This is a genomic window from Vibrio sp. 11986-1-5 (genome assembly GCF_963878025.1).
Classification (GTDB): Bacteria; Pseudomonadota; Gammaproteobacteria; order Enterobacterales; family Vibrionaceae; genus Vibrio; species Vibrio injensis.
On sequence record NZ_CAWNVW010000050.1, the window covers coordinates 57,672 to 173,014 of the forward strand.

Here is a 115,343-nt window from a genome sequence, read left to right on the forward strand (position 1 = left end):
TGAGGAAATTCCATTCATGCTCAGGAAAAACCCGCTCTACTCGCTTCACATTGTCTGGATTACTCACCAACCCCGGTTCAATACTTTCGACTAAACTATTGGGTGCTGTTCGTAAAGCTTGTGACCAAATCGCATACATAGGGTCAGCCGTTTTTTGCTGCTCAATGGCTTGTAGCTCAGCACGAGATACCACGTACCCAGAGCTATCGAGAGGATCGACTTGAATCGTCATTGCATAACTTGGCAGTGCACAAATAAGGCTCACCCAACAGGCCGTTTTATTGAGTATGAACATGAAAAAATCCCTCTTATTGATAAACACCACTTTAGGATAGAGGCTATTCATCTGCTTTTAAGCAAAAACCAATGATGATAAGACGGTTTTGCGAGGCACTAGCGATCATCCTGCGTCCATACTGTATCGTGACATTTTTCTTGGAAGCACCACGACAAATGTGACCCAATAAAAAAACCTCAGGCAGAACCTGAGGTTTGATAAACAATAAATTCAAAAGCTAAAGCTTGAAAATTATTCCCACTCAATAGTCGCGGGTGGCTTACCGGAGATGTCATACACCACGCGAGAAATACCACTCACTTCATTGATAATGCGGTTGGAAACCTTACCCAAAAATTCATAAGGTAAGTGAGCCCAATGGGCAGTCATGAAATCGATCGTTTCTACTGCGCGTAGTGATACAACCCAGTCGTATTTACGGCCATCACCCATGACACCAACAGAGCGCACGGGTAAGAAAACGGTAAACGCTTGCGACACTTTATTGTACAAATCGGCATTGTGCAGCTCTTCAATAAAGATAGCGTCAGCACGACGTAGCAAATCGCAATACTCTTTCTTCACTTCACCGAGAACACGCACGCCAAGACCTGGTCCTGGGAATGGGTGGCGGTATAGCATGTCATAAGGTAGACCTAACTCAAGACCGATTTTACGTACTTCGTCTTTAAACAATTCACGTAATGGTTCCACTAAGCCCATTTCCATATCATCTGGTAAACCACCGACGTTATGGTGTGATTTTATCACATGCGCCTTACCGGTCTTAGAGGCCGCTGACTCAATCACATCTGGATAAATCGTGCCTTGTGCTAACCATTTAGCGTTTTTCAGTTTCTTGGCTTGCTCATCAAAAACATCAACAAACACATGACCGATGGTTTTACGTTTGTCTTCTGGATCTGCTTTGCCTTCTAAGGCTGATAGGAAGCGCTCTTCAGCATCAACTTTAATGATGTTTAGGCCAAATTTATTGCCAAACATATCCATCACTTGCTGACCTTCGTTCAAACGTAGCAAACCGTTATCGACGAATACACAAGTCAATTTATCGCCAATCGCACGGTGTACCAACATCGCAACAACCGATGAATCCACCCCACCAGATAGACCAAGGATCACTTCATCGTCACCAACTTGCTCTTTAATTCGCGCTACAGCATCTTCAATGATCGATTCAGAAGTCCATAGTCGCTCACAGCCACAAATATCGAGTACAAAGTTCTCGAGCATTTTCAGGCCATTTTTAGTGTGGGTGACTTCTGGGTGGAACTGCACTCCGTAGTATTTCTTCTCTTCATTGGCCATGGCTGCGTATGGGCAAGTCTCGGTTTCACCAATTTTTACGAAGTCTGCTGGGATCTCAACGACCTTATCACCGTGGCTCATCCACACATCTTGAGTGGCTTCAAGCTCTTTAAATAAGGCTGACTGGCCTGAAACATTAACTTGTGCGTAGCCAAATTCACGCTCAGTGGAAGTTGCCACGCGGCCACCCAACTGCTCGGCCATGGTTTGCATGCCATAGCACACACCAAATACCGGCACGCCTGAATCAAATACATATTGAGGTGCGCGAGGTGAGTTAAGCTCAGTTACGCTTTCAGGGCCACCAGACAGAATAATGCCGTCTGGGTTAAATTCGCGAATGTCCGCTTCTTCGACATCCCAGCTCCATAACTCACAGTAAACACCAATTTCACGTACACGACGGGCAACTAATTGAGTGTATTGTGAGCCAAAGTCTAAAATAAGGATTCGTTGATCATGAATATTCTTGGTCATAGTTAAGCAGTCTTATCAGCTAAATTAACAAACGGAGGCGAGTCTACTCGCCTCTCTGAGTGGCATCAAGGAAAAAAGCAAACGTTTACGTTTAGCTCATCCGATAGTTAGGCGCTTCTTTAGAAATTTGCACATCATGTACGTGCGACTCTTTCATACCCGCTCCAGAGATACGTACAAACTGTGCTTTGGTGCGCAACGTTTCAATATCTTGTGAGCCAGTCAAGCCCATGCACGAACGTAAACCGCCCATCTGCTGATGAACAATCTCTTTTAATAGGCCTTTGTAAGCGATACGGCCTTCGATGCCTTCTGGAACCAATTTGTCTGCTGCATTATCGGTTTGGAAGTAACGATCAGAAGAGCCTTTTGACATCGCACCTAGCGATCCCATACCACGATAAGCTTTGTAAGAACGGCCTTGATAGAGAATAACTTCACCCGGCGCTTCTTCGGTGCCAGCAAACATGGAGCCAACCATAACGCAAGATGCGCCTGCAGCAATGGCTTTAGAAATATCGCCCGAGAAACGAATACCACCATCAGCGATCACTGGAATACCGTATTGATTAGCGACTTCTGCAGCATCAGCAATGGCGGTGACCTGTGGCACACCAACACCAGTGACGATACGAGTAGTACAAATAGAACCAGGGCCAATGCCCACTTTAACCGCGCTAACGCCGGCTTCAATCAATGCTCGCGCACCTTCGGCGGTCGCCACGTTGCCACCAATAATATCTAGATCAGGGTAAGCGGCGCGCGTTTCACGAATTCGTTGTAGTACGCCTTCTGAGTGACCATGAGACGAGTCAATCAACAAGACATCAACCCCGGCTTCAACTAGGGCTTTAACGCGTTCTTCATTACCTGGCGCAGCACCTACGGCAGCGCCTACACGTAGACGACCTTGAGCATCTTTACAAGCGTTTGGCTTGCTTTCCGCTTTGTGGAAGTCTTTGGCGGTGATCATGCCTTTTAATTGAAACTCATCATTAACCACCAAAATTTTCTCAACGCGCGCTTTATGCATCCGCTCTTGAACTTCTTGGCCTGAAGCGCCCTCTTTTACCGTCGCGAGACGATCTTTCGGAGTCATCACATCAGAAACTAACTTAGTTAAATCGGTTACAAAGCGCACGTCGCGCCCAGTTATGATTCCAACCAGTTCATTATTTTCAGACACCACAGGGAAGCCAGCAAAACCGTGTTTCTCGGTTAATGCACGCACATCGGCAATCGTTGCCTGAGGGCGAACGGTAACCGGATGAGTCACCACGCCCGCTTCAAAGATTTTTACTTGATGAACTTGTTCCGCTTGCTGTTCTATCGACATATTTTTGTGGATAAAACCAAGACCACCCTCTTGGGCAAGTGCGATTGCTAGGCGAGCTTCTGTTACTGTATCCATAGACGCAGAAATCATAGGGATATTGAGCGTAATGTTTTTGGTAAGTCGAGTGCGAAGATCGGCTGTATTGGGGAGAACAGTAGAGTGTGCAGGGACGAGGAGAACATCGTCGAAGGTCAGAGCTTCTTTAGCAATTCTTAGCATTTGCAATATCTCACAACGTGAAGGTTAAGAGTAGTAAATCGCTTTATCGTTTCGCGTAATAAAGAGATTTAGATTTGATATTGCGGTCGGATTATACGCCCAGAGCAATCGCTTGACCACTCATTTTTTAATTTTTTATTTGCAATTACCCCCTTGATATGTATTATATTGCCGCTAATTTCCATACTTATGTCTGGCCAAATTAGCGGTGCCCTCCTTTGACTAATCCAAATATCTACACAGTTTCACGTCTTAATGCTGAAGTAAGATTATTACTTGAAAATGAAATGGGCATCGTCTGGTTAATCGGTGAAATTTCTAACTTCTCTGCCCCTGTATCCGGTCATTGGTATTTGACCCTCAAAGACAGCCGCGCTCAAGTCAAATGCGCGATGTTCAAAGGCAATAATCGCTCAGTTTCTTTTAAGCCGCAAAATGGTCAACAAGTGCTAGTCAAGGCTAGACTTTCCTTGTATGAGCCGCGTGGTGATTATCAAATTATCATTGAAAGCATGCAGCCTGAAGGCGATGGACGACTACAACAAGAGTTTGAACAACTGAAAATGCAACTGGCCGCAGAAGGGTTATTTGCGCAATCACTCAAAAAGCCCCTGCCAGAACACCCGCGCTGTGTGGGCGTGATTACCTCAAAAACCGGAGCGGCCTTACACGATATTTTGCAGGTGTTGAAACGCCGCGATCCGAGCTTACCCGTTATTATTTATCCGACCCTAGTGCAAGGTAGTGAAGCAGCAATCAGTATTGCTCAAGCCATTGGCTGTGCGAATTCGCGCGCCGAATGTGATGTGTTGATCGTCGGCCGCGGCGGCGGCTCACTGGAAGATCTGTGGTGCTTTAACCATGAAATTGTCGCCAGAACGATAGCAGCAAGTCAAATCCCGATCATTAGCGCTGTCGGCCATGAAATCGATGTGACTATTGCTGACTTTGTCGCCGATATGCGCGCACCGACACCTTCTGCAGCGGCTGAAATGGTCAGTCGAGATAATAGCCATAAAAAGGTCGCCTTTAGCAACCAGCAACAGCAGTTAACCAATAGTATCCGCTATTATTTTTCTCGCCAGAAAAGTCATTTGCAGCAGTTACAGCATCGACTGGATAAGCAGCACCCAGCTCATCGCCTACAGCGACAACGCCAACAAATTGATGACCTTAGCATGCAATTAACACAAGCGATGCAGCGACGTTTAACTTCGCAAACTAAAGCGCTCAATCAACAACAACATCGTTTGCAGCTACACTCACCAGAAAAACTGCTTAACACACAAAAGCATCAATTAATGCTGAGTCAGCACCAATTGCGTAAAGCAATGGAGCGCCAGTTACTCGAGGCCGAGCATCGTTATGCGCGCTTAGTGGATAAACTCAATACCGTCAGTCCACTCGCTACCCTTTCTCGCGGTTACTCGATTACTCAAAATGAACGCGGTGAAGTGATCCACAGCCAAGATCAAGTGCAAACTGGCGAAATCATTGTCACCCGCTTAGCACAGGGTGAAATTAGCGCTACAGTCAATTAATCATCATCAGCAAACATTGAGCTGGTTACTGCGCTTTGACAAATTCAATTCGAATACGTGATTTAGACTTAAGTTCGTTACACGAATGACAAAAATAATTCGCTGCTCCGCAAGCCTGAAGTTTTTCCAAGACAGCGGCACAATCTGGGCAATAAGCCATTTTTGTATAATTCACATCACACTGTGCACAGTAATAACGACCACTCCAAAGCAATTCATGTGAACATTGCGGACAACGTGTTTCCATCGCTGTTTTCCTTATTGATTATGATTACTCGGCGACAACTCTACCTAGCCGCTGAAAAAATCGTGGGTAACTCTAATTAGTCAGCAAGTGAACGAAGGTAGCAAGCACCACAGCAGCTTCAAGTAAAAAAGGGATTACCTAGAAAAGTAGGCGGCTAAAAGACATCGAGCGCTTTTTTCTTCAAATCACAACGCACCAGCGATCATACCGTCAAGTTCTCGATAGAACAAATCAGTCATTACCAATGTCAGCCCATCCATCTATTTACATAAAATCACGTGAATAGCCCCACTTGCTGCGCTTTGGGATCTATCATGGATCTTTTGCTTTATCTACCTTGATCAGCGATCTACCATAAAAAGAACATTTATATCACCACACACCGAAAGCATAAGTTACATATTCTGCATTTGGATTTTAAACAGATTAAAAATCTAAACATGTTAATTAAAAAACGAAATAATGAAATTTAATAAAAAGATCATTATCACTTATTATCGCTCATAGGATCCTATTTTGAGCATAACATAGCGCAATACTCAGAATTAAACGTTAGTTAGTCGGGCAATAAACAACCAGTAAAATACTGTAATGAAAAAGAATAAAAAAGCCCAAGCTATGGGCTTGGGCTTTTATAAAATATCAGTATCAGTCTATTTTCGACGATCTTTTACCATAGTCATTAAACGCTTACGTTTACGTTCCTGAGACAACGTCATCTTATTGATTTTGTTCTCAAACGGGTTTTCGCTGCTTTGGAACTGAATCCGGATTGGTGTCCCCATGATTTCTAATGATTTCCGGTAATAATTCATTAGGTAACGCTTATAAGAATGAGGTAACTCATTCACTTGGTTACCATGAATAACGATGATTGGTGGATTGTAGCCACCCGCGTGAGCGTATTTCAATTTAACGCGTCGACCACGAATCAATGGTGGCTGGTGATCATCAGTCGCCATTTTCATGATACGAGTTAATACTGAAGTTCCCACTCGTGTCGTTGCAGAACGATAAGCTTCTTGCACCGACTCAAAAAGATGTCCGACACCAGTACCATGTAGGGCTGAGATAAAATGGATACGAGCAAAATCAACAAACCCTAAGCGGCGATCTAACTCTTTTTTAACGCGCTCTTTGGTATCATTGCTTAAGCCATCCCATTTGTTGATCGCTATGACCACAGAACGCCCAGCATTTAAGGTAAAACCGAGTAAACTTAAATCTTGGTCGGAGATATTTTCGCGAGCATCGATCACTAACAACACAACGTTAGCATCTTCTATCGCTTTTAGCGTTTTGACGACAGAAAATTTTTCTACCGTTTCATTGATACTTTTGCGACGGCGAACACCCGCGGTATCAATCAAAACATACTCACGATCATCACGCTGCATTGGAATATAAATCGAGTCGCGTGTAGTGCCGGGCATATCATAAACCACAACCCGTTCCTCGCCTAAAATACGGTTTGTCAGTGTTGATTTACCAACATTAGGCCGACCAATAATAGCCAGTTTAATCGGTTGATCTTGTAACCGTTTAAATTCTGCTTCCGCTTCTTCTTCGGTATATTCCAACTGCTCGGGTTCATCAGTATCCACAAACTCTGTCAGATCTTCTAGACTCTGTAGTTCTTCGTTCATCTGCTCAGCAAGTGGATTCAACGCACGATCGATCAGAACAGCAACGCCTCGGCCATGAGCTGCGGCAATTTGGTACATCTGCGATCCCATCCCGAGCTGCCAAAATTCAGCACAGGCCGCATCAGCATCAATACCGTCGACTTTATTCACAACCAAAATTGCGTTTTTCTCAATACGGCGTAAATGCTGAGCAATAGCTTCATCGGCGGAAGTTAACCCAGCACGACCATCAACCATAAATAACACGACGTCCGCTTCATCGATCGCCGCCAATGATTGTTGAGCCATTTTGGTTTCAACGCCTTCTTCTGTACCATCAATACCACCGGTATCAATCACGATGAATTCGTTTTCACCTAATTTTGCTTGGCCATATTTTCTGTCGCGGGTTAAACCGGGGAAGTCCGCTACCAGTGCATCTCGTGTACGGGTGAGCCGGTTAAATAGCGTCGATTTACCTACATTGGGACGCCCAACAAGAGCAACAACAGGTATCATAACAACCTCAATAATAATTCTTTCTTATGTAATTATACTCAAATGATTTTGCTACTCGGTACTAAAGTTTAGTATGACAAACACATTTGGGTATACAAACTCAAGGTTTATTGCAGCAAAACGGCCCCTAGCTGTATACAGCCAGGAGCCGAATGTGAATTATATCACGATTTATTGAGTGATAGTCAGTTTCTTTATTTTACCATCTCGCGAGATAATCAAGTAACCATCGTCAAGCGCAAGAGGACCGACAGCAAAACCGCTTTTGCTGACGAATTGTTGAGCAACAAATTCACCACTATTGCGATCCAACCAGTGAAGATACCCTTCACTATCACCAACGACCAAATAGCCATCAATCAATTTCGGTGCTGTTAATAAACGATGCTCTAGCTGACTATTCTGCCATAGCTCCGTACCACTGCGAGCATCAACGGCAACAACATGATCTTTATCCGTGACTAAAAACAGACGGCGACCATCACTAGCCATATCAGTCGTTGATGAATAATTGCGTTTCCATACCGCACTACCGGAACGCAAATCAATCGAAATCAACTGCCCGTTAAAACCGATGGCATAGAGATTAGCTCCGATGATCAACGGAGCGGCATCGACATCCACCAAGCGATCAATTTCAGTGGCACCTTGCGGCTGTCCTATCGGTTGTTGCCAAATTAATTGGCCACGCTCAATAATCGCCGCAGCGAGACGGCCGTTAGACGTCCCCCAAAAAACACCACCAGAAGCAGTCACTGGCCGACTATCGCCACGTAAGGTTAAACTTGGCACCTCAGTACTGATAGTCCATTTTTGAGCACCATTAGTACTGTCTAACGCAAGCAATATGCCTCGGCTGGTATTGACAATCACTAGGTTACTGTCTGTCGCAACCGAAGCCAGTACTTCACCGGCTACGTCAGCTCGCCAATTCAGCTCGCCCGTTTCCGCATCTAAAGCTAATACTTGACCGTTTTCACTGCCAATAAACAGCTGATTGTAAGCCGCAACAATGCCTCCAGATAAACGAGCTGGCATATCTTGTCTTACATTAACACGCCATAATGTTTTCCCATCATTGGGATCAAGTGCTTTTACTTCACCGTCACGACTGGCGACAAATACTTTGCCATAAGCGTATTCAGGAGTCAGATTAGAGAAAAAATGACCGACTCCCCGACCAACCGAATTACTCCAAATGGGTTGAGGCGTAAATTCACTACTCACACTGGGTAGTGGAGCCATAATGATATTTTCTTCTTCCCCAGCACATCCGCCTAACAAACCGATTACGGCCGCAGACAAAAGCACTTTGTTGAATATTTTTTTCATCAACAGATGCCCTTATCTGGCTAGATCATCAAGTTTCAGTTGCAATGTCTGGCTAGCATTACTCGATTGTTGAGCTTGTGAATAGGCTGCATAAGCCGCGTCTTTATCTCCTTTACGTAATGCTATATCACCACGTAATTCAGCGACACGCGCAGCCCAACTGGCCTCAGTAATCGTTGTTAGTTCAGCTAGAGCGGCATCAAATTGTTGCTGTTCGGCCTGTAAACGTGCAATGCGAAATGCGATCACAGGTGTTAATGCCGCGTCTTTCGTGGACTTCTTAGCCCATTCAAGTTGTGCTAACGCCTCATCAAACTGTCCAGCATCAGCTTGTGCTTTAGCAAGCTGCATCGCCGCTAAAACGGCATACTCCGATTTCTGATGATTATCGATAAAATGCTGTAAATCAGACTCAGCTTGCGCCCCTTTAGCTGAAAAGTTAGCGATTGCTTTGCTATACGTTTCAGACGTTGTTTCTTGACCTGTCGTGGTTGAATGTTGGTAATAACGCCATCCAAACAAACCGCCAAGACCAAGCACAGCACCAAGGAGAACGGCCTTACCATTCTCTTTCCACCAATCTTTGATCGCTTCAACTTGTTGTTCTTCGGTATCGTAGAGTTCCACTTCCTGTCCTCTTAAATAAGAAATCTCAAAAACGTGCGTTTAAACGAGATGAGCCAATTGGCTAGCAATGTCAGTTTGAGATAACGTGGTTTGTTGACCACCAAGTAAATCTTTTAGTACTACGGTTTTTTCAGCGATCTCGTCTTCACCAAGTACCAGAGCCACCGCAGCACCGACTTTATCTGCGCGTTTAAATTGTTTTTTGAAGTTACCACCGCCACAGTGGTTCATCACGCGTAAACCTGGAACTTGCTCACGCAACTGTTCCGCAAGCTTCATACCTGCCATGGTGGTACCTTCACCAGCGGTGACAATATAAACGTCTACGCTACGCCGCACGTCTGTATTACCTAGGGTTTCCATCATCAATACCAGACGCTCAAGCCCCATAGCAAAACCAACAGCCGGAGTCGCTTTCCCTCCAAGCTGTTCAACCAAGCCGTCATAACGTCCACCGCCACACACGGTGCCTTGTGAGCCTAAGCTTTCTGTTATCCATTCAAAAACCGTTCGATTGTAATAATCTAATCCACGCACTAAACGTTGATTAACGGTGTATTCGATACCTGCCGCGTCAAGAAGTTCACACAAACCGCTAAAATGTTGTTTCGACTCGGCATCTAAGTAGTCGGCCAATTCGGGCGCATCACCAAGTATCGCTTGAACGTCTGGATTTTTACTATCCAGAACACGCAATGGATTGGTATACATGCGACGTTTGCAATCTTCATCTAATACATCTTGATGTCGCTCTAAATACTCAATCAATGCACTGCGATAATCAGCGCGAGCCGCCAATGAACCAATCGAATTAAGCTCTAGTCGCACATGCTCAGCAATGCCAAGTTCACGCCATAGCCGTGCTGTCATCATGATCAGCTCTGCATCAACATCTGGCCCATCGATACCAAATACTTCAACGCCACATTGATGGAACTGACGATAACGACCTTTCTGAGGACGCTCATGACGGAACATTGGTCCGATATACCATAAACGCTGCTCTTGATTGTACAGCAACCCATGTTCAATTCCGGCACGAACGCAACCGGCTGTTCCTTCAGGACGAAGGCTTAAGCTATCGCCATTACGATCCGCAAACGTATACATCTCTTTTTCGACCACATCGGTCACTTCACCAATAGCACGGCTAAAAAGTGGCGTCATTTCAACGATAGGCATACGCACTTCGCTATAGCCATAGGCACTAACGACATTTTTAACTGCGTTCTCCACTTTTTGCCAAAGTGGAGATTGAGTAGGGAGGCAGTCGTTCATGCCTCGAATTGCTTGAATAGTCTTTGCCAAAATATTTACCGTAATATCGTGAGGTTAATCTTGCTCGATTTGCTGAATAGCAATACGATTTTTCGTGTCTAATTGAGCCGCTTTTGAGCGGATTCTAGCTTCGAGCTGAGCAACGAGATCATCGTTATCAAAGCGCTCTTTCTGACGAACACCATCTTCGTAGAAAGCACTTTTTTTATTACTGCCAGCCAATCCTAAGTGAGAGACTTCCGCTTCACCAGGGCCATTGACAACACAACCAATGATCGAGACATCCATTGGAGTTAACACATCTTCTAAACGCTGCTCAAGTGCGTTGACCGTACTTATCACATCAAATTCCTGACGAGAACAACTTGGACAAGCGATAAAATTGATCCCACGAGAGCGAATACGCAGTGATTTCAGAATATCAAAACCGACTTTAATCTCTTCAACAGGATCGGCTGCTAAAGAAATCCGTAACGTGTCACCAATACCTTCTGCTAATAGCATTCCTAAGCCAACAGCCGATTTAACAGCCCCCGCTCGGGCACCACCCGCTTCGGTGATCCCTAAATGAAGAGGTTGATCAATTTGTTTGGCCAGTAAGCGATAAGAATCCACTGCTAGAAACACATCCGAAGCTTTGACACTGACTTTGAATTGATCAAAGTTTAGTCTGTCGAGAATATCGACATGGCGCATCGCAGATTCAACCAAAGCTTCGGGTGTTGGTTCGCCATATTTAAGCTGCAGATCTTTTTCTAATGAACCACCATTAACACCAATTCGAATCGGAATGCCTTTATCACGAGCACAGTCAACGACCGAGCGAATCCGAGCTTCATTACCGATATTGCCAGGGTTAATCCGTAAACAATCAACACCATACTCGGCCACTTTTAAAGCGATTCGATAGTCAAAATGAATATCTGCCACTAAAGGAATCGAGACCTGTTGCTTAATTAACTTGAATGCTTCAGCAGCATCCATAGTAGGAACCGAGACACGGACAATATCTGCGCCCACTTTCTCCAACGCTTTTATTTGAGCGACGGTAGCAGCCACATCTGTGGTTCTGGTGTTGGTCATGGATTGTACGGCGATAGGCGCGCCATCGCCAATAGGTACGTTACCCACATAAATACGTGTAGAGGGGCGACGCTTAATAGGAGACTTGTGTTGCATAATTTCGTCTAAGGTAAGGTGAATCTAGCTACTCTGCCTGAAGTATACCCAGAAAGGTCGACAGGTTCACTCGCAAATGTGACAGAAACACCTTCTGGTGCTCCAAGAATGACACTAATTGGGGTTTCACCACGCACATTGACCGATTGACCGGCTTTTTTAACGCCAGTAGACAATGTTTTGCCTGTGGCATCTTTAACTTGAATCCAACAGTCGGCGCTAAAAGTCATGCTCAGTAAATTACTCTCGTCAGCGTTGACAGGAGTATTTTCTGTCACTGCGGATGTGATGGATGGCTCAACCTCTAAAACAGGCTCAACAGCACTGTCGTTAACGGATTCGCTTTCTGATTGCTCGGCAACTGAGGCATCGTTATCAGCAGTAAGCTCACTGACCGTCGGCAACTGATCTAAAACTGGATCGACCGTTGCTGAAGGACGCTGGCTATTTTGCTCAGTAATCAGTGAGCTGCGCTCACTCGACGACGTGAGATTATTGTGTTGGTTATTCTGCCACCACCAGAGTGATGACATACCAATAATCACCAATACAATAACCCAAGTGATCAACATGATACGGCTATCGTGCTGATCACGCTTGGTTTTTTTAGAAAAACTTTGCATCTTCTGCTCTTGAGGCTCAATCACATAGTGCACCTCATAAGCTTCGACGACTTCAGCAGCCGAAAGTCCGACGGCTTTAGCATAAGAACGCAGATAGCCACGAGTAAAGGTGGCCACTAAATCAGAGTCGAATTGGTTATCTTCAATATTGCGAATAATCGCTACCCGCAACCGTAAGCGATCAGCCACTTGCTTTTGACTCAGCCCTAAAGCTTCTCGTTTGAGCTTAAGCAGTGTGCCGGGTTGTTGAACGTTCGGCGTTTCTTCAACGATGGTCTCTTGTTGTGTATTCATCCGCGCTATCAATCTCTTTTATTCGTGTTCGAGCCGAAGCCTACGCTGTTATTTTTGTCTCTATTCGTTAGTCGCGTTTAGGTTCTCAGGGCTCCAACAGGGAAAATGGTTTCATCCAATTCACTTAAGTTTCAATAACGCCGACTTCCGTACTGATTTTGCTTATACAGCGAGGAAATTGCATTATTACTCATCAACTAATTTGGATATCACGTTTGTTTGATTCGACCGCTACATCGAATGGGCTATCATTAATTCATTCTAATGGATCTTAGGCGGTAAACAACATTGATTTGAAAAAGAAATTACAGCTAGGTCAAGATTTTTCGTTAAATTGACATAAAAAAGCCATAATTTGCCACTGTGAACTAAGAATCCAACTATGCATCAAAACACCTTACGCAGCCTGTTTCAGTTAATAGCATGATTCTATCAAGGTGCTCTATGACCGATAAAAACTGAACATCCCTTGGCTTATAAACTCAAAATCTAACTCGACTTGTTTAGCGGTTTTCTCTTAACAACAACGCCAGCGAAAAGGCTGGCGTTGTTAAAAAGGTTTATAAGGTTTTTACGGGAATAATCTGCTCCGGCTGCTGCTTTAATTTCGTCCGTTTGGTTCTGTCTATTACATCACCAACCAACTGGCCGCAAGCAGCGTCAATATCATCACCACGCGTTTTACGTATTGTCACCGTATGCTCATATTGCATTAAGGTTTTTTGAAAACGATCAATGCGTGAGTTACTGGGTTTTTTATACGGTGAGCCTGGATAAGGATTAAACGGAATCAAGTTAATTTTACAAGGTGTTCCTTTCATCAACTGAGCCAACTCATGCGCATGTTCCGTGCCATCATTGACATGATCCAACAAAACATATTCAACAGTCACTTTACCGCGATTAGCGTTAGAAGAGGCAATATAACGGCGCACTGAAGCAAGGAAATCTTGAATATCCCAACGATCATTAATAGGCATAATTTCGCTGCGTAATTTATCGTTAGGTGCATGAAGTGAAATCGCTAATGCCACGTCAATTTGCCCGGTCATTTGATCTAAACCAGAAACGACACCTGAAGTAGAGACCGTTACGCGACGTTTCGATAAACCAAAACCGAGATCATCAAGCATAATTTCTAACGCAGGAATGAGGTTTTTCATATTGAGCAACGGCTCACCCATACCCATCATTACTACGTTAGTGATCGGACGGCGGCCCGTTTCTTTTTCCAAACCAATTTCACGTGCAGCACGCCAAACCTGACCAATAATTTCCGAAACGCGTAAATTACGGTTAAACCCTTGCTGGGCGGTTGAACAAAACTTACATTCCAGCGCACAACCAACTTGTGAAGAGACACATAATGTAGCGCGATCTTCCTCGGGGATATAGACGGTTTCAACATCTTGATCCCCCACTCGCATCGCCCATTTTATCGTGCCATCACTGGAGTATTGAGCATCAGAAACGTAAGGCGCTCGAATCTCACAATGAGTCTGTAATTTCTCACGTAGGTTTTTGTTAATGTTGGTCATTTTTTCGAAGTCATCACAACCGAAGTGATAAATCCACTTCATAATTTGATCAGCTCGAAACGCTTTTTCACCCAATTCTTCTGCGAAATAAGTACGTAAGCCTTTGCGATCAAAATCGAGCAGATTGACTTTTTCAGTGGTCATGTGGCCTCTCCAAAATGGAACTAGAATTAAGGGCGCGAATTGTACAGCCTTTATTCAATGACAACAAGCACAGTAAAACCCTGAATTTTTTACGACATTATCGGGATAGGAAAGCGGTTCTGGTCGATGATAAATCCCTGATGAGATATGACTCATCAGGGATTACAAATAGATATGGATATGAACTATTTACCAACAGCTTAACGTTTACTTTATAGTGAGGTAAAGCCATAAACCATCCAGATCTGAGTCTTGATGATGGTATTTTTGTTCTACGGCAAATCACTCACTGCGCGGGCAAATTTCAGCTTCGGGAAAAAAGAACTCAATTTCACGAGCTGCGGAAGCCGGACTATCACTGCCATGCACGGAGTTATAACGCATACTCAGCGCATAATCGGCGCGAATCGTACCACAAGCCGCTTCTTCAGGATTGGTTTTGCCCATTAATTCACGGTAACGAACAATCGCATTTTCTCCTTCTAACACCTGAACCATGATCGGACCTGATGTCATAAAGGCTTTTAGGTCATTAAAGAAGGCTTTCCCTTCGTGCTCAGCATAAAAGCCACTCGCTTGATCTTCGGTTAAATGAACCATTTTTGCCGCGATAATTCTCAACCCAGCTTTTTCTATGCGATGGTAAATCTCGCCGATTAAGTTACGCTTTACCGCGTCAGGTTTAATAATTGAAAACGTTCTTTCAAGAGCCATAAGATGTCCTTTTTACATTTTGATAATAATAGTAAGGCTTATTGAACCACTCCCCAACGGCTTGCTGTGGCTAATCTGCGAGCTAATCCGGCCAAGATAGAAATAGACTCATCAACGCCGTCAATAGCACTACCCCAGCAAAAACAATGAGTATAAAACGGGGCAAACGACTGCCCCTTAATTAATCATTATTTGGCCTGATCCAATAAAATACGCGCGACGGTCTTAACGCCCATCGCTGTTGCTCCAGCGGCCCATTTATCACTGGCCGATTTACGATACGTTCCCGCGCAATCAACATGTAGCCAGCCTTGGTGGTAATCGTCAACAAAGTAGGATAAGAAAGCCGCTGCCGTACTTGCACCCGGTGAATAATCACCAGAACAAATATTAGAGAGATCAGCAAAGTTCGAGGGCAACATATCACGGTGAAAATCAGCTAATGGCAGTGCCCATAATCCCTCATTTTCCTCTTTAGCCGCATCGAGCGCTTGTTGACTCAAAGCTTTATCAAAACTCAGTAATGCATGATAGTCATTACCCAACGCATTTTTTGCAGCTCCCGTTAGGGTGGCACAATCGATGATCAATTGTGGTTTTTGCTCTGAAGCGTAAATCAAACCATCGGCTAAGACTAACCGCCCTTCTGCGTCAGTATTCATAATTTCAACGGTTTTGCCGTTTTTATAGGTGATCACATCACCCAATTTTAATGCACGGCCAGATACCATGTTCTCAGCACAGCACAAAATGAGCTTAACGCGTTTATTTAAGCCACGCATGATAGCCAGACCAAGGGCTCCGGTGATGGTTCCTGCTCCGCCCATATCCGCTTTCATCGAAGACATGAAATTAGACGGTTTTAAACTATAGCCACCAGAGTCAAAGGTAATGCCTTTACCGACTAAGCAGGCAAATACAGGGGCATTATCATCGCCCGTTGGGTTGTAGTCTAATTGCAACATGGCAGAAGTGCGCTCAGAGCCTCGCCCTACCGCATAAATGCCTTCCCAGTTTTCCGTCAATAGGTCTTTGTCTTTTACAATTCGATAAGAGACGTGATCCGGAGCTAATGACTTAATAAACTCGGCAGCCATGGTCGCTAATTGACGAGGAGCCACTTCTTCAGCACTTTTATTGATAATATCGCGCGTCCAATCCGCTGCTTTAATCCGTGCTTCAAGTTCCGTTTGATCGGCGCTGGCTAACGACTCCCACTGTAAGGTATTTTTCTTTTTAGGATCACGATAACCTTGGTAAAATGCCCAGATCGTTTCCAAAGTCCATGCGGAACCGGATAAATGTAATGAACGCAATCCTTGGCCATCTAATTTACGCGCAGCACGCTGAATGGCATTGAGATCATTCTCTTTCGATAAATGAATGGTCGCGCCTTGCTCTGAGAATGAGACGAGTGCTTTTTCTCCCCACTGAGGCTGGGCTGATTCTAGACTAATAAATACAGGCATCTGTGTAGACATGGTTTCTCCTTGTCCTATATGGTGTGGCCTTAATAGATATATTCCATTGTTCCGTTACACAACCGCGCGATTACCGCTCTAGTAACGAGTTGAGAATAACTACTCTCGGATATATCTGAATCACAACGAATAATCAACCTAACGATGTTAACATTTTGTCGCGTAAAAATACCCACTGGATAAAAAAACGGACCATTCGGTCCGCTTATTTTGCTTAAAATTGTTAACTCAACACTGATTTGATGGCTCGCTACCTACTATATCGTTGCGCTTTCTTTGTGCATTTGCCACAAAGGCGACATATTACGCAATTGAGTGACAGCGCTACGAATATGTTCTATTGCATAATCTATTTCTTCTACGGTCGTAAAACGGCCAAATGAAAAACGAAGCGAGCTATGTGCTAACTCATCATCCAAACCAAGCGCACGCAATACATAAGAAGGCTCTAGACTAGCAGAGGTACAAGCACTGCCTGAAGAGACCGCAAGATCTTTCAGCGCCATTAACAACGATTCGCCTTCGACAAAAGCAAAACCGAGATTAAGATTATGAGGAACACGCTGCTCTAGATCACCGTTAATACTCACAGCTTCGATATCCTGTATGCCATTAAGTAAACGGTCACGTAAAGTTTTAGCATGTTGATAATCATGCTCCATCTCTTGTTTAGCGATGCTAAACGCTTCTCCCATCCCAACAATTTGATGGGTCGCTAACGTTCCTGAACGGAAACCGCGCTCATGACCACCGCCATGCATCTGTGCTTCAAGATAAATACGCGGTTTGCGACGCACAAAGAGAGCGCCAATACCTTTAGGACCATAAATTTTATGCGCTGAGAGTGAGATAAGATCGACTTTCATCGTTTGCACGTCGATCTCGACTTTCCCCGCTGATTGAGCAGCATCGACGTGAAAGATAATATTTCGCTCACGGCACAGCTCTCCTATCGCGGTGATATCCTGAATCACACCTATTTCATTATTGACATGCATTACGGAGACCAACACTGTGTCCTCACGCATGGCGTCTTGTAATTGGTTTATATCAATTAATCCACGATGGTCAGGTTCAAGATAAGTCACATCAAAACCTTCATATTCAAGCTGGCGCACAGTATCCAATACCGCTTTATGCTCAGTTTTACAGGTGATGATGTGCTTACCTTGTTTAGCGTAAAAATGCGCCGCACCTTTAATCGCTAAGTTATTCGACTCGGTCGCCCCTGAAGTAAAAACAATTTCACGCGGATCAGCATGAATAAGTTCAGCAACTTGTTCACGCGCCGTATCCACCGCTTCTTCTGCCTGCCAGCCATAACGGTGCGATCGAGAGGCCGGATTACCAAACGTCCCATCCATCGTCATATGCTGAATCATCTTTTCGGCAACACGCGGATCAACCGGACATGTAGCCGAATAGTCTAAATAAATAGGCAGTTTCATTTTTTACTCCAGTGTAAACATTGCCGCTATGAGCGAACGTTAAGACCAAAGGAGGCTGCACCAATAGTGACAGATTGAGAATGCTTATGGCCACTCCCTTGGTTCGCCGCAAGGTTCATACCTTGACGGTCAGAAATTTGTAAGACTTCATTATCAACCATCAACTCACCGAGAGTGATATTATTTAAGAAGTCACTAATACGAGAACTGAGATCACACCACAAGGTATGAGTGAGACAACGAGTGCCACCTTGGCAATCACCTTTACCATGACACTTCGTCGCATCGACAGATTCATCTACCGCGGCAATGACCGTACCAATAGAAATGGTGCTTGCTTCTGCACCTAAACGATAACCACCACCTGGGCCTCGCACACTGGCGACCAAACCAGCTTTGCGTAACTTAGAAAAAAGCTGCTCTAGATAAGACAGAGAAATACCTTGTCGCTCTGAAATGTCCGCTAGCGGTACTGGGTTTTGTTGCGAATTTAGCGCCACATCTAACATGGCCGTTACCGCGTATCTTCCTTTAGATGTTAATCTCATATTACACCATATCCACATCGATTATGTGGTTGGAATTCTTCCATACCCTACCAAACCAGTCAAGTATTTAATTGACTAAATTACTCAGGTATTTAACCTTAGATTAATCAGGTGGTTAGTGATAATTAAGGCTGACGCATTTTTTTCTCTACCGCAGTCAATACACCGCGTAAGATATTAATTTCTTGTGATTCTGGACGAGCTCGACTGAATAATCGACGGAGCTTGTTCATTACCTGCCCGGGTTGTGAAGGAGAGATAAACTCACTTTCCAGTAGTACTCGTTCTAGATGCAGATAAAATCGGTCCAACTCTTGATGGCGAGGATAGTCAGCCACCGGTGGGGATGAAAATTCACTCTGTTGCTGAGTTAAGTGAGCAACGCGAATCTCATAGCATAATGTTTGCACAGCCATCGCTAAGTTTAATGAGCTGTATTCAGGGTTGGCAGGAATGCACACATGATAATGACAAAGCTGTAATTCCTCGTTGGTTAAGCCCGTTCTTTCACGGCCAAATACCACAGCAACCGCGTGTTTTTGAGCTTCAAGCGCAAATTGCTCACCACACTGACGAGGGTCAAGCATCGGCCACTCTAATGTGCGTGAGCGGGCGCTGCTACCAACAACTAACCCACACTCCGCGACGGCTTCACTCAACGTACTGACGACCTGCGCATTTAACGCAATATCACTGGCACCAGCCGCTAACGCTATTGCTTGAGCATCCACTGCACATTCAGGTGCCACCAGCACCATCTGGCTTAAGCCCATCACTTTCATCGCTCTGGCGGCTGAGCCAATATTCCCAGAATGTGAAGTACCTACTAAAACGATTTTAACATTGTCTAACATGGCGTTCATTTACCATCAGTTTATCTCTCATTTCGCCGTCGATAGTGATACTCACTCGCTAATTATTATCGACGATAAGCATCATCTTAAAATTGACGGTATTGAATTGGCTTGAAGGATTGGCTCAGTAACCTAGGGATAATGAATAAAAGAGCAGTTACTTGGCGTTAATCGCCAGATAATAGCATAAAGCAAAATGAAATGAGCAGGTCCTTTATTGGCAGAGCCATTAAGCGCATAAAAAATAACCACTTCCTTTTTAGTATGATTTTGCTATAATCCGCTCCGCTTTTTTCGTTCTTTAACATCCGTTGGGAAACTCGTATGCATCCAATGCTAAACATTGCTATTCGCGCTGCGCGAAAAGCAGGTAACCATATTGCTAAATCTCTAGAAAACGCTGACAAAATTGAATCCTTTCAAAAAGGAAGCAATGACTTTGTTACTAATGTCGACAAAGAAGCCGAAGCGCTAATCATTGCTACCATCCAAAGCTCTTACCCTGAGCACTGCATTATTGCCGAAGAAGGCGGTCTTATCGAAGGTAAAGATAAAGACGTACAATGGATCATCGACCCACTGGATGGAACCAATAACTTCGTGAAAGGTATCCCTCATTTTGCGGTATCGATTGCCGTAAGAATGAACGGTCGCACCGAAGTTGCCTGTGTTTATGACCCAATGTTAAATGAACTATTTACTGCTCAACGCGGCTCTGGCGCTCAATTAAATAATGCTCGTATTCGCGTTAAGCCATTGAAAGATTTGCAAGGCGCTATCCTTGCAACTGGTTTCCCATTTAAGCAAAAGCAGCACTCTGAATCTTACCTGAAAATTATTTCTTCATTGTTTGTTGAGTGTGCCGATTTTCGTCGCACTGGGTCAGCAGCTTTAGATCTGTGTTATTTGGCGGCTAACCGTGTTGATGGTTACTTTGAACTGGGTTTAAAACCATGGGATATGGCAGCAGGCGAACTGATCGCTCGTGAAGCTGGAGCGATTCTGACCGATTTTGCTGGTGGTACTAATTATATGCAATCGGGCAATATTGTCGGTTCAAGTCCTCGTGGCGTCAAAGCGATTTTGCAACACATCCGTGAAAACGGAAATAGTGCTATTTTTAAATAACCGCTCTGTCGTCAAGCAACGGCTATTGATCAATAACCAATGTGAGTGTGATAAAAAACCGCTGAATATTCAGCGGTTTTTTTAGTTATTGCTTAAGAGGAATATCACCGTTAAGGCAATTCATCCAACTCAACCCCCTCTTTTTCCACCACTGGTGGAATCAGGTGTTCACGGGTAATACCAAGTTTTAACGCTAACGCAGAAGCAACGTAGATAGAAGAATAAGTACCAACGGTGATCCCGAGTAGTAATGCGGTAGCAAAACCATGAATATTAGCGCCACCTTGAACAAATAGTGCAATCACCACAAACAAGGTCGTTCCTGAAGTAATTAACGTCCGACTCAGAGTTTGCGTAATGGAGCTATTCATCACTTCCGCTGAATCGCCTTTGCGCAACTTGCGGAAGTTCTCACGAATACGGTCAAAAACCACAATCGTATCGTTCAACGAATAACCGACCACCGTCAATAAGGCAGCGACGATCGTTAAATCAATTTCGATTTGCAGTAACGAAAAAATACCTAAAGTGATGATGACATCGTGAGCAAGAGATAATACGGCTCCAGAAGCTAAACGCCATTCAAAACGCATTGAAACGTAGAGCAAAATACAGATCAGTGAGGCTAAAATGGCTAAGCCCCCCGCCTCTGCCAGCTCATCGCCAACGTTAGGACCAACAAACTCGATCCGGCGCATCTCAACGCTTTCACCCGTCCCCTCTTTAATGGCGTTAAGAATTTGGTTACCAAGCGTTTCTCCTGCAACCCCTTCACGAGGGCGCAAACGGACCATAACATCACGTGCTGAACCAAAGTTTTGTACCGTTGCATCACCAAATCCACGCTCATCAAGAGCATGGCGAATTTTCTCCAGATTCGCCGGTTCTGCAAAACCCACTTCTATCAGTGTTCCGCCAGTGAAGTCCAATCCCCAATTTAACCATTTGGTGGATAAGGTAAAAATTGACGCGCCAATCATCAATAACGATAAGACAAACGTAAACTTTGACCAACGCATAAAGTCGATCGTTTTCTCTGCTTTCAGAATTTGATACATAATGATTCCTAGCCTTAGATCGACAATTTATTGATACGTTTCCCGCCATACAGCAGGTTAACCACACAACGCGTACCGATAATTGCGGTAAACATCGACGTTAAGATACCAATTGATAAGGTAACGGCGAAACCTTTGATCGCACCAGTACCCACCGCAAATAAAATAATCGCAGTGATCAGCGTCGTGATGTTCGCATCCGCAATAGTACTAAACGCGTTCGCATACCCCTGATGGATGGCTTGTTGCGGATTACGACCTTCACGTAACTCTTCACGAATACGTTCAAAGATCAGTACGTTAGCATCCACTGCCATACCAACAGTCAACACAATACCGGCAATGCCAGGTAAGGTCATGGTTGCTCCGGGAATCATCGACATAATGCCGATAATCAGCACTAAGTTGGTCAACAAAGCTAAGTTAGCGATCAAGCCAAACGTACGATAGTACAGTGCAGTAAAGATCATCACCGCAAACAAGCCCCAAATACAGGCTTGAATACCCATATCGATATTCTGTTGTCCCATTGACGGGCCAATCGTCCGCTCTTCAACGATCGAAATCGGTGCGATTAACGCACCTGCGCGTAGTAATAACGCTAAGTTCTGAGCTTCTGCCGCCGAGTTGATGCCAGTGATTCGGAAATTACGCCCCAATGCTGATTGAATCGTCGCTTGGTTAATCACTTCTTCATGCTTTTCTAAAATCACTCGACCGTCAGCCGTTCTTTCACCACTGTCTCGATATTCAGCAAAAACCGTGGCCATTAGTTTGCCAATATTATTTCTTGAGAAAGCCGACATCTTACTGCCACCTTCACTATCAAGAGAAATATTGACCTGTGGACGACCGTATTCGTCGGCACTTGAACTGGCATCAGTAATACTGGAACCGCCCAAAATGACCCGGCGCTTTAAAACAACAGGACGACCATCACGATCCAGTTTAATTTCACTACCAGCAGGCACTCTGCCCGCTGCCGCCGCAGCTAGATCAGCGGTGGCATCGACTTCACGAAACTCAAGGGTTGCTGTCGCACCTAAAATTTCTTTCGCACGAGCAGTATCTTGTACGCCAGGCAGTTCAACCACAATCCGACTCGCGCCTTGACGCTGAACCAAAGGTTCTGCAACCCCTAACTCATTGACACGATTACGTAAAATAGTGATATTTTGCTCAACGGCGTAGTTACGAATTTCTTGTAAACGGGCGTCTGTAAATTTGGCCACCAAAAGGAAGCGCCCATCACGATCAGAAGCAGTAAAGTTCATATCACGATGATTCGCCTCTAATAGACGGCGAGTGTCTTCAAGCTGAGCGGCATCGCGTAAAATGATCTCGACGGAATCCGCTTGACTGCGGATCGCACGGTAGCGAATCTTTTCGTCGCGCAATTCACTACGAAAAGCTTCTTCTTGTTGACTAACTAATCGCTCCATTGCCGCATCCATGTCCACTTCCATCAAAAAGTGAACCCCACCACGTAAATCAAGGCCAAGTTTCATAGGCGCTGCGCCAATGGATTCTAGCCAACGAGGAGTGGAAGGCGCTAAGTTCAGCGCAACAATGATATCATTGCCTAAAGCTTCATTAATGATGTCACGAGCACTGATTTGGGTATCAGTGTCATTAAAACGCACCAAAATTGAGCCATTTTCGAAAGCAATGGATTTATGAGAGAGTTGCGCTTTATCGAGCGCTTGGGTGACAGCATCCAGCGTTGACATATCTACAGAGGCGCCACGCGCCCCTGTAACTTGAATAGCCGGATCTTCACCGTAAAGATTAGGAAGTGCGTATAAAGCAGAAATGGTAATGGCAAACACGACCATTAAGTACTTCCATAACGGATAACGGTTTAGCACAGCGAGGATCCTCTAGCTGTTTTACAAAGATTTAAGTGTACCTTTTGGTAACACGGCAGAAACGAAGTCTTTTTTAATCACAACTTCGTTGTTGTTGTTCAATTCAACAGAGATAAAATCGTTATCATCAGCAATTTTCGTGATTCTTCCCACTAAACCACCACTGGTTAAGACTTCATCACCTTTCGCCATTGAGGCCATTAGGCTTTTATGCTCTTTCACTCGTTTAGATTGTGGGCGGTAAATCATGAAATAGAAAATCACCGCAAACATGCCAAGCATGATCAGCATTTCGAAACCACCACCCTGTGATGCACCTTCACCTGCTGCGTGTGCTACAGAAATTAGACTCATTGAGAAACGTCCTCTAAGTTATTGTTTGTAATGTTTATAGGTATTGGGCCGCACTGAGACAAATTCAAGCTATCAATAAGCTCTTCAAGATAAATCCATCTCAGTGCTTGCTATTACGCTTGTTCGATTTGTAAAGGCGGCACTTCGCGTTGACGACGTGCGTAAAACGCTTCTACAAATTGATCAAAGCGATCTTCATCTATCGCTTTACGAATACTTTCCATCAACCGTTGATAATAACGGAGATTGTGAATGGTATTCAGACGAGCGCCAAGGATCTCGTTACAACGATCCAAATGATGCAAGTACGATTTAGAATAATTTTTGCAAGTGTAACAGTCACAATGTGGATCGAGTGGTGTTGTATCCGTTTTATGTACTGCATTACGGATCTTGATCACACCACCAGTCACAAATAGGTGGCCGTTACGAGCATTTCGCGTTGGCATCACACAGTCAAACATATCGACGCCACGACGCACCCCTTCCACTAAGTCTTCTGGCTTGCCCACGCCCATTAAGTAGCGAGGCTTATCTTCCGGCAGTTGTGGGCACGTATGCTCCAAAATGCGATGCATATCTGGTTTCGGTTCCCCAACTGCAAGGCCACCGACGGCATAACCATCAAAACCGATTTGCGTCAATCCTTTCACTGACTCATCACGCAAATCTTCATATACCCCACCTTGAACAATCCCAAACAACGAATTGGTATTGTTGAGCTTGTCAAAATGGTCACGAGAGCGCTGCGCCCAACGCAATGACATTTGCATCGACTTTTTCGCTTCTTCATGCGTCGCAGGATAAGGCGTACATTCATCGAAAATCATTACGATATCTGAACCTAAATCTTTTTGGATTTCCATCGATTTTTCGGCATCCATAAAGATTTTGTCACCATTAACAGGGTTGCGAAAATGCACCCCCTCTTCGGTGATTTTGCGAATATCCCCCAAACTGAAGACTTGGAAACCGCCGGAATCGGTCAGAATTGGGCCTTGCCAATTCATAAAGTCATGCAAATCGCCATGCATTTTCATCACTTCTTGACCGGGACGCAGCCAAAGATGGAACGTATTGCCAAGCAATATTTCAGCCCCCGTTTCTTTGACTTCTTCTGGGGTCATGCCCTTTACTGTGCCATAAGTGCCGACGGGCATAAAGGCCGGGGTTTGTACCGTGCCACGCTCAAAGGTCAACTGACCTCGACGCGCATTACCATTTTTCTTTTTCAGTTCGAACGTTAACTTCACAAAGCCTCCAATGTCAGAGAAACAGTCTGACGATATTAAGGGATCAAGCTTAAGCCTGATTTTTTTCAATGAACATCGCATCGCCATAGCTGAAGAAGCGATATTTCTGCTCTACCGCATGCTGATAAGCAGCCATAGTGTGCTCATAACCAGCAAAGGCACTGACCAACATAATCAGCGTCGACTCTGGTAAATGAAAATTGGTGATCAATGCATCAATCAATTGATATTGATAACCAGGAAAAATAAAAATATCCGTATCACCAAAAAAAGGCGCTAACGCTGTGCCTTTCGCAAGTGCATCTTGCGCTGCGCTCTCTAAAGAACGCACCGAGGTTGTCCCAACCGCAATCACTCTGCCACCACGAGCCTTGGTCGCTGCAATCGCCGCGACCACTTCTCCTGGTACTTCAACGTATTCAGCATGCATATGGTGATCATGAATATTTTCCACGCGCACCGGTTGGAAAGTACCCGCGCCGACATGCAAAGTCACATAGGCAAACTCAACGCCTTTGGCTTGAATTTGATCCAATAATGCTTGGTCAAAATGTAGCCCTGCTGTTGGTGCAGCAACGGCGCCCGGCTTTTGATTATAAACCGTTTGATAGCGCTCTTTATCGGTTTCTTCATCGGGACGATCAATGTATGGCGGCAAAGGCATATGACCAATATGGTTTAAGATTTCCAAAACCGTTTGCTGGGCATTAAATCGAATCTCAAACAAGGCATCATGGCGTGCAACCATGGTCGCTAAATATTGGTCCTGCTCACCCAGATACAGTTCCGTCCCCGGTTTAGGCGGCTTGGAACAACGAACGTGCGCTAAAATAGAGTGTTCATCAAGCATACGCTCAACCAATACTTCTAGTTTGCCTCCACTGGCTTTACGGCCAAATAGACGAGCAGGGATGACACGAGTATTGTTAAAGACCAATAAGTCACCCGGTTCGATATAGTGCAGTACATCGGTAAATGTGCCATCAATCCGTTCACCGGTGGTGCCATTTAATCGCAGTAATCGACTATCAGTACGCTGCGCTTTCGGATAACGAGCAATTAGCTCATCTGGGAGGTCAAAGTGAAAATCTGAAACTTGCATGGCTCTTTCTTGGTTATTGATAAGGTTAGCGACGGTTTATTTCGCGGCGCAACAGTATATACCCAAGCATCGGCAAGATACAGGATTGTCAGCGGCCAGTACACGTTCAATCAAATAAGGATTGTAATCAAAAGTGACTTTGCAACTTCTCCGCTAGAGTTACCAGCAAAAACTGACTTAACTCTCAGATATTTGCTACAAACAAACCTATACTGAATATCAACAAACCACACGCCACTTTACGTTCATTGGCAAGCTAACTTGGTTACCGATCATCAAAAAGAAAAGGAGTTGGTTATGATCAAAGTTGAAGACATGATGACTCGCAACCCACATACTTTGTTGCGTACCCACACAATAGCCGACGCCCGAAATATGATGGAAGCATTGGATATTCGTCATATTCCTATTGTTGATGCTAACCGTCGATTATTAGGGATTATTACTCATCGTGATGTATTAGCAGCACAAGAGTCCAGTCTGTACAATAAAATCACCGATACCTCGCATACCGAAACGACCCCTTTGTATGAAGTCATGCACACTGGCGTCATGTCGGTCGCCCCACAAGCTGGATTAAAAGAAAGCGCCATCTACATGCAACGACATAAAGTTGGCTGTTTACCGGTGGTCAGTAAAGGCGAGTTGGTCGGGATTATTACCGATAGTGACTTCGTCGCAATTGCTATCAACTTGCTGGAATTGCAAGAAAACAGCGAGCCTGATGAAGTCGATACTGACAATGACTTTGAACAAGACGTTTTGTAACTGGCCAATAGCTAGCCGATAGAATAGATGGATAAATAAAAAAGAGCATGGTGATCAATACCCTTGCTCTTTTTATTTTTCAGATAACTTGCTATCACTCAGATAATCGATTGATGCGATAAATTTATTAAAGTTGCAGTGTTCACTGCAACTTTACGTCATCGGATTACCACCATGCAGAAGTTAGAACTGCTCTTCTTCAGTTGAACCGGTTAGCGCAGTGACTGACGATTGACCACCTTGAATCGTATTGGTCATTTTATCAAAATATCCCGTTCCCACTTCTTGTTGGTGGGCAACAAACGTATAGCCTTTCTCGGCGGCGGCAAACTCTTTACGCTGAACCATTTCAACATAATGACGCATCCCTTCACCTTGAGCATAAGCATGGGCAAGTTCAAACATGTTAAACCACATATTATGGATGCCAGCTAAAGTGATAAACTGGTATTTATAACCCATGTTCGCTAATTCTTGCTGGAATTTAGCAATCGTTTCTGCATCAAGATTTTTCTCCCAGTTAAACGATGGCGAACAGTTGTAGGCCAAGAGTTGATCAGGGTACTGAGCATGAATCGCTTCAGCAAACTGCCTGGCTTCTTCTAAATCGGGTTTAGCGGTTTCACACCAAATTAAGTCAGCGTAAGGAGCGTAGGCCAAACCACGAGAAATCGCTTGGTCAATCCCAGCACGAACACGATAGAAGCCTTCAGCGGTACGCTCACCAACAATAAAGTCAGCATCATAAGGATCACAATCTGACGTTAATAGATCCGCAGCGTTAGCATCGGTTCGAGCAATCACCAACGTGGTTGTTCCAGAGACATCAGCAGCCAAGCGTGCAGCGACCAATTTTTGCACCGCTTCTTGAGTGGGAACCAGTACTTTGCCCCCCATGTGACCACACTTTTTCACCGATGCTAATTGGTCTTCAAAGTGAACCCCAGCCGCTCCAGCCTCAATCATCGATTTCATCAGTTCATAAGCATTCAGTACGCCGCCAAACCCCGCTTCTGCGTCCGCGACTATTGGCAAAAAGTAATCGATACCCCCTTCATCTTGTGGAGATTTACCATTTGACCATTGAATTTGATCGGCACGACGAAACGCATTATTGATTCGTTTAACAACGCTAGGAACCGAATCAACTGGATAAAGCGATTGATCAGGATACATCGTCCCTGCGGTATTATTATCCGCCGCGACTTGCCAGCCAGAAAGATAGATGGCTTCAATACCCGCTTTAGCTTGCTGTACCGCTTGTCCGCCCGTTAAAGCACCAAGACAGTTAACATAGCCCTTTTTGGAACTGCCGTTAACCAATGCCCATAATTTATCTGCACCACGCTGGGCAATAGTATTCGCAGGTGTCACTGAGCCACGTAAGTTAACGACATCTTCTGCACTGTAAGTACGCTTGACGTGTTTCCAACGTGGATTGGTAGCCCAATCTTTTTCTAATGCTTCGATTTGTTGGCGGCGAGTTAATGTCATGATCTATCCCTCTTATCATTGGTTTCGCGTGGCTGATGGCACACGCCGATATCGTCCTTTTCGCCACTCACTTCGATTCAGTGAGCTTTGAAGTTCGGTTTCACGTTACTGTTATTTATTATTGGTTAAGGCCGTTCTACGCCAAATAGTCGTAGCCCGGGATGGTTAAAAAGTTACCGAGATCGTCACTGGTGGTGAGACGTTCAATCAATTCAGCCGCTTCGGTAAACCGGCCTTGTTCAAAACGTGCTTCTCCGACTTCAGCTTTAACGACTTCAATTTCTTGAGCTAAGTAATCACGAAATAACGTTTTCGTGACCACCTGTCCGTTATCTAAGGTTTTACCGTGCTGAATCCATTGCCAAATTGAAGCGCGAGAAATTTCTGCGGTTGCAGCGTCTTCCATTAAGCCATAAATAGGCACACAGCCATTACCAGAAATCCACGCTTCGACGTATTGCAAAGCAACACGAATATTGTGTCGCATACCTTGTTCGCTACGCGGACCATCACAAGGAGCAAGCAACTCTTCTGCACGGATTGGCGCATCCGATAAGCGAGTCACATCCAACTGATTATGACGCTCGCCTAGTACTTGATTGAAGACCTCCATAGCGGTATCCGCTAATCCAGGATGAGCCACCCAAGTCCCATCATGACCATTCTTCGCTTCGAGCATTTTGTCATGACGGATTTTTTCCAGTACTTGAGCGTTGAGAGCGGGATCTTTGGCCGGAATAAAGGCCGCCATGCCTCCCATGGCAAAAGCGCCACGTCGATGGCAGGTATAGATCAGCAAACGTGAGTAAGCATTCAAAAATGGCTTATCCATTGTCACGACTTGACGGTCAGGTAATACGCGATCAGGGTGTTTTTTCAAGGTTTTAATGTAGCTAAAGATATAATCCCAGCGACCACAGTTAAGCCCCACAATGTGTTCTTTAAGAGCAAAGAGGATTTCATCCATCTGAAACACAGCAGGTAAAGTCTCAATCAGTACCGTCGCTTTTATCGTCCCTGTTTCTAAACCAAAATAATCTTCTGTAAAATGAAAAACATCACTCCACCATTGCGCTTCTTGGTAAGCTTGGAGCTTCGGTAAATAGAAATAAGGACCGCTGCCTTTTTTCAATAACGCTTTATAGTTATTGAAAAAATACAAAGCAAAATCAAACAAAGCGCCAGGAATCGCTTGCTCAGCAAATAGCACATGCTTTTCTTGTAAATGCAGCCCTCGAACTCGACAAATCAATACGGCAGGGTCTTTTTTAAGTTGATAGACTTTATCATTGTCAGGATTGCGATAACTGATGGTGCCATTCACCGCATCACGTAAGTTAATTTGTCCATCAAGCAACTTATCCCAAGCGGGTGACATCGAATCTTCAAAATCTGCCATGAAGACTTTCACGTTAGCGTTGAGTGCATTAATGACCATTTTACGATCCGTTGGACCAGTAATTTCCACTCTTCGATCTTGCAGATCATTAGGAATACCAAGGATTTTCCAACTGCCTTCACGAATATCGATGGTTTGCTCTAAAAAATCTGGCAAATGGCCTTGATCAATACGCATCTGTTGCTGTTCGCGCTCATTCAGTAACGTATTCACTCGCGACGCAAAGTGATGGCACAACTCAGCTAAAAAGGTTTGGGCTTCAACAGGGAAAATAGCGCTATGTTCAGAGGATAGAGCCCCTTTAACAATTAATTGCTCGTGATGCTTAGCATTTTCAATGGCTAAGGACGATTTATCGGGGGTTTGAGCAAGCATGGCATCCTTCCTTAAATAGTATCCTTGTGTATCATTTGTAATTTTAGAACTACAAAAATACGATGATCATATGGTTATATTATTGGTATGTCGTGTTTATTAACTTGACTTAACCCATCAACAAGCCAAAGAACAACAAGCACTAAACAAACCAACAAACTCAAGATAAACATTACCCGATAAGCCATTGCAATTAAAGAGTCAAAGTTAACACATCGTTAAATTCAAAGTTTTATTCCGTTTCAAACTCTCGTTTACCTCCGCCCAGCAAAACGTAACTTATTACGTAATAAAATTACAATAAGGGCGAGAACAAAAAATCGTTTAAAACAGATGTTCGATTGTTAGATAAGAAAAATAATCTCGCGTTTTAAGGGTTCAAGTGGCACAACTACTCGCACATTGAAACAATTGAATGAGGGCAAAGTGTAAAATTCACCATGTGAAGTTTTACTATTTTATGAAAGCTTCAAAACTTTATCGCTGTAAAATTTGACAACAAAAGATTTACCATCAGAGTAAAACTCTGAGTAACATTAGAAACTAGGTAAATAAAACTAGATATACACTAAAACATAGCGGATAACCGAACAGCTTAACGCCATTATTATGTCCAAATAATTCTAAGAGGCTGCTACAGAGCTATTCATCTTAATCATAGGATGGCTATTACCATCCCGATGAACCGAGATAAACCACTAGATTAGAGAAGAATAAACCTAGCTACACCCAAACAACTTGGAGTTGCAGGTAGGCGGCAAGTGAGTGACAAATTTGTCTGGAACAAATTTGAACAGCCGTAGGCTGGCCTTTGGTGAGAGCCACGGATGGCTCTCATAGTCCCCATGAGCATAGATAGACTATGTGATTGGGGCGAACGAACGTAGCCAACACCCCTGCAGCTTCAAGTCGGAAGGGTATAACACTGCTGCGGCTTCAAATAGGCAAGGCACATCTCTTATATTGCTCTATAACGAGGTTATAGTAATTGAGCGACGACTTCAGCAAGCTGTTCGAAAGTCGGCTGGCGAGATGAGCCAGGACGCCATACCACACCAATTTCCCGATAAGCCTGTTGACCGGGAGGATCAATGATCACCAAATTTTGATTATCTAACAGGCCATGTTCAATCGCCATTTGCGGAATGAACGTCATACCCAATCCATTGGCCACCATTTGCACTAAAGTATGTAAACTGGTTGCCATAAAAGGATTAATTTTTTCTTTATCAGTTAACTTACAAGCAGATACCGCATGCTCGGTTAAGCAGTGTTCATGCTCTAATAAAAACACAGACTCATTTGGTAAGTCATCATAGGTGATTGGCACTCGAATACTGTTTGCTTGCTGACGACTGATAACCATCCGAAAAGGATCTCTGCCAACAATTCGGCTGACCATCTGACCAATATCCATCGGTAATGCCAGAATCAGCACATCGAGTTCACCAACTCGCAAAGCATTTAAAAGATTAGCGGTCGTATCTTCGCGTAATAATAAGTGCAACTTAGGGTAACGCTGATTAAGTTCTTGCACCAAATCACACAATAAAAAAGGCGCGATCGTCGGAATACAGCCTAGTTTAAGCTGCCCCTCCATTGGCCCATTCTGACACTGCTGCCCTAACTCCAGCAGATCTTTACCTTTCGCTAATAATTCTCGGCCCCCTTTCACCACTTGTTCACCAGCATAGGTAAAAACCAACGGGCTTTTTTTATCCGATTTCTCATATAAAGGGCAACCAATCAGGGTCTGTAAGTTTTGAATACCTTTACTCAGTGTCGATTGACTAACAAAACAGCGTTCGGCAGCTTCACTAAAATGCCGCGTTTCATATAATGTAATCAGATAATGTAGCTGCTTTAAACTTGGCCATTTATTCATCGTATTCTCTTTATGATCCGCTCAAATAAATCAAAGCGCGGTTTCCCCGTATTAAGCATTCTCAATCATCGATAGCTATCGCTTTTTTCGATTAACTTAATCTATTTAATTCGCTTTTTTCAATGCTACATGGTGTACTATAGTTTGTCTCGTTCAAATGGACTTGGTAAAACATGCTGTTTTATCAAGTATTAACCATCATCTTAGGAGCAAAAAAATGGTACTCGTAGGTCGTCAAGCCCCTGATTTTACTGCTGCAGCTGTTCTTGGTAACGGTGAAATCGTTGAAAACTTCAACTTTGCACAGTTTACAAAAGGTAAGAAAGCCGTTGTTTTCTTCTACCCTCTTGATTTCACTTTCGTTTGTCCTTCAGAGCTTATCGCTTTTGACAAGCGTTTTGAAGATTTCCAAGCTAAAGGCGTTGAAGTGATCGGTGTTTCTATCGATTCACAATTCTCACATAACGCATGGCGTAATACCCCTGTAGAAAACGGCGGTATCGGCCAAGTTAAATACCCATTGGTTGCAGATATCAAACATGAGATCGTTAAAGCTTATGATGTCGAGCATCCAGAAGCAGGTGTTGCATTCCGTGGTTCATTCCTCATTGATGAAGAAGGCCTAGTTCGTCACCAAGTGGTTAACGACCTACCTCTTGGCCGTAATATCGATGAAATGCTACGCATGGTCGATGCTTTAAACTTCCACCAAAAACACGGTGAAGTTTGTCCAGCACAATGGGAAGAAGGCAAAGCCGGTATGAAAGCGTCTAGCGAAGGTGTTGCGGCTTTCCTTTCTGAGCATGCTGCTGATCTAGGTAAAAAATAAGTTAATAGGCCCACCATAGGCCTATTAATGGCTCGCGCTCAACTCGAGCCGCACTGATAAAGGTTGGAAATAATAAAAAGCGTTTAACGCATAAGCCAATCAGTTATAAGTAAAGTCATCAAAGCCCAAAACCAATCGGTTTTGGGCTTTTTTCATCTCTCTCATCGACAATAAACGTCAATTACTAAGCTCTCTAAATCACTCACTAACGGTATTTAAGGAAAGGCCACCTGCGTAACTTTACCTCTATTTCAGACCTTAGGTTAACAGACGCTGTCGCGACAGACTGATAAAATCAGCATCAACAACTCAAACCGTCTAAGTGAGAAAATCTCATGAATTATGAACTTGAAGTCTGTATTGATAATATCGAATCGCTGCATTATGCCATCCAAGGAGGAGCGACGCGTATCGAACTTTGCTCAGCGTTAGCATTAGGAGGGCTAACCCCCAGCTATGGCATGATGAAGCAAAGTGCTCGCCTATCAACCATTCCAGTGTATGCCATGATACGACCACGCCAAGGCGATTTTTTGTATGATCGTGATGACATCGCCGTGATGTTAGATGATATTGATGCTGCGGCCGAAGCTAAGCTCCAAGGTGTCGTCATTGGAGCCTTAACCGCACAGGGGGAGATAGACGAATCACAGGTCAAACAACTGGTTACTCGTGCTCAGCAACATGGTTTAGGTGTGACGTTCCATCGAGCAATTGATCAATGTCGAGATTTTCGTCAAGCACTTGAAACATTAATAGACTTAGGATGTGAGCGAGTACTTACCTCTGGTCAAGCAAATCAAGTAGAACAAGGCATCACCACCTTGATAGAGATGGTCGCTCTCGCCAAAGGCAGGATTCGTATTATGGCAGGCGCAGGTTTAACCGCGAATAATGTGACACAGATTATTCAACAAACTGGCGTACAGGAAGTTCACTTATCTGGTAAAAGCACGCGCCCCAGTCACATGCAGCTCAAATCGGCTGATGCAAAAATGGGCCGAGCGGATGTGGATGATTTTATGTTCCCGGTAACCGATCCAACCGCGATTGCTCAAGTCGCTAAAAAATTGAGAGACTTAGTTTAGCGTAAAACATCATCTATCGATTGCTTGCCCAAGTGACGAACATCTTTTCCTTTCACAAAGTAAATAATGTATTCGCAAATATTTTGGCAACGATCACCGACCCGTTCAATAGCACGTGCAGACCACATCACTTGTAAAATGTGCGGTATATTTTTCGGGTCTTCCATCATATAAGTCATTAACTGACGGATCACCGCTTCATATTCTTGATCTAATTTATCATCTTGTTTATGCAAAGCGGCCGCCGCCACGACATCCATACGAGCAAAAGCATCTAAGACTTGATGCAACATAGCGATGGCTTGACGGCAGAGAGGCTCTAATGAAACTTGAAAGCGACGTTCTTTATCCGCCGGACTTTCAATAGCGATATAGGCCATCTTAGTCGCAACGTCACCAATGCGTTCTAAATCGGTAATGGTTTTAATGATTGCCATAATCAAACGCAAATCTTTGGCTGTCGGTTGGCGCTTGGCGATGATCCGCGTGCACGCTTCATCGATTGATACTTCCATCTCATTGACTTGATGATCATCACGCACGACTTTACGAGCCAGCTCGATATCTTCTTTGTGCAGCGCCTGCATTGCTAAAGAGAGTTGCTGCTCAACCAAGCCTCCCATGGTCAATACATGGGTTCGAATCGATTCGAGTTCGACATTAAATTGCCCTGAGATATGTCGGCCTAACTGCATCATGCCATCCTATTATTTGCTATTTGATTAGCCATATCGACCAGTAATGTAGTCTTCCGTCTGTTTTTTCAATGGAGAGGTGAAAATAGAATCCGTATCGGCATACTCGATCAATTTCCCCATATGAATAAAAGCGGTGTGATCACTGACTCGCGCCGCTTGCTGCATATTGTGCGTCACTATCACCACGGTATATTGTTTTTTCAACTCATGAATCAATTCTTCAATGGTTAAGGTTGAAATAGGATCCAATGCCGAAGTAGGTTCATCCAACAACAAGACCTCAGGTTCAATCGCTATCGCTCTCGCAATAACCAAGCGTTGCTGCTGTCCACCGGATAATCCAAATGCATTTTCGTGCAAACGATGTTTCACCTCATCCCACAAAGCGGCGGCACGTAACGAATACTCTGCAGCATCATCAAGTGTTCGACTATTTTTTATACCTTGTAAGCGTAGACCATAGACCACATTCTCATAAATGGATTTAGGAAAAGGATTGGGACGCTGAAAGACCATACCGACTCGGCGTCGCAGTGTCGGCACATCAACATTACTGTCATAAACATTTTTACCATGCAGTTTCACCGCGCCTTCAACTCGACAGCCATCAACTAAATCGTTCATCCGATTAATACAGCGTAATAACGTTGATTTACCACAACCGGAAGGACCAATAAATGCCGTCACCTGCCCCTTGGGAATACGCATCGAAATACCGTTTAAAGCACGAGTTTGTTGGTAATACAAACTGAGTTCTTCAATAGCAATCGCTGTTTGCTGATCCGTTAAATGATGGACATCTAACGGCGGCTGATAACCTAATGTTTGCTCAACAGAAAACATGTTTAATCTTGTCCTAAGGTTCGGTATTTTTCACGCAAGTTATTGCGAATATGAATAGCGGTTAAATTCAGCACTACCACCACGGTCACCAACAAAAAAGCCGTGGCATACACTAAGGGACGAGCGGCTTCAATATTCGTTGTTTGAAAACCCACATCGTAGATGTGAAATCCCAAATGCATAAACTTGCGCTCTAGATGTACAAAAGGAAACTCACTATCGACAGGCAAGTTTGAAGCAAGCTTAACCGCCCCAACCAACATCAAGGGAGCCACTTCGCCAGCGGCGCGAGCAATCGCCAGAATAAGTCCAGTAATCATCGCTGGGCTAGCCATCGGCAGCACTATCCGCCAAATGGTTTCAAACTGTGTTGCCCCTAACGCTAATGAACCATAACGTACTGATGGTGGAATACGTGTTAACCCCTCTTCGGTGGTCACAATGACCACTGGCAAGGTAAGTACCGCTAAAGTTAATGCCGCCCACAATAATCCCGGCGTACCGAAGGTAGGTGCTGGTAAACTATCGGCATAAAACACATTATCAATACTTGCACCAATCGTATACACAAAAAAGCCTAGTCCAAATACGCCGTAAACAATTGATGGCACCCCCGCTAGGTTGATCACCGCAACACGAATTAAACGCGTAAAAGCATTATCTTTGGCATATTCATGAAGGTAAACCGCAGCAATAACCCCCAGTGGCATGACAATCACTGACATGATCAATACCAACAACACCGTACCAAAAATGGCAGGAAAGACGCCACCTTCAGAGTTCGAATCGCGAGGTGAATCGGATAGAAAATCCCATAAGTTTTTCAGCCAGCGAATAATTTTTTCACCGCTGGTCATTTCATTGGGATACCAATAGTCGAGCACCTGACTCATTGGAATACCAATCGTATTGCCAGCCATATCTTGCAATAAAAGCCGCTGATCATCTAATGTCGTTCTTAACGTTTCTAATCGTTGTTCAGCTTCAGCAAGCTCACTGAGCCATTGTTGCTCTTTTTTCTGACGCTCAATACGTTGGGGAGAAGTTTGGGCTAAGTAACGATGCCCAGACTGGTCAAACATCGCCAACTGATTGGCTAATTCACGAATTCGTGGGCGAACTTGTTGCTCGATCTCAGCCCTTATCTGCTGAGTTTGTGCAAAAACCGTTGCTAACCACTGCGATGTACTTAAAGGCTGATCTTGACTGATGAGTGTCGATTCGAAACCAATTGGCTTACCATAAAACTGCCCGTCATGAGTTCGTTGCAAGACGAGCCAGCCATGGGCAAGCGTCGCTGGTGACAACTTAATATCAAGGATCGACACAAAATCGGCCTGATAAATGTCTCGATTAGCCACCTTAATGTTTAATCGTTGCACGTGGCCTTGCGCAATCGCTTCTTCAGGTAGACTTATGCCCATTTCAATAAGGTGCTTAACCGTCACCTTTTCTTGAGCGTAGAGTTGCCCCACTAAGGTTTTACCATCCTCGGTTTGCCACTGATAGAGCGGGGCTGGCCAAAAATAGACTAATCCTTTCCAGCCAATTAATAACAATAAGCCTAATACTGAAATCAAACTGATACTAACAGCGCCAGCGGTCAGCCATATCCAAGGGGAGCCTGATTGAAATTGCTGAGTTAGTTTCATTATCTCCCCCTCTTACAATGAACGATATTTAGCGCGTAAGCGCTGACGCACCCACTCGGCAAAGGAGTTAACGATAAAAGTAAAAACAAACAACAATAACGCCGCTAAAAACAGGACTCGATAATGAGAGCTCCCCACTGCAGACTCGGGCAATTCAATCGCAATGTTGGCAGAGATAGTGCGCATGCCTTGTAAAATATTCCAATCTAAAATGGGCGTATTCCCGGTTGCCATCAGTACAATCATAGTTTCACCAACCGCTCGCCCTAACCCCATCATGATTGCCGAAAAAATTCCTGGACTGGCGGTCAATAACACTACATGCGTTAAGGTTTGCCAGCCAGTTGCACCGAGAGCTAAAGAGCCGTCCGATAAATGTTTCGGAACCGAAAAAATCGCATCTTCTGCAATGGTAAAAATCGTGGGGATCACAGCAAACCCCATCGCAATCCCCACAATTAACGCATTACGCTGATCAAAACCAATGCCTCTTTGATCCAAAAAGAGCAGTACATCTCCAGCAAACAATGCTTGCTCAATGACATGACTAAAAGAGAGAGTTAATGCCATAATAACCACCATCAATGGCACCAGGATCAGTGCTTGCCAACCGGAAATATCATAGCCTAAATAACGTTTAGGCATCCAAGACCAGACAACACCAATGATTAACGTCGCAATCGGTAAACCAATTAACAGTGCCACCACAGCCGCCAAATTGTTTTCTACGATAGGAGCAAACCATAACCCAGCGAGAAAACCAATAATCACCGTCGGAAGCGCCTCCATCAACTCAATGGTCGGCTTAACGATTCGACGCATCGCGGGTTTCATAAAATAAGCGGTATAAATAGCGGCAAACACCGCTATCGGCACGGCAAATAGCATGGCATAAAAAGCCGCTTTCAATGTACCAAACGCAATCGGAACTAAGCTTAATTTCGGTTCAAACTGCTCATTCGCCGCGGTTGACTGCCACACAAACTGCGGCTCAGGATAGGCTTCATACCAGACTTTTTTCCATAGTGCTGAAAAGGAAATCTCAGGGTGAGGATTATCCAATTCAATGACCTGAACCATTCCATCGTCCCAAGTGGCAATATAACGCTCGTTATTCGACATCACCGCTAACGTTGGCGCTCTAGGGAAAACCCGCTCAAACAGCACCAGCTTTTCGCTGGTGGTATAATGACTTTGTAGCGTGCCATTAGGATAAAAAGTATAAAAACCTTTACGCTGAGTATCCGTGAGCAAAAGCTGAATAGACGGTGCCAACTGAAAATCACGAATTGACTGCAACTGGCGTTGGCCTTGCTGTAAAACATCAAACCATTGGCTAACAACACCATTTTCGTGGGTCACCAGCAAAGAATAAGCACCGGATAACAAGGTCATATTCGTCACTAAACGCTGTGGGTCGCCGCGACTAAGATCGACCTGTTCCCGTAGTCGATACGTTTCACCATCACGCTGGATGACTGCGAGTTGCGAGCCTGTACGTAAGTAAATCGTTTGACCATCAGGGGTCATGAGGAGTTGATCCAGCTGCGCATAGCGAGCAGGTAACACCGTTTCTGCCATTGCTAAAGGCGCTTGTCGCCCCAGCCAACGAATCATCACGCGTTGATCGGCCAAATAACTGACCGTGTAAAGATAGTCCGTCGTTAGCGCAAAACTCAACTGCTCAATCACCGCTTCCTCTGGTGCAGCAATCCATTCCGATTCGGTGGTTAATGACTCCAAGATAGGGGTGAATTTTCGTTTCTGCTGGGTAATCGAGTAATCAAATCGCGGACGAAAAAGATGCACTTGATGAGCAGAATCCAATACAGCATACCAGCCATCTTGCGCGGTACCAGCGACTATTTGCGCAGGGGAAAAAGGCAGTGCCTGCCGCCATAACGGTTGATCACTGGATACTTTCAGTGACCAGAACTCGGCCTGTCCCAACTCATCAACCACGAACAGATGCTCACCATAATCGTCCATCGCCAATAACTGAGGTTGTACAGAAGAAATCGTTTGTTTAGCAAAGCTTGGATTAATTTTCGCATCGGCAAAAAGTGGCAGAGTGACCAAGGCCAGATAAACAAAGATTAAAATCAGAGCGGCTAGAACGCCAACCCCACCACAGGTTACCGCAAAGCGAACGCCACGATCTTTCAAACGTCGCTTATGATCTCGTTGCTGTAATGAAAATTCACTGTGGGGCATCAATTTACTCTATCCTTGTTATCTTGAGAGGCGACCAAACCTAGAAAGCTTCAGTGTTCCAACAGCACGAAGAGTAAGAACAGTATCATGAACATAAAAGGCGCATCAGAATGAGCGTCCACTTAACTATGTGAAGTGTTTCATACTTTATGGTGCTACAGAGTATACTATTTCAAATACGTGACGGTTATATTACAGCGCAGATAAGCAACTGAAAACAAAACAACTCCGTATCAACTCAATTTGTAATAATTATGTCATATCATCGCTTTAGTTTGCACAATCATCATCGTTATTCGCTCGGTCACAACACCGCTGGAAGTCAACTACCCCGTTGGTACGAGTGAACAGAGATAAACCATGTGACTGAAGCGAAGTAAAATATAAACCAGACAATCAATAAGCATGGCGAAAACCGACGCTTTAAGCTGAGCAAGGTTTTCGAGCTTAAGAGAAAGAAAGGAATCCATGAGTACTGAAAAGTTGTACATTGACAAAGAGTTAAGTTGGCTTTCGTTTAATGAGCGCGTGTTACAAGAAGCGGCAGATAAAACGGTGCCTTTAATTGAGAGAATTCGTTTTTTAGGTATTTTTTCTAATAACTTAGATGAGTTCTATAAAGTCCGTTTCGCTGATGTCAAACGACGGATTTTGATCAATCGTGAACAAGGCGTAAAAGATAGCTCCAAGCATCTACTAAGTAAAATGCAGAGCAAAGCGTTTAAACTCAATCAAGATTTTGATCGCTTATACAGTGAGCTAATTGTCGAGATGGCCCGTCGACGAATTTTTTTGGTCAATGAAACGCAACTCGATGCCATGCAACAAAAGTGGATCGTTAAGTATTTTTATAAAGAAGTATTACCCCATATTACGCCACTACTGCTGCGTGATGATATTGATGTCTTGCAATTTCTTAAAGATGAATATGCGTACATTGCCGTTGAACTCAAAAAAGAGCAACGATCAAGCTATGCCCTCATTGAGATCCCAACCGATCATCTCCCTCGTTTTGTCATGCTACCAGAGCAAAAAGGCAAAGGAAGAAAAACCATCATTCTGCTCGATAACATCATTCGTTACTGTTTAGATGATATTTTCCGTGGCTTTTTTGATTACGACACGCTGCACGGCTTCGCTATCAAAATGACCCGAGATGCAGAATACGATTTACGCCGTGAAGTTGAGTACAGTTTACTTGAACAGTTATCAGAAGGCTTAAGTCAGCGACTCACCGCCATGCCCGTACGTTTTATCTACGAGCATGATATGCCGGAACCCATGCTGACATTCTTGTGTGAAAAACTCAAAATTTCTTATTATGATAGTCTGCTTCCCGGTGGTCGTTATCACAACTTTAAAGACTTTATCGCCTTCCCCAATGTAGGCCGTGACTATTTAGAAAACCGTGCGTTACCACCTCTGAAATGTGCTGATTTTGAGGGCTATTTGAATGCCTTTGATGCCATTCGTGGCCAAGATGTCTTACTCCACTACCCATACCACAGTTTTGAACACATCACCGAGTTGGTCCGCCAAGCCTCGTTTGACCCCAAAGTCATCAGTATTAAAATCAACATTTATCGGGTCGCTAAAAACTCTAAGCTAATGAACTCATTAATCGATGCCGTACATAACGGAAAACGTGTTGTCGTGGTGGTCGAGCTACAAGCGCGTTTCGATGAAGAAGCCAATATTGAATGGTCCCGGATCCTCACTGAAGCGGGTGTTGACGTAATTTTTGGTATCCCAGGAATGAAAATTCATGCCAAGTTACTGTTGATCACTCGTCGAGAAGAGACTGAATTAGTGCGCTATGCACATATTGGGACGGGAAATTTCCATGAAAAAACTGCACGAATTTACACCGATTTTTCTTTATTAACCGCCGACCACGAAATCACCAATGAAGTGCGTAATGTGTTTGCGTATATTGAAAATCCATTCCGCCCCGTTAAATTTACTCACTTATTGGTTTCGCCGCGAAATAGCCGTACCCAACTGTATCGGTTAATTGATAGTGAGATTGCCAATGCCCGTAGCGGTAAAAAAGCCGAAATCATGGTTAAAGTGAATAATTTGGTTGATAAAGGCATGATAAATAAACTCTATGGTGCAAGCAGTGCAGGCGTTAAAATAAAAATGATCATTCGTGGCATGTGTTCATTAGTCCCAGGTATTGCCGGTGTCAGTGATAATATTAGTGTCATTAGTATTGTTGATCGTTTCTTAGAGCATCCTCGGGTACTGATCACCCATAACGATGGCGACCCTTTAGTCTATATCTCTTCGGCCGACTGGATGACACGTAACCTCGACCATCGAATTGAAGTCACTACGCCAATTCGAAGTCCACGTTTAAAAAAACGGATTATCGATATTATTCATCTTCAGTTTACCGATACCGTCAAAGCTCGAGTCATCGATAAAGAGATGAGTAACCGTTACGTGAAACGGGGCAACCGGAAAAAAATACGTTCGCAATTGGCGATTTACGACTACCTTAAACAAATAGAAAAAGAAACCCGTAAGCACAAAGGAAATATTGAGCTAAATGAAAACCCACTCTGAGAGCGCTTCTCCAGAAAACAGCGAATCGACCAGCCGAGAAATCGCCGCGATAGATCTTGGCTCTAATAGCTTCCACATGGTAGTCGCGAAAGTCGTCGAACAAGATTTGCAACTGATCAGCCGCCATAAACAACGGGTGCATTTAGCATTAGGCTTAGACGAACAAAAAAACCTGGATCACGCCTCCATTGAGCGAGGCTTAGCCTGTTTAGCCATGTTTGCTGAGCGATTGCAAGGATTCAAAGTTGAGAATGTCCGTATCGCGGCCACCCACACCTTACGTCAAGCCAATAACGCCCACCTTTTTTTGCAACGTGCGTTAGAAGTAATGCCTTTCCCTATCGAAATTATTCCCGGTAGTGAAGAGGCGCGATTAATTTATCTGGGCGTTGCTCATACTCAACCGCAAGCAGACTCTATGTTAGTGGTAGATATTGGCGGTGGAAGTACAGAGCTGATCATCGGCAAAGGCTTTGAGGCGGAGCTGGTAAACAGCAAACAGATGGGCTGTGTCAGTTACACTGAACGCTTTTTTCCTAATGATAAACTGTCGAAGAAAAAATTTGCTCAAGCCATTTTATCGGCGGAGCAAAAGCTTGAGTCCATGGCCAGTAAATACCGTAAAAAAGGCTGGCAGCGCGCATTTGGCTCATCCGGTACCGTCAAAGCCATTCATGAAGTATTGATCGGTTTAGGCTACGACGATGGCGTGATTACTCAAGAACGATTGCATAAGCTAGTCGATAAACTGTGCGAGTCTAACCAGATTGCGGACATTCAATTAACCGGACTGACCGATGATCGTAAAGCCGTTTTTCCTGCGGGAGTAGCTATCCTAGCTGGAGTCTTTAACGCATTAAAAATCAAAGAAATGCATTTCTCCGATGGCGCATTGCGCGAAGGTTTACTGTATGAAATGGAAGATAGGTTCAAATACGACGATATCCGCTTACGTACCACTGAAAATTTAGCGGTTAAACACTTTGTTGATTTAGAGCATGCAGCAAAAGTGAAAGGTTACGCCAAGGAGTTTTTGAGTCAAGTAAGCGACGAGTTAGGACTCAAAGCCAGCAGTGACTTATTTGCCCTGCTAGAATGGGCCGCGCTACTCCACGAAGTAGGACTTAGCATCAGCTTACAAGCATTTCATCGTCACTCAGCTTACATTTTACAGCACACCAATATGCCAGGTTTTAATAGTGAACAACAAAGAGTGCTCGCCACACTGGTTCGTTTTCAACGTAAAGCACTAAAACTTGGAGAAATGAGCGATTTCTATCTCTACAAGAAAAAACACATCATCGGCCTTATCCGTGTATTACGACTAGCGATTGTCCTAAATGGGCAGCGCAATGATGATCCACTCCCCGAAATTCGCTTAAGTGCCAAAGATGAGCATTGGCAGTTAACTTGTCATGATCAGGATTGGCTTGAAAACAATAAACTGTTGCACATCGATTTACTCAGTGAACAAGCCTATTGGCATAAAGTTGGTTGGACGTTAACGTTTTAAATCAAGCGGGATCAATACGATCACTCAATGCCCACTTTCGCTAACTCTTGACGAGCCACCTCAGCAGAAATGGGTAAGTAGCCTTCTTTACCGACCAGCTCTTGCCCCTGCTTAGAAAAGATAAAACGCACAAACTCTCTTTCCAGCGGCATTAGTGGTCGCCCAGGATGTTTATTGACGTACAAGTACAGATAACGGGATAACGGATACGCACCAGACAAAATATTATCGTGTGAGGGGTAGACATAATCTCGGCCTTGACGCGCGATTGGGACAAGTTTCACTCCTGATACACGATAGCCGACCCCTGAATACCCTAACGCATTGAGTGATGACGCGACCGACTGCACCACAGAGGCTGAACCCGGCTGTTGATTGACTCGAGCTTTAAAATCACCGCCACACAGTGCCGTTTGCTTAAAGTAACCGTACGTTCCAGAGACCGAATTGCGTCCAAACAACTGCATACGTCGCTGTGCCCACGAGTATTCCAGCCCTAATTGCGACCAACGCTCAATCGATTGCGTTGCTCCACAACGTAATGTTGCTGAAAAAATCTGATCGAGCTCAGTAAAATTTAACCCCTCGATGGGATTATCTCGATGAGCAAACACGCCAATCGCATCAATCGCAATCCGTAACTCAGTCGGCTTGTAGCCATGGGTGCGTTCAAACGCTTCAATCTCTCGTAGACGCATAGGCCGACTCATCGAGCCAAATTGTGCGGTTTCTTCCGTTAAGGCAGGAGGTGCAGTCGATGAACCTGACGCTTGTACTTGAGCATTAACATTGGGATACAGCTCATTAAATGCTTCAGCCCAAAGAGTGGTAAGCCCGGCAAGAGTATCCGAGCCCACAGAAAGAACACTCCCCGATATACCCGGTACCCGATGATAATCAGTGAGCGATTGCGCCCATCCTGATCTAATCGGAAAACTCACGAGCATCACCATCAAGCAACGTATTAATTGCATTTCACCACCAAACGCTTTGGTAACACAAACGAGAAACAGCTCCCAACGCCAATTTCACTACGAATATCCAAATGGCTATCATGATGAGAAAGTGCATGTTTGACAATCGCTAACCCCAAACCGCTACCACCGGTATCTCGTGAGCGCGCTTTATCAACCCGATAAAAACGCTCAGTTAAACGATGTAAATGCTGAGCAGCAATCCCCTCCCCACTGTCTTCAACCTCAAACAGTGCCCCTTTTTCAGTATTCTGCCAGCGAACATGAATGCTCGCCCCCGCTGGAGTATATTTCACCGCGTTATAGACTAAATTAGAAATAGCACTACGCAGTTGGTCTTCATCGGCGAAAACTTTAAGCTGTTTATCAACACTAAAACGAATCTGATGAGCCTGCTCACCACTTAAGCTCAAAGCCTCTTTTTCTAACACTTCAAGCATAGCTGGTACGTCAACGACTTCATCCAATTCATGAATAGGCGAAGCCTCAATTTTCGATAAAGTGAGTAATTGATTAACCAAACTCGACATCCGATTCAACTGCTCGGTCATAACGCCGTGTGCTTTCGGCCACATCGGCCCCAGTAACAGATCAGGATCTTCAGTCATTTCTAGGTACCCTTGCAGTACCGTCATTGGTGTGCGTAATTCATGGGATACATTAGCAAAAAAGTTTCGTCTCATGCCTTCAAGCTGTTTCACCTGAGTTACATCACGCACCACCATTAAATGTTCACCTTCTGTGTATGGCACAATACGCAGCTCTAAAGCGCGATCAACATTCAGTGGCGAATGCATAGTTAATGGTTCTGAAAAATCATTTTTCTGCAGATAATTGATAAAACCTGGCGTGCGAATCAAATTAGAAATCGGTTGTCCCGCATCATCTGGCCAACGAAATCCCAACAAATGCTGGGCTAAGCGGTTACACCAAACGATATTGCCTTCTGCGCGAAACACCACCACTGCATCAGGTAACGATTCTGCACCATTACGAAAGCGGCGAATTAAGTTGGTAAGCTCTTTACGCTTTTTACGTTGTCGTTGCTGCAAACGATAAATACCATTAAACAGCGATTCCCAATTCCCAGAACCAGAAGGCGGCGTTAAGCGCTTTTCATCCCACAACCAAGCCGAAAATCGTACTTGATTATGTAAATGCCAAACCAGCTGCAATACCGTTGCGGCTAGCAGTAACCAAGGCATATGCCCAAATACCCAGCCAACAATCAGCCAGGGAAGGTAAAAAAAAGCCAGCTCCCAGGCCAGCTTTTTCCAAGTTAATCGTTCAACCATAATACTCCACAACGGGCCTACTTAAGCTTTAGTTGAAAACCGGTAGCCTGCCCCACGCACGGTTTGAATCAGCTTATCATGTCCAGCGTCTTCTAAAGCTTTACGTAATCGGCGAATGTGCACATCCACTGTACGATCTTCGACATAGACGTTGGTACCCCAAATATTATTCAGCAGTTGCTCTCGACTGTATACGCGCTCTTGGTGAGTCATAAAAAAGTGCAGCATCTTAAATTCGGTTGGCCCCATCTCTAGCGCGACATCATCCGCGGTCACTCGGTGAGATACGGGATCCAATTTTAAACCTTGCACGTCAATGACATCTTCTAATGAGGTAGGAGTAACACGGCGAATAACCGCTTTTAAACGCGCAATCAACTCTTTAGGTGAAAACGGTTTGGTAATGTAATCATCCGCTCCCACTTCTAAACCACGAACTTTATCTTCTTCTTCACCCCGAGCGGTCAGCATGACAATCGGAATGTTACGCGTTAACTCTTCACGTTTCATGTGTTTGATAAAGTTAATCCCACTGCCACCGGGTAACATCCAATCGAGCAGAACAAGATCGGGGAAAGGTTCAGCGAGCTTAGTCACCGCGCTATCATAATCTTCAGCTTCCACTGCTTGATAGCCTTTTTGTTCAAGCACAAAACACAACATTTCACGAATGGGTGCTTCATCCTCAACGACCAGAATCCTTCTAGACATAATTGAATAACCTTTGTTATTAATCAACGCTATGCATTATGGGAAATAATTATGACACTTTTGTGACCTTTGCAAACTAATTTTCATATAAAGTTCACGCTTGTGTACGGTTTACGAGGTGATTAGCGTGACCAAACTCCGCTAACCAATCGTCATTTCGTGTCGTAAGAGTATAAGACATTAATCGTCAATTCCCCTATCATAGACGAATTGTGAACAACCAAAAGAAGCGCACTATGTGGTTTAAAAATTGTATGGTGTATCGCGTCAATCGTGATATTCCCTTTAATGCGGATCAACTGGAAACTCAACTAACGGAATTTCGTTTTAGCCCTTGCTCTAGTCAAGACAAACAGAAGTTTGGCTGGGTGCATGCCCTTGGTAAACATGGCGATATGATGACGCACGTTAGTGATGGACGAATACTGATTTGCGCCAAAAAAGAAGAAAAAATGCTCCCGGCATCGGTGATCAAAGAGTCACTCAATGCCAAAGTCGACACCATTGAGACACAAGAAGGGCGACCGCTAAAGAAAAAAGAGAAAGAGACCTTAAAAGAAGAAGTCATGATTGATTTGCTGCCGCGAGCCTTCAGTCGTAACCATTACACCTACGTGCTCATTATGCCTAAAGAAGGGTTGATTCTAGTCGATGCCAGTAGCTATAAAAAAGCGGAAGATGTTCTGGCTCTGCTGCGCAAAACCATGGGTAGCTTACCCGTCGTGCCAGCAATTCCTGAAGTGGCGGTCGAAACCACATTGACTCAATGGGTCAAGGACGGCAACGTACCACAAGGCTTTACACTCTTAGAAGAAGCGGAGTTAAAATCCACCTTAGAAGATGGCGCAACCATCCGTTGTAAAAAGCAAGAGCTGACCAGTGATGAAATCATCAGTCATATTGCCGCTAATAAAGTGGTGACTAAGTTAGCTCTCAACTGGCAAGACCGGATCAGTTTTATTCTGGCCGACGATTGCAGCTTAAAGCGTTTGGCATTTAGTGATGAGCTCAAAGATCAAAACGAAGATATTCCAAGAGAAGACCAAGCGGCGCGATTCGATGCGGATTTATCATTAATGTGTGGTGAATTTTCTGCTCTATTACCTAACTTATTTGACGTATTAGGCGGCTTACCGTCAAACGACGCCTAACGGCCTATTCAGGCTGGCATCTCCAGCCTGAATCCTTTCTCTTCATCCTTCCACGACAAGACCAAGACGCCAAGGAATAATAACCTGAAAAAGAGTATGGTCACCGCTTACCTTTTGACGTAAAATTTGCGCCCTTTCCAATACCATGAGGTGGTATTGGCCTGACTTGAAATCAGATTGAGAAGCTAATAATGAGTACAACATCCCCTTTCGTCCCTGAGCTACTGTCACCTGCCGGTAGTCTAAAAAATATGCGTTATGCCTTTGCTTACGGCGCAGATGCTGTTTATGCCGGCCAACCGCGTTACAGCCTACGCGTACGTAATAACGAGTTTAACCACGAAAATCTGCAAATCGGCATTAACGAAGCGCATGCACTGGGTAAAAAATTCTATGTGGTGTGTAATATTCAGCCACACAACTCAAAATTAAAAACCTTTATTCGCGATTTAAAACCGGTTATCGACATGGGACCGGATGCATTAATTATGTCCGATCCCGGCCTGATCATGATGGTACGTGAAGCGTTTCCTGAGATGGCGATTCATTTGTCAGTCCAAGCTAATGCGGTTAACTGGGCAACGGTTAAGTTTTGGTCAACCCAAGGTGTCGAACGCGTAATATTATCTCGCGAGCTATCACTAGAAGAGATCGAAGAAATTCGCCAACAATGCCCAGAGACTGAGCTAGAAATCTTTGTTCATGGCGCACTGTGCATGGCCTATTCGGGCCGCTGTTTATTATCAGGCTACATGAATAAACGAGACCCGAACCAAGGTACTTGCACCAACGCTTGCCGTTGGGAGTACAAAGTTGAAAAAGGCCAAGAAGATGCCTCAGGGCAAATTGTCGAACAGTTCGATCCAAGCGCCGCCCAAGCGATTGAAGTACAAACAGAGCGTCCCGATAACACCTTAGGATTAGGTAAACCGATTGATGATGTCGTGCTGTTGTCTGAAAGCCACCGCCCTGAAGAAAAAATGGCCGCGTTTGAAGATGAACATGGTACCTATATCATGAACTCAAAAGACTTACGCGCCGTTCAGCACGTTGAACGTTTAACCAAAATGGGCGTTCACTCGCTCAAAATTGAAGGTCGTACTAAGTCATTCTATTACTGCGCCCGAACGGCTCAAGTGTATCGTAAAGCGATTGATGATGCCGTCGCTGGCAGACCGTTTGATGACAGCCTAATGGGCACCTTAGAAAGCCTCGCGCATCGCGGCTATACCGAAGGTTTCCTACGTCGTCATACTCATGATAGCTACCAAAACTATGACTATGGTTACTCTGTCTCCGATAGTCAGCAATTTGTCGGTGAGTTTACCGGTAAACGCCGAGGTGATTTAGTTGAAGTGGAAGTGAAGAACAAGTTCTGTGTCGGTGACAGTCTTGAGTTGATGACCCCTAAAGGCAATATCATTTTTACCCTTGAAACGATGGAAAACCGCAAGTCGCAAGCCATTGATGATGCAAAAGGTAATGGTCACTTCGTGTTTATTCCTATGCCTGAAGATTTAGATCTTGAATACGCGTTATTAATGCGTAACCTCAATGCCGGCCAAGATACTCGCAACCCAACAGGCAAATAATCATGGCACTATTGATCACAGACAAATGCACTAACTGTGATATGTGTGAGCCAGAGTGTCCAAACGGCGCCATTTCGATGGGGGAATACGTTTATGAGATTAACCCAGATTTATGTACCGAGTGCAAAGGACACTATGATCAACCGACCTGTCAGTCGGTGTGTCCGATCAATAACTGTATTATTACGGATCCTCAACACATTGAAAGCGAAGAACAACTGCTAGAAAAATTTGTTATCCTTCAAGGATTAGCTTAGCTATTTATTTTAGTGGTTACTTAATAAAAAAATCCGCCAATTAAGGCGGATTTTTATTACTGATTAATTCAACTTATTTACTTAGCGACGGCGACGGAACCACCCTGCCAAGCCGATTAACATCAATCCAAACAAGCCCGCGCTTCCTGCTGAACCGCCAGTACCATCATATTCTGGAATGACGCGATCAGGCTGTAATCCTTGCTGACGAGCAACTTTAATCGGTAAGCTGACCGAGCTTCCTTTAACGGTTTGCAGGGTTACTTTAGGAGCATCGCCACTACGCGTCGCCACTTCTGTTGATTCTTCAATCACTTGACGAGTTAAGTGAACGTGAAGCGTATATTCCCCTGCCGGAATGCCAAACACGCTGGCTTCGATCATTTGTTGACCGTCTTTGGTTAATATTGGCTGTGGGATACGCGCTAATTGCGGTTCACGTAACCCTTCAAACGTTAACATTACCGTATCACCTTTTTTCGCATCAGCAGGGATCGCTAATGGAATATCGATACGACTATTATTAATCGTCACTACAACTGGCTGATTACCATCACGTTCACCGACTTTATAGTCAAGGACTAATAACACAGGATCATGATCCGAAGATCGATAATGAGTGATATTCATCCGACCATTATTATCATGATGGAAGTTTTGCCAATGATTGCCTTTATGAGGACGACCATTATTTTGCTTACTATAGTCATACAGCGGTGATTCAATACTGTTGATACGCCAGTCAATCGCATCGACTAAACGATGACGTAATGAAGGTGAAATCAACGCATGGTCAAGCGAACCTAATTCATCATTAAATGAATAACTCCAGCTCTTTGGACGATCAAATTTCTCATCTTTATAAGGTACAGCATTAATATAACCAAAGGTACGATCAATACGAATACCACTTAAATCACTAAACTGTGGGCGCTTACCAATATAAGTATCTTGACCGGCATAAAGCGCTTTACCGGTTGGATTAGCGGTTAGCACTAACATCGGATCTTCCATAGCGTAAGAGTTTAAGTCGCCTAAAATCACCTTATCACCTGGAATTTTGTCGAGCTGCTTACCCAATTCATACGCGGCGGCAACCCGGAAATGCTCACACTGTCCTTGGAAATCAAGGTCTGGTAGGCTATCACCTGGTTTAAAGTTAGGGAAACTTTCCCATCCTCGCCAATCGTCAATACAGTTCGAACCTTTGGATTTGAAGTGATTAGCCGATACCGTTAAACGCTTACCTGTATTATGAACCATAAAAGTAGCCGTTAAAGCGTCACGCTGCTGAGCTCGACCACTACTAATAGGTCGACCCTGTGAGTCTAGATACACTTCCCCAGTTTCTGGATTGGTAATTGATGGTGCATTTTGATTCGGTAATTCAATAACTTGGCTATTAATCAAGGTTACTTTATTGGGACGATAGATAATAGCGTTGGTAATGGCATCCGTACCAATATGATCATTATGATCAAAGACTAAATCGTTATTGGAATCGATGGCGATGAAACTATAGCGATTATGAATCGAATCTCGGAAATGACGATGCGTATAGCGATCACGAGTGTATTTTTTATTGAGATCATCCACTAATTGGGCAATCGCTGAACGCGTACCAAATCCGTTATTTTCCATCTCCAACAAACCGACGATATCTGCATCCATACGATACAAAGCTTCAACTATCTTGACTTGTTGCAACTCAAACTCTTCCATGTCAAAGGCACCACGGTTAGTACCATGGCGGTTTGGATCGCCCGCAAAAGGCGAGTTGAAGTAGTTCAATACGTTTTTAGAACCAACAACTAACGGAAAACGACCTTGCTCATGACGTTGATAACGGTATCGATCAATCTGATTTTGATTACCATTCTCTGGAATTTTATTCAGATGTAAACTCTGTAACTGCCCATCAATATTAATTTGATATTCTGGATAGTTAGTGCGTCGGATATCGTTACGCTTGAAGTTTTTATTGGTTACTGTGGTATCAGACTCTGGGATCACGAGACGATATTCATCACGAGTAAACACCAGCATACCTGTAATGTCCATCACACTATCATTAACTAAGATGGCTTTACGATTTGGGTTGTCTTTAAATTCAGGAAAATAAGGGATCTCGCCATCAGGTGCTTGGCGATCACTCTCAACAAAGACACGTCGGCGTTGGTTCTCTTTAGCTTGTTCTTGAGAGGCTTCACTGCCTGCCACATGCAGTTGGTTTGGCTGCATATTGACACGTTCATAAGCCAATACCATATTTTGTCTAAACGAACCGAAGTCAAAACTAAACGTACGAGTGACACGCATATCTTGCGTTCCCTCTTCAAGCAAATTGACGTCTTTCGGTAGCTTAATCAGCATTCCTTCATGGCGCTCAAGAGTGCGGCTAAAATCTAAACGACGCTCATCACCGTCACCAACGTAGTCAGTTTCATCCACTTGTAGCATTGTTACACGAGGACTTAGACCTGAATCAATAACATCAAATTCAGTGATATTTCGGTCTCTTTCTTCTGGAGCTTTATTAACTAAACGGGTCATACCAAAGTTTTCTTGGATATAAGCTTCAAGACAAATTTCTTGACCAATTTGAGGTAACGGATCTAGCTGTCTAGTGTTCATACGAACAAAAATACCATCAGACCCTTTTCGATCAGTTGCATGTTTGTCTTGTAAGAAAACACCACGCCAGTCCGTTTCGCCTTTGGAAATTTGCGCAACTACACCTGTAACTCGATAAGGTTTATCACTCCAATAGCCTTTATATTTCTGATTCCAAACTGGATTAACAAATTCAGAAAAATCACCTACCCCCTGAATGTCACGAATGCTTAGTTCTAGTGCACTAGAATTAGCACAAACGCCCCCATTATGAGGTAATAATTCTAACTGTTCTTCCAGTTGAGGTGAGCCTAAACCATCATAAGTACCGGCGGGCAGTTTAACCCAACTTGCAGTGTGGTAGTGGTTAGTTGGCACTGCGCCATCTACACGACGAAATGTACTACCTCCCCCCCAATCATACTGCTTCAAAGGGCCGACAATATCATGTATATCTTGTTGATTAAATTCAGGAGTTAAATTAGCTTTGCCAAGAAAAATGGCACTACTACCATTAAAGGTCAGATTATTATGACCGATTTGAGCAAAGGTTCCCGCTTTGAGCAATTTACCTTGGTTACTAACGACAATAGATTTGATGGTTTCCAGATCAGTAGCTTCCGGATTTATAACCACTAAACTTTGCCCTGCTAATAACGTTTTACCAGTTAAAATAGGCTGTTTGTCTGCATTAAAAATAGGGTTGATAAAGCGACCATTAGCATGGAAATGATACAACCAATAAGACTCATCAAAAGTATAATCTTCAGAACCTAAATTAGTTAACTCAATTGCTCGGTTATTCAAACCATTTTCAATATATTCAGAAATAATAATTTGATTAATATCTGCCCAAGCGGATGCACTAAGCGTCAACGCAATGGAGGCAGTTAAAGTTTTTAATTGGGTATTCATATTCTTTGCTGTCCTTGCTGAAGACTAGAAAAAGATTCTTGCTTTGGCGTAGCTCTCATAATGTGCTTCACCAATATTGGCTTCTAACTCAATCACGGCTGAACGTGATGGCTTGTAACGAACACCTACCGTTTGCCAAGTGCGGCTCGCCCCCCAGCTATCCCAACGATCTTGGTGTTCATCCCAGTACTGATCAAACTTGTCCCAGCTTTGATGCTTTTCGTAGTTAACCGAACCAATCAGATCCCATTGTGGAGTCAAACTGTACTGTACAGAGATTAAGCCTCCTTGGTTTTTAAGCTGCTCATAGTTGTTAAACTGATACACAGCAGGCTTATCACCAACAGCTTCTTTAATTAATGTGCGTCGCTGAGCTTCATCTTGATATTCAATAAAACCATTCACACCGAGTAATATATTGTCTGATAAGGCATAACGAAGACCGATACCGTAGAGAGTTTTCTCTCCCAAACGAGATTCACCACCAGAACCATTACGCTTTTCTGCTCCGAAAACAATCGAGAGCGGATCGGAGAAATACCCTACATAGCCATTGACTAAGTTGCCTAACGCAGCCCCAGATGAACTTTCAGCGCGGTAGCTGTAAGAGAGACCAACGCGAATCAAATCAAAATAATGTCCTTCGTATTTAATCGTACGTGATTGATCACCCGCTTCTTGAGTTTCAACGCCACCTTCAATGGTTAAATCACCGAAAGCATCGTAATCATCAAAAGCGGTATCATTAAGACCAATTTCAATATTATGCTGAGGAGATATGCGGTAACCTAGCCAAGCTTTATCGACCTCTGTTACCATCTCACCACTACCATTGGGCCAATTTTCACGCACATAATCGAGCTCTAAGCGATAATGAATTCCAGCGACTTGACCTTTTGCACCTAACGTTGCCAACGTATCATCAATAAACGATTCATCACTATTAAACTGATTAAACTTGGCTTTATTGCCAAAATATCCGCCAACACCAACTTCTCCAAACACATCCATATAATCACCATTATCAGCGCTATAAAGTCGAGCAGCGTGGCTCGTTGCCGATAATGCTAAAAACACGGCGGACAGCGCTAAAGGCAACGCTGATTTTCGAGAATGTATTACTCGCATGCCATTTTCCTTGCTATAAGTCATCTTGATTGCTTAACGTGAGGCTAATCACAACAACTTGTAATATTAACTCAATCAATGTTTTGATTTTGTGACAGCAAACACGATAGAGTAAAAACTCAAGTTACGAATAAATAATTGACAAAAAATAAACCAATAAAATACATATAGTTAAAATGCCATTCTCATCATTAACGCTAAAGAGCACTTAACAAAGATTTGAATCCGCTCTCATAAACAAGCGATTTCGTGACCATTGGCAAACGTTTGCTATTGATTGGATTGGTTTTTATCAAGATAAAAATCAAAAAAGAGAGTTTGGTTCAATAAACAACATGAAGTGCAAATAAAAAGCCCCTAGGTATAAACCTAGGGGCTGAAGCATGAAGAGTAGAGGTTAACGAAAAACTTGTTTAGGGATACATGCCTTTACCAAATAAGTTAAATACTCGCGCTACACCTTGGGTGAAGATCATCGGTTCAGTGAGAATGGCTAAACATAAGCAATCTTGCCCCGCATCGGTTTGTGGTGCGTGACAAATAGAAGCATCACGTTGGATAAAATCCCCCACCTCGTAATGGCCTTCTTCATCGCTAAATCCACCATGCAAAACCAAGGTAGATTCGATGCCTTTATGAGTATGTTGTGGCACACTCACTGCCTGATTAATGTACATTAAACTCATGCGCACTTTATCTTCACTGTGTAAAGGCAGTGAATATACCTTACCACCAAAATTGCGCCATTTAGTGTCGGCAGGGATCAAACGTCGCAGAGCAGCAGGAATCGCAATCGATTTACCATTAACCTCAATGGTTATCGGTAAGGATTCAGAAATAGGCAATGAAGCACTGGGGACTGGAGTGGTGATAATTTCTGCCAGCATACCAGTCCAATCATCGGTCGATAACTCTTGCTCTAGCGCAGCCAGTTGTTCGCCTTGTTGCTCTTCAAATTTTTTAACCACCTGACGACAGTGAGCACACTGCTCAAGATGTGTCGCTAAAGCGATCCCATGACAAGCATCAACATTGCCTTGGGCATACGCTTCAAGTAATGATAATTCTGGATGATAACTCATAACGGCTCCGCATCGATCGAGGTTCTTAGTTTTTCTACAGCTAACCGTAGACGTGATTTGACAGTCCCAAGAGGAATATCAAACATTTCCGCGACTTGTTGGTGCGGTAAATCTTCCAAATAAACAGCTCTTACGACTTTTTGCTGTGACTCTGGCAGTAAATCGAGAAACTTAACCACCTGCTCTTTCAGTCTTTCATGCTCTGGTGAATAGTGGTCAATTAAATCTGGTGGACAGTAATCCGTCGGCCAAATGTCATCAGCAAGTACATGTAGCTCCCTGCCTTTTTGCTTACGCATTAAGTCGTAGCAGAGATTACGAGCTATCGTGTAGATCCAAGTGGACAGTGAGCTTTTCTGGCTATCAAACAAATGCGATTTTTGCCATAACGCCGCCATGGTCTCTTGAACAATTTCCATCGCAACCTGCTCATTGCCTAACTGCTTAATCACAAACTGCTTTAGACGAGGAGAAAAAAAGTGGAAAACCACACCGAAAGCGGCTTTATCCTGTTGCTGCACCTTTTCCATACAATCCGCCCAATCATCACGGGTAAAGGTTTGTGGATTTTGACTCGTCATAGGATACCTGTCCTTGCAAAACCTTGGCTTGAGATGTCTCCCCCAATAATAGATGCTACGTAAGAGAAACTATCGTGGATCACTTACTGGCAATAGGAAGATTTCAATACCTAGAGAAAGATTGATTATATACCCAAATGACTGAAACGGGCAGATAAGCCAACGTTCGAACAGATATAATCACTCGGTTTCGACTTTCTCACTACCGCCCTTCGCCAGAACAATCGTTATAAATTTCAATCTTTTGTGTAAGAAAAGATAAGGCAGGATGGCAGTTGTCGTGATCCACTAGACCTTCCCATTGAGTTTTCGACAGCGGTAAAATCTCTAACCAGCGCTGGGCTACCCAACTGGCATCATCAAAAAATCGATGTGAATAAAGTTGCCCCACTTGCGGAAACTGTTGATAAATTTGCTGTAACTGCTCACTCAACAATAGATGCTGCTCAGATAACGGGGCCGTCGGCCAATTGGTTAACCAACGAACCGTCGCTTTGCGTAATCCATCCGACTCACTACGTACTTGTTCAATAAAAAAACGCTTAGTGCCAACAACAGTGATTCCTAATAAACCATCGTCTAAGGTTTCAAAATCGACAATTTTAACCCAAGTACCTAGATACGAAAGCTGGTGACGTTTGGCGGCAGATTTATTATCCAATAAACAGACACCAAACCCGCTATTGGCTTTGCTGCATTCCGCAATCATTCGTTTGTATCTAGGTTCAAAAATGCGCAACTTCATTTTACCTTCCGGCAATACGATCGAACTTAACGGAAAAAGCATAATTTCTTGCATTATTCCTCCCTCTATTGTTACTGATGCTTCTCCTGTTTACGAAACAGACAGCCAAGGGATCACTTACCGATTTTGTTGCTTTTGTGAATGGTTTAAAAAATATAACCAAAGGCAATAATAAGACTTACACCTCAATAAAAATGCAAACTAATGTAACAAGAATGATTTGATGAATAAAAATAAAATAGTGTGACGAATGTCAACATAAACAATTAGTTTTGCACTCTCTATCACTTTTAATTGAGAAATTTGTCGCTATTATGCTCGGCAATTAGCAAGGACAACATTCAGCCTTGTAAGTTCACTCAACAAAGAGAGTTCCCCTATGCGTAAATCACTTTTAGCTCTTGGCCTTATGGCTGCTACTTCTGCTCCTGTTATCGCGGCTGATTATTCTGACGGCGATATCCATAAAAACGATTATAAATGGATGCAGTTTAACTTGATGGGTGCATTCAACGAACTACCAGGTAAATCGAGCCACGATTACTTAGAGATGGAATTTGGCGGTCGCTCTGGCATTTTTGACCTGTATGGTTATGTCGACGTATTCAATTTGACCAGTAATCCAAGTAGCGACAAAGCTGGCGCAGAAAAAATGTTTATGAAGTTTGCGCCGCGTATGTCTCTTGACGCACTAACCGGTAAAGATCTCTCTTTTGGCCCAGTACAAGAACTCTACATCGCTTCATTAATCGAGTGGGGTGGTAATTCAGGTGTCAACAATCAGAAAATCGGTCTTGGTTCTGATGTGATGGTGCCATGGCTAGGTAAAGTTGGCGTTAACCTTTATGCAACTTATCAAGGTAATGATAAAGATTGGAACGGTTTCCATTTTGCAACCAACTGGTTTAAACCTTTCTACTTTTTTGAAAATGGCTCATTTGTCTCTTACCAAGGTTACATTGATTACCAATTTGGTATGAAAGAGGAATATTCATCTGCAAGCAATGGTGGAGCCATGTTTAACGGTATTTACTGGCATTCCGATCGCTTCGCAGTGGGTTATGGCTTGAAAGGCTATAAAGATGTATTTGGTATTAAAGACTCGAGTGCATTCAAATCAAGCGGCTTTGGTCACTACGTAGCCGTCACCTACAAATTCTAATCGTTTATTGTTCAATACCATATATAGGGAGAAGCTTTGGCTTCTCCCTTTTTTATTGAGTCACACTGATTTCTTTGACAGTATCGAGTAAAAATGAAAAAGCGGTTCTTCATCTAAAAAACCGCCTTAATAATCACAAATGTTTGCTTAACCCAAGATAACGATTAATTAACTCGATTCAAGGTCACGACTGGGTAATCCAGCGCTTCTAATACTGGCTGTTGTTCAGCAATGTATTTCACTACGGCGCGCGCATCGGTATTACACAGCACGTTATCCGCTTTACAGTTAAGCTCATGACCTTGATAACGTACTTGATAACGCCCAGCGACTTCTTCAATGTAACTGACAGGGAAAGCGGTCAAGTTACCATCGACATAAGCAAAATCGACTCGACCAGATTGCTCTTTTTGCGCTTCAAATAATGGTGTCCAACCATCATTACCAGTCGCGTTGTAGCTATTCATCGCCACATTGTAGATTTTATTATCCTCTAATGGGCTCCAGATTGGCTCATTCAATGTACCGGTATTAACTTCAATTAAACTGAGAGTCCCTGCTTGGTGTTGAACCGTTTCATCAAACACATAACGCAAGTTACCGCCGTATGGAAATTTCCCTGCATGGGCAGTAGGCGGCAATGTTTCACTGACGGTTTTCGCGATCAACGCTTTAATCACCGAACCTTTCACTGGCACGATCGACATAAAGTTAGCAAAAGGCAACATTTCTAACGTCACGTCCCCTTCACGGTATTCCCCTTCAGCAATATTGGTGCGAATGCCACCGGCTCCGGTCAGTGCGAAGTCAGCTTTCATTCCTGTCAATTGCACCACCTCATCGCTCGCTGCCCAATAATATTGTCCCAATGCGACAATCGGTGCAACGCGAGAGCCGTGTTGATCAGAGTTATTATCACCTGGACGCCGAGCGTGGCGAATTTCCTGTGGCACATTAGCAATCACGTCCCCATACGCTTCCTCAACGGCAGGCTTGTATTGGCTATCGATATGAGCACGCAGTGCAGCTTCTTCGGCAGCTACCGCAATATTACGCTGACGCTCAATAAAACGGAGTGCTTTACTGCGTTCATCGTCGCTAAAGGCACTCTCTTGCTGACGATTAGCCTGATGGTAAAACTCATCGTTGGTCAGCAAGGTATTATGGCCAGCACATGAAATCAGTTCGCCGTCACTGTCAAACGCGACCGTCGTTTTACCAATCGCTTGAGCAAACTCTCCGGCTTGAACGACACAGGTTTTGCTGGTGCCATTCGGGTTAGTGACTAGCTGAGCATAAATACCGTTATTACCCAAACCTAGATTGGTAAAATCGCCCAATAGTGAGTGAGAGTGACCACCAACAATCAAATCAATCCCATTTACTTTACTGGCAATGTCTAAATCAATCGCATTACCAACGTGGGTCACGGCAATGATGTTCTTAATGCCCAAAGCTTGCAGTTCATCAACGGTCGCTTGAGCAGATTCAACCATATCAAAAAATTGGATGTCTCCAGTATTCGGTGCAATATTTGGCATATCATCCAGTGCTAATCCGAAAACCCCCACCAACGGTTTATCAGTTGGTAGTTGGCTCATATCATCAAAACGCTGTTTCGCATAACCATCGAACGCATACACAACGTACGGCTTTAGATTGGTTTGATCTTTTAAATCTTTATCTAAACTGGCATCAATATTAGCGGCAAGAACAGGGAAGTTGATCCGATCTAAAAATGCATTCAGTTTTTGGTTATTTAAATCAAATTCATGGTTACCTAGCGCCATCGCATCGATACCCATTCGGCTCAGAATATCCGCATTCATTAGGCCTTCATTCAATTTAAAGTACGCACTCCCCTGCCACGCATCGCCACCATGCAAAAACAGCATGCTTTGATTGTTTTTTTCAGCTTGTTCACGGTAGGTATTGGCTTTAGATAAAATACGCGGATGACCACCAAATTCGTTGTACACACGTTGTTGATTAATATAAAAACTTGATCGAACCGCATCAAAACTGGAATGAGTGTCATTAATATGGGCAATGGTCAGTTCAAAAGCCACTTGCTCGGCATTGTCTTTATCCGTTTGACTGCATCCTAATAATGCAAGAGCGATAGTACTGGCGAGTATGGCACGATTAAATCGCATAAATTTATTTCCTTATTTTGCTTAAAGTCACAGAGCCGCTGTAACTTACCGGAAAAAACATTAAAATTCCGTGATATCGCGGGAATTATTTAGTTCAACTATTCTATTCAAGGATTGAATAAATGATTGATTAACTCACCAGCGCGGCTTGCCGATTCGTTTTTTTATCGCCATCATCGGCTACCATAAACAAACAAGCATAATCCGCCCTAACTACAGGTAAACTTGATGAATATCGTTATATTAGGCCCTGGTGCAATCGGACGTTTATGGGCTTATCAATTGCATAAAGCCGGCCATCAAGTCGCCTTATGGGGAACCCAACCTGCCGGAGAATATTGCCTTATTCAGGATGAGCTAGCGCCGATCACTCTCGCTTATAATCAACCAGCGACTCTTGAACACGCTGACTTACTGCTCGTTTGTGTTAAAGCGTGGCAAGTAGGAACCGCCTTGCTTCCTCTACTCGATAAGCTGGCTCCACAAACCATATTACTGTTTATTCATAATGGGATGGGCGCACTCGACACACTCACAGAGCGGCTCTCTGATTATCCACTACTGATGGCAACCACCACTCATGGGGCATTAAAACAGGGCGCACATCATGTCATGCACACCGGACAAGGCACCACCCAATTAGGCGCCGTCAACGCTCAAGGTGAGCGCTGTGATTTTTTGGTTGATGTTCTCAACCATGCTTTACCGCACGTTTTATGGACAGACAATATTCGCTATGCCTTATGGCACAAGCTCGCGATTAACTGTGCGATTAATCCACTTACAGCAATAGAAAACTGTCGCAATGGGCAATTAGCGAACGCTAACTATCGACCATTACTCAATCAGTTAATTAATGAACTGGTGGGCGTTATGCAAGCCGAACAAGTGCCAATCGAACCACAACAACTCACCGAATCTATTGATCGCGTTATCGAGGCAACAAGTCAAAATTACTCATCAATGCAACAAGATATTGCCCAGCAAAGACCAACCGAGATAGACTTTATTACTGGTTATGTCATAAAAAAAGCCGCTCAGCATGGTTTAACGGTTCCCCTGAACCAGCACCTTTATCAACAGGTTCATTCACTACAACAAGGTTGGATATCTTAATGACCAAACGCATATTAGTTCCCATCGCTCCCGGAACCGAAGAAATGGAAGCCGTGACCATTATTGATATTTTGGTTCGAGCGAATTACGACGTCGTGGTCGCTAGCGCGGATTTTTCAGGCCAACTAACGATGAAAGCCTCACGCGGCGTGACCTTAACAGCAGATTGTAAACTAGTGGATGTAGCAGATGAAGAATTTGCGGCTATCGTACTACCGGGAGGCCTTGGCGGAGCGGAAGTATTTCGCGACAGCACCTTACTACTGGAAATCGTCAAACAGCAGAAATACGATGGCCGTTTAGTCGCGGCGATTTGTGCCACACCAGCGGTGATGCTAGAGCATCATCAACTCTATCCAAAAGCGATCATGACTTGTCATCCCAGCTTGCAAGAACGTATCCCTGAGCAACGCTGGCGCAATCGACGTGTCACCTTTGACGTTAATCACAATCTCTTAACCAGCCAAGGGCCAGGCACAGCATTGGAGTTTGCGATTGAAATTATTGCTCAACTATCAGGTAAACAAAAAGCCAAAGAGGTTGCTCTCCCCCTGATCCCACTGCCGCAATTGCATTACGATAAACAGGAAGAAGCGTAGCCTTAGGCTATCTCGGTGCGTATTTTTTCCACTATGGCTTTAAGACCATTGCCACGAGAAGGACTGAGATGGCCAAGTAATCCCAAATCGGCAAAATACGCGTCCATATCAAAAGCCATTATCTGCTCAGCAGTTTTCGCATTTAATGCCGCTAAAACCACAGCAATCAAGCCGCGTACAATACGCGCGTCGGAGTCAGCGCAAAACAACCAACCACCCTGCTCATCTTGCGCACTAACTAACCAGACCTGACTTTCACATCCCGCGACAACGGCTTGATCACTTTTTAAACGCTCCTCCATAACGGGCAATTGCTTACCCCAGAGGATCAGCTGTCGATAACGCGCTTCCCAACCTTGTAATGACTGCATGGTGGCAAGAATGTGCGCATCAGTAATAGTGAAACCAAACGGATGGTTAGGCAAAGTGGACATCAATGATAAGCTCCGTAATGAATGATGAGGTAAACGTTTCGACGCTGCAGCAACTGACTCAATTGCTACAGAAATTTACGCTGAATGTTTCTGGATAAGTTTATCAATGATCCGCGCAACTGCGACAAAACCGAAGGTTGCCGTCACCACGGTTGCCGCGCCAAATCCAGTGGCACAATCCATACGCTTGGGTCCTTCCGCGCTTGATTTAGCGGCGCACACCGTACCATCAGCTTGAGGATATTTAAGTTGCTCGGTAGAAAACACGCACTCAATAGCAAATTTACGTGCCGGATTCATTGGAAAATGATGATCACGACGCAAGCGATCTTTAAGCTTTTTCGCTAAAGGATCTTGAATGGTTTTTGTTAAATCGGCCACTTTAATTTGTGTCGGATCGGTCTGACCACCTGCACCACCAATAGTAATCACCTTGATTTTATTGCGGCGGCAATAAGCCAACAGCGAGGCTTTGGCAGATAAGCTATCAATCGCATCCAACACATAATCCATACTGTCATTAAGGTACTGAGCTTGATTTTCAGCGTTGATAAAGTCATCAATCAAATTGACCTTACAATCAGGGTTGATCAATGTCACTCGCTCAGCCATGACCTCTATTTTGCTTTTGCCTATCGTCCCCGTCATTGCATGGATTTGACGATTGATATTGGTGACACAGACATCATCCATATCGATCAGTGTCAGTTCGCCAACACCAGAGCGAGCGAGCGCTTCCACCGCCCACGAACCGACACCACCAATACCAATTACGCACACATGAGCGGCACGGAGGATCTCCACTTGTTTATCACCGTACAAGCGGCGAGTTCCGCCAAAACGCTGATTGTAATTGTCTGAGGCAGGCGTATCGAGTTCACGCATAACAAGCATCCACACTGTATAAAAGAGGCAAAAAGAAAGAGTGCGATTTATACGCACTCTTGATAAAAAAGTCTAGGCTGTGTCGTGTTATTGTCGTTTTTCAGGCGGCAAAGCCCAAGGCGCTTGTGTCGCTGAGTTCTCTAACCCCAGCTTCCATACCCGGCCAAAGTGCTTATAATGTCCGGCTTCAATACCTGCGCGATACCCCATGCCATGATACAAATCGAGGTGATTTTGTTTCACAGCGCCGCCAGTATCAAGCACGATCAATAAACGCAATTGATGCACACCAGACCAGCTTCCATCAGCATTCAGTAACGGTACTTCAGCTAAAATAGGCGTACCCATGGGTAAAATAGTGCGATCCCCTGCTACCGCAGCCATCGGTAATAGAGGGATACCCGCGCTGCCGGTGACAGGAGCAGCAGCACTAGGGCGGAAAAAGACATAAGAAGGGTTTTGCTCTAATAACTCGCGTACCGTCGCCTCATCATTCGCCAGCACCCACTCTTTAATCGCTTTTAATGACATATTGGCGCGCTCAACCAAACCTCGTTCAATTAAAATACGGCCAATACTGACATAGGCTTTATTATTTTTACCGGCATAAGCAAAGTATTCGAGCGTGTCATCATCTTCAAAATGAACAAAACCGCTGCCTTGTACTTCCATAATAAATGGATCGATTAAGTTGGCGGCATAGCCAATTTCTAAGCCTTGCCCCGCTAAAGCCCCTGCGTAGATTTCCGCTCGGGTTGGGCAGTTATCACTACAATCTGGTAAAGCGTAAACCGGATAACGATAAACCTCATCGGCAGTATGACGCAGTTCCATCACTGGTGAAAAATAACCAGTAAACAAAACATTACCTCGTTTGTCTCCTCCGCCCATTTGCGCCGTTTGCACACCAAATTGTGCTAATTCTGCTGGGTCGCCGCTTTGCATCGCCCACTCATTGAGCTTTTCGTATAACGGCTGATAAATTGCAGCCATAGAAGGAGAGTTAGTGATCACTTGCTCACTTTGTGCGGCAAACTTAGAAAAATCACGCGGTGTATTCGAATGGAGTTGCTCAACCTGATTTAAAATATCAGGAAATTGCTCATCAAGATATTGTTGCGCGCGATCGGTCGGCTGAGCGCAACCAAACAGAAGCGCTAACGTAGCACAAGAAAGTAATCGTTTTATCACTGGGAGTTATCCATGTTGGGTTTCATCAAAAAGCATGACAAACTCCACAGTGAAGCGCAATGGCTGAATTGTTAACGAAGGTTTTTTTGATACTTTTCTGACAATTGAAACGTCGGATTATAATGCGCTTTAGAGACTAATCGCATTTCTGTGTATTGATCATTGAGCATCCGATACTCCATCTTTTGATCGCCGATATAAAAACTCAAATGCCGCCCGTTAAAGTCATAATGGGTTGTCACCATACGCCCATCGATCATGATCGCATCCGCTTGCACATAAATTCTTTGTGCGGCATACGGAGCGACATTCTGCTCAATCCACAATCCATAGATTTCACTTTTTGATGGTGAAAAAGAATCGGCTAAGCGATTAAATACTTGGCTGTACAGTAAAACCACCACCGAAACACCAAGCAGAACAGCGACAATTAATATTCGCTCTAACCATTTTTTATTACGAGTTGAATTCGTACTCACTTGCTTATCTCATCGTCAATGAGTGGCTCTTAATACTATCCCCATAAAAGCCCCTCTTATTACTCACAGCTCTTGGGGTAATTAGGTGTAAAACCATACAACCCATATCCCAAGAAATGACTAAATCTTTTCTTGACCAAATCCATCATAAAAAATCTCCATTTTATCGCTAAAACCGCTTGTTAAAAATTGAATAAAAAGTCATTATTTAGACATATTTAAACACTTCGGTATGATAAAGTGAAAATTCGCAGCACAGCTCTAGTCAAAGGATTTAGACAATCCGCGCCTTATGTTAACGCTCATCGCGGTAAAACCATGGTGGTCATGATTGGCGGCGAGGCGATTGCAGATAAAAATTTCGCTAATATTATTAGCGACTTGGCTTTACTGCATAGCCTTGGCGTTAAAATAGTATTGGTTCATGGAGCAAGGCCACAAATCAATCAGATTTTGCAAGCCCAGCAGCGAACCACTCCTTACCATAAAGGTATTCGCGTGACTGACGAAGAAGCGTTAAGGTTGGTTATGCAAGCCGCTGGACAATTACAGTTAGCCATTACCGCTCAATTATCCATGAGTCTCAACAATACACCAATGGCTGGCACCCAACTTAACGTCGTAAGTGGTAATTTTGTTATCTCTCAACCATTAGGTATAGACGATGGCGTCGATTATTGCCACAGTGGTCGTATTCGTCGTATCGATATTGATAGTATTAATCGTACTCTTGAGCATGGATCGATTGTTTTACTAGGCCCTATCGCCAGCTCCGTCACTGGTGAATGTTTTAATCTGCTATCCGAAGAGGTGGCAACTCAAGTCGCAATTCGCCTTAAAGCCGATAAGTTAATCGGTTTTTGCTCTGAACAGGGCATTATTGATGAGCAGGGTAATGCGATTGCAGAGCTATTACCGAATGAAGTCGAACGTATCGTCGAGCGTTTAGAGTCATGCCCAATTGCGAAAAGTGAAGACCCGACTGGCACGTTACGTTTTCTTCGCGCGGCAATTGCCGCTTGCCGCGCTGGTGTACCACGCAGCCATTTGATCAGCTATAAAGAAGATGGCGCACTGATTCAAGAATTGTTCTCTTTTGACGGTATTGGGACTCAAGTGGTGATGGCCAGTGCCGAACAGGTCCGTCAGGCAAGTATTGATGATATTGGTGGTATTTTTGATCTTATTCGGCCATTAGAAGAGCAAGGTATTCTCGTGCGCCGTTCTCGCGAACAACTCGAACAAGAAGTCCATAAATTTACCATCATTGAAAAAGACCGCTTACTGATCGGTTGTGCGGCCCTGTATTCTTATCTTGATGAAGGGATGGCAGAAATGGCTTGTGTAGCGATTCATCCTGAATATCGTGATGGCAATCGAGGGTTGCTATTACTCAACCATATGAAACATCAAGCAAAGCAAATGGGTATCCAACGTCTGTTTGTGTTAACCACGCACAGTTTGCATTGGTTTCGTGAGCAAGGCTTTATTGAAGTAGGAGTCGAATCTCTTCCTGTTGCTAAACAAAGTTTATACAACTACCAACGCCGCTCAAAAATTCTGGTGTTACGTTTGTAGTCGATTGACCAGAAATACGTACGATAAAAAAGCAATAAGTCGTACATTGCCAGTGTATTAGGCTTACCCTCTATGAGCAGATTATGGATGGTAAGCCTATTACTATACCCACACAACTTGGAGTTGCAGGTAGGCGGCAAGTGAGTGACAAATTTGTCTGGAACAAATTTGAACAGCCGTAGGCTGGCCTTTGGTGAGAGCCATGGATGGCTCTCATAATCCCCATGAGCATAGATAGACTATGTGATTGGGGCGAACGAACGTAGCCAACCCCCTGCAGCTTCAAGTCGGAAGGGTATATAAATAGCGGATTAAGAGGCGGTTAACCTAGCCACTAAACCACTGGCACGTTCCGTTTTTAACTGAATCCCACGCTTCATGGTGGATAAATCGCTAAATAGCATTAAACGCTTTTTGGCGCGCGTTACGCCAGTGTAAATCAACTCACGCGTTAATATCGGACTAAAATCTGGCGGTAAAATCAGCAAGGTTAAGTCAAATTCACTGCCCTGCGATTTATGTATCGTCATAGCATAAGCCGTTTCATGTTCAGGCACTCGACTCGGTAAAATCGCCTTTACGCTGCCATCGGGTAATTCAAAATAGACTTTCAAACGAGGTTCGGCTTCACTCTTGTCCAGTATGCATAAACCAATATCGCCATTGTATAACCCTAAGCCGTGATCGTTACGAGTAACCATCACGGGCCGACCGTGATACCAAAGCTCATCTTGCACATCAATCAAGCGCCGCGCCGCCAGTGCTCGCTCGATACGTTGATTTAAGCCATTCACCCCAAAATCCCCTTCACGAACAGCGCACAACACGCGGCACTGATTGAAACACTCCAGCGCGGCTTTCGCTTGTTGCTCTTGAGTTTCTGTTGCCGGACTAACCATCGCCAGTTCAAGGCGCTGCAAATAGCGGCCATATTCCTCTACCAGCGTTTTCAGCATCTGGTTATAATTTTCACTGTTTAATGCATGATGCGAGATATCGCTATAATCGCGCTTGAACACCTCATCTACCGCGCTCGGTTGGCCGCGATTAATGGCTTTAGCCAATTGACCGATACCAGAGCGCACATCAAAACGGTAACTTTTTTGCAGCATACATAAGCTGTCGGCAATCGGCGTGGCATTAACGGATGACAAGGCCAGTAGTGTTTCATAACCGGTTAAGGCGGCTAATCGTTCACTGTGCTGGCGATGGTATCCTTGAACTAAAAATGAACAGATATCGCCCAACACCGCCCCTGCTTCCACAGACGCTAATTGATCTTTATCGCCTAATAAAATTAATCGAGCGTGTTTGGGCAGTGCTTCGATCAGTTTTACCATCATAGGTAAATCGACCATCGACGCTTCATCGACAACCAAAATATCGAGGTGTAAAGGATTACGTTGATGATGACGAAATTCGACACTGTTCGGCATGGCTCCTAACAAACGATGCAAAGTGCTCGATTCGGTAGGAATGGCCGCTTTTAACTCTGGCTCAACCGCTAATTCAGCCACCGCCTTACCAATTGATTCGGTTAAGCGCGCCGCCGCTTTACCGGTTGGAGCAACCAGCTTAATAGTGGGGATTTTATCCTCTTGATCGGCTTGAGCAATTAGCGCGGCGAGTAATTTGGTCACTGTGGTGGTTTTACCTGTGCCCGGTCCGCCAGAGATCACCGCAAAGCGCCGGGTCAATGCCACCGCCGCTGCCACTTTTTGCCAATTAATACAAACCGACTGTGGGATCAAAGTCTCTAAGCAAGTGAGATCTTTTACTTGACGGGCACCGCTAATAGCAGCATCAATCGTGTTCCAATCTAGTTGTTGTGGGTTGACGACATCCAGAAAATCACACACCACTTGTTGACGAGTTAATGAATTAGCGCTTGCTGGCAATGCTTGTAGCTCGGCCAACAGTCTATGATATTGACGAGCAAATAAGTTATCGAGTAAGGTTTTTAGCTTTTGGACATCAGTAGGCTTTAAGCTCATCGGTGACCCAAAGCTAAGTAAGCGCTCGGCTAAGGTCAACTCATAGTGCCAATAACGGTGTAAATACAGACGTTGACCATCAAACATTAACGGAACCGCTTCCCCTTGCTGGCCAACCAAATCAGAAGCTTGTAGAACTTTTAGCCAGTCTACGGCTTGTAACTGCTGATTGACGTGCAGCGCCGCGTCGCCAAATAAACCTAACTTGGCACTAAAATCAGCCGCGGTCAGTAGCAAGGGCTCAGAAGCCGTCGGGTTTTCACGCCATAAGGGTAAACAAATATGTCCCTTAGCCAGCTCCACACTGACCACTCCGGCAATAAAACCCAGTACTTGGCTATCTTGTGCGCCTAATTGAGCTTGGCTCTTTTCAGCAATAAAACGGGCAAATTGATAATCCAGTTGCCGTACTATGCCTTGTTGTACCAACTGCTGTAGTGTGTAGAGCAAAGAGTCACTCATAAATCTAACTCCATTTGTCCCACCTCTGTCGTGCGAGTTTCCAGTGTTTTACCATCAATTAATGCATCCATCTCGGTCAGTAATTCAAGGCTCGGCTTAGTAGAGAAAATACCGTGATCCGAATGACCATCAATACCGCGTAAAAACAGATAATACACACCACCAAAGTGACGCTGATAATCATAATCAACCAGGCGGCTACGTAAAAAACGATGCAGCGCTAGCGCGTAAAGTTGATATTGTAAATCGTAGCGGTGTTCTATCATCGCCGCTTTTAAACGTTCGCCATGATAAGCGCTGATCTCATCGCCCAAATGATTAGACTTCCAATCTAATAAGTAATATTTACCTTGATGTTCAAACACTAAGTCAATAAACCCTTTGAGCATGCCTTGTACCGGATAAAAGCCGAGTTCGCTTGCTTTGGCAGATAAAGGATCATGACGCTGCACAACGCGATTGAGGCTCGGTGCGCTCAACACCTCAATCGGCAAAAGAAATTCCATTTCCACCAAACGTTGACTGGCATTTTTTTGATTTAAACGTAATGCCTTACCATCGAGCGGGGTCGCTAAAACGGTATCCACCAACTGCTGCAACACAGGTAACCATTCCAGATCAATCTGCTCACGAGCCATGAGGTCGATGATTAAGCGTTGATTATCAGCACTGCTGGCCGGTTGGGTAAATTCCACCACTTCAAACAAACTGTGCAAAAACGTTCCCGGCGCAGCACCACGAGGAAAACTAAAAATCGATCGTTCCGCGTTCGTCAACGGTGTGAGCCTCTGCTCATCGGCGGAATCAATATCAAAGCCTGCCACTTCCAAACTTGGTTCATGGTGAGCCGCTTTACTCGATTGCTTAACTAAACCAGAATAACTCGTTACCCGCCAATGACGATCAATATGACTTTGTAACGTGCGCGCGCTCAGTATTATCTCACTCTCTTTATCCATCACAGTGAAGACTTCTGCTCGCGCTGCTGGCGGCTCGCTAATAGTCACCTCGGCGTTACTTTGCGCATCGAGAGCCAAACGTAAATCGGCGATGCCTCCTGCCTGACCTTTTTGCAATAAGTAACCAATGGCACTTAAATGAACCCCTGTCGGCTCTTTGCTCGACTGACCATTGCGCAGCGGCGCGATACCGATAAAACAGCCATAGACCGCACGCGTCAAGGCAACATAAATCAAACGCAGATCTTCTGCCAAGCGCTCTTTATCGGCTTGTTCAAGCGCGGCTTCACTATCAGTGATATCGAGTATGGTTTGATCCTTTGCTGAGTCGTAGTATTTCGCTTCATTGGCTTTGCGATAACTGGTCACAAAAGGCAAAAAGACCAAATTATACTCAAGGCCTTTCGACTTATGGATAGTAACAATTTGCACTAAATTTTGTTCTGATTCCAAACGTTGGATCTGATCATCTTGACCACCTAAGCCGTGCAGTGCATCACTGATCCCCTGAGCTAACCAACGTAATAAGCCATGATCACTGTCGATCTCTTGCCGAGCTTGCTGCAGCAGCTCACCGATGTGCATAAAATCGGTGAGCAGACGCTCACCATTAGGCTCTGCTAACCAACGCTCCGCAATGTGTCGCTTGCTCATAACATTACGTAGCATAGGCAATACACCACGCTCCGCCCATAATTGACGATAGCCTTTGAACTCGTTAAGTACCTTATCCCAAACGATTTCATTGTTGTTTAACTCATCCAAACTCAGCGCATCCAGAGCAAATAAGGGCGATGCTAAACACGCGCGTAACGCCCGTTCATCGTCAGGGGTGAGCACCGCTTGTAATAAGCGCTGCATATCTAACGCGACATCGCTACTGAATACACTATCTCGATTGGAAAGGTAAACGCTGGCAATGCCTTGCTCAGCAAGGGCTTGTTTGATCATCCGCCCTTCGCTGCCAGTGCGAACCAACACCGCAATATCACCAGCCTGAATCAGCTTTTGCCCATGCGTGGTTTTAAAATACGCTTGCTGATGCTGTGCGGCAGTTAAAATAGCTTGGATCTGACTTGCACACGCCTTAGCCATGCAGGATAAGTATTCCGTTTTGGGGATTGGTTTATCGGCCTCTTGCAGCCAATAGGTTAAGGCTGGTTGGCTGTGCCCGTTGAGTAGCCATTGTCGCTTATCGGCGTTCGGGCTAGCGGCAACCGGCAAAAACGGAATGTCTTGATCATACATAAAAGGGCTAGTCGATGAGCTAAATAACTGATTAACTGCGCTCACCATTTGTGCGCTAGAACGCCAGTTAGTACCTAAGGTGTAATGGGCACTCACCTGCTGACGAGCTTTGATGTAGGTAAAGATATCCGCGCCCCGAAAACCATAAATCGCCTGTTTTGGATCGCCAATCATTAATAAGCCACATTCGGCTTGTGGCAAATAGATGCGACTAAAAATGCTGTATTGCAGCGGATCGGTATCTTGAAACTCATCGATCATCGCCACCGGATATAATTGGCGAATTCGCTCGGTTAATTGTCCTGATTCATCTTGATCAATCGCCGCTGACAGTTGAGTTAACAGATCATCAAACGATAACCATTGCTTCTGCGCTTTGGCCTTCGCTAGGCGATGGCGACAATGGGCAATCGCATGAGCCAGCAACGGCGCATATAAGTCATTCGGCTGAGATAAAAAATCTTCAATCATGACAAACAAAGCATGCTGGGGTGGATTGCCCTTTTTCGATTTAGCGTTTAAGCCAGTTTGCGTGAATTCCGTTAGCTCGTCGGGTAACAGCAATTGATGAGAGGTTTGATGCGCCCACTGAGTTAAAAAATCGACCCGCTTGAGCAGTGCTTTTTTCGTTGCAGCGTGCAAATCTGAGCCTTCAATACAAGGCGTGATATCTTGATGATGTTGCAACCATTGCTGCTTTAACTCCGCCACTCGTGCTAGGCACGTTTGATACAGTGCGCTTAATTCTCCCTCCATCGCCTGAACCGATAAACTCAAGGGAGAGCCCGTTAAGTAGCCGTCAATTTTTTCTAATAACGCCTGTGGGGACGGCCATAAACGACGAACTTCCGCCGCCAACTCAAGCGACAATGGATAAAACTGGCGACGCCAATAATCGGCGACCACTTGCGCCTTTAAATCACTTTCATTGGTGATAAATTCATGGTTGAAACGGCTCCCTGATTCAAATGCATTTTGCGTCAGCATCCGCTGGCAAAAGCCGTGAATGGTGTACACCGCCGCTTCATCCATTTGTCGTTCGGCTTGCAATAAAACCTTGGCAGCCAAGATGTGATCGTCATAATCAGCCAACAGACCTTGAATGACAGGATCATCACTAGAGCCGCGCAAAAAAGCCAGTCGCGCTAGATGAATACGCTGACGAATACGATCGCGTAATTCTGCCGTGGCCGCTTCCGTAAACGTCACCACCAAAATTTGATCTACCGTCAGTGGCGTTGGGTGGCGAGTAGTGGCATCGCCATGCCCAAGCAATAAGCGTAAATATAAACCTGCAATGGTAAAGGTTTTTCCAGTGCCCGCTGACGCTTCAATCAATCGCGCGCCATGCAGTGGAAAAGTAAGGGGATCTAACGGTGTGACGACCGCTGACGATGTGCTACTCATAAGTCATTAACCTTTGAATGCCCTTGTGTGTCAAAGCACACCGATATAAGACTAAGCGCAAATGCTAATAATCTGGCGTTAATTTTGCTCATCGCATCAAGACTCCATTTCAGTCATGGATTGCGCGGCCAACCTTGGCGCTTGAAGCACCAGACTGGCGAGAAGGCGAACTTGCTCTGCAAGCGGCTCATCCCACTGTGGCCAAATACGGGCAATGTATACATTGCTACCTTCACCATGACTCATGTAACTATCGTTGAAACTATCGGCCATTTTTTTCAATGCTTTCTCGCTATCTTCGTGCCATTGACCACGGTTAAATCCAGCTTCAATACTGGCTAATGCCGTTTTCGGAAAATACGCTAATGGCTCATTCATGCCCTGATAAAACAAGCGCACTAATTCAGCCAGTAATGCTTGCGCTTGCTGTTGATTTATCGCTGGATAGCGCCAATGTTGTACTCCCTGTTTACGATCGTAACCAATCAGATGCGTTGCCGCCTGACTCCCCATTGCCGCAAGGGCGAGATGATCGATCCATGCCGCGAGGTAGTCCTGAGCTCGAACCGCCCCACTGCGATAACACACTAAACCCGATTGATAATATTTGGTCAGCCATCCGGTTAAATGGACGGTTTTGCCCTCGCTCCATGGCTGCAGACGCAAATTGATTTCTTGATCTTCAAGGGGCGAATGACACAGAAACTCGATCTTTGCAGCCAATTCTTGAGCTTGAACTCGGTTCGTTTCAAATTCCAGTTCACCAAACGCACCAATCGGTAATTTGCCCTGTGCACGTTGCTCGCTAAAAAAGCGGCTCAGTGCTTGAGCGTCATTTGGCTGTGTCAAAACGATATCAAGCAGTTGTTCGCGCAGTTGATAACTCTCTAAGCCGTTTAAAGCAAAAGGTTCTTCATCTTCCATCACCGATTGCGGTGGCTCAAAGGAGACTTTCAAACGGCGATTAAAAAAGTACTGAACGGGTAAGCGCCAAAAACGCTGTAACTCCACCAGATCTAGGCTCAAAGGAAAGGTAGCATCGAGTAAATAATCCGTTAACGCACGATTAAATTCACTCCGCGCTTGCCCTTGCCGATTAGCCGCTGGTAACCACTCTTTCGCGTAACTAGCAGGCGAAGCTAAAAACGCTTGTGAGCTAAACGGTACCATGGCATGAAGATGAGTTAACGCTCGGCTTAATCGCTCCGCTGACTGATCGCTCGTTAATGACTGATCCCCTTGTAGGCAATAGTTTAACTGACAATACTCCAGCAACTCGGCCACTAACACCGAAGGGACTCGTTCGGTATTGTCTTGAATTGAGCGACCAACGTAACTGATGTAGAGGGTTTGCTGCGCTGAAAGTAGCGCTTCCAAAAATAGGTAGCGATCATCATCTCGCCGTGAACGATCTCCCGTTCGCGGACGTGTATTCATCAAGTCGAAATTGTCTTTGGCCATGGTACGCGGATAAACACCATCATTCATACCTAACAAACAGACGGTTTTAAAAGGGATCGAACGCATTGGCATTAAAGTACAAAAGTTCACTTGACCAGCCAAGAAGCGTTGACTCACTCGTGTCGCCAACAATTTATTATCAAGATAATCAGTGATAATCGTCGCCGCCAAAGCTTGATCGTATTTGGCGTCCAGCAGCTGATCTTGCAATTGTGCTAGCGTATCGCGAATCGACTTCAGCGTCAGCTCACCATCAATATCGACTTGGAAAAAATCATCCAACAAATGACCCAGCAGGCTGCGCCACTGTTCGATGGTTTGAGTGTCAGCCAAACGTGCACGATAGTGGCTGATTTGCTGAATAAAATGGGCCAATTTCCCCGCCAACTCAGCGTTTAATCCCTGCACTTCGTTATAAGGTGCTAAGCCATATTCACCTTGCGCAAACAAGCCTGCGGAAGCGGGCATCGCATAGCCTAGTAACATGCGCTCAATACCAAACTGCCACGTATTTTGCTCGGTTGCTGGTAGCTCAAATTGCTCGGCGGTATGAGCATTCAGCCCCCAGCGGATCCCAGCGGCTTCAACCCATAACTTAGCTTGCGCAAACTCTTGCTCATTAACCGCAAACTTCGCCATTATCGCTGGTGTTTCCAGTAATTCGAGTAACTCAGAGGCTAAACAACGTGACTCAGGTAAGCGAACCAACTGCATAAAGGCCTTTAATATCGGACTTTCTTGATCCGCCGTGCGATCAGAAATCGAATAAGGAATAAAGCGCTCCCCAGGTGCATTACCAAACACCGCCGCAATCGCTGGGCTGTAAGCGTTAATATCCGGTACCATGACAATAATATCACGCGGCTTGAGATCAGGGTCAGCATCAAACATCGCCAACAATTGATCATGCAATACCTCCACTTCTCGCATTGGGCTATGACACACATGCAAGGTCAGTGAAGCATCATCGCTCGCAATCCATTGTTTGTGCTGACTGCTGTCTAATTGCTGCTCATTTTGATGCTCTTCTAAATGCAAAATATCCGCTTGCAGATGATGCAATAAACTATCGCGCGGCGGTGCCATAAACAGCTCTAACTCTTCGCAATCGAGTAACGACAATAAATAGAGATTATCGCGCCCCAATTTGCCCATCGAGGCTAACAAGTTATTGCCCACTGACGCTTCATTGTGCAGCTCATCAGCCAAGTTGGCTTCTATACCACCTTTCAGTGGCGAGCGCTGACCAGCCAGTTGAATCTCATTATTTTGTAGCGCCAGCATTTTGCGCTGGCGGCTCTCCAGTTTGGCCAAGGTTTTTCGATCGCGAATATCCCCCCAATAATGCTGGCAAGGGTTAGTAAACATTAAGTGCACATCAATGTGTTCACCGAGTGCTCGTAGCGCATCCAAATAGCGTGGCGGTAAGGAGGAAATACCAAAAATAAACAATCGCTTGGGAAGCTGACTGATGTCCAACACACCACTGGCTAAGTGCTCAATAAAGCGCTGATACAAATTGGCGCGATGATAATGAGATTGACCTTGCTGGAGGGTATCTTGATATAGGGCTTGCCATAATATCGCTTGCCAAGGATGCTCGTCATCGAGCTCTTTAACTTCCTCTCCCGCTTCCCATTGAGCGATCCAATCTGGGCGATACACTAAATAACCATCGAAAATATCGGCAATTTTTTCCGCCAGTTGATAGAGCTTAGAATGGTCTTCGTCTTGCTCTAGATAGCGTTCTAACGCCGCGAACTGTGGATGAGAGAGCAGAGTTGGTAACAAGCGCATCAGTTTCCAAGTCATCGCCTCTTTATTGAAAGCGCTGCGCTTTGGCACCTCAGGTAAAATTTGGGTGAACATCTCCCAAATAAAACTGGCGGGTAATGGAAACTCAAGATTCGCCGCAATGCCAATTTCTTTGGCTAACGCCATCTTCAGCCATTGTGACATGCCTGAGCTTTGTACCAGGATTTTTTCTTTGTCAAACGGGTGCGCTAACGGGTCGTTTTTGATCAACTGAACTAACAGCGTTTTGAGGATTTCAACGTTATTCGAATGATAAACGGTAAACACAATACACTCACACTACTCTGCCCTTAATGAAGGTTCAGAGTAGCATAAGTGCTGTTAACTGGATAATTTTCCTAGGGTCTGTTGCCCCTAATATAGGATGATTATCTTGTCTGACCAGCCAATGAACGAGCTGGAAAATAGAACATCAGGTAACGTAGCGCTACGTATCCAACCACCACGGTGGCCACCATCAGTTCAAAGCTGGCAAGGGCATGAACCTGCTGCACATAGTGAGGATCGAGATTGATGCTTTCCATCCAATGGGCGGTTTTAAATAATGCAGTAGCACCAATCACCATCGGGAAAGTAAACGCGGCATAACCTGGGCTAAAAGGTAAACGCAGTAATTGAGTAAACGCGAGGTAAATAATCGCAGTCATTAATACCGCAATACCAAATAATAGAGCAATGATCACCGGCGAAGGCTCTGCTGTAACCGTTAAATAGCCCGCTAAAGAGAGACTCGCTGGCGCTGCCAAAATCGCCAAAGTGGGTTTGGCCGCATCGGGTACTTGATGGGTAAACATAAAACGATAGATCATCATCGGTAGCATTACCGCATAGGCCAACATACCAAAGATTAAGGTTGCATGAGCAATCGGAGCCAATAGCGGGTTACCAGAAAATGACACATCAGCCACAATGATCCCCACTGGTGGTACAAACCAGCTCGGCACCATATGGTGCAATTCAAACGCTTTAGCACGATGATAAACAAAACTTACCAAGAAGATGACGTGCAATAGCACCGCCAACAACCACAATCCATCACCAAAGAGTGGTGAGAATTGGCCCACTGAATGAGACACGACCATGCACGCCATAGCAAAAGTGGGCACGACACTGCCTACCACAGGATGCGCCAAATCTTGGCGGAGTAAATGATTATGTAAAAGAAACTTGAACGCTAAAATAATCAACAGCACACTGGCTAGCGCTGCGCCAAGCCACTGACCATAGCCTTGTAAATTGGCAAGGTTTTCCCAGCTCCAACCTAAACTGGCAATACCTAATGCCAATCCGGCCATGGGTGTTGGTGCTCCCATCACTTTTGTTTTTGCTGCTTGAATCATACTGACCTCAACCCGGCTTATTATCGCAATACGCGCATGATACCCTTGCTTAACGTTTGAATATATCTGATTATTTATAACCTACGTTCAATAAAACTAAACAACCTATGGCCAGTCCCATTTCGTTAAAACAGCTCAATGTGTTTATGACCATTACTCAGCACAAAACCCTCACTGAAGCTGCCGAGGCACTATTTCTTTCTAAAGCGGCGGTGAGTTCAGCCTTGGCTGAGTTGGAGAAACACTTGGGGCATGCGCTGTTTGATCGCGTCAATAATCGGTTAATCCTCAATCAAGAAGGGCAAAAGCTATTACCTTTAGCCGATGAATTGCTGGGACGCGCCAAAGATCTGCATCATCTGTTTGATCAGCAAAATACCCTCGCTGGCCAATTACGCATTGGAGCCAGTGATACGATTGGTAATCAGTTAGCGCCTTATTTAATTAGCGCCTTTCGCTCACAATACGATCATCATGCACAAAGCCTATTTATTTCTAATTCAGCACTGATTTGTCAAAAACTGGTCGATTATGAGTTAGACGTTGCTTTAATCGAAGGCAAGACCCTGCATCCCCAATTGATTTCGCGTCAATTTAGCCAAGATGAAATGTGTATTATCTGCGCCCCAGATCATCCGCTCGCCACAAAATCGAATGTAACCCTGAGCGATTTTGAACACAGCCAGTGGGTACTCAGAGAGGCTGGCTCGGGATCTCGAGAGTTTTTTATGCGCGTTGTCGCGCCACGTATTGAGCAGTGGCAAGAGAGTTTTGAGCTCAACACTACCGAAGCATTAATTAACAGTGTCTCAGCTGGGTTAGGTTTAGGTTGTCTGTCACAGCTGGCTGCCCACTGCGCATTACAAGATGGGCGAGTCAAGCAACTGACGGTCCCTCTCGATATGCAACGACGCTTTTGGGTGCTAGTGCATAAAGAAAAGTACCAAAGTCCGCTTTTGAAAAGCTTTATCGCCTTTTGTTACCAATCCAACGTTTAGCCTCTCAGTTTGACGGCTTAATCTAGACTTTATTGAATAAAAACTGTATAAAAAGCCAGTAATTATTTAGCACAACATAGAGGATGAACCATGGCCGTCATCGTTAAGTACGTGGTGGAACGCAACGGAGAAGAGAAAATGACTTTTACCTCGAAAGCCGAAGCTGATGCTTATGACAAAATGCTCGATATGGCAGATGAGCTGTTCGAATTATTGGGTAAAAGCGCTCTGATTGAAGATGAAAGTAAGCAAGAAGAGTTAGCGATGTTCTTAGCGCAGAACAAAGAAGACGTGCTGGTCGCGCTCGGTGCCAAACGTAAACCGACGCCACCGAAAAAACCCAAAGCGGTCGAGAGTGATGACTCTGTTGATGATGCTGCTTAACGGATCCGAACCGCTGCTTGCAGCGGTTTTTTTATCCTAGTAAGAGCATCTATCGTTATAAAGACAGACGGTATCGTTGAATAGACGGATAAACGGTTAGCCCTTTCTTCCAAGCTGAACTCTCTTTAAGATAGTTTTCAGCTTGCGGCCTCTGACCGCACAATAAATACAATCAATGGAGAACTTATATGGCGAATTTTGCCCTAGGCTTTGGTACGGCCACACTCAATCGTGACGGAAAAATCATTGAGGCATTTTTCCCTCATCCAGTTCTAAATCCAAGTGATGATTTAATCAAAGTATTGGCTGGTATTTGCAATTATCAATCGGGTAATCAAGTGCTTGAGATCTTACCTGAGCAATGCGGTCAACTGGCTCATGCCTTTGCTAGCCATGCTCAAGCAGACAATGCCGCTTTTGCCAGTAAAGCCGCGTTATCGACTCAACCGCTGATTTTGGTGATCCTCGCGACCGATGAACAACCAAGCTCAATCGCTGAAGGCTTTTTAAAACTACAGCTTATCTCTCATCGCCTTGTGCAACCACACGGCACGGTACTGGATGGCATTTTTGGTCTATTACATAACATTGCTTGGACCAATGAAGGCCCGATTGATTTGCCAGAGCTTGCCGAGCGTCAAATCGAAGCTCGCCTTGCCGGACGTCAATTAAGCATCGATTGTGTCGATAAGTTTCCGAAAATGGTTGATTACATTGTCCCAACCGGTGTACGTATTGCTGATGCGGCTCGCGTTCGTCTTGGTGCACATGTTGGTGAAGGAACCACTGTCATGCATGAAGGCTTTATTAACTTTAATGCGGGTACCACCGGTGTTAGCATGGTGGAAGGACGAATTTCCGCTGGGGTTGTTGTCGGTAATGGTTCTGATATTGGTGGCGGTGCGTCAATCATGGGTACTTTATCTGGCGGCGGCAAAGTGGTGGTTTCGATTGGGGAAAACTCACTACTTGGCGCCAACGCTGGTCTTGGTTTCCCCCTTGGCGATCGCTGCACGGTAGAGTCAGGACTGTATGTCACTGCTGGTACTAAAGTCCGCATGCTCGATAACCAAGGTCAAGAAGTTGAGATCATCAAAGCACGCGAACTCGCTGGTGTCTCCGACCTGTTATTCCGCCGCAATTCGATCACCGGTCAAATCGAGTGTTTAGCCAATAAGTCAGCGGTTGAGCTAAACAGTGAGTTGCATAGCAATAACTGAGTTTCATCCAATGAGTTCAACGGCTTAACCCGTTCGATGATCAAAACAAAGGCCAGCAGATCGCTGGCCTTTGTTATTGTTCTATCGTTTGTTCGCTGATGAGCCTAATTAACCAGCAACATTGGCTGGGCTAATCACCACACAAGCGGTTTGCTTTTGCTTACCAAAGCCGATGATCTGCGACAGGGCTTTTTTACCGACGGGAACATACGCTGAAGCCATCGCATGCTGTTCAGATTCCGCATGAGGATCGTGGAAAAAGAAAAACTTTTCACTCATACCACTTAAAATGATCCAGTGAGGTTCTTTTTTACCATCAAATCGATAGGTACTGATCAATAACAGTACGCAAGCCCCTTGTGTCACCCACGCTTCAAGCTGCTCCTGAGTGGGTGGAGCATCGATCATCGCCACATCTTGATGAGCTAATTGCTCACAAAAATCCAGATGTACTAACTCAATCACCTGCTTTTTATTGAGGTCTCGAACACTATCAATGAAAGGGGTACTTTGTGATTGGCTCCATAACTCGACATGAAAACCTCGTTTCGCTGCGGCTAACGCTAAACCTTGTCCACTACAGCCACCGTGCCCCGCCGCCATGAAAATCGTCGTCGCTTCTCGCCACAACTGAAGCTCTTGGGTGCGGCTCAGTTCAAAAGAGGGTCGCAAGCAAGAGAAACTCATCAATAAGCAAGCGGCGCCACAGGTGAACGGTGTGGTTTGTACATAAAGGGGCATCGGCAGCAAAACTTTAGGCCCATGAGGGGTCAAACGTTTTTGCATCCGACGACCATCACATAAATCGTCGTAATAATGGATCAAACACTTCAAAGTGCGATAACCCATTTTTTCATATAATTTTATTGCTGCTATATTGTCTTCACGAACTTCTAGCCGTAATGTAGTGAAACCTTGATCAAGAGCAGCACGCTCGCATTGTTCAACTAACGTTTGAGCAATCCTCCGTCCTCTGAAATCAGGTTTAACGGCAATCGAATACAACCTTGAGAGCTGTGTACCTTGATGAAATAGTAGCAATGCATATCCAGCTAACTCCGTTCCGGAATCGGCGACAAAAATCACCGAATGGCTAGAATGTAAAAAACGCTTCATTTGACGAGGAGAAATTTTATCTCCATCAAACAGCTGTTGTTCTAACGCATTAAGCGCAGCGAGATCAGTACTTTTCGCAAGACGAAAGTCCATACGACGTCCTTACAGGATGAAAAGAGTGGTTGGCAAGATTGTGACTCAATAATAGACCTATTGATTTAGGAAGAATATAGCGATGGCAAACCTTTTAATCGTGACCGATCAGGCCAGTGACTGGCAACAGTATTTCCCTTCAGAACAAGTCGTCAGCGTTGATCAATATTTAGATGCTGACTGGAAAGCCTCACAGCGCAGCGTACAGGTGGTGAACCTTTGTCGCGATTATGATTACATGAGTACGGGATATTACTGCTCTCTGTTAGCCGAAGCCCGTGGACATCGAGTGATCCCGCGTGTGATGGCAATTAACGATATTAACCAACCGTTTTTACTGTCTTCAGGGCTTTTAAAACTCAACAAACTGTGTAAAAACATCGACGCTATCCACTGTAAAATCTACTTTGGACGCACACCAGAAACAGGGTTAGACAAACTGGCTCAGCGCCTGTTCGAACAGTTTATGGTGCCAGTGATTGAACTAAAAATGACCAAAATTCAGGGGCAATGGCAAATTCACAGCATTGCACCATTCCCTTTTCAAGATCTGCAAGACAGTGAGCAAGATTTCTTCATTGAGTCATTAGAGCTGTTCTCAAGTAAAATCTGGCGCAGACCGAAACAGGAGAAGAAGTATCGCTACGATATCGCGATGTTGGTCGATGAAGAGGAGAAAATGCCGCCTTCCGATCCTTCTGCATTGAAGCGTTTTCGCCGCGCCGCCAACCGATTAGGCATGAACTTAGAGTTGATCTCCCCTGATGACTTGTCTCGTTTGGGCGAATTTGATGGCCTATTCATTCGCGCCACCACCAATATCAGTAACTATACCTATCGTTTTGCGAAAACAGCGGAAAAAATGGGGCTGATCGTGATGGATGATTCAGAATCGATCATGAAATGCACCAATAAGGTATTTTTGACCGAGTTATTACAACGCAATAAAGTTCCTGCGCCGAAGAGTGTTATCGTACAAGGGTTTGATAACGATTGGAAAAACTACTTAATGGGACAACTGGATTTCCCTATGGTACTAAAAATTCCCGATGGTGCCTTTTCTCGCGGTGTGGTTAAAGTTCGTAATGAGCAAGAGCTTGAAAAAGAAGCCAATGCGTTATTTAGCAAAAGTGCGCTTATCTTAGCTCAAGCTTTTATGCCGACGGATTTTGATTGGCGAATTGGTGTAATGAACCGCCAAGCGATTTATGCCTGTAAATACATGATGAGTCGTGGACACTGGCAAATTTATCAGCACCACAGCAGTGGCCGAGTCTCATCGGGTGGATTTGAAACCTTCGATTTAAAGCAGGTGCCTAAATCGGTGGTGGATGTCGCCGTAAAAGCAGCAAACTTAATCGGTAGTGGTCTGTATGGCGTCGATCTTAAAGAGATCGATGGACAGGTTTATGTCATTGAAGTCAATGATAACCCGAGTATTGATCATCAAGTTGAAGATGCGATTCTCGGCGATCTGCTCTACGATCGTATCATGACAGAGTTCTTACGCCGTATTCAGATGCGTGGTTTTTAGTTTATTCTGATTCGATTAACAGCATCCCCAAGTGATGTTGATAACTCATCACTTGGGTTTATTTTATCAAGGACAAGGATTCTCAATGGATTTTCTTCTCGATCATTGGTCTTTTGCCACGACTCCTACGATACAACTTTCTCTGCATCCTCAAAAAATTGAAGCGGAGCACTGGTACCACTGCCAACGAGATAAAGCTGGGTTGCGTGAATGGCTAATCGATAATGCTATTCCTCTTTCTATCATCGATAGTTTACTCGCCGAAGATACTCGACCTCTATTTGAACAGTACGACGAACAACGTTTTCTGCTCATTCTACGAGGGGTTAATTTGAATGATAATGCCGACCCTTCTGACATGCTCAGTGTACGAATTCTCTATTATCATGGCGCCTTGATTACCAGCCGTAAGATATCTTCAAAAACCATTAATTTAATTAGCCAAGCACTACAACAAGGTAATGGACCAAAAAATCTTGCTGAGGTAATACTCGCCATCATTGATGGGCTGAGCAAAAATATTGATGATTATCTCGATACGGTGGAAACCAAAATTGCTCAATTTGAAAGTGAAACCGAACTGAGTGAGCAATTAATCCAAACTCATAAAGCGCTGCTAAAAATTAAGCGATTTATAAAACCTCAACAATATGCCCTTGAAGATTATCAAACCGGTCAAATAGCGATAGCCAAAAGCAAACAATTGAATTTACGCCATAGCGTCAATACCATTACTCGGATTAATGAAACCTTAGATTTTTTTCTGAGTGAGTTGGATATTATCAAAGGAGAATTACGCCAATATCATGCAGAAAAAATGAATCAAAACACTTACTTATTTTCAGTCATTACGGCAATTTTTCTACCCGCGACGTTCCTGACTGGCTTACTTGGTGTCAATGTCGGTGGTATACCCGGTACTGACTCTCCTATCGCTTTTGGGGTCTTTTGTGCTGGCTTACTTGCTATTTTTGTGATGGAATTTTGGATATTGCGCCGTTTGCGTTTTTTAACTCATTAAATAGGAAGTCACTATGTATATTTTCGGTTACGGAAGCTTAATGAACTCAGCTTCACGTCAACTGACAGGCCAGACAGGACAAGCAATTCCAGCGATTGTTCATGGTTTAGTGCGTTATTGGGGAAAAGTGGATGATAGCTATTTGCTTTCACCTTTAGTGGTCACCCCAGGACAAGGACAAGTGAATGGCGTACTACTCGAAGTCGATGAGACTGGATTGGCTGAATTTGATCGCCGGGAGCGAGGATATCAACGAATTGCACTTTCTCATCAACAAATAGACTGTCAGCATCCTCTTAAAACCGATCAAGAGATTTGGGTCTATGTCACCGAACAATATCAACCCCCTTGTCCACGCAGTCCGATTGTCCAAACTTACGTTGATACTGTCCTCTCCGGGTGTTTGGAAGTTTCTGAAGCGTTTGCTCGCCATTTTGTCGACCATACCTTAGGCTGGCAAGCGCCATGGGAAAATGATCGGTCCATGCCTAAATATGGCAACTTAGCCGGAGTTAACGCCACTGACCTTGAACACATCGATCAACTGATTGCTCAGGTTCGTTAAATATTCGATTCGCGATTGGGACGATGAACAAGATGTGGGAAATATTCATACGATTTTTTACGCTCGGTTGGATAAGTTTTGGCGGCCCAGCGGCGCATATTGGCTACTTTCGACACACGTTTGTTGAAAAATTGAAGTGGATAAACGATCAACAATATGGACAGATCGTCGCTTTAAGTCAGTTTTTACCCGGCCCAGGTTCAAGTCAAGTTGGCTTCGCCATCGGCTATCAGAGAGGCGGATTACTGGGCGCTGGTTTAGCCTTTATTGGCTTTACTCTCCCGTCAATCATGATCATGATTTTACTCGCCACTTTCAGTCGTCATTGGCTTGATACATCACAATATGCGCTACTGATCCATGGATTAAAACTGCTCGCTGTCGTAGTCGTTGCCGAAGCAACATGGGGAATGTATCAAAACTTTTGCCGAACAAAAACCACCGCCAGCTTGGGGCTGTTAAGTGCCGTTATTTTGTTGTGTTTTCCCGGTATTTTACCGCAAATATTGGTCATCATTCTGGCGGCCATCATCGGTATCGTCTGGCTAAAGAAGCCTCATCTTACAGCCACTCTCACTCCATTTCACCCAACGTGGTGGCCTTTAGTTTTATTTGTAGCGATTTTATTTGGCCTACCATGGCTAGTCAGCTCAAGTGCGAGTTTACTCTTATTCGAACAGTTTTTTCATGCTGGTAGCTTGGTATTTGGCGGTGGTCATGTCGTCATGCCTCTGCTGCAAAATTTGTTAGCCGATCAAATAAGCAGCGATATTTTTCTGGCTGGTTATGCCGCCGCTCAAGCAGTACCCGGCCCAATGTTTACACTGGCAACGTATCTGGGTTACTACTTGCTACCCGCATCGCCTGTCACTGGTGCCATCATCGCGACCATCGGTGTCTTTTTACCGGGATTTTTACTGCTTTTAGGCGTACTCAAACACTGGCAAAATCTTGCCAATCTTCCCTCCGTTTCAGGCGCTCTCACCGGAGTCAACGCATCCGTAGTCGGATTATTACTCGCCGCTCTTTATCAACCGGTGTTTATCAGTGCTGTATTCAACGTTGTGGACGTCGCATTAATACTGATTGGTTTATGGTTACTTAAAATCATGAAATGGCCAATTCTTGGATTAGTCATGTTCTACCTGACAACCGCGCTTATTCGCTTCTTTTTGTGACAAAATGAAGCAATTTTTTGTACATCAAACAAGGTGAATTCTAAGGGATCGCCTAGACTTACTAGAGACGATGATGACACCACCGCAAGGAGGGCGCATGAACACGCATCATGAAGGAGAAAAGCCTAGCTTCTTTGCTAAAGTGGGCACACTCAACCAACAGTTAACCGATATCCATCAACGGATGCTAACGGTCGAGCCAAATATCGCTCGTATCTCCTTCGCTCTATTCGATGAAGAGAGCAACGAGTTAAAAACTTATGCTCATAGTGATAATCAAGGGAGTGAGCTACTCCATTACTCACTCTCGCTCGATAATCTGCCAAGTTTAAAAGCGTGTTCACAATCTGGTGAAGTTCGCTATCTCAATGATATTTCAGTCGAAGTTAATCATACCACTCCGCATAGCCAATGGTTATTTGAACAAGGTTTTCAATCATCAATGACCTTACCGGTTTACCATGATCAAACCTTCATTGGTTTTATTTTTTTAAATTCAAAACAAAAAAATACCTTTAGCCCAGAAAAATACGCACAACTCAAATCGTTTATCGATATTGTACGTTTTGTCATCAGCTCAGAATACGATTTGGTTCAATCGCTACTCAATGCAACCAAAGCCATTAATGCTAAATCGCCTGAACACTGGTTAGATTCAAAAGAACATAAAGAGCGTATTAGCCGCTATGCGCGTGTCATAGCTCTAGAAGTAGCAGCGGTCTACCAATTGGATGATGAGGTAATAGAAAATATCAGCCAGTTTTCTAAATGCCATGATATTGGCAAACTGGCCATTCCAGCAGAATTACTGAATAAACCTTGTTCACTCGGTCAGGATGAAAGACAGCAACTCAATCAACACATCGAAAAAGGCATTGAGATCATCAATGATATTATTGATGATATTGGTGCTCCAGAACATCCAAGTATCGCCGTACTCAAAGAGATTGTTGCCTACCATCATGAGTTTCTTGATGGCAGTGGTTATCCTTATGGCTTAACACAAGAAGCCATTCCTATCTCCGCTCGTATTATTGCTGTCGCAAATATTTTCGATGCACTAACGAGCCATCGCCCCTACAAACAAGCTTGGTCTGTTCCATTTGCCTTGTTGGAACTAGAAAAAATGGTTGTATCCGGTAAGCTAGATAAACATTGCGTTAACGCGCTGCGTTATCATCAAGATTATTTAAAGCGGGTTAGCGAGACTTATCCAGAACTCGATCCGAAAGATAGAGAATCCCCAGCTTCTTAACTTGAGTAATTTTTGTGAGGTATCACTCTGTTGTCATTAACAAATGTGAGTTAATTAACCTTCATCACTCCAATAGCCATGCTACTATTTACAAAATTTTAACATAAATAGAATAGCCATTGCCTCATACATGGAGTTAGAGAATGAATCCGTTAACAAATCCAAGTCAAACTAAGTGTGCTCTCCCGCCCCCTAATGAAATGATCTTAACTTGGGCACAAACTCGTCCTAACGAAGTTTACTTGAAACAAATTATTAATCGGCAGTTTGTTGAATACACCTTCGCTCAAGTCGCTGATCAAGCGCTACGTCTCGTTTCAGCACTACGCGCCCTAGGTGCAGAACCTGGTGATAAAGTGGCGCTTATATCAAAAAACTGCGCTGAGTGGTTCATATGTGATTTAGCAATCATGCTCGGTGACTATGTTAGTGTGCCCATTTTCCCAACGGCGAGTGCTGATACGATTGAATATTGTGCTAGCCATAGTGAAAGTAAAATAGTCATTGTCGGTAAATTAGACGATGGTAAGGCTACCGCCCAAGTTTTAGCTAAAATGCCAGAGCTGATCAGCATTGCTCTACCATACACTTCAGCACCAGCGTGCCAGCATCAATATTTAGACTTGATTGCTCAGTATCCACCCAGTGAAGAACGGCCTGAACATTATGATGAAAAACTGATGTCGATAGTTTATACCTCTGGGACCTCGGGCGTACCAAAAGGTGCAATGCTGACCTACGGTGCTTTTGCTTGGGCAGTGCAACAATTGATCGCCCAAATCGGTATTCAAAAAGATGATCGCCTGTTTTCTTATTTGCCTCTCGCACACATCACAGAACGTGTTTACATTCTTGGCACCTCTATTCAAGGCGGTGTTTTAACCGCTTTTCCTGAATCGTTGGATACTTTTATTGAAGATGTGAAAATGCATCGCCCAACGTTGTTTATCTCTGTTCCAAGGCTCTGGACGTTGTTCCAACAACGTATTCAAGACAAACTTCCGCAGAAAAATCTGAATATTTTGCTCAAGATTCCCTTTATAAATAGCTTAATCAAACGCAAATTAGCGGATGGTTTAGGACTGGATAAAGCACGAGTACTGGGTTGTGGATCTGCACCGGTCTCACCTGCCTTGTTAGAGTGGTATCACAGCCTTGGCTTAAATATTACTGAAGCATGGGGAATGACCGAATCATTTGCCTACAGTACGATCAATTACCCCTTCCGAGCCGATAAGATAGGAACGGTTGGCCATGCTGGGCCAGGAGTTCGCTTAAAAATTACCGATGACGGTGAGATACTCGTTCATAGTAAAGGGGTATTTTCTGGTTACTACAAAAATGACATTGCTTCCAAAGAAGCCTTTGATGCTCAAGGTTGGTTACACACCGGAGACTTAGGTTCAATTGACTCTGATGGTTATCTGACGATCCAAGGACGAATCAAAGATACGTTTAAAACAGCCAAAGGTAAGTTCGTTTCTCCCGTCGCCATTGAGAAAAAACTGTATGAATACAGTCGAGTAGAGATGCTGTGTTTAATTGGCTTAGGGCTACCAGCGCCGATACTTTTGGTTGTACCACATAATTTCTCTGATTTTGATCGAGAGCGGTATGAGCGCACGACGAAACGCGTTATCGAAAAAATGAATACTCAACTCGAATCTCATGAGCAGATAAAAGGCGTATTGATGATCAAAGATCCGTGGAGTATCGATAATGGTATTCTTACCCCAACATTGAAAATTAAACGTCATGTCTTAGAGCAAAAATATCATGATATGGGCCAGAACTGGCCTAAAGACCAACTCGTGGTTTGGGAAGAGTAATAACGATATTCTCCCTTTTAGGTAAGTGAAAAAGGAAAATAAGAGCTCCTAATCCCCGATCTTATCACTGAAGACTTTGCCCCCAGCGCCATTAGTTATGGTTGGGGGTATTCTAATTCTTCACTTATTCCTTACCCTTTATAATACAAAAACCATAAACAAAACGCCCCGAACAGCATTCACTGTTCGAGGCGTTTTTAGCGCTTAAAATGAAGAATTATTTCTTCTCTTTTTTCGCTTTAGCTTCAGCAATAACGGTTTCTGCTACGTTAGCTGGACATGGTGCATAGTGTGAGAACTCCATAGAGAACTGACCACGACCAGATGTCATTGTACGTAGAGAACCGATATAACCAAACATTTCAGATAGTGGGATATCCGCTTTAACACGAACACCAGTCACACCAGCTTCTTGGTCTTTGATCATACCACGACGACGGTTCAAGTCACCGATAACATCACCAACGTGATCGTCTGGAGTGAACACGTCAACTTTCATGATTGGCTCAAGAAGTTGTGGGCCCGCTTTAGGCATTGATTGACGGAATGCACCTTTCGCTGCGATTTCAAATGCGATTGCAGATGAGTCAACGGCGTGGAAACCACCATCAAAAAGTTCAACTTCAACGTCTAAGGTTGGGAAGCCAGCAAGAACACCTTCTTGCATCATACCTGCAAAACCTTTCTCAATCGCTGGCCAGAATTCCTTAGGAACGTTACCACCAACAACAGTTGAAGTGAATTTGAAGCCTGAGTTTGGCTCGCCTGGTTTGATACGGTAATCGATCTTACCAAACTGACCAGAACCACCAGACTGTTTCTTATGCGTGTAGCTATCTTCAACAGCTTTCGTGATCGTTTCACGGTAAGCAACTTGAGGAGCACCAACAATAAGATCAATACCGTGTGTACGCTTAAGGATATCTACTTTGATATCTAGGTGAAGTTCACCCATCCCTTTCAGGATAGTTTCGCCAGTCTCTTCGTCTGACTCAACTTGGAATGATGGATCTTCAGAAACCATTTTACCAAGTGCAACACCTAATTTCTCAGAACCACCTTTATCTTTAGGCGCAACAGCGATAGAGATAACTGGGATTGGGAAAATCATTGGCTCAAGAGTACATTCGTGTTTAGGATCACACAGAGTATGACCTGTTTTCACGTTCTTCATACCAACGATAGCAATGATGTCACCCGCTTGCGCAGAGTCGATTTCATTACGGTCATCAGCGTGCATTTCTACCATGCGGCCAATACGCTCAGTTTTACCTGTCGCACTGTTCAAAATGGTGTCGCCTTTCTTCAGTTTACCTGAGTAAATACGAACGAAGGTTAATGCACCAAAACGGTCATCCATGATCTTAAATGCAAGAGCGCGGAATGGTTCATCAACAGAAACTTTAGCCACTTCGCCAGTTGCTTCACCAGTATCTGGATCAGTTAGCTCTTGTGCATGTACTTCTGTTGGGTTTGGTAGGTAATCTACAACGGCATCAAGGATAAGTTGCATGCCTTTGTTTTTGTACGCTGAACCACAGTAAGTTGGGAAGAAAGCAAGATCACGAGTACCTTTACGGATACAACGTTTGATGTCTTCTAGAGAAGGCTCTTCACCTTCCATGTAAGCCATCATTAGCTCGTCGTCTTGTTCAACAGCCGCTTCAATCAACATTTCACGGTATTCTTCCGCTTGGTCAACTAAATCAGCTGGGATATCTGTTACTTCGTAGTTCTCTGGCAGACCTGAGTCATCCCAGATGTACGCTTTTTGGCTCAGTACATCAACAACACCAGTGAACTCATCTTCACGACCAATTGGTAGTGTCATTACTAGTGGTGTAGCGCCAAGTACATTTTTGATTTGGCCAATAACACGGAAGAAGTCTGCACCCATGCGGTCAAGCTTGTTGACGAAGATAAGACGAGATACTTCTGAGTCGTTCGCGTAACGCCAGTTGGTTTCTGATTGAGGTTCAACACCGCCTGAACCACAGAATACACCGATACCGCCGTCAAGAACTTTTAGAGAACGGTATACTTCAACTGTAAAGTCAACGTGCCCAGGAGTATCGATGATGTTAAAACGGTGGTCTTTCCAGAAACAGGTAGTCGCAGCAGACTGGATTGTGATACCACGTTCAGCTTCTTGATCCATGAAGTCCATGGTTGTAGTACCATCGTGGCTGTCGCCCATTTTATGGATTTTACCAGTCAGCTTAAGGATACGCTCCGTGGTAGTGGTTTTACCCGCATCAACGTGCGCGAAAATACCAATATTTCTGTATTTTGATAAATCTGCCATTGTCTTACTCTGTTAATAAGGTATAAAGTGCGCGCAGAGTATAGCATAATCTGTCAAGACTGATACCCCTGCGATCGCTTGCTGAAAAAAAATAGTCAAGGACTACCTGTTGCTGATGAAATATAGGTGATGCCCACACAAGACGCGAGCAAATATCGATAAAATTTTCCGTTTCATCACACCTAATCTTTCGAAAAACACCTATGCACGATTCACTTTGCCATCACAGCTCATCAAAAGCGGCAATCGCTTCGGAAAGTTTTCGAACACCATGGATTTGCATCCCAGCAATCCCCCCCTTTGGCATATTGGCAATCGGAACAATTGCGCGACTAAATCCATGTTTAAGCGCCTCGTTAAGACGCTCTTGTCCACTTGGTACCGGACGAATTTCTCCGGCTAAACCCACTTCACCAAAAACCACCACATCTTTGGGTAACGGTTTATCACGAAAGCTAGACAGTAGAGCCATTAATAGTGCCAGATCAGCACTAGTCTCAGTGACTTTTACGCCGCCCACTACGTTAACAAACACATCTTGGTCAGCCATTTGCAAACCACCATGCTTATGCAACACAGCCAATAATAAAGAGAGCCTATTTTGCTCTAAACCAACCGCTACACGACGTGGATTTGCCAACTGAGAATAATCGACTAAGGCTTGAATTTCTACTAAAAGCGGACGGGTACCTTCCCAAACCACCATAACCGAACTGCCGGAGGTCGCTTCTTCACCACGCGACAGGAATATCGCAGAAGGGTTACTGACCTCTTTTAATCCCTGCCCAGTCATTGCAAACACGCCCAGTTCGTTTACCGCACCAAAACGGTTTTTATGACTACGAAGGGTACGAAAACGACTATCCGCTCCTCCATCAAGTAAAACCGAACAGTCAATAATATGTTCTAGAACTTTAGGGCCAGCAAGAGTGCCGTCTTTAGTCACATGACCAACGATAAACACCGCAACATTATTTTGTTTGGCATAGCGAGTTAAGGCCGTCGCCGATTCGCGAACCTGAGCGACACTGCCCGGAGAGGATTGCACATCGGCGACGTGCATAACTTGAATCGAGTCGATAACCATAATTCTCGGCTGCTCTTGCTCAGCTATTTGGCAAATCCGATCAACGTTAGTTTCGGAAAGCATTTTCAGGTGTTCTTTGGGTAACCCTAAACGGGCGGCACGCATCGCCACTTGTTGGAGTGATTCTTCTCCCGTGACATAGAGAGTTGGCATCTGCGCAGAAAGTAAACACATGGTCTGTAAGAGTAACGTCGATTTACCAGCGCCAGGGCTGCCGCCAATCAGTATGGCTGCACCTGGCACCACGCCACCACCCAATACTCGATCAAACTCTTTAAAGCCACTGCTAAAACGAGGCACTTCTTGTAAATTGATTTCTGCCAACGTCTGTACACTGGTTTGCGTCGAGTTCCCCGCATAACCAGATAACCGCTCATGGCGCGCAACTTGAGGAGAAGCGGCTAAACGAACTTCAGAAATGGTGTTCCAAGCCCCACATGCATTACATTGACCTTGCCAGCGCGGAAAATCTGCTCCACACTCATTACATACATAGGCTCGCTTTGCTTTAACCATGAATCCTCAATACTTAATCAAAAATGGTCATTTAGGCGCTTTTGCCGTTTTAATACAATAGACAATAGTACCCACATTTTACTTCGGTTAGCGTTAAAGATTAACTGCATGATGCCGATATTGTTCAAGAACCTAACCTTAACAGAAAAGTATGCAGCAATCTGACATTCTCTCTTTCACTGAAAAACTCATTCCGGTCTATCGCTCTCCGGACTTTGAACTCATCCTTGCTCAGATCACGGATGGGCAGCCTGCTTCTGTTAAATTATTGATAAAAATGGAACTCAATCGACTGATGGCGCCGTGTAAAAAAATCATTGATTTGCGCAGCCGAGTCGAGACTGAATGTCGAGAATATGAAATCGACGGTTTGAAACACTGGTTAGATGATATTGCGTTAAATGACTATCAAAAAGGGGTAAAAAAATTTTCTGGTTATACTGAAGGGGTTTGGGAAACCGTTTATAAAGCGCGAATCAGCCAACGTGATAACAGCAAAACCGACCAAGCAACCAATAAAGCTTCCAAAAGCTTCCAAGCTGAGATCATTAAACTGGGCTATGATTTAAAACGCAAAGAAAATCGCCTCAGCCTAAATAGCCAAGTATTGATCACTCTTAATAATCAAGCCATTCATGCAGTAACACTGGATCTCTCGCCTTCAGGAGCAAAGTTTAAAGTACCCGCAGCATTTAACTATAAATCAGGACAAACCTTTAAAGCACAATTCACTGAACTGGAAAAATCGCTCGATATTCCAGGCTTAAATCAACCGATTGAATATCGCATACTGGCTATTGATGATTCTTATGAAAACAATGCGGTGAAATATTTGCGGGCATTACGTCTCACGGACACGACATTAATCGACAAAGTGATCAGTGAATCTTTAGCCAGTAATATTAAAAAGAATCGTCACGATAACCAAGATAAAATCATTCGCGCTCGCACCCGTGGTTATGAGCATGTTTACCTCAAGCATACCTGTCACTTACCGCTGTTTTTTAGTGGTAACCAACTGAAATTAGTATTATTAACAGAAAATAATCGCCCAATTTGGCAATACTGGCATGATGAGCGTAATCAGCAAAGTTTGGGCAGCTTATTTAATAGTGAACGGATGGCTCTTCTCACCCAACCAGGGGTGAGAAATTGCAGTAATGTTCTGTACTCGTTTAAACATGAGTATCAGGATAAAACGTTGTTTTTCTCGATGTTCATGCCTGAAGCTTCAGTAGAGCAACGAAAGCTTTTCTGGCATATCGGTGCCAAAAAAGACAGCTGGAAAGCGTTCCGTTTATCGGTTTTTGAATTATCAGCCGAGGAGCGAGCCGAGTTAGCCAACCATTCCGAAGAATTATTAGAGCACTCCAATCAGCTTACTCACTGCGGTATTTTACAAGAAATTGCTGATATCAGTTCAGCACAAGATTATCTACTGGTAGCCAAACCCGCTCTGCCGGGGAGTGAATTAAATCCTTTTCGTCATAGTCGTCAAGTGATTGGTCAACCGTTAGGCGTGTATTTTGATGCTTGCTCTCGACGTAAAGAACTTCGCTACCGCTTTCGTACCCCCTTACAGCTACAAGATCAGCAGCAAGTATTAGGGGAAGGCTTGAGTGTTGACCTCTCTAAACGTGGATTAAATCTGATTCTTAATGCACCAGTTGCACTCAAGGCCGGTGATAAACTGCAGGTAAACTTTATTGATCTCAAACGCTACGATGAAAAGTTACCTTTGGATGCTTTGCCTTATCAAGTCGTTCGGATTAGTCCTGAAGGACGGCGTTTACAATTAAAAATTGAAGAAACCTCTGCAACTATCAAGAGCATTGCATTCTTTAATTCTCTTATCGAACATAACCAAGACAAATTGTTACCACAAAAAGAGCAACTACCCAGCCCTTCTCTGTTAGAGGGCTTACACGATATGTTGTTAGATAAAATGGTTGGCTCACCCATTTTTGTTGATAAACCCGGAGCGAATTTACGACCACGAGTGATTGGCGTTAATTTTCCACTGCCCGCTCACCTCATGTTATTGGCTAAACTGGGACAAGATGGTTGCTTCTCCCTTGAAGCTATCTTTAAAAACCACACCAATACCCTACTCGCTTCTCCCATGAGACGAATTGATGGCGCAGAGCCTCAGCATCATGAAATCTACATTGCTGTCGTAAAGTTTGCTGACCGTATCCAGTCAGTAGAATCTTGTTTGAAAAGTGAATTTAGTGGCATCAAAGAACGCATTCAATTTATTCGTAGAGCAAGAGAATCTGGGGAGTTCTACGTGTTACGTATTTCAAGTTCACCAGTCTTCGAACCGATGACCACCTTGCTGCGCGAAGATCTTAACCAATTATTATTAGTCAGCTTAAACGATGCCAAAGCTTTAGAAAAAGAACTCAGTGCGATTGTTGGTTATTGTGAATTAACCGATATTACCGAGGAGGTTATCACTCGGCTGGAACTCACAGACTAAGTCAGGGTGCCCAGTTTCTCCGCCAAGCGTTAGTGGGAATCTATCGCCCATAATAAAAAATAGATTCCCATCATGCCTTTAAGGCTGGCTTTTCCAACTGATCTTTTGCTGTTTGATCAGACCCGCTGAAAGAATACACAATACACCGCCTAAACTTGCAAAGCGTACCGCCGTTTGCGCTTTTGCTTCTACTTTAGGTTTCGCATGATAGGCGATGCCTAACCCAGCAACATCCATCATCACTAAGTCATTCGCCCCATCACCCACCGCAACAGTATTATGCAATTCAATATCAAACTGCTGAGCGAGTTTTAGTACAATATCTGCTTTGGTTTGTGCGCCAACGATCTCGCCCTTCACTTCGCCACTCAGTTGGTTATTAATAATTTCTAATTGATTGGACTGCGCATAATCTAGCGATAATAACTGCTGCAGGTGATCCGAAAAATAGGTAAAGCCACCGGACGCTATCGCGGTTTTCCAACCCATCGCTTGTAGAGTGGAGAGTAACTCCGGCAATTCAGGCATCAATGGTAAATCGTTACGTACCTTTTCAAGGATTGCCGCATCTGCGCCTTTGAGTTTCGCGACTCGCTGGCGTAAACTCTGCTCGAAATCCAGCTCACCTTGCATAGCTCGCTCCGTTACCTGAGCGACCTCATCACCCACACCCGCTAGTTTAGCAATCTCATCTATACACTCAATTTGAATCGCTGTGGAGTCCATATCCAAGACGATCAAGCCGGGTTTAGACAGATCAGGCACTTCGTCAATTCGGGCATAATCTACCTGTAATTGCTGTAGAATAGGCTCTAGCACCGTGTCGAGCTCTCCCGCCATTAAAGCGACATCATAATGGCCAACTTTCCATGTATCGACTATCGCTAACTCTTGACCACTCCATTGTTTAATATCGATAAAATGAGCAGGAGTCAGTGGCTGAGCAAACATAATCCAATTAGCATTGGCCTTATCAAGAACGCTACTTTCTCGCGTTTCTGGGTAGCGATTCAGCAACGTCGTATGTTTTCTGATTGAGAGGGGTTTTACCGCATCCATGTTTAGCTTCCTTAACAATAATTCCCTGACGTTACCCTATTGCAATTTAAAAACGCAAGTCTCAATATGAGCGAAATGTCATTTTTTAGGTTTACTGTCTATGGATAGCTCACTGTTTTCATTTCGTGTCGTCGTTCGCAGCTTAACCGTTGTGCTCTTGATGGGCATGTCAGTGTTTACGATTCAAAATAGTGTCGTGATCAGCAAAGGCAATGAGCGTATTCAGGCCAATCAATTAGAAACCTTAACGAAAGTATTAATCAATCAAGCCTCTCTGTCTGCGAGTTCGATGCTGGCAGAACAAGATCAAGAACGATTACTGGCACTCACCAATCAACTTGCTCAAGAACGCTTAGTATTCGATGCAACAATCTATGATGCAGAAGGCGTTAAGTTAGCAGCAAGTGATGAAGCATTAAGTGTGAGGGAAATATTAGGACTCGACACGCCACTACAAACAGCCAGTATCGGTCGCCAACAACTGGTTGAGCCAGTGTTGCATGATGGCAACATTATTGGTTTTGTTCGCTTAACTTTTGAAACGGGCCGAGTAACGGCAATTTCTGATCACCACTATCGAAAAAGTGATCGATATATGTATTTGATGTTATTGATGAGCTTTACTGGCGGGGTTTTGATCACTCTCTTGTTGCGCCGTCAATTTAGACCGAAAGATCAGAAAGTAGAAAATGTGCTACTTAAACACGTTTAGCGATTAAACGATCCGGATCAGTAATGATATCCATCCCGATGAGTAAAGATAAACCGGACTCATCGGGACGAACGACACTGAGCATATCGCATCACCAATATGTTCTGCGTCATAATGAAAGATTAATACCCTGCTTGATCACCAATTAAGATGGAATCTAATGCAATTTCAATCATTTCATTAAAGGTATTTTGGCGCTCTTCAGAAGTGGTTTGCTCACCCGTTTTAATGTGGTCAGAAACCGTACAGATAGCCAATGCTTTTGCGCCATATTCAGCAGCCACACCATAGATACCAGCCGCTTCCATCTCTACGCCAACAATGCCGTATTTATCCATCACATCAAACATGCTTGGATCTGGCGTATAAAACAGCTCTGCAGAAAACAAGTTGCCGACTTTAACATCAACGCCACGCGCTTTTGCCGCTTCTTCTGCCGCTTTGACCATCTTGTAATCGGCAATAGCAGCAAAGTCATGATCCTTAAAACGGATACGATTCACTTTAGAATCCGTGCATGCGCCCATACCAATCACCACATCGCGCAATTTGATATCTTCATTTACTGCACCACAGCTACCGACACGAATGATCTTTTTCACACCGTAATCTTTGATGAGTTCAGTGACGTAAATTGAGCATGAAGGAATACCCATGCCGTGGCCCATCACTGAGACTTTGCGACCTTTGTAGCTGCCCGTAAAGCCGAACATATTACGCACATCACACACCTGAACCACATCATCCAAAAAAGTCTCTGCAATGTATTTCGCGCGTAGTGGGTCGCCAGGCATTAAAACAACGTCAGCGAAATCACCCAGTTGAGCATTAATATGTGGAGTTGCCATGTCTTTTCCTCTTAATCTTGGTGATTGTGTTGCTCAGTCAGTCAAGCAACACAATTGAACAATAGAATTGGCCTTGCTAATAGCAAAACCAATCATAAAATACAGTCTTCTATACCAGCACTGCAGGTGATGTTACAAAAATGATTTTCCGTAATCCATTGGTGAGGTCGAAAAATAACTCGCTAAACTCTGACCAATATCAGCAAAGGTTTCACGGCGACCAAGACTACCCGGCGCGACTTTTTGACCATAGACGATCACCGGAATGTATTCGCGAGTATGATCGGTACCAGGCCAGGTAGGATCGCAGCCATGGTCAGCGGTTAAAATCAGTACATCTTGCTCTTGCATCTGCTCTAGAATTTCTGGCAGACGCTGATCAAAATACTCTAACGCTGCAGCGTAGCCAGCGACATCTCGACGGTGACCGTAAGCAGAATCAAAATCAACAAAGTTAGTGAACACAATCGTATTATCACCAGCCTGTTCAATTTGCTCTAACGTCGCATCAAACAAAGCGGGAATGCCGTTGGCTTTCACTTTTTTACTGATACCACAGTTGGCATAAATGTCGGCTATTTTACCAATTGAGACCACTTCGCCTTGTCGCTCTTCAAGCAGCTTTTGCAGTACTGTTGTCGCCGGTGGCTCTAGAGATAAATCACGGCGGTTACCGGTGCGAGCAAATTGCCCTTTACCTGGACCAGTAAATGGACGGGCGATTACTCGGCCGATGTTATAGCCTTCTAGTTCTTCACGAGCTATCTGGCACAGTTCCAGCAGACGATCCAAACCGAAAGCTTCTTCATGACAAGCGATCTGAAACACTGAATCTGCAGAGGTATAAAAAATAGGCTTACCTGTTGCCATATGCTCTTCACCCAAATCATCAAGAACTTGAGTACCAGAGGCATGACAATTGCCCAGAAAACCATCCAAACCAGCACGCTTTACAATACGGTCGGTCAGTTCAGTTGGAAAACTGTTTTGCTTATCGCTGAAATAGCCCCACTCAAACAGCACTGGCACACCAGCAATTTCCCAATGCCCTGATGGGGTATCTTTACCAGAAGAAAGCTCAGCGGCATGCCCGTAAGCGCCAATAATATCAGCTTGCTGATCCAATCCTGGCGCAAATTGCCCTGTGGCTTCTTTGTGCGCCATCGCTAGACCTAACTTAGAGAGGTTGGGTAAACGTAAAGGCCCTTGACGATCTGCATTGTCCGCTTTGCCTTGTTGGCAATATTCGGCAATGTGACCTAATGTATCAGCGCCAACATCGCCAAATTTTTCAGCGTCTGGAGCGGCACCAATACCGAATGAATCTAATACTAAAACAAATGCTCTTTTCATTACTTTTCCTCGCCGGAGTTACACATCTTCAGGTCGAATTTGACGATAGATTTCCGGAGTTTCTTGATAATTGCCGCCAATCTTAACGGCTTGTTGTAGTGCTTTCGCAGCGGTCTCCCACTGAGCTTCACTGCGGGCATGAATGACCGCCAGTGGTTTATTGCTGTCAGCGATTTCACCTAAGCGAATGAATTGATCAAAACCTACAGCGTAATCAATCGTATCGGTCGCCACTCGGCGTCCGCCGCCCATACTCACGACTGCCATACCAATCGCGCGCGTATCCATGGCAGAAACTACGCCAGTTTGCTGTGCATAAACGGGTTTGATTACCTCGGCTTTTTCTAGATAACGATCGTAATTTTCGACAAAATCATTAGGGCCGCCGAGCCCTGCCACCATTTTTCCAAATCGCTCTGCCGCTTGCCCATTATCAAGCACGGCTTGTAACTTGGTGCGCGCTTCTTGAGGATCTTGAGCTAATTGAGCTAACAATAACATCTCGATGCACGAAGCCATGGTCACTTCGAGTAAACGCGGGTTACGATATTCACCGGTTAAGAAACGAACCGCTTCACGAACTTCTAAGGCATTACCTGCCGATGAAGCCAGTACTTGGTTCATATCCGTTAAAATAGCAGTCGTATTCGTCCCAGCTCCATTCGCCACAGCGACGATGGATTTGGCTAACTCTTCAGAAGCTTGATAAGTGGGCATAAACGCGCCTGAACCGACTTTCACGTCCATCACTAGGGCATCCAAACCAGCAGCGAGTTTTTTCGATAAAATTGACGCTGTAATTAACGAGATATTATCCACCGTAGCGGTAATATCACGAGTCGCATAAACGCGCTTATCCGCTGGAGCTAGATTACCCGTTTGACCGATGATCGCCAAGCCAGCGTGTTTGGTTACCTCACCAAACAGCCCATTACTCGGCATGATATTATAGCCGGGGATAGCTTCTAATTTATCGAGCGTGCCCCCAGTGTGGCCTAAACCTCGCCCAGAGATCATCGGCACATAACCGCCACATGCAGCCACCATAGGGCCAAGCATTAATGACGTCACATCACCAACGCCACCAGTGGAATGTTTATCAACAATCGGGCCATCAAAATTCATGTGTGCCCAATCGATAACCATCCCTGAATCACGCATAGCACAAGTCAGTGCGATACGCTCTGGCATGGTCATTTCTTGAAAATAAATGGCCATCGCAAAGGCAGCAATTTGCCCTTCTGAAACGGTATTATCGGCAACGCCTTGAATGAAAAAGTAAATTTCATCGCGAGTTAATACTTCTCCGTCGCGTTTTCTACGAATAATTTCTTGTGGTAGGAATACATTAGATGTAGACATATAAGCCTCCTAAATGCTTTTGCTCATCTTTCAGGCCCTCTTTAAAATCACATGCCGTAATGGTTAGCACCATTGTTAATTGGACTCACACTTCGTTGTATAAAGTCCTCTGCTTAGTGCTTTGCAGATGCTGAAATTATCGAGGGGAAAAACAAAGTAAGTAATGCTTAGCACTACTTACTTGCTCGTTAATGATTAATAAGCAGTAGGATCAGCTTGTTGATCAGTGACCTCTAACGTATTTAATAAGTTAGTTAACAGGCTCGAAGCGCCAAAGCGATAATGACGGCTGTCAGCCCAACCTTGGCCAAGAATGTCATCCGCCATGGCTAAATATTGCGCTGCATCTTCTGCGGTACGTACGCCACCCGCTGGTTTAAAGCCTACCTGTTGCGCTACACCCATATCACGAATCACTTCTAGCATCATGCGAGCATACTCAGGGGTGGCATTAACGGGTACTTTACCTGTTGACGTTTTGATAAAATCGGCACCGGCTTCAATACTGATTTGTGACGCTTTCTTAATGAGCGCTTCTTCTTTTAATTCGCCCGTTTCGATGATGACTTTCAGTAAAATATCACCACACGCTTGTTTACACTGTTTAACCAGTTCAAAACCAACTTGCTCGTTACCAGCAATCAGTGCGCGATAGGGGAATACCACATCAACTTCATCAGCACCATAAGCAACCGCGGCTTTGGTTTCAGCAACCGCAATCTCTATATCATCATTACCGTGAGGGAAATTAGTCACTGTCGCAATACGAATCTCAGGAGTGCCTTGCTCACGAAGGGTCTTCTTGGCAATAGGGATAAAACGTGGGTAAATACAGATCGCCGCCGTATTCCCTACCGGGCTTTTCGCATCATGACAAAGCTGGATAACTTTAGCGTCCGTATCGTCATCATTTAGCGTGGTTAAATCCATCAGTTTCAGTGCGCGTAGCGCTGCGGCTTTTAAATCGCTCATTTCTATCTCCGATCAATATATTCAATTCATTGACTAACGAGTAAAACATTACTCAACTTAGCCACAAAATGAACGGACTTGGTTCCTTGAAGACTCGGTGTTTTCCACCAATTGCTATCCCTGTCACCGCACAATGCCAATAAGCTTCATGGCATAACCGTCTGTGATTGCGGTATAAAATAACTCCCAAGCAATCACTTGTTAGCAGTGTGTTGTTCTACAATACACTTCTATTACAACCGATCACTCTGATGCTCTGCTGCCCCTTTTCGATAATAAAAACTGTGAATCCATCACTCGTTTCATTATCGCCATATTGGCGGCATATAAAGGCTAATAAGCTGTGATCTACAGTATAACTCTTCGCAACAAAACCCTAGCACAACACTCAGAGCAAACGGTTTGTATCTCAAAATAATCGTTATTATCAATCACGGATGATTTAGCGATTAAGATGTTTTAGCGAACCTTATCGGGTGGAAGACAAGGAAGCACGTTTCTTGGTCAGCAAAACAAAACAACCCCGCAGCAATCTCTTGCTACGGGGTTGTGTTTAGTGGCGTCTATATCGTTTTCTTTACTAAATTAGAAAGAAAGGAATAGGCCAGCAATCGTTGCTGCCATCAAGTTAGATAGCGTACCAGCGATCACAGCTTTAATACCCATACGTGCGATATCACCACGGCGTGAAGGAGCCAAGCTACCCAAACCACCTAGCAAAATTGCAATCGAGGATAAGTTAGCAAAACCACACAATGCAAAAGAGATGATCGCTTTGGTTTTCTCAGTTAACACGACAGGAGCGGCTTCACTTAGGTAAGGTGCAAATTGAGAGTAAGCCACAAATTCGTTAGCTACGGTTTTTAGACCGATGAACTCACCAGCAATCGTTGCTTCTGCCCATGGCACACCCAATAGGAATGCAAGAGGCGCGAAAATCAGACCTAAAATCATCTCTAGTGTCAGCTCAGGCATACCGAACCAACCACCGATACCGCCAAGCATACCGTTGATAAGAGCAATCAAACCAATAAATGCGATCAACATTGCACCAACGTTAAGGGCTAATTGTAAACCTGCTGATGCACCGCCTGCCGCAGCGTCAATCACGTTTGCTGGTTTATCAGCTTCCGCCGCTTCAATACCTTCGATTTGATCAACCGGTTTATCGGTTTCTGGCATGATGATTTTAGCAAACAGTAGACCACCTGGTGCCGCCATGAATGATGCCGCAACTAGGTACTCAATAGGCACGCCCATTGATGCGTAACCCGCTAGTACACCACCAGCAATAGAAGCCAAACCACCACACATTACCGCGAATAATTCAGATTGCGTCATCTTAGGCACAAACGGACGAACCACAAGTGGTGCTTCGGTTTGACCTACGAAAATGTTCGCAGCGGCTGACATAGATTCTGCGCGAGAAGTCCCTAAGGCTTTCTGTAGCGCACCACCTAAAATTCGGATAACCCATTGCATAACGCCTAGGTAGTACAGAACAGAGATCAGTGCAGAGAAGAAGATAAGTGTTGGTAATACGCGAAAAGCAAAGATGAAGCCCCCGCCACCAAATACCTCAAACATTTTACCAGAAACTAGGCCACCGAACATAAACTCAGTACCGTTATTACCATAGTTGATAACATTCGATACTGCGTCAGAGAGACCACGAAGGAGTTCTTGACCCCATGGTACATACAAAATGAATGCGCCAAGGGAAAATTGGATAGCAAAAGCACCACCCACGGTTCTGATATTGATAGCTTTACGGTTTGATGATAGTAATACTGCAATTCCCAGTAAGACAACCATACCGATTAGGCTCATAAACAGGCTCATAGTTTATGGCTTCCTTATAAAGTTAGAAGTTAATTAGGTGTTGGCGTGTGGCAAAATAGAGCTAAAAAGCGAAGCGATTATACTTATCTCAACCACAATAAAATAATGCTTTCCTCACACTTTCTTATAAGATTAATAATCCATTCACATACTTATGTGACACAAATCACTATTGATAGACTTATTTGTTACTCTCATCACGCGCATCGGTGATAGAAAGACCAAATAACGTATGGCTAGTTTGCCAAATGACCGAGGCAACCTGTTCAGGATCGGCCTGATGCAATCTTGCTAATTCCTGTAACACTAAAGGCAGTCGTAAAGGACGATTAATTTGACCTTGATAGCCCAATAGCGGCATATCTGGAGCATCCGTTTCAAGGACTAAGTCGGCCATCGATACCGAAGCGATTGCCTGACGCGTTTTATTGGCTCTAGGGTACGTAATCACGCCACCGACGCCCAATTTAAATCCTAAATCAATAAACTGCTTAGCTTCCTGGTAACTACCTGAAAAGGCGTGCAACACACCACCTTGGACAAATTTCATCTGCTTTATTATCTGAATGATGCGTTGATGAGTTTTTCGACTATGGAGGATGATTGGCTTCTGAAAAGTCTGAGCGATGGAAAGCTGTCCAATCAATAGGGCTTCTTGACGCTCTGCGGGTTGATCAATCAACGCATCTAAACCACATTCACCAATCGCCACGCAGGCGTGCTGAGCAACCGAAAGCCTATCCTCTAATTGTTGTAATAATTGGGCAGGCGTCGATAAAGGAATAAAATGAGGGTGAATGCCAAGCGCATAGTGTAAGCCATCTGAGTACTGCGCAACCAGTTGTTCAATACTCACCCAGCTATCCGGACTTGTCGAGGGGATGAGAAAACACTCAACGCCTTGCGCCTTAGCTTGAGCTAAATCATTAGACAATGTCTGTTCAAAAGCGGGCAAGTCTAAATGACAGTGTGTATCAAATAATCGCACAGTACAGCACCTTAGGAACGCGATTCGGATGCATCATCGCACTCAGTATGATGCAATGGATCCGTTCGATATGCGACACAACTGCGCTTTTGTTCAGGTGTTAAGCCCATCCGTTGACACCATGCATCGTAGCGAGCCAGCGCCTGTTTAAACCATTGCCACATGGCGACATCCTCTCAAACGTTTGTTGTCAGTATCATCAATTATTCCACAAAACTCTCGTGGCGTTATTGCTCTTCACGCTTAAATACCAGCTCGGTAGGACTAGACTCTTGAGGCACAAAATAATAACCAGCAGTGGTAAAATGGGTCAATTGTTCAACCGAGTTGACTTGGTTATCAATAATATAACGTGCCATCATGCCACGAGCTTTTTTAGCATAAAAACTGATCACTTTATATTGTCCGTTTTTGGCATCTTTAAAAATTGGCGTGATCACTTGTGCATCAAGCTGATTGGTTTTCACCGCTTTAAAATATTCATTTGACGCCAAATTGATCAGTACATTATCACCTTGCGCTTCAATCGCTTGATTCAGCTTATCGGTAATAATGCTGCCCCAAAACTGATACAAATTACTACCACGAGGATTCGCCAGTTTAGTGCCCATTTCTAAACGATAAGGCTGCATTAAATCGAGCGGTTTAAGTAAGCCATACAAACCAGATAGCATGCGTAAATGCTGCTGAGCAAAACGCAAACTCTCTTCAGATAAGCTTTGCGCATCAAGCCCCGTATAAACATCGCCTTTAAAAGCAAAGATCGCTTGACGTGCATTATCCAAAGTAAACTGCTCACTCCACTGCGTAAAACGAGCGACATTCAATCCAGCAATCGCATCACTGACTTTCATTAATGCGGCAATATCGTCAGGAGTTAACTGGCGACAGACATCAATCAGCAGCTTGGAATGCTCGATTAATTCCGGTTGAGAGTGATTTTGGCTTGGCAAAGGTGATTCATAATCAAGAGTTTTAGCAGGAGACACCACAATCAGCATTGTTCTATCCTAATATCGTTGACTTAGAGAGTTGAATCGTTAGGTTAACAAAAAAAGCCACACATTGTCTGCATGGCTTTTTCTATCTTATTCATTGAGCCTAACGATAGGCTTAACCACTTTCAATGGCAAACCATCATAAAGGGTAATTCTTAACGATTATTTGCTTTTGCTATCCCAAATCCCGTCTTCTAGCTGAGATTTTAGTTCTGGATAATCGTTGGCATCAAAGGTTGGTAACTTGCCGGATTTCAGTTGACGGTTATAGTCTTTCGCTAATTTAACCACCGTTCCAGAGAGCAGCAAAATGGCAATTAAGTTGACGATAGCCATCAATCCCATTGTCACGTCCGCCATCGACCAAACGGTAGGTAATGTCGCCAGTGAACCGAACATCACCATACCTAAGACGATCATTCGAAAAACCACCAAGCCTTTCTTATTATTATGCTCAAGGAAAATCAGGTTAGTTTCAGCATAAGAATAATTGGCAATAATAGAGGTAAAGGCGAAGAAGAAAATCGCTAAAGCAATAAAAATGCTGCCCCAATCTCCCACTTGTGAACTCAATGCACGCTGAGTCAGCTCAATACCGGTAATTTCACCATGCGGAACGTATTCTCCAGACATCAAAATAATTGCTACCGTTGCTGAACAAATCACTATGGTATCAACGAAAACACCCAACATCTGAACATAGCCTTGTGAGGCTGGATGCGGCGGATAAGGCGTAGCAGAAGCAGCAGCGTTAGGCGCCGAGCCCATACCTGCTTCATTAGAGAATAAACCGCGTTTCACCCCATGAATCATTGCTTGAGCAATCGCATAGCCTAGACCACCAGCCGCCGCTTGCTCTAAACCAAACGCGCTTCTAAATACTAAGCTCAGTACTGAAGGTAACTTTTCGATGTTTAGAATCATCACAACCATAGCAATCAAAATATAAGCTAAGGCCATGATCGGTACAATCAGCTCGGCGGTACGAGCAATCTTGCGAATCCCACCAAAAATCACAAACGAAGAGATTAAAACGATCGCGATGCCAACATAAAGAGGATCAAAACCAAAAGCGGTGTGCATCGCACTGGAAATCGAATTGGCTTGTACTGCATTGAACACTAGACCGAATGCGATGATAAGGAAGATAGAAAACAGCACGCCCATCCAACGCATGCCTAGGCCTTTTTCCATGTAATAGGCGGGACCACCACGATAGTTTCCATCTCTATCACGGGTTTTATACAGCTGAGCCAGAGTACTTTCCGCGAAAGAAGTCGCCATACCGAGCATTGCCGTCATCCACATCCAAAAGATGGCTCCTGGGCCACCTAGTGTTAAAGCCACAGCGACACCAGCCATATTACCGGTACCAACACGAGCAGCTAAACTGGTGCATAAGGCTTGAAAAGAAGAAATACCAGATTGATCTGATTTGCGGCTATTTTTCAATACACTGAACATATGACCGAAATGACGAAACTGGATGAACCCTAAACGGACCGTGAAGTAAATCCCTACCCCGACTAAAAGATAAACGAGAATCGAACCCCAAAGCAGGTCGTTCATTAAATTAATTAAGTCTGTCACAAGAACCTCTCTTAGAATGTGTGTTGAGTTGACCAGCCGATCAGCACGAAAAGGTGAATGGGCATCCCGGAAAATTATTAGCGTTATGGGATCCATTAAGCGTGATTCAACACTTTTTAGGTCGTTAAAATAATGCAGTAAATTTTTTGACGGGCGGATAATGCTACCTGAATCAGCAAAAATCAATATGCAACAATACTCATTTTTATGTTATTTTTTACTATAAAGTCACCATTCATTAACACAAGCTCGACCATTACCCCCCAATAAAACAAATAAAAAACAAACAAAATGCTAACAATACAGAATAAAAAATCTGCACAAACTGCTTGTTGCATAATCCTAATCTCATCGGCTGAGAATCTCGCTATCACAGTGCATGACAGAAATTTTTGTCAGTAAAATGTCATAAAACACAACCAAGTGAGCAATAAATCATCGATGGGTAAATCAAAGACGTTGAATGTAACGTTTCATTAACAAGACATTTTTGACAATAAAAACGTTTGCGCGAATCGATTGCGCATTTTTTGCACAGAAAAAAGTTCAAAAATGTGAAAGAACAGAGAAAAAAAGCGCTTCAATCGACAAAAAGTCATAAATGAGAAATGAATCATGGCTAAGATTAAGTTTCATATGCTATACCCAAATCGCAGTGAAATGCAGCACAGGCTTACCGCATCAAAACAACCAATGGTTGAGATAATGTATTAATTCTGGCGCTGTAACTTCAAGCAGGAAGGGAATATCTAGCATGATGTTTACGATGTAGGCCCAACCCACAGGATACCTGCGATAAATGCCGTCCGCAGTGCTCTTCAATGAACGAGTATCTCATCAGCGAAGTTATGGCAGTATGTGGTGGAGAGGGATAATGACTAATGACAATGAGGCTTGCTTATGGATGACTTGCACTTTGATCAACTACTCGACATGGAAATGACCAAGATTCGCGCTAGCCGCAGCAAACCAGTAAAACGAATGTGGAGAGAGATTGAAGCAATACGAGATAAAAAACGCCTAGAGAAAGAGCTGCTTGATATGGATGTCTGCTTAGATCTCGATAGCATAAAGCTATAAAAATAAACCACATCAAAAGTAAAGAGCACCGAATCATTCGGCGCTCTTTATTCATGACTACTCATACAGTCTATCTTGATGATCAATTACAGCATGGATCATATACATTCAAATTCACTTTGTCTGACACGCCGAGCCAATTGAGTAAATTGCTCAGCAATGGTTTCACCAAATACAGGATCATCTTCGTGTCCACTCCAGATAGACTCAACCTGTTGCCAGTCTGAAACAGTGAATGCATTCTCTATCAATGGAAAAACCGCCCGCTCTTCTAGATCTAAATGATGCTGCTGCTGTTCAATAAAATCGCTCAACTTTTCGATGAAAACATCTTGTGGTACGACCGCATCTTGTAAAATCATTTCTACGATCAACAAAAATGCTTGAGTCTGCTCAGCCAGCAAATCGTGCTCTTGCTGCAAATCTTCTACAATCGGAGCCATGGAGTAGTGCTGCTGATAGTAATGATAAAGGATATTCTCTTTTGGATGATGGACAGATTGAGAATGAATCCCTAAATAATCAACAATCTCCTTAATAAGACTGTAGTTGATCAGTTGCTCGCTATTGAGCAACTGTAGCTTTTCACGCAGTATGGCTAACAGACGAACCATATAACCATGTTCGCGACGGATCCTTTCTAACATCATGATGAGCCTCCCTGACAGATCATTAACCAATAATGGCCTTTGGTTTGACTGTTAATTATAGCTCAAAAAACAACCAACCAAAAAACAAGGCTCTCAGACATCCAACGTCGGCTGCCAATTGATCTTTTGCTTACCTTGTTGCTCAAGTAATTGATTAGTGATTGAGAAATGCTTACAACCTAAAAAACCACGATGAGCAGAGAGCGGAGAAGGATGCGGGGCCTCTAAAACATGATGACGCTGACGATCGATCATCTTGCCCTTTTTTTGTGCATGGGCACCCCATAATAAAAAGATAATCCCCTGTCCATGCTGATTTAATGCTTCAATCACACGGTCAGTAAACGTTTCCCAACCACTATTAGCATGAGAATGCGCCTTGCCCTGCTCGACCGTTAATACAGTATTGAGCAGTAAAACACCCTGATCAGCCCAGCTTTTTAAGTAGCCGTGATTAGGGATAGTAAAGCCAGGGATGTCTTGCGCCAGCTCTTTGTATATATTCACCAATGAGGGCGGAGTCTTAACTTGTGGTAACACCGAAAAACAAAGACCATGAGCTTGGTTTGGCCCATGATAAGGATCTTGGCCGAGGATCACTACGTTAACATCATGAAATTCCGTTAACCGAAAAGCGTTAAAAACCTCTGTCGCTGGTGGGTAAATCACTTTTCCAGACCGTCTTTCTTGTTCCACAAAAGCTAATGTACTTTGAAAATAGCTTTGCTGTTTTTCATGACCAATAACATCATGCCAAGTCAATGGTTGTTCCATAAAAAAGCCCTATCATATAAATGGTTAGCCCATTGTATACTCAAACTGCGCCCGATTGCAGGTAGCCAAGTCGCCTCAATAGCTCAAACCGACAATGCTTGGTGATGATGTTCTCGTAAGATTTGAATCTCTTGCACCCAAATATTTGGATCAATCGTTTCTAAAATCAAAGGGATACCATTAAATCGGCTATCTTGAGCGATATACTCAAAACATGCCCATCCAATCTCACCCTGCCCCAATGAGTGATGACGATCGACTCGACTACCCAAGGGAGATTTTGAATCGTTAATGTGCATGGCACGCAAATAGTGCATGCCAACGATCTGATCAAAAAGCGCGAAAGTTAACTCACAATCAGCCTTAGTTCGTAAGTCATAACCCGCAGCAAAGGTATGGCATGTATCAAGGCAAACACCCACTCTCGATTTATCATCCACTTGCTCAATAATTTCGGCAATATGCTCAAAACGCCAGCCTAAATTACTTCCCTGACCAGCGGTATTTTCAATCACCGCGACCACTTCAGGAACGGCTTGATGAGCCAGATTGATCGATTGAGCAATATGACTAAGACATTGGCTTTCAGAGATTTGTTTTAAATGACTCCCCGGATGAAAATTGAGTAATGATAATCCTAATTGCCGGCAACGTTGCATCTCATCAATAAATGCAGCCCTGGATTTGGCAAGTTTATCTGCTTCTGGTGCACCTAAATTAATCAAATAAGAATCATGCGGTAAAATATAATCATGTGTAAAACCTAACCGTTCACAATTGGCTTTAAACGCTTTTATTGTCTCGATATCTAAAGGCTTTGCAGACCATTGACGCTGATTTTTGGTAAATAAGGCAAAAGCATTTGCCCCTATTTGGTGAGCACGAATCGGTGCTTGATCAACGCCACCCGCAGCAGAAACATGAGCACCAAAATATTTGGTTTTTGAAGGTTGTGTCATATTGGTCATTGAATCACTTTTTTACTTTCAGTTTTATTGAGATAACTATCTGATGCTACGTAATACAGGCTAAAAAAAACACTTCAAAATGTAGTAATTTTACAAGAAAACAAACTTTAAACTTTATTTTAAATATTCAAAAAGCAGATGAAACCATTACTTATCATCAATTTATTGATTAAGATCAACTCCACAACTAATTCCAAAACAGGCTACATTGGTGTTTTTTGACCTAAATCAATACTTAAAATAGGGATATAAGCTATATAATACCCAGCTCAGCACGTATTGAAAATTAACACCAATAATGCCACATTCAGTGGCCAAGGAGACAGTAATGATCCAAGGTATTCAAATCACTAAAGCGGCCAACGACGATCTGCTTAACTCTATCTGGCTAATCGATAGCCAAACCAATCAAGCTCGTTGTGTCGCTGCCGTAAAAGGCTATGAAGCAGACCAAGTGGTTGCACTGAGCGAATTCGGCGATTATGAAAGCCGTGAAGTAGCGATTGAAACCACTCCTCGCATTGAAGGCGGCCAACATTTAAACGTTAACGTACTTAAGCGTGAAACCTTAGAAGATGCGGTTGCTAACCCAGAGAAATACCCACAATTAACCATTCGTGTCTCTGGTTATGCGGTGCGTTTTAACTCTCTGACCACTGAGCAACAACGCGATGTGATTGCACGTACTTTTACTGAATCACTATAATCGTGAGTTGAGTGGTTATCTTGATATGATAACCCTAAATATAAAAACGGCGTCTATTACTATAGACGCCGTTTTCTATTTATTCCGATACGACTTCACATGATGGTTTGAACGTAAACTCAATATTACAAAGCCAGCAAGCGCGCTTTCAATTGCGCAAAATCAGCATCAAGCTGCTCAGACAGTAAGGTCATCGCAGCATGTTTAGCAAGCGGCGCGGGTAGATCAATATCGCTAGCCAAAATATCATCGACCACTTCTTTAAATTTCGCAGGGTGCGCGGTACATAAAAATAACCCCGTTTCTCCCGCTTGCAACTGCTCAGTTAACACTCGATAGCCAATCGCACCATGTGGCTCACACAAATAGCCAAGCTGATTCAGTTCTTGTACCGCTTGAGCACTTTCATGATCCAAGACGGCGCCTTTACCTAAGGTTTCTAGTCCCCAGTTTTGTAATCGGCATAGCTCTTCAATACGTGGCCAGTTATTCGGCTGACTGACATCCATCGCATTGGAAGTGGTAGCAACGGTTGGTTTTGGATCCCATTTACCAGAGTCTAGGTAACGTGGCACAGTATCATTAGCATTGGTGGCGGCAATAAAACGTTTGACTGGTAGCCCCATCGCTTTAGCGAATAAACCGGCAGTCAAGTTACCAAAGTTACCACTAGGAACACTGATCACTAGGTTTTCACGTTCGGCTTTACTAAGCTGAGCAACCGCTTCAAAGTAATAACAGATCTGCGCCATCAATCGACTGATATTAATCGAGTTAGCTGAGTTAAGACCAATTTGCTGACGTAACTCTGCATCATCAAAGGCTTGTTTGACTAAGGCTTGGCATGCATCGAAGTCGCCATTGATGGCAATGGTATGAATATTGCCGCCTAAGGTGCAAAATAGCTTTTCTTGTAGCGGACTGATTTTTCCTTTCGGGTACAAAATCACAACATTAATGTCTGGCATACCATAAAAAGCGTGCGCAACGGCGGCTCCAGTATCACCGGATGTTGCAGTAAGGATAGTGATTTTACCACCGTCAGAGACCGCTGCCAGAGATTGCGCCATAAAGCGGCCACCAAAATCTTTAAACGCTAACGTAGGGCCATGAAACAGCTCTAACGCATACACCCCTGACTTAACCGCTTTAATCGGCGCTGGGAACTGAAAAGCCTGCTTGACCATCTCAGTCACTTTTTCTGCCGCCAATTCATCACCAATTAATGCCGATAAAATTTTACTGCTGCGCGAGATAAAATCTTCCGCTAAAAGTGCGTCAATATCACTAAATTTAGGTAACTCAGCAGGGAAAAATAACCCTTGATTACGGCCTAGTCCTTGACGGACAGCTTGGGCAAAAGAGACTTGTTGATCATTTTCTTTGATGTTGTACAGCTTCATAATTGACTTCCTGTTACTTGTGATCCCTGCTTGTCTAGACGACAGATATGCACGAATCCTTGTTCATTTTGTAAATAATTGTCTTCAAGCCATTTGGCAACACGTTCGGCAACGTCTTGCTGCTGACAAATACTAAATAAAGTTGGCCCGCTACCTGAAATCCCCGTCACGAGTGCGCCTGCAGATTTCGCATACTCACGGGCTTGGCTAAAACCAGGTAATAATTTTTCACGATACGGCTCAGCAATCACATCTTTAATCATCATGGCCGCCAATTCCGCTTGCTGTGTATGACAAGCATGGATAAAACCGGCCAGATGACGGCCATGAGCAATCACATCTTGGCGACGGTATTGAGCGGGTAAAATCGCCCGAGCTTCCGCCGTAGACACTTTGATCCCTGGATACGCCATCACCCAAAACCACTGATCAAACCCAGGTACTGACTGGCTGATAATGCCCTGTTCTTCAATCATCAGCTGCAAGCCGCCCAAGTAGCACGGTGCAACATTGTCATAATGAACACCACCGGAGATTTTCCCTTCCATTTCCCCCATTAATGCCAGTAACTCAGTCTGGTTTAATGGCTGATCATGAAAGCGATTTAACGCATCGAGAGCCGCCACAATTGAACAAGCGCTAGAACCAAGCCCAGATCCAATCGGCATGTTTTTCTCTAGGGTCATCACGAGAGGCTTTGCCGCGATCTGCTTGGTGGTTAATTCACGAACAAACACTGTCCAGCAGTCATACACAATATTTTGCTCGGGATCGCTAGGTAGTTTATCGACAAAGCGCCCCGCGGTTTTGAGTTCAAAAGGCAAGCTTCCCGCTGCAACACAAACTCGGTCTCCTAATAAACTACCGTCAATCGGAGAGACGGCGGCACCCAGTACATCAAAACCGACACTCACATTACCAATCGAGGCTGGCGCGTAAACGACTACACTCATATCACTTGAACTCATTGCTTACACCCCTAATTTCCAGCCTAATGTCCGCATCACATCAGCAAAAACCCCTGCTGCCGTTACCTCAGTACCCGCACCATAACCACGCAATACTAAAGGAATCGGTTGATAATAACGGCTATAAAAGGCGAGCGCATTTTCACCATCTTTAACTTTAAACATAGGATCGTTTTCATCGACCATAGCAAGACGGACTTGGCAGCGTCCATCTCGAATTTGCGCCGTGTAGCGAAGTACACAGCCTTGTTGACGCGCTTGATCAACTAACTGAGCAAAATAGTGGTCGGCTTGCGGTAAGCGAGCGATAAACGCTTCAACACTGCCAGAAGTATCAAACCCCGGTGGTAATGCTGCTTCAACGTCGACATCACTGAGCTCAAGCGCTAATCCCGACTCACGAGCTAAAATTAACAGCTTACGCGCCACATCAACCCCAGACAGATCATCTCGCGGATCCGGCTCAGTAAAGCCTTTCTCTTTGGCTAATAACGTCGCCTGACTAAAAGTCAGTCCTTCATCTAACTTACCAAAAATAAAAGACAAAGAACCGGATAAAATGCCGTTAAATTGCTCTAGCTCATCGCCAGCGGCAATTAAGTTTTGCAAATTCTCAATCACAGGTAAGCCAGCCCCTACCGTCGTTTCGTACATTAATTTACGACGCGACTGACGAGCAACACTACGCAATTGCTGATAATAAGCCATGCTGCTGGTATTGGCCTTTTTGTTCGGTGTTACCACATGAAAACCGGCTGCGAGAAAATCAGCATATTGATTAGCAATCACTTCACTCGATGTACAATCAACCAATACAGGATTGATAATATGATTACGCTGCACTAAAGCGGTTAAATTCGCCAAAGAGAACGCTTCGGTAGCGGCACTCATTCTGTCTCGCCACTGCTCTAACGGTAAACCACTACCATCGAGTAATAAGCCTTTGCTATTGGCTAAACCACAAACTCGGATCACGATACCTTTAGCAGCCAGCTTGGCTTGTTGACGATGTATTTGATCCACCAGTTCACCACCAACGCCACCGACGCCGACCACAAACACATCAAGAAAATGTTTCGAGTTAAACAAATTCTCATGACAAGCTTTAATTGCTGGGGAAACCTTATCTTCGGGGATCACAGCAGAAATCGCTCGCTCAGAGGAGCCTTGCGCAATAGCCACGATATTGACATGCGCTTCCGTTAACGAGGCAAAAAACTGCGCCGCTACGCCACGAGAAGTGCGCATACCATCGCCAACCAGTGTAATGATCGACAGATCATTCATAAACTCAACCGGCTCTAACAATCCCTCTTTGAGCTCTAATTCAAACGTTTCTGCTAAAGCTTGTTGTGCTAACTGTTTATCTCCAGCTTCAATACAGAAACTGATGCTGTATTCTGAAGATGATTGCGTGATAAGAACGATGGATACTCCAGCCGCCGACATAGCACCGAAGACTCGACTGGCCATGCCAACCATGCCTTTCATGCCTGGCCCCGACACGTTGACCATAGTCAGATTATTCAACGTTGTGATGCCTTTGATCGCCAGTTTATCTTCACCAGTATCTTGACCAATTAATGTCCCCTCGCCTTGGGGATTAAAACTATTTTTAATCAAACAAGGGATATGAAACTGAGCAATGGGCGCAATGGTTTTGGGGTGTAAAACTGAAGCACCAAAATAGGATAATTCCATTGCTTCTTGATAACTGAGTGATTTTAGTAGACGAGCATCAGCGACCAAACGAGGATCGCAGTTATACACCCCATCGACATCAGTCCAGATTTCACAGCAATCGGCGCGCAGACATGCCGCTAATACGGCAGCAGAATAGTCAGAGCCATTACGCCCTAAGCAAACCAGTTCACCTTTTTTGTTACCTGCGGTGAAACCGGGCATAATATGAACATGTTGTTTGGGTAATGGTGCCTGTAAAAAGTTTTGCGTAGAAAGCTCAACATCGACCATCGCTTCCAAATAATCACCTTTGGCAATAAGGTATTGAACCGGATCAATTAAATTAACGGCCAAGCCTTTAGCTTGGATGACCGCTTTCATTAACTGTATAGAAATACGCTCACCTTTACTGATGATCCGCGCATTGACGTTATCAGGGCACATGCCTAATAAATGAATACCATGCACAAACTGACGCAGTTGCGCCATGGATTGTTCTACCTGTGCATGATAGGCAGCGCCGTCTATATTCGGTAACTGTGCTTGGATACCATTAAACAACAGCTGAAACGACTGTTCCAATTCGAGCACTTGCCTTTCAGCGTCACCATGACGTAACGCTGTATCGATAATCGCTACTAACTTATTGGTCGTATTACCCGGCGCTGAAAGTACAATTGCCACCTCTTCTTGCTGGGCATTGTTAACGATGATATCGGCCGATCTCAATAGACGCTCAGCATCGGCTAACG

At 44.2% G+C, this 115,343-nt stretch carries 90 protein-coding genes and 2 pseudogenes (2 of these 92 cut by a window edge); 27 read left to right on the plus strand and 65 right to left on the minus strand.

All coding sequences use genetic code 11. The features are described from left to right. From AACS00_RS11875 to guaB, 3 genes are all read right to left on the minus strand, one after another. A protein-coding gene (locus AACS00_RS11875) for a chitinase (RefSeq protein WP_110167549.1) crosses the window boundary here: on the minus strand, positions 1-295 show its beginning. The gene continues 1,157 nt to the left of window position 1, outside the view; the window shows 295 of its 1,452 coding nt (coding positions 1-295); its start codon is at positions 293-295; its stop codon lies beyond the left edge, outside the window. A gap of 234 nt (positions 296-529) precedes the next feature. Next, the gene (gene guaA, locus AACS00_RS11880) at positions 530-2,083 is read right to left on the minus strand and encodes a glutamine-hydrolyzing GMP synthase (protein WP_072668757.1); all 1,554 of its coding nucleotides are present in this window, start codon (positions 2,081-2,083) and stop codon (positions 530-532) included. Between the two features lie 91 nt (positions 2,084-2,174). Then, positions 2,175-3,638: an IMP dehydrogenase gene (gene guaB, locus AACS00_RS11885; protein WP_110167550.1), complete on the minus strand. Its 1,464-nt coding sequence runs from the start codon at positions 3,636-3,638 to the stop codon at positions 2,175-2,177. A gap of 218 nt (positions 3,639-3,856) precedes the next feature. Here guaB and xseA point away from each other — a divergent pair, with 218 nt between their 5' ends. Continuing rightward, on the plus strand, positions 3,857-5,179 hold the full coding sequence (xseA, locus tag AACS00_RS11890; RefSeq protein ID WP_110167551.1) for an exodeoxyribonuclease VII large subunit: 1,323 nt from the start codon (positions 3,857-3,859) through the stop codon (positions 5,177-5,179). A gap of 25 nt (positions 5,180-5,204) precedes the next feature. On the opposite strand, the gene AACS00_RS11895 is transcribed toward xseA, so the two are convergent. The 13 genes from AACS00_RS11895 to trmJ all read right to left on the minus strand — a co-directional run bounded on the left by AACS00_RS11895 (position 5,205) and on the right by trmJ (position 19,630). Continuing rightward, positions 5,205-5,426, minus strand: coding sequence for a zinc ribbon domain-containing protein (locus tag AACS00_RS11895; protein WP_110167552.1), 222 nt, complete (start codon positions 5,424-5,426; stop codon positions 5,205-5,207). Between the two features lie 653 nt (positions 5,427-6,079). Next, on the minus strand, positions 6,080-7,570 hold the full coding sequence (gene der / locus AACS00_RS11900; RefSeq protein WP_110167553.1) for a ribosome biogenesis GTPase Der: 1,491 nt from the start codon (positions 7,568-7,570) through the stop codon (positions 6,080-6,082). Between the two features lie 171 nt (positions 7,571-7,741). Beyond that, positions 7,742-8,902: an outer membrane protein assembly factor BamB gene (bamB, locus tag AACS00_RS11905; protein WP_110167554.1), complete on the minus strand. Its 1,161-nt coding sequence runs from the start codon at positions 8,900-8,902 to the stop codon at positions 7,742-7,744. Positions 8,903-8,914: 12 nt separating this feature from the next. Continuing rightward, positions 8,915-9,529 carry a YfgM family protein gene (locus tag AACS00_RS11910; protein ID WP_072668763.1) on the minus strand — a complete coding sequence of 205 codons (615 nt, stop codon included), beginning with the start codon at positions 9,527-9,529 and terminating at the stop codon, positions 8,915-8,917. 39 nt (positions 9,530-9,568) lie between these two features. Next, positions 9,569-10,837 (minus strand): histidine--tRNA ligase, encoded by a 1,269-nt coding sequence (gene hisS, locus AACS00_RS11915; RefSeq protein ID WP_110167555.1) that lies wholly within the window; start codon positions 10,835-10,837, stop codon positions 9,569-9,571. Between the two features lie 24 nt (positions 10,838-10,861). After that, on the minus strand, positions 10,862-11,986 hold the full coding sequence (ispG, locus tag AACS00_RS11920) for a flavodoxin-dependent (E)-4-hydroxy-3-methylbut-2-enyl-diphosphate synthase (protein WP_110167556.1): 1,125 nt from the start codon (positions 11,984-11,986) through the stop codon (positions 10,862-10,864). Between the two features lie 8 nt (positions 11,987-11,994). Continuing rightward, positions 11,995-12,903, minus strand: a complete 909-nt coding sequence (locus AACS00_RS11925) for a RodZ domain-containing protein (protein ID WP_110167557.1) — start codon at positions 12,901-12,903, stop codon at positions 11,995-11,997. A 560-nt stretch (positions 12,904-13,463) separates the two neighbouring features. Next, a complete protein-coding gene (locus AACS00_RS11930; RefSeq protein WP_072668767.1) occupies positions 13,464-14,585 on the minus strand; it encodes a bifunctional tRNA (adenosine(37)-C2)-methyltransferase TrmG/ribosomal RNA large subunit methyltransferase RlmN in 1,122 nt (373 codons plus the stop codon). Between the two features lie 282 nt (positions 14,586-14,867). After that, positions 14,868-15,299: a nucleoside-diphosphate kinase gene (gene ndk / locus AACS00_RS11935; RefSeq protein WP_072668768.1), complete on the minus strand. Its 432-nt coding sequence runs from the start codon at positions 15,297-15,299 to the stop codon at positions 14,868-14,870. A 188-nt stretch (positions 15,300-15,487) separates the two neighbouring features. Further along, positions 15,488-16,780 (minus strand): aminopeptidase PepB, encoded by a 1,293-nt coding sequence (gene pepB, locus AACS00_RS11940; protein WP_110167558.1) that lies wholly within the window; start codon positions 16,778-16,780, stop codon positions 15,488-15,490. Positions 16,781-17,037: 257 nt separating this feature from the next. Further along, the gene (locus tag AACS00_RS11945) at positions 17,038-18,228 is read right to left on the minus strand and encodes an IscS subfamily cysteine desulfurase (RefSeq protein WP_110167559.1); all 1,191 of its coding nucleotides are present in this window, start codon (positions 18,226-18,228) and stop codon (positions 17,038-17,040) included. 26 nt (positions 18,229-18,254) lie between these two features. Then, complete coding sequence (gene iscR / locus AACS00_RS11950) at positions 18,255-18,776, minus strand: Fe-S cluster assembly transcriptional regulator IscR (protein WP_072668771.1); 522 nt, start codon at positions 18,774-18,776, stop codon at positions 18,255-18,257. 125 nt (positions 18,777-18,901) lie between these two features. Then, the gene (trmJ, locus tag AACS00_RS11955) at positions 18,902-19,630 is read right to left on the minus strand and encodes a tRNA (cytosine(32)/uridine(32)-2'-O)-methyltransferase TrmJ (protein WP_110167560.1); all 729 of its coding nucleotides are present in this window, start codon (positions 19,628-19,630) and stop codon (positions 18,902-18,904) included. A gap of 324 nt (positions 19,631-19,954) precedes the next feature. On the opposite strand from trmJ, the gene suhB reads away from it, so the two are divergent. Beyond that, complete coding sequence (gene suhB, locus AACS00_RS11960; protein WP_110167561.1) at positions 19,955-20,758, plus strand: inositol-1-monophosphatase; 804 nt, start codon at positions 19,955-19,957, stop codon at positions 20,756-20,758. Positions 20,759-20,868: 110 nt separating this feature from the next. Here suhB and secF read toward each other — a convergent pair whose 3' ends face one another. The 5 genes from secF to queA all read right to left on the minus strand — a co-directional run bounded on the left by secF (position 20,869) and on the right by queA (position 26,393). Then, positions 20,869-21,816: a protein translocase subunit SecF gene (secF, locus tag AACS00_RS11965; protein ID WP_110167562.1), complete on the minus strand. Its 948-nt coding sequence runs from the start codon at positions 21,814-21,816 to the stop codon at positions 20,869-20,871. A 14-nt stretch (positions 21,817-21,830) separates the two neighbouring features. Further along, positions 21,831-23,684, minus strand: coding sequence for a protein translocase subunit SecD (gene secD / locus AACS00_RS11970; protein WP_072668775.1), 1,854 nt, complete (start codon positions 23,682-23,684; stop codon positions 21,831-21,833). A 21-nt stretch (positions 23,685-23,705) separates the two neighbouring features. Next, entirely contained in the window at positions 23,706-24,038 is a 333-nt protein-coding gene (yajC, locus tag AACS00_RS11975; protein WP_072668776.1) for a preprotein translocase subunit YajC, read from the minus strand. A gap of 113 nt (positions 24,039-24,151) precedes the next feature. Then, on the minus strand, positions 24,152-25,291 hold the full coding sequence (gene tgt / locus AACS00_RS11980; protein WP_110167563.1) for a tRNA guanosine(34) transglycosylase Tgt: 1,140 nt from the start codon (positions 25,289-25,291) through the stop codon (positions 24,152-24,154). A gap of 49 nt (positions 25,292-25,340) precedes the next feature. Next, positions 25,341-26,393: a tRNA preQ1(34) S-adenosylmethionine ribosyltransferase-isomerase QueA gene (queA, locus tag AACS00_RS11985; RefSeq protein WP_110167564.1), complete on the minus strand. Its 1,053-nt coding sequence runs from the start codon at positions 26,391-26,393 to the stop codon at positions 25,341-25,343. Positions 26,394-26,690: 297 nt separating this feature from the next. Between queA and AACS00_RS11990 the strand changes: the two genes are divergently transcribed. Then, positions 26,691-27,161 carry a CBS domain-containing protein gene (locus tag AACS00_RS11990; RefSeq protein ID WP_072668779.1) on the plus strand — a complete coding sequence of 157 codons (471 nt, stop codon included), beginning with the start codon at positions 26,691-26,693 and terminating at the stop codon, positions 27,159-27,161. A 183-nt stretch (positions 27,162-27,344) separates the two neighbouring features. Here AACS00_RS11990 and aceA read toward each other — a convergent pair whose 3' ends face one another. The 3 genes from aceA to AACS00_RS12005 all read right to left on the minus strand — a co-directional run bounded on the left by aceA (position 27,345) and on the right by AACS00_RS12005 (position 32,314). Next, entirely contained in the window at positions 27,345-28,655 is a 1,311-nt protein-coding gene (aceA, locus tag AACS00_RS11995; RefSeq protein WP_072668780.1) for an isocitrate lyase, read from the minus strand. 136 nt (positions 28,656-28,791) lie between these two features. Continuing rightward, positions 28,792-30,429, minus strand: a complete 1,638-nt coding sequence (aceB, locus tag AACS00_RS12000) for a malate synthase A (RefSeq protein ID WP_110167565.1) — start codon at positions 30,427-30,429, stop codon at positions 28,792-28,794. Between the two features lie 979 nt (positions 30,430-31,408). Next, a complete protein-coding gene (locus tag AACS00_RS12005; RefSeq protein WP_110167566.1) occupies positions 31,409-32,314 on the minus strand; it encodes a hydrogen peroxide-inducible genes activator in 906 nt (301 codons plus the stop codon). Positions 32,315-32,531: 217 nt separating this feature from the next. Here AACS00_RS12005 and AACS00_RS12010 point away from each other — a divergent pair, with 217 nt between their 5' ends. Both AACS00_RS12010 and AACS00_RS12015 read left to right on the plus strand, forming a co-directional pair. Beyond that, positions 32,532-33,143 (plus strand): peroxiredoxin C, encoded by a 612-nt coding sequence (locus tag AACS00_RS12010; RefSeq protein ID WP_072668783.1) that lies wholly within the window; start codon positions 32,532-32,534, stop codon positions 33,141-33,143. 335 nt (positions 33,144-33,478) lie between these two features. Continuing rightward, positions 33,479-34,231: a copper homeostasis protein CutC gene (locus AACS00_RS12015; protein ID WP_110167567.1), complete on the plus strand. Its 753-nt coding sequence runs from the start codon at positions 33,479-33,481 to the stop codon at positions 34,229-34,231. Here AACS00_RS12015 and phoU read toward each other — a convergent pair. The 5 genes and pseudogenes from phoU to AACS00_RS12035 form a co-directional block, all read right to left on the minus strand. Continuing rightward, a complete protein-coding gene (gene phoU, locus AACS00_RS12020) occupies positions 34,228-34,926 on the minus strand; it encodes a phosphate signaling complex protein PhoU (protein ID WP_072668785.1) in 699 nt (232 codons plus the stop codon). The genes AACS00_RS12015 and phoU overlap by 4 nt on opposite strands. A gap of 27 nt (positions 34,927-34,953) precedes the next feature. Beyond that, positions 34,954-35,772, minus strand: a complete 819-nt coding sequence (gene pstB / locus AACS00_RS12025; RefSeq protein WP_072668786.1) for a phosphate ABC transporter ATP-binding protein PstB — start codon at positions 35,770-35,772, stop codon at positions 34,954-34,956. 2 nt (positions 35,773-35,774) lie between these two features. Beyond that, a pseudogene (gene pstA / locus AACS00_RS16765) lies at positions 35,775-36,743 on the minus strand (phosphate ABC transporter permease PstA); the annotation flags it as partial. Positions 36,744-37,099: 356 nt separating this feature from the next. After that, positions 37,100-37,424: pseudogene (locus AACS00_RS16770) on the minus strand (phosphate ABC transporter permease PstA); the annotation flags it as partial. 12 nt (positions 37,425-37,436) lie between these two features. Continuing rightward, positions 37,437-39,638, minus strand: coding sequence for an ABC transporter permease subunit (locus AACS00_RS12035; RefSeq protein WP_110167569.1), 2,202 nt, complete (start codon positions 39,636-39,638; stop codon positions 37,437-37,439). Positions 39,639-40,106: 468 nt separating this feature from the next. Between AACS00_RS12035 and ppk1 the strand changes: the two genes are divergently transcribed. Continuing rightward, positions 40,107-42,209, plus strand: a complete 2,103-nt coding sequence (gene ppk1, locus AACS00_RS12040) for a polyphosphate kinase 1 (RefSeq protein ID WP_110167570.1) — start codon at positions 40,107-40,109, stop codon at positions 42,207-42,209. Then, the gene (gene ppx / locus AACS00_RS12045) at positions 42,193-43,722 is read left to right on the plus strand and encodes an exopolyphosphatase (protein WP_072668790.1); all 1,530 of its coding nucleotides are present in this window, start codon (positions 42,193-42,195) and stop codon (positions 43,720-43,722) included. The genes ppk1 and ppx overlap by 17 nt, the downstream gene beginning before the upstream one ends. Positions 43,723-43,742: 20 nt before the next feature. Here the strand turns inward: ppx and AACS00_RS12050 are convergent, their stop codons facing one another. From AACS00_RS12050 to phoB, 3 genes are read right to left on the minus strand one after another with little or no spacing between them, the layout of a single operon-like run. Next, the gene (locus tag AACS00_RS12050) at positions 43,743-44,669 is read right to left on the minus strand and encodes a PstS family phosphate ABC transporter substrate-binding protein (protein WP_375152956.1); all 927 of its coding nucleotides are present in this window, start codon (positions 44,667-44,669) and stop codon (positions 43,743-43,745) included. Positions 44,670-44,686: 17 nt separating this feature from the next. Then, on the minus strand, positions 44,687-45,991 hold the full coding sequence (gene phoR, locus AACS00_RS12055; protein WP_072668791.1) for a phosphate regulon sensor histidine kinase PhoR: 1,305 nt from the start codon (positions 45,989-45,991) through the stop codon (positions 44,687-44,689). Positions 45,992-46,012: 21 nt separating this feature from the next. Then, positions 46,013-46,702 carry a phosphate regulon transcriptional regulator PhoB gene (phoB, locus tag AACS00_RS12060; protein ID WP_110167572.1) on the minus strand — a complete coding sequence of 230 codons (690 nt, stop codon included), beginning with the start codon at positions 46,700-46,702 and terminating at the stop codon, positions 46,013-46,015. Between the two features lie 236 nt (positions 46,703-46,938). Here phoB and rdgC point away from each other — a divergent pair, with 236 nt between their 5' ends. The 3 genes from rdgC (at position 46,939) to AACS00_RS12075 (ending at position 49,702) form a co-directional block, all read left to right on the plus strand. Continuing rightward, on the plus strand, positions 46,939-47,853 hold the full coding sequence (gene rdgC / locus AACS00_RS12065) for a recombination-associated protein RdgC (protein ID WP_110167573.1): 915 nt from the start codon (positions 46,939-46,941) through the stop codon (positions 47,851-47,853). A gap of 191 nt (positions 47,854-48,044) precedes the next feature. Next, entirely contained in the window at positions 48,045-49,445 is a 1,401-nt protein-coding gene (gene trhP / locus AACS00_RS12070) for a prephenate-dependent tRNA uridine(34) hydroxylase TrhP (protein WP_110167574.1), read from the plus strand. A 2-nt stretch (positions 49,446-49,447) separates the two neighbouring features. Further along, positions 49,448-49,702, plus strand: a complete 255-nt coding sequence (locus AACS00_RS12075; RefSeq protein ID WP_040904656.1) for a YfhL family 4Fe-4S dicluster ferredoxin — start codon at positions 49,448-49,450, stop codon at positions 49,700-49,702. An 81-nt stretch (positions 49,703-49,783) separates the two neighbouring features. Here AACS00_RS12075 and AACS00_RS12080 read toward each other — a convergent pair whose 3' ends face one another. The 5 genes from AACS00_RS12080 to AACS00_RS12100 form a co-directional block, all read right to left on the minus strand. Further along, the gene (locus AACS00_RS12080) at positions 49,784-53,230 is read right to left on the minus strand and encodes an ExeM/NucH family extracellular endonuclease (RefSeq protein WP_110167575.1); all 3,447 of its coding nucleotides are present in this window, start codon (positions 53,228-53,230) and stop codon (positions 49,784-49,786) included. Between the two features lie 24 nt (positions 53,231-53,254). Next, positions 53,255-54,358 carry a porin gene (locus AACS00_RS12085; RefSeq protein WP_110167576.1) on the minus strand — a complete coding sequence of 368 codons (1,104 nt, stop codon included), beginning with the start codon at positions 54,356-54,358 and terminating at the stop codon, positions 53,255-53,257. Between the two features lie 413 nt (positions 54,359-54,771). Further along, positions 54,772-55,440 (minus strand): ChrR family anti-sigma-E factor, encoded by a 669-nt coding sequence (locus AACS00_RS12090; protein WP_110167577.1) that lies wholly within the window; start codon positions 55,438-55,440, stop codon positions 54,772-54,774. Continuing rightward, positions 55,437-56,021, minus strand: a complete 585-nt coding sequence (locus tag AACS00_RS12095; RefSeq protein ID WP_072668800.1) for an RNA polymerase sigma factor — start codon at positions 56,019-56,021, stop codon at positions 55,437-55,439. Before AACS00_RS12095 ends, AACS00_RS12090 begins: the two co-directional genes overlap by 4 nt. Before the next feature lie 202 nt (positions 56,022-56,223). Beyond that, positions 56,224-56,820: an LON peptidase substrate-binding domain-containing protein gene (locus AACS00_RS12100; protein ID WP_072668801.1), complete on the minus strand. Its 597-nt coding sequence runs from the start codon at positions 56,818-56,820 to the stop codon at positions 56,224-56,226. A 325-nt stretch (positions 56,821-57,145) separates the two neighbouring features. Here AACS00_RS12100 and AACS00_RS12105 point away from each other — a divergent pair, with 325 nt between their 5' ends. Continuing rightward, positions 57,146-57,928: a nucleoside-specific channel-forming Tsx family protein gene (locus AACS00_RS12105; protein ID WP_110167578.1), complete on the plus strand. Its 783-nt coding sequence runs from the start codon at positions 57,146-57,148 to the stop codon at positions 57,926-57,928. 164 nt (positions 57,929-58,092) lie between these two features. Here AACS00_RS12105 and AACS00_RS12110 read toward each other — a convergent pair whose 3' ends face one another. Beyond that, positions 58,093-60,084, minus strand: a complete 1,992-nt coding sequence (locus AACS00_RS12110; RefSeq protein ID WP_110167579.1) for a bifunctional metallophosphatase/5'-nucleotidase — start codon at positions 60,082-60,084, stop codon at positions 58,093-58,095. A 228-nt stretch (positions 60,085-60,312) separates the two neighbouring features. Between AACS00_RS12110 and panE the strand changes: the two genes are divergently transcribed. Beyond that, entirely contained in the window at positions 60,313-61,200 is an 888-nt protein-coding gene (panE, locus tag AACS00_RS12115) for a 2-dehydropantoate 2-reductase (RefSeq protein ID WP_110167580.1), read from the plus strand. Further along, positions 61,200-61,799 carry a DJ-1 family glyoxalase III gene (locus tag AACS00_RS12120; protein WP_072668805.1) on the plus strand — a complete coding sequence of 200 codons (600 nt, stop codon included), beginning with the start codon at positions 61,200-61,202 and terminating at the stop codon, positions 61,797-61,799. Before panE ends, AACS00_RS12120 begins: the two co-directional genes overlap by 1 nt. Positions 61,800-61,801: 2 nt before the next feature. Here the strand turns inward: AACS00_RS12120 and csdE are convergent, their stop codons facing one another. The 4 genes from csdE to AACS00_RS12140 all read right to left on the minus strand — a co-directional run bounded on the left by csdE (position 61,802) and on the right by AACS00_RS12140 (position 64,788). Beyond that, positions 61,802-62,233, minus strand: coding sequence for a cysteine desulfurase sulfur acceptor subunit CsdE (gene csdE, locus AACS00_RS12125; RefSeq protein ID WP_110167581.1), 432 nt, complete (start codon positions 62,231-62,233; stop codon positions 61,802-61,804). Positions 62,234-62,308: 75 nt separating this feature from the next. Next, positions 62,309-63,118 carry a tRNA cyclic N6-threonylcarbamoyladenosine(37) synthase TcdA gene (tcdA, locus tag AACS00_RS12130; RefSeq protein WP_072668807.1) on the minus strand — a complete coding sequence of 270 codons (810 nt, stop codon included), beginning with the start codon at positions 63,116-63,118 and terminating at the stop codon, positions 62,309-62,311. 87 nt (positions 63,119-63,205) lie between these two features. Continuing rightward, the gene (gene mltA / locus AACS00_RS12135) at positions 63,206-64,309 is read right to left on the minus strand and encodes a murein transglycosylase A (RefSeq protein WP_110167582.1); all 1,104 of its coding nucleotides are present in this window, start codon (positions 64,307-64,309) and stop codon (positions 63,206-63,208) included. Positions 64,310-64,380: 71 nt separating this feature from the next. Next, positions 64,381-64,788 (minus strand): DUF2850 domain-containing protein, encoded by a 408-nt coding sequence (locus tag AACS00_RS12140; RefSeq protein ID WP_072668809.1) that lies wholly within the window; start codon positions 64,786-64,788, stop codon positions 64,381-64,383. A gap of 240 nt (positions 64,789-65,028) precedes the next feature. On the opposite strand from AACS00_RS12140, the gene argA reads away from it, so the two are divergent. Further along, the gene (gene argA, locus AACS00_RS12145; RefSeq protein WP_110167583.1) at positions 65,029-66,366 is read left to right on the plus strand and encodes an amino-acid N-acetyltransferase; all 1,338 of its coding nucleotides are present in this window, start codon (positions 65,029-65,031) and stop codon (positions 66,364-66,366) included. A 311-nt stretch (positions 66,367-66,677) separates the two neighbouring features. Here argA and recD read toward each other — a convergent pair whose 3' ends face one another. The 4 genes from recD to AACS00_RS12165 form a co-directional block, all read right to left on the minus strand. Further along, entirely contained in the window at positions 66,678-68,822 is a 2,145-nt protein-coding gene (gene recD, locus AACS00_RS12150; RefSeq protein ID WP_110167584.1) for an exodeoxyribonuclease V subunit alpha, read from the minus strand. Continuing rightward, the gene (gene recB / locus AACS00_RS12155) at positions 68,819-72,436 is read right to left on the minus strand and encodes an exodeoxyribonuclease V subunit beta (RefSeq protein WP_110167585.1); all 3,618 of its coding nucleotides are present in this window, start codon (positions 72,434-72,436) and stop codon (positions 68,819-68,821) included. Before recB ends, recD begins: the two co-directional genes overlap by 4 nt. Before the next feature lie 96 nt (positions 72,437-72,532). After that, positions 72,533-75,979, minus strand: a complete 3,447-nt coding sequence (recC, locus tag AACS00_RS12160) for an exodeoxyribonuclease V subunit gamma (RefSeq protein WP_110167586.1) — start codon at positions 75,977-75,979, stop codon at positions 72,533-72,535. A 101-nt stretch (positions 75,980-76,080) separates the two neighbouring features. Beyond that, on the minus strand, positions 76,081-77,052 hold the full coding sequence (locus AACS00_RS12165) for a TDT family transporter (RefSeq protein WP_110167587.1): 972 nt from the start codon (positions 77,050-77,052) through the stop codon (positions 76,081-76,083). Between the two features lie 107 nt (positions 77,053-77,159). Here AACS00_RS12165 and AACS00_RS12170 point away from each other — a divergent pair, with 107 nt between their 5' ends. From AACS00_RS12170 to dapD, 3 genes are all read left to right on the plus strand, one after another. Then, entirely contained in the window at positions 77,160-78,050 is an 891-nt protein-coding gene (locus AACS00_RS12170) for a LysR family transcriptional regulator (RefSeq protein WP_072668816.1), read from the plus strand. A gap of 90 nt (positions 78,051-78,140) precedes the next feature. Then, positions 78,141-78,434 carry a YebG family protein gene (locus AACS00_RS12175; RefSeq protein ID WP_072668825.1) on the plus strand — a complete coding sequence of 98 codons (294 nt, stop codon included), beginning with the start codon at positions 78,141-78,143 and terminating at the stop codon, positions 78,432-78,434. Between the two features lie 188 nt (positions 78,435-78,622). After that, positions 78,623-79,654, plus strand: a complete 1,032-nt coding sequence (gene dapD, locus AACS00_RS12180) for a 2,3,4,5-tetrahydropyridine-2,6-dicarboxylate N-succinyltransferase (protein ID WP_110167588.1) — start codon at positions 78,623-78,625, stop codon at positions 79,652-79,654. Positions 79,655-79,762: 108 nt separating this feature from the next. Here dapD and AACS00_RS12185 read toward each other — a convergent pair whose 3' ends face one another. Beyond that, positions 79,763-80,863: a GNAT family N-acetyltransferase/peptidase C39 family protein gene (locus tag AACS00_RS12185; RefSeq protein ID WP_072668827.1), complete on the minus strand. Its 1,101-nt coding sequence runs from the start codon at positions 80,861-80,863 to the stop codon at positions 79,763-79,765. Positions 80,864-80,945: 82 nt separating this feature from the next. On the opposite strand from AACS00_RS12185, the gene AACS00_RS12190 reads away from it, so the two are divergent. The 6 genes from AACS00_RS12190 to AACS00_RS12215 all read left to right on the plus strand — a co-directional run bounded on the left by AACS00_RS12190 (position 80,946) and on the right by AACS00_RS12215 (position 88,245). Beyond that, complete coding sequence (locus tag AACS00_RS12190; RefSeq protein ID WP_072668828.1) at positions 80,946-82,397, plus strand: RimK family protein; 1,452 nt, start codon at positions 80,946-80,948, stop codon at positions 82,395-82,397. An 85-nt stretch (positions 82,398-82,482) separates the two neighbouring features. Continuing rightward, entirely contained in the window at positions 82,483-83,418 is a 936-nt protein-coding gene (locus tag AACS00_RS12195; RefSeq protein ID WP_110167589.1) for a zinc transporter ZntB, read from the plus strand. A 13-nt stretch (positions 83,419-83,431) separates the two neighbouring features. Beyond that, the gene (locus AACS00_RS12200; RefSeq protein WP_110167590.1) at positions 83,432-83,983 is read left to right on the plus strand and encodes a gamma-glutamylcyclotransferase family protein; all 552 of its coding nucleotides are present in this window, start codon (positions 83,432-83,434) and stop codon (positions 83,981-83,983) included. Positions 83,984-84,015: 32 nt separating this feature from the next. Next, positions 84,016-85,161, plus strand: coding sequence for a chromate efflux transporter (gene chrA / locus AACS00_RS12205; protein WP_110167591.1), 1,146 nt, complete (start codon positions 84,016-84,018; stop codon positions 85,159-85,161). A 97-nt stretch (positions 85,162-85,258) separates the two neighbouring features. Then, a complete protein-coding gene (locus AACS00_RS12210; protein WP_110167592.1) occupies positions 85,259-86,416 on the plus strand; it encodes an HD domain-containing phosphohydrolase in 1,158 nt (385 codons plus the stop codon). A 143-nt stretch (positions 86,417-86,559) separates the two neighbouring features. Next, complete coding sequence (locus AACS00_RS12215; protein ID WP_110167593.1) at positions 86,560-88,245, plus strand: AMP-binding protein; 1,686 nt, start codon at positions 86,560-86,562, stop codon at positions 88,243-88,245. A gap of 217 nt (positions 88,246-88,462) precedes the next feature. Here AACS00_RS12215 and fusA read toward each other — a convergent pair whose 3' ends face one another. Continuing rightward, complete coding sequence (fusA, locus tag AACS00_RS12220) at positions 88,463-90,550, minus strand: elongation factor G (protein WP_072668834.1); 2,088 nt, start codon at positions 90,548-90,550, stop codon at positions 88,463-88,465. A 223-nt stretch (positions 90,551-90,773) separates the two neighbouring features. Next, positions 90,774-92,153 (minus strand): DNA repair protein RadA, encoded by a 1,380-nt coding sequence (gene radA / locus AACS00_RS12225; protein ID WP_072668835.1) that lies wholly within the window; start codon positions 92,151-92,153, stop codon positions 90,774-90,776. A 151-nt stretch (positions 92,154-92,304) separates the two neighbouring features. On the opposite strand from radA, the gene AACS00_RS12230 reads away from it, so the two are divergent. Continuing rightward, entirely contained in the window at positions 92,305-94,635 is a 2,331-nt protein-coding gene (locus AACS00_RS12230; RefSeq protein WP_072668836.1) for a PilZ domain-containing protein, read from the plus strand. A gap of 78 nt (positions 94,636-94,713) precedes the next feature. Here AACS00_RS12230 and serB read toward each other — a convergent pair whose 3' ends face one another. Beyond that, positions 94,714-95,694, minus strand: coding sequence for a phosphoserine phosphatase (serB, locus tag AACS00_RS12235; RefSeq protein ID WP_110167594.1), 981 nt, complete (start codon positions 95,692-95,694; stop codon positions 94,714-94,716). A 100-nt stretch (positions 95,695-95,794) separates the two neighbouring features. Between serB and AACS00_RS12240 the strand changes: the two genes are divergently transcribed. Next, on the plus strand, positions 95,795-96,406 hold the full coding sequence (locus AACS00_RS12240) for a YtjB family periplasmic protein (protein ID WP_110167595.1): 612 nt from the start codon (positions 95,795-95,797) through the stop codon (positions 96,404-96,406). Positions 96,407-96,528: 122 nt separating this feature from the next. On the opposite strand, the gene deoD is transcribed toward AACS00_RS12240, so the two are convergent. The 9 genes from deoD to AACS00_RS12285 form a co-directional block, all read right to left on the minus strand. Then, on the minus strand, positions 96,529-97,254 hold the full coding sequence (gene deoD, locus AACS00_RS12245; protein WP_072668839.1) for a purine-nucleoside phosphorylase: 726 nt from the start codon (positions 97,252-97,254) through the stop codon (positions 96,529-96,531). 132 nt (positions 97,255-97,386) lie between these two features. Further along, positions 97,387-98,607, minus strand: a complete 1,221-nt coding sequence (locus AACS00_RS12250; RefSeq protein ID WP_110167596.1) for a phosphopentomutase — start codon at positions 98,605-98,607, stop codon at positions 97,387-97,389. A gap of 18 nt (positions 98,608-98,625) precedes the next feature. After that, positions 98,626-99,969 (minus strand): thymidine phosphorylase, encoded by a 1,344-nt coding sequence (deoA, locus tag AACS00_RS12255; RefSeq protein WP_110167597.1) that lies wholly within the window; start codon positions 99,967-99,969, stop codon positions 98,626-98,628. A gap of 195 nt (positions 99,970-100,164) precedes the next feature. After that, positions 100,165-100,941, minus strand: a complete 777-nt coding sequence (gene deoC / locus AACS00_RS12260; RefSeq protein ID WP_072668842.1) for a deoxyribose-phosphate aldolase — start codon at positions 100,939-100,941, stop codon at positions 100,165-100,167. A 585-nt stretch (positions 100,942-101,526) separates the two neighbouring features. After that, on the minus strand, positions 101,527-102,783 hold the full coding sequence (locus AACS00_RS12265; RefSeq protein ID WP_072668843.1) for a NupC/NupG family nucleoside CNT transporter: 1,257 nt from the start codon (positions 102,781-102,783) through the stop codon (positions 101,527-101,529). Positions 102,784-102,964: 181 nt separating this feature from the next. Then, positions 102,965-103,771: a TatD family hydrolase gene (locus AACS00_RS12270; RefSeq protein WP_110167598.1), complete on the minus strand. Its 807-nt coding sequence runs from the start codon at positions 103,769-103,771 to the stop codon at positions 102,965-102,967. Between the two features lie 11 nt (positions 103,772-103,782). After that, positions 103,783-103,935: a hypothetical protein gene (locus AACS00_RS12275; protein ID WP_181397569.1), complete on the minus strand. Its 153-nt coding sequence runs from the start codon at positions 103,933-103,935 to the stop codon at positions 103,783-103,785. Positions 103,936-103,998: 63 nt separating this feature from the next. Beyond that, positions 103,999-104,772 carry a peroxide stress protein YaaA gene (gene yaaA, locus AACS00_RS12280; protein ID WP_110167599.1) on the minus strand — a complete coding sequence of 258 codons (774 nt, stop codon included), beginning with the start codon at positions 104,770-104,772 and terminating at the stop codon, positions 103,999-104,001. Between the two features lie 159 nt (positions 104,773-104,931). Beyond that, positions 104,932-106,359, minus strand: a complete 1,428-nt coding sequence (locus tag AACS00_RS12285; protein ID WP_072668846.1) for an alanine/glycine:cation symporter family protein — start codon at positions 106,357-106,359, stop codon at positions 104,932-104,934. A gap of 900 nt (positions 106,360-107,259) precedes the next feature. On the opposite strand from AACS00_RS12285, the gene AACS00_RS12290 reads away from it, so the two are divergent. After that, positions 107,260-107,439 (plus strand): DUF3545 family protein, encoded by a 180-nt coding sequence (locus tag AACS00_RS12290; RefSeq protein ID WP_004395917.1) that lies wholly within the window; start codon positions 107,260-107,262, stop codon positions 107,437-107,439. 98 nt (positions 107,440-107,537) lie between these two features. On the opposite strand, the gene AACS00_RS12295 is transcribed toward AACS00_RS12290, so the two are convergent. The 3 genes from AACS00_RS12295 to nfo all read right to left on the minus strand — a co-directional run bounded on the left by AACS00_RS12295 (position 107,538) and on the right by nfo (position 109,831). Beyond that, a complete protein-coding gene (locus AACS00_RS12295) occupies positions 107,538-108,089 on the minus strand; it encodes a hemerythrin domain-containing protein (protein WP_072668847.1) in 552 nt (183 codons plus the stop codon). A 93-nt stretch (positions 108,090-108,182) separates the two neighbouring features. Continuing rightward, positions 108,183-108,863 (minus strand): uracil-DNA glycosylase, encoded by a 681-nt coding sequence (gene ung / locus AACS00_RS12300; protein WP_110167600.1) that lies wholly within the window; start codon positions 108,861-108,863, stop codon positions 108,183-108,185. A gap of 83 nt (positions 108,864-108,946) precedes the next feature. Continuing rightward, positions 108,947-109,831 (minus strand): deoxyribonuclease IV, encoded by an 885-nt coding sequence (gene nfo / locus AACS00_RS12305; protein WP_110167601.1) that lies wholly within the window; start codon positions 109,829-109,831, stop codon positions 108,947-108,949. Positions 109,832-110,159: 328 nt separating this feature from the next. Between nfo and grcA the strand changes: the two genes are divergently transcribed. Further along, complete coding sequence (gene grcA, locus AACS00_RS12310; protein WP_072668850.1) at positions 110,160-110,537, plus strand: autonomous glycyl radical cofactor GrcA; 378 nt, start codon at positions 110,160-110,162, stop codon at positions 110,535-110,537. Between the two features lie 125 nt (positions 110,538-110,662). Here the strand turns inward: grcA and thrC are convergent, their stop codons facing one another. The 3 genes in view from thrC to thrA are tightly spaced (at most 18 nt apart) and all read right to left on the minus strand, a layout consistent with a single transcriptional unit that may run on beyond the window. Then, positions 110,663-111,940 carry a threonine synthase gene (gene thrC, locus AACS00_RS12315; protein ID WP_072668851.1) on the minus strand — a complete coding sequence of 426 codons (1,278 nt, stop codon included), beginning with the start codon at positions 111,938-111,940 and terminating at the stop codon, positions 110,663-110,665. Then, positions 111,937-112,893 carry a homoserine kinase gene (gene thrB / locus AACS00_RS12320; protein ID WP_110167602.1) on the minus strand — a complete coding sequence of 319 codons (957 nt, stop codon included), beginning with the start codon at positions 112,891-112,893 and terminating at the stop codon, positions 111,937-111,939. Before thrB ends, thrC begins: the two co-directional genes overlap by 4 nt. Before the next feature lie 18 nt (positions 112,894-112,911). Then, on the minus strand, positions 112,912-115,343 hold the 3' portion of the coding sequence (thrA, locus tag AACS00_RS12325; protein WP_258306871.1) for a bifunctional aspartate kinase/homoserine dehydrogenase I. 40 nt of this gene lie beyond the right edge of the window; only the last 2,432 of its 2,472 coding nucleotides appear in the window; its start codon lies off the right edge, out of view; its stop codon occupies positions 112,912-112,914.

Excerpts from the sequence above, each read along its gene's own strand:
- AACS00_RS11930 (WP_072668767.1), bottom strand. The coding sequence starts at position 14,585 with ATGACCACTGAAAAAGTCAATCTGCTCGATTTTGATCGCAAAGGCTTA.
- AACS00_RS12185 (WP_072668827.1), bottom strand. The coding sequence starts at position 80,863 with ATGGACTTTCGTCTTGCGAAAAGTACTGATCTCGCTGCGCTTAATGCG.
- ndk (WP_072668768.1), bottom strand. The coding sequence starts at position 15,299 with ATGGCTCTTGAAAGAACGTTTTCAATTATTAAACCTGACGCGGTAAAG.
- deoA (WP_110167597.1), bottom strand. The coding sequence starts at position 99,969 with ATGTCTACATCTAATGTATTCCTACCACAAGAAATTATTCGTAGAAAA.
- AACS00_RS12175 (WP_072668825.1), top strand. The coding sequence starts at position 78,141 with ATGGCCGTCATCGTTAAGTACGTGGTGGAACGCAACGGAGAAGAGAAA.
- radA (WP_072668835.1), bottom strand. The coding sequence starts at position 92,153 with ATGGTTAAAGCAAAGCGAGCCTATGTATGTAATGAGTGTGGAGCAGAT.
- thrC (WP_072668851.1), bottom strand. The coding sequence starts at position 111,940 with ATGAAGCTGTACAACATCAAAGAAAATGATCAACAAGTCTCTTTTGCC.
- yajC (WP_072668776.1), bottom strand. The coding sequence starts at position 24,038 with ATGAGTCTAATTTCTGTAGCACACGCAGCAGGTGAAGGTGCATCACAG.
- chrA (WP_110167591.1), top strand. The coding sequence starts at position 84,016 with ATGTGGGAAATATTCATACGATTTTTTACGCTCGGTTGGATAAGTTTT.
- AACS00_RS12015 (WP_110167567.1), top strand. The coding sequence starts at position 33,479 with ATGAATTATGAACTTGAAGTCTGTATTGATAATATCGAATCGCTGCAT.
- AACS00_RS12090 (WP_110167577.1), bottom strand. The coding sequence starts at position 55,440 with ATGAGTTATCATCCAGAATTATCATTACTTGAAGCGTATGCCCAAGGC.
- ispG (WP_110167556.1), bottom strand. The coding sequence starts at position 11,986 with ATGCAACACAAGTCTCCTATTAAGCGTCGCCCCTCTACACGTATTTAT.
- yaaA (WP_110167599.1), bottom strand. The coding sequence starts at position 104,772 with ATGCTGATTGTGGTGTCTCCTGCTAAAACTCTTGATTATGAATCACCT.
- ppx (WP_072668790.1), top strand. The coding sequence starts at position 42,193 with ATGAAAACCCACTCTGAGAGCGCTTCTCCAGAAAACAGCGAATCGACC.
- dapD (WP_110167588.1), top strand. The coding sequence starts at position 78,623 with ATGGCGAATTTTGCCCTAGGCTTTGGTACGGCCACACTCAATCGTGAC.
- AACS00_RS12200 (WP_110167590.1), top strand. The coding sequence starts at position 83,432 with ATGTATATTTTCGGTTACGGAAGCTTAATGAACTCAGCTTCACGTCAA.
- recD (WP_110167584.1), bottom strand. The coding sequence starts at position 68,822 with ATGAGTGACTCTTTGCTCTACACACTACAGCAGTTGGTACAACAAGGC.
- AACS00_RS12275 (WP_181397569.1), bottom strand. The coding sequence starts at position 103,935 with ATGTGGCAATGGTTTAAACAGGCGCTGGCTCGCTACGATGCATGGTGT.
- guaA (WP_072668757.1), bottom strand. The coding sequence starts at position 2,083 with ATGACCAAGAATATTCATGATCAACGAATCCTTATTTTAGACTTTGGC.
- AACS00_RS12050 (WP_375152956.1), bottom strand. The coding sequence starts at position 44,669 with ATGCTCGTGAGTTTTCCGATTAGATCAGGATGGGCGCAATCGCTCACT.
- rdgC (WP_110167573.1), top strand. The coding sequence starts at position 46,939 with ATGTGGTTTAAAAATTGTATGGTGTATCGCGTCAATCGTGATATTCCC.
- trmJ (WP_110167560.1), bottom strand. The coding sequence starts at position 19,630 with ATGTTAGACAATGTTAAAATCGTTTTAGTAGGTACTTCACATTCTGGG.
- ppk1 (WP_110167570.1), top strand. The coding sequence starts at position 40,107 with ATGAGTACTGAAAAGTTGTACATTGACAAAGAGTTAAGTTGGCTTTCG.
- AACS00_RS11990 (WP_072668779.1), top strand. The coding sequence starts at position 26,691 with ATGATCAAAGTTGAAGACATGATGACTCGCAACCCACATACTTTGTTG.
- fusA (WP_072668834.1), bottom strand. The coding sequence starts at position 90,550 with ATGGCAGATTTATCAAAATACAGAAATATTGGTATTTTCGCGCACGTT.
- ung (WP_110167600.1), bottom strand. The coding sequence starts at position 108,863 with ATGGAACAACCATTGACTTGGCATGATGTTATTGGTCATGAAAAACAG.
- recB (WP_110167585.1), bottom strand. The coding sequence starts at position 72,436 with ATGAGTAGCACATCGTCAGCGGTCGTCACACCGTTAGATCCCCTTACT.
- AACS00_RS12170 (WP_072668816.1), top strand. The coding sequence starts at position 77,160 with ATGGCCAGTCCCATTTCGTTAAAACAGCTCAATGTGTTTATGACCATT.
- csdE (WP_110167581.1), bottom strand. The coding sequence starts at position 62,233 with ATGTCCACTTTGCCTAACCATCCGTTTGGTTTCACTATTACTGATGCG.
- AACS00_RS12085 (WP_110167576.1), bottom strand. The coding sequence starts at position 54,358 with ATGCGAGTAATACATTCTCGAAAATCAGCGTTGCCTTTAGCGCTGTCC.
- aceA (WP_072668780.1), bottom strand. The coding sequence starts at position 28,655 with ATGACATTAACTCGCCGCCAACAAATCGAAGCATTAGAAAAAGATTGG.
- phoR (WP_072668791.1), bottom strand. The coding sequence starts at position 45,991 with ATGGTTGAACGATTAACTTGGAAAAAGCTGGCCTGGGAGCTGGCTTTT.
- AACS00_RS12250 (WP_110167596.1), bottom strand. The coding sequence starts at position 98,607 with ATGAAAAGAGCATTTGTTTTAGTATTAGATTCATTCGGTATTGGTGCC.
- AACS00_RS11925 (WP_110167557.1), bottom strand. The coding sequence starts at position 12,903 with ATGAATACACAACAAGAGACCATCGTTGAAGAAACGCCGAACGTTCAA.
- AACS00_RS12075 (WP_040904656.1), top strand. The coding sequence starts at position 49,448 with ATGGCACTATTGATCACAGACAAATGCACTAACTGTGATATGTGTGAG.
- guaB (WP_110167550.1), bottom strand. The coding sequence starts at position 3,638 with ATGCTAAGAATTGCTAAAGAAGCTCTGACCTTCGACGATGTTCTCCTC.
- AACS00_RS12295 (WP_072668847.1), bottom strand. The coding sequence starts at position 108,089 with ATGATGTTAGAAAGGATCCGTCGCGAACATGGTTATATGGTTCGTCTG.
- AACS00_RS12215 (WP_110167593.1), top strand. The coding sequence starts at position 86,560 with ATGAATCCGTTAACAAATCCAAGTCAAACTAAGTGTGCTCTCCCGCCC.
- suhB (WP_110167561.1), top strand. The coding sequence starts at position 19,955 with ATGCATCCAATGCTAAACATTGCTATTCGCGCTGCGCGAAAAGCAGGT.
- AACS00_RS12035 (WP_110167569.1), bottom strand. The coding sequence starts at position 39,638 with ATGCCCCACAGTGAATTTTCATTACAGCAACGAGATCATAAGCGACGT.
- grcA (WP_072668850.1), top strand. The coding sequence starts at position 110,160 with ATGATCCAAGGTATTCAAATCACTAAAGCGGCCAACGACGATCTGCTT.
- AACS00_RS12010 (WP_072668783.1), top strand. The coding sequence starts at position 32,532 with ATGGTACTCGTAGGTCGTCAAGCCCCTGATTTTACTGCTGCAGCTGTT.
- AACS00_RS11945 (WP_110167559.1), bottom strand. The coding sequence starts at position 18,228 with ATGAAACTGCCTATTTATTTAGACTATTCGGCTACATGTCCGGTTGAT.
- AACS00_RS12095 (WP_072668800.1), bottom strand. The coding sequence starts at position 56,021 with ATGACGAGTCAAAATCCACAAACCTTTACCCGTGATGATTGGGCGGAT.
- AACS00_RS12120 (WP_072668805.1), top strand. The coding sequence starts at position 61,200 with ATGACCAAACGCATATTAGTTCCCATCGCTCCCGGAACCGAAGAAATG.
- AACS00_RS12210 (WP_110167592.1), top strand. The coding sequence starts at position 85,259 with ATGAACACGCATCATGAAGGAGAAAAGCCTAGCTTCTTTGCTAAAGTG.
- aceB (WP_110167565.1), bottom strand. The coding sequence starts at position 30,429 with ATGCTTGCTCAAACCCCCGATAAATCGTCCTTAGCCATTGAAAATGCT.
- deoD (WP_072668839.1), bottom strand. The coding sequence starts at position 97,254 with ATGGCAACTCCACATATTAATGCTCAACTGGGTGATTTCGCTGACGTT.
- AACS00_RS12165 (WP_110167587.1), bottom strand. The coding sequence starts at position 77,052 with ATGATTCAAGCAGCAAAAACAAAAGTGATGGGAGCACCAACACCCATG.
- nfo (WP_110167601.1), bottom strand. The coding sequence starts at position 109,831 with ATGACCAATATGACACAACCTTCAAAAACCAAATATTTTGGTGCTCAT.
- bamB (WP_110167554.1), bottom strand. The coding sequence starts at position 8,902 with ATGAAAAAAATATTCAACAAAGTGCTTTTGTCTGCGGCCGTAATCGGT.
- AACS00_RS12240 (WP_110167595.1), top strand. The coding sequence starts at position 95,795 with ATGGATAGCTCACTGTTTTCATTTCGTGTCGTCGTTCGCAGCTTAACC.
- der (WP_110167553.1), bottom strand. The coding sequence starts at position 7,570 with ATGATACCTGTTGTTGCTCTTGTTGGGCGTCCCAATGTAGGTAAATCG.
- tcdA (WP_072668807.1), bottom strand. The coding sequence starts at position 63,118 with ATGCGTGAACTCGATACGCCTGCCTCAGACAATTACAATCAGCGTTTT.
- AACS00_RS12190 (WP_072668828.1), top strand. The coding sequence starts at position 80,946 with ATGGCAAACCTTTTAATCGTGACCGATCAGGCCAGTGACTGGCAACAG.
- AACS00_RS12290 (WP_004395917.1), top strand. The coding sequence starts at position 107,260 with ATGGATGACTTGCACTTTGATCAACTACTCGACATGGAAATGACCAAG.
- AACS00_RS12110 (WP_110167579.1), bottom strand. The coding sequence starts at position 60,084 with ATGCGATTTAATCGTGCCATACTCGCCAGTACTATCGCTCTTGCATTA.
- pstB (WP_072668786.1), bottom strand. The coding sequence starts at position 35,772 with ATGTTTTCTGTTGAGCAAACATTAGGTTATCAGCCGCCGTTAGATGTC.
- iscR (WP_072668771.1), bottom strand. The coding sequence starts at position 18,776 with ATGAGATTAACATCTAAAGGAAGATACGCGGTAACGGCCATGTTAGAT.
- queA (WP_110167564.1), bottom strand. The coding sequence starts at position 26,393 with ATGCAAGTTTCAGATTTTCACTTTGACCTCCCAGATGAGCTAATTGCT.
- AACS00_RS11895 (WP_110167552.1), bottom strand. The coding sequence starts at position 5,426 with ATGGAAACACGTTGTCCGCAATGTTCACATGAATTGCTTTGGAGTGGT.
- panE (WP_110167580.1), top strand. The coding sequence starts at position 60,313 with ATGAATATCGTTATATTAGGCCCTGGTGCAATCGGACGTTTATGGGCT.
- phoB (WP_110167572.1), bottom strand. The coding sequence starts at position 46,702 with ATGTCTAGAAGGATTCTGGTCGTTGAGGATGAAGCACCCATTCGTGAA.
- phoU (WP_072668785.1), bottom strand. The coding sequence starts at position 34,926 with ATGCAGTTAGGCCGACATATCTCAGGGCAATTTAATGTCGAACTCGAA.
- AACS00_RS12080 (WP_110167575.1), bottom strand. The coding sequence starts at position 53,230 with ATGAATACCCAATTAAAAACTTTAACTGCCTCCATTGCGTTGACGCTT.
- AACS00_RS12265 (WP_072668843.1), bottom strand. The coding sequence starts at position 102,783 with ATGAGCCTGTTTATGAGCCTAATCGGTATGGTTGTCTTACTGGGAATT.
- trhP (WP_110167574.1), top strand. The coding sequence starts at position 48,045 with ATGAGTACAACATCCCCTTTCGTCCCTGAGCTACTGTCACCTGCCGGT.
- serB (WP_110167594.1), bottom strand. The coding sequence starts at position 95,694 with ATGGATGCGGTAAAACCCCTCTCAATCAGAAAACATACGACGTTGCTG.
- AACS00_RS12105 (WP_110167578.1), top strand. The coding sequence starts at position 57,146 with ATGCGTAAATCACTTTTAGCTCTTGGCCTTATGGCTGCTACTTCTGCT.
- AACS00_RS12230 (WP_072668836.1), top strand. The coding sequence starts at position 92,305 with ATGCAGCAATCTGACATTCTCTCTTTCACTGAAAAACTCATTCCGGTC.
- AACS00_RS12100 (WP_072668801.1), bottom strand. The coding sequence starts at position 56,820 with ATGCAAGAAATTATGCTTTTTCCGTTAAGTTCGATCGTATTGCCGGAA.
- secF (WP_110167562.1), bottom strand. The coding sequence starts at position 21,816 with ATGTATCAAATTCTGAAAGCAGAGAAAACGATCGACTTTATGCGTTGG.
- AACS00_RS12005 (WP_110167566.1), bottom strand. The coding sequence starts at position 32,314 with ATGAATAAATGGCCAAGTTTAAAGCAGCTACATTATCTGATTACATTA.
- AACS00_RS12195 (WP_110167589.1), top strand. The coding sequence starts at position 82,483 with ATGGATTTTCTTCTCGATCATTGGTCTTTTGCCACGACTCCTACGATA.
- deoC (WP_072668842.1), bottom strand. The coding sequence starts at position 100,941 with ATGAGCGATTTAAAAGCCGCAGCGCTACGCGCACTGAAACTGATGGAT.
- thrB (WP_110167602.1), bottom strand. The coding sequence starts at position 112,893 with ATGAGTGTAGTCGTTTACGCGCCAGCCTCGATTGGTAATGTGAGTGTC.
- pepB (WP_110167558.1), bottom strand. The coding sequence starts at position 16,780 with ATGTCTACACAGATGCCTGTATTTATTAGTCTAGAATCAGCCCAGCCT.